Below are 114,105 nucleotides of genomic sequence, written 5' to 3'. Positions count from 1 at the left end.
CCGCCGCGGTGCGGCCCGCCTGGCCGGCCCGGTCGAGGTAGATCTCGGCGGTGCGCGCCAGCTCGTGGTGGGCGGGGGAGAGCAGGGTGCGTACGGCGGGGTCCTGGGCCGTGTCCCGGGGGAGCGCCGTGAGGAGGCGGTACGGGCCGATCGCGCCCCACTCCGCGACCGGGCCGAGGTGCGGCTGTGCCAGGGCCGCGCGGGTCGCCGCCGAGGCCTCCTGCCAGGCGGCGGACAGCTCGGCGAGGCCGGTGCGGGGGGCGCCGACGCCGGCCGCGACCGCACCCTCGGTCTCCTTCAGGAGCCGGGCCGCCGCCGTCAGCGCCGGGGCGTGCACGTCCGTCGCGCGCAGCCGGACCAGCAGTGCCAGGCTCTGGGCCGCCGTGCCCCACGGCACCGTGCACACCGCCGTCGCGTGCGGCACCGTACGGGCCGACGGGGCGTCGTCCGGGTCCGCCGACGGCCAGGGCGCCACGCACACCACCGCGTGCGGGCCCTCGCCGCGAGCCCCCAGGGCCGTACGCAGCGCCGCCACCGCCATGTCCCGCTGCCAGCCGCGCTCGGCGGTCAGGACGGCGCGGAACTCGCGGGTCAGGTCGGCCCCCGCCTGCGCCTCGTCCGCCAGCAGGGCGCCGATCCGGTCCGTCACCTCCATGGCCGCCGTCAGCTGCTCCGCCGAGGGCCCCGGATCGTCGTCCAGCAGCCAGACGTAACCGAGCACGACACCCCGATGGCGTACGGGGAGACAGATCCGCCCCCGGTACACCCCGGCCGCCGGTGTCGGCGGGATGCGGACGGGACCGGTCGCCCGCGTGATGCCGAAGCCCTCGAACCACGAGCGGACCGTCGGTGTCGAGCGCCGGGTGAGGATCGAGCGCGCCCGGACCGGGTCCAGGGCGGACGCGTCCAGCTCACCCTCGCTGTCGTACGTACCGAAGGCGAGCAGCTCGAAGTCGCGGTTCTCCAGCGTCGCGGGGGCGCCGAGAAGCTCCGAGATGTCGTCCACCAGTTCCTGGTAGTCGCTGTGGTGGTCGCCGGTCGACTGGCTCATCCGGGCAATTCTTGCGCATTCCCGCACCGCCTTCAGACATCTGTATGAGATCTGGGGCACGGATGCGTGACAGCTGTCGATGGCTCACGATCGGAGGGATCCTTAGGTTTCACGGTGGTTCTCCGTTTACCGGCCTTTTGTGGAGGTGCCCCGTGCTGGGACCCGTGATTCTCGCCGCCTCGCGCAGCGACCGGATGCGCCGACTGATCTCGGCCGCCCCGGTGACCAGGCCGGTCGTCGACCGCTTCATCCCCGGCGAGACGGTCGACGACGTCGTCCCGATCGTCCAGGACCTCACCGACCGGGGCCTGGAAGTCACCCTCGACGTGGTCGGCGAGGACATCACCACCCCCGCGCAGGCCGCCGCAGCCCGGGACGCCTATCTGGAGCTGGCCGAGCGGCTCGGCGAACTGGAACTGGGCACCCGCGCCGAGATGTCCGTCAAGCTGTCGCTGTTCGGGCAGGCGCTGGAGGGCGGCCACGAGCTGGCCCTCGCCAACATCCGGCCCGTCGTCGAGGCGGCCGATGCGATCGGGACGACGGTCACGCTCGACGCGGAGGACCACACCACCCTCGACTCGATGTTCGCCATCCACGAGGAACTCCGGAAGGACTTCCCGCAGACCGGCTGCGTGATCCAGGCCTACCTGCACCGCACCGAGGCCGACGCCCGCCGCCTCGCCGACAGCGGCAGCCGCGTACGGCTGGTGAAGGGCGCGTACAACGAGCCCGCCGATGTCGCCCACCAGCAGAAGTCCGAGACCGACAAGGCGTACGTCCGGATCCTCCGCATCCTGATGGAGGGCGAGGGGTACCCGATGATCGGCTCCCACGACCCGCGCCTCATCTCGATCGCCCAGGAACTCGCCCGGCGCGCGAGCCGCAAGCCCGACGAGTACGAGTTCCAGATGCTCTACGGGATCCGCAGCGACGAGCATCTGCGGCTCGCCGCCGAGGGCCACCGGATGCGCGTCTACACCGCCTACGGCACGGACTGGTACGGGTACTTCATGCGGCGGCTGGCCGAGCGCCCCGCCAACCTTCTGTTCTTCGGACGTTCGGTCCTCACCAAGGGCTGAGGCCAACCACCCCGCTCAGTTAAGGAGTTACGGACACCATGGACGCCGTCACCCAGGTCCCCACCCCCGTCAACGAGCCGGTGCACGGCTACGCTCCCGGCTCGCCCGAACGAGCCCGGCTCGAAGGCAAGTTGAAGGAGCTGGCCGAGAACCCCGTCGACCTGCCGATGACCATCGGCGGCGAGCGGCGGATGGGCGGCGGCGATCGTGTCGACGTCGTCCAGCCGCACAACCACAAGGCCCGCCTCGGCACGTACGCCAACGCCACGCGGCAGGACGCCCAGGACGCGGTCGACGCGGCCCTCGCCGCCGCGCCCGCCTGGCGCGCGATGGCGTTCGACGACCGGGCCGCGATCATCCTGCGCGCCGCCGAACTGCTGGCCGGCCCCTGGCGCGAGACCCTCGCCGCCTCCACCATGCTCGGCCAGTCGAAGACCGCCCAGCAGGCCGAGATCGACTGTCCCTGCGAACTGGTCGATTTCTGGCGCTTCAACGTCAAGTACGCCCGCGACCTCCTCGCCGAGCAGCCGCCCGCCAACTCCCCGGGTGTCTGGAACCGTCTCGACCACCGCCCCCTCGAAGGCTTCGTCTACGCGATCACCCCCTTCAACTTCACGGCGATCGCGGGCAATCTGCCGACCGCGCCCGCGCTCATGGGCAACGTGGTGGTGTGGAAGCCGTCGCCGACGCAGACCCACGCCGCCGTACTCCTCATGCAGTTGCTGGAGGAGGCCGGGCTGCCCAAGGGCGTCATCAACCTCGTCACCGGTGACGGCATCGAGGTGTCCAAGGTGGCCCTGGAACACCGGGACCTGGCCGGGATCCACTTCACGGGGTCGACCAAGACCTTCCAGTACCTGTGGAAGACGGTCGGTGCGAACATCGAGAAGTACCGCTCGTATCCGCGTCTCGTCGGCGAGACCGGCGGCAAGGACTTCGTCGTCGCCCACCCGAGCGCCGACCGGGCCGTGTTGAAGACGGCGCTCACCCGTGGCGCCTTCGAGTACCAGGGGCAGAAGTGCAGCGCGACCTCCCGCGCCTACATCCCCGCGTCGATCTGGAACGACGGCTTCCGTGAGGAGTTCGCCGCCGAGGTCGACTACTTGACCATGGGTGACGTCACCGACCTCGCCAACTTCGTCGGCGCCGTCATCGACGAGCGGGCGTTCGCCAAGAACAAGGCCGCCGTCGACCGCGCGAAGGCCGACCCGACGTGCACGATCGTGGCGGGCGGCTCGTACGACGACTCGGTGGGCTGGTTCGTCCGTCCGACGGTCGTGGAGTGCACGGACCCGGCCAACGAGGTGTTCACCACTGAGTACTTCGGCCCGTTTCTCGCCGTGCATGTCTACGAGGATGCCGAGTACGACGCGATGCTGGCCCAGATGGAGTCCGTGTCCGACTACGCCCTCACCGGCGCGGTCGTCTCGGGCGACCGTGCGGCAGCCGCGTACACGATGGAGAAGCTGCGCTACGCGGCCGGCAACTTCTACATCAACGACAAGTCGACCGGCGCGGTCGTCGGGCAGCAGCCGTTCGGCGGGGGACGCGCGTCCGGCACGAACGACAAGGCCGGCGCCCCGCAGAACCTGATGCGCTGGACCCTGACCCGCGCCATCAAGGAGACCCTGGTCGCGCCGACCGACTACACGTACCCGCACATGGGCTGAAACTCCTTCGCGTGTCAGGTCAGGGGCCGGGCAGACTCGGCCCATGACCTGGACGCGGAGCGAGACGGAGACCGTGACGGCCGACGACGGGGCCGGGTTGTGGGCCCACCGGTCGGGTCGGGGCGAGGAACCGCTGGTGCTGTGCCACGGCGGGCCCGGACTGTGGGACATGTTCGAGGATGTCGCCGGACTCCTCGGGGACCTGGCCTCGGTGGTCCGCTGGGACCAGCGCGGCTGCGGACGCTCGGACCCGCGCGACGGGCCGTGGACGAGTGAGCGGGCCGTCGCCGATCTCGACGCCGTACGGGGGCACTTCGGCCTGGAGCGCATGACACTGCTCGGACACTCCTGGGGTGCGCAACTCGCCCTGAGCTACGCGCTGGCCCATCCGGAGCGGGTCCGGGCCCTGGTCTATGTGAGCGGCACGGGAATAGGCCCGGACGCCGACTGGCACGCCGCCTACCTGCACAACTTCCGCACCCGACTTGCCGAGTCGCCCGAACTCCACGCCCGCTGGAGCGAGTTGACGGACCGTCGGCCGCAACTGTCCGAGGCGGAGGCGCGCGAGAGTGCCGTACTCCAGTGGTCGGTCGAATTCGAAGAGCGTGAGCGGGCGTTGGAGCATGCGGGGCGCATGGCCGATCCCTGGTTCGGCGTCAACTTCGGCTGCAACCAGGCCTTCAACGCCGAGCGGAAGCGGATCTGGGGCACACCCGACCTGTACGACCGCTGCCGGGCGCTCGACCTCCCCGTGGTCATCGTCGACGGGGTGGCCGACATCCGCCCCCGCACAGCGGTGGACTCCCTGGAACGGGCCCTGCCGCGCGTACGGAGGGTGGTCCTGCCGGAAGCCGGGCATCTCCCCTGGGTCGAGGATCCGGCGGGCTTCCGGCAGGCGGTCGCGACGGTGTGGTGAGCGGCCGCGTCGTCAGTTCTCGCAGGTCGTACGGCCCGGGTGCCAGCGGCAGGCCAGCGCGGCGAAGCCGCCGTCCGCGACCACCGGTACGGCGAGGGTGGCGCCGCCGCTCACGACATGCCCCTCCCGGACCAGGGCACCCGACGGGCCGTCCGTCACCGTCTCCACCAGCCAGCGCCCGGCACCGAGCCGCAGCGGTACGTCCGCTGTGTGCGCCGGGCCCGCGAACGTGCCGCCGATGAACCACCGTCCGTCCGCGGCCCGTCGGGCGAGTACGGCGGCCCGGCCCGGGTCACCGGTCAGCAGCCGTGTCTCCTCCCAGCGCTCGGGCAGCTGCTCCAGATAACGGCGGGCCTCGGGACGGGCGTCGTACGACTCCGGAGTGCCGGCGAGATTCTGGATGCCCGACTCGTAGAGCACCGTCAGGCCCAACTCACCCGCGTCGGAAGCGACGTTGGGGCGGAACGGGCGGTGGAAGGCGGCCGGGGTGAAGTCCATCGAGCCGATCACGTTACGGGTGAAGGGGAGCGCGGCCAGCTGCTCGGCGGTGTTGTTGCGCTTCTCCTCGCCGCCCACGCCCTCCATCGTCATGACCTGCGGCCAGGTGCGCTGCATGCCCTTCGGGATCGTCGAGCCATGGAAGTTGACGAGGAGGTGGTGGCGGGCTGTCGACTCCAGGGCCTCGTCGTACCAGCGCATCCGGTCCTGCGACTCCGAGTCCATGAAGTCGATCTTCACGCCCTTGACGCCCCAACTCGCCAGCGTGCCCAGCCACTTCTCGCGTTCCACCGGGTCGGTGAGGAGGGTGTAGTGCAGCCAGACCTGGATGCCGACGCCCTTCGCCGCCGCGTACCGCACGAGTTCCGGCATCCAGCTGTTCGTCTGCCACTCCGGGTCGATGACGTCCCACTCCCCGGGCTTGTAGTACCAGCCCGCGTCGACGACCTCGTACGGCCACTTCCGCGCGGCCGCGTAGTCGACGTACTTCTTCTGCGCCGCCAGGCTCTGCCCGGCCTCCTTGCCGCCCGCGAGCCAGGTCCACAGGGCCGGGCCCGGCGCGATCCAGGACGTGTCCCGGACCTTGGAGGGCGCGGCGAGGTCGTCCACGAGGGTCGACTCTGTCACGGTGGCCAGGTCGCCGGTGACGATCGTGCGCCAGGGGGTCGTCAACGGGCCTGTCGTCTCGACCGGTTCGTCGTTCCAGAGGCTCACCTTGTACGTCGGTGAGCCCGCCTCGTGCGTCAAGTGGGCGCCCGAGTAAGTGCCGTTGAGGTCCGACTCGGCGATCAGCGCATAGCCGCCGGGGGTGTTGAAGAGGGCCTGCATCGAGTACGCGCCCGCCGGGGCCGTCGCCGCCGACTCGTAGCGTTTGAAGGGGAGTTCGTTGTCGGCGCGGTAGGCGTTGATGACGGCCTGGGTGTCCGTGGGGAGGGTGAAGGCGGAGGTCTCGCGCAGGACGTTTCCGGTGGTGCGCGGCAGGACGTAGCGGTAGGCGACGCCGTCGCCGGCCACCCGGACCAGCAGGTCGAGGCGGGCGCCCTCGGCTGTGCGGAAGCGGAAGCGGGACTCGGTCATCCGGGCAACTCGCTTGCGGGACTTGCCTGTTGTGGCCGTGTAGTGCTCGCTGACGGTCCTGGTGGTGCGGCCCGTCAACTCCAATCCCTTGGAGAAGTCGGCCTGTTCGGTGACCAGGCCCAGGGGAGAAGGGGCGAGGACCTCTTCGCCGGCGCGTCTCACCGTGAGGGTCGGGTGGCCGTCGGCCGGGTCGAGCGCGACGACGGCCGTGGGGGAGGAGCCGGGCGGGGCCTTCACCTCCCAGGACGCCGCCGTCCCGGTAGGCGCTCCTGCCGGAAGAGCCGTCACCGCGGTGGCGAGTAAGGCAGAGCAGAGTGTCAGCGCGATCGACATGAAGTACCCCTTCAGCCGTTCAGTCATCCGATGACTGTGAGGCTGGTGGGTGGGAATGTGGCTGTCAAGGTGTCGCGCAGCGCATTTTGCGGGTTAGAGGTCGGATTAATTGGGCCTCGGTATGCCCCGGTGGCTCGGCCCGGCTCGGGATACTGAGGTCATGGCCCCCACGCTGCGCACTGCCCACACGGCCGACCTCACCGCCGCCGAACTCGTCGCCGCCCGTGCTCTCCTGGACGCCGCGTTCGACGACGGCTTCTCCGGCGAGGACTGGGAGCATGCGCTCGGCGGCATCCATGCCCTCGTCCACGACGGCAGCGGTCTCCTCGCCCACGGCTCGGTCGTCATGCGGCGCGCACTCCATCGGGGCCGCTGGCTGCGCGTCGGCTATGTGGAAGCGGTCGCCGTCCGCGCCGACGCCCGCCGTCGCGGCCTCGGTGGGCGAGTGCTGGGCGCGCTGGAGCGATACGTCGACGGGGGCTACGACTTCGGTGCGCTCTCCGCGAGCGCCGACGGCTCCGCCCTCTACGCGGCCCGCGGCTGGCAGCTCTGGCCGGGCCGGATCAGCGCCCTCGGTCCGGACGGTGTGGTCCACCTTCCGGAAGAGGAGGGCAGTGTCTTCGTACGTCCGGGCGCTGTCGGTTCGCTCGACCCGGCGGACGGTCTGGTCTTCGACTGGCGGGATGGTGACCTGCTGTAGGCGATGCCGTAAAAGGCCAGGTCAGTGGGGTGTGACCCAATCGACCGTCTCAGATAGTAGGAAGTCCGAGTAATTGTGGAGACAGATGCCCGGTCCTCGCCTAGCTTTGTAGAAGCCGAACGTCTCGCTCGACCAAGCGAATGACGGTCGTGAGCCGGTGCTCCGTGCAGGCAACCCCTGCGGCACCGCTGCTCCCCGTCCCACCCGGCGTCTCGAATCCCCCCTTCCGGGCTTCCGGAATCCTTTGAAGGAGTCGATCTCCCATGGCCGAGACGACCGTCCGCCGCCGAGTCCGCCACGTCTCCCCGACGAGCGAGTCCGACCGCAAGAACGCCGCAGCGGCCCTCCAGCGCGCCCTCGACCGCAGGGACAACGGCGGCCAGACCGGCCACTGAGGCAGCTCGTCAGCCCCGCCGCACCTCGAAGTAGTCGATCCGCTCCCCGCTCTGCGCCAGTGCCGACACCCTGAGCCGGGGAGCCGCGCCCGGTGCGCCCGCCTCCGCCTCCACCGAGAGGAAGGAGAAGCCGGTGTACCGCACCCGTGACCACTCCACGGTGTCCTCGTGCCGCTCCTGCGACTTCGTCCAGTAGTAGCTCTTCACCGACTCCCGGTCGGCGACCTTCCCCTCGAAGCTGTCCTTCACCCCGTACGGGAAGCTGTACAGGCTCTTGCCCGCGCCGCCCGCCGTGACGTACACGGTCCCGTCCCGCGTCGGGTCGGTCGACGCGCCGACCGGCACCCGCCTGCCCACCCGGCCGGCCCTGAGGGCGTCCGTCCGCTCGTACACATGGTTGTGGCCGTTGATCACCAAGTCCACCTGGTGCTTGTCGAAGAGCGGCAGCCAGGCGTCCCGTACGCCGCCGTCGGAGGCGTGGGTGGACGTCGAGTACGTGCAGTGGTGGAAGAAGACCACGACGAAGTCGATCGCGTCCGACGCACGCAGCTCGGCGAGCCGCCGGTCCAGCCAGGCCGTCTGGCGGCCGTCCGTGTGCCCCAGGTTCGCCGGGATCTCCCACGACACGTCGTTCGCGTCCAGCGCCACGACCCCGACGTTGCCGTACGTGAACGAGTAGGCGCCCGGGGTGTTTTGGGGGTCGAAGCCGTTGTCCGGGAGCGACCAGCGGGCCGACTGGCCGCCGTAGCCGTTGGGTGAGTACCAGGCCTCCATGTCGTGGTTACCGGTCGTCACCATCCACGGCACCGACCTCGCGACCGTCTCGGTCTGCTTCAGGAACAGGTCCCAGGCGGTCGGGTCGTAGCTGTCGGACTTCTCGCCGTGGCCGGTGACGTCCGCGTAGCAGATGTCGCCCGCGTGGAGGTGGAAGGCGGGGTTCCGGCCGAGGATCACCTTGTCGTTGGCGAGCGCCTCGGGGGTTACGCCCTGGTCGCCGAAGGCCGTGAACACGAAGCTCGCGGGCGCGGTGGCGGGGGCCGTGCGGAACGTGCCGAGCGTGGCGCGGTGCGCGCGGGACGCCGGGTCGAAGCCCTCGTGGCCGACGCCGTAGTAGTACGTCGTCCCGGGGCGCAGTCCGTCGAGGGCCGCGTGCACGTAGTACTGGTCCAGGTCGAGGCGGATGCCCGGCAGACCCGGCGTGCGCAGGGGTCGGAGTTCGGCCTCGATGCGGCGGCTGAGGTCGCCGGGCGTCGGCCCGATGCGTACGTACGGCTTCCTGACCGCGAACGGGACCTGCCAGGAGATCCGCATCCGCGTCTTCGGATCGGCGCCGAAGGCGAGGTGGCGGCCGAAGGGGACGACGGCGGAACCCGGCACCTGGCCGGTCGCGGGGTTCGCGGGGCCCGTGCTCGACGTGCAGCCGGTGACCAGCGCGCCGCCGGCCAGCGCGCCCGCCGTCACCAGCGCGCGGCGCCGGGTGAACCGCGTGCGCAGGTACTCGTACTGCTCCGCCATGCTCATCCGGCGGGCCAGTTGCGGCGGAATGCCGACGTTCGGGGTGTCCATAGGATGCGAACCTCCCAGCAATCCCCAACGTCCGCCACACATACGGGTGAACGGCAGCCTAAGAGCGGTCGCCGCCGTTCGCCTCGTCCGGCGCGGAGTGTCCGTATCGCGGACAACGCGTGTCATCCCATGGGACCAGGAGTACGGTGCCGGTATGTCTCGCAGCATCAATCTCGCAGTGATTCCCGGTGACGGCATCGGCCAGGAGGTCGTGGCCCAGGGGCTCAAAATCCTCTCCGCCGTCCTTCCGCAGGATGTGAAGCTGGAGACCAAGGAGTTCGACTTCGGCGCCCGGCGCTACCACGCCACCGGTGAGACCCTCACCGACGCCGACGTCGAGGCGCTCAAGAAGCACGACGCGATCCTGCTCGGTGCGATCGGTGACCCGTCGGTCCCGTCCGGGGTCCTGGAGCGCGGCTTCCTGCTCAAGCTCCGCTTCCTCTTCGACCACCACGTGAACCTGCGTCCGTCGAAGCTGCTCCCCGGTGTGGCCACCCCGCTGGCCGGCCAGCCCGAGATCGACTTCATCGTGGTCCGCGAGGGCACCGAGGGCCCGTACACCGGCAACGGCGGCACGATCCGCAAGGGCACCCCGCACGAGGTCGCCACCGAGGTCTCCGTGAACACGGCCTTCGGTGTCGAGCGCGTGGTCCGGGACGCCTTCGCCCGCGCCCAGGCCCGCCCCCGCAAGAAGCTCACGCTGGTCCACAAGAACAACGTGCTGGCGTTCGCCGGTCACCTGTGGACGAACGTCTTCAACCGGGTGGCCGAGGAGTTCCCCGACGTCACCACGGACTACATCCACGTGGACGCCGCGACGATCTACCTCGTCACGGACCCCGCGCGCTTCGACGTGATCGTCACCGACAACCTCTTCGGCGACATCATCACCGACCTCGCCGCGGCCGTCTCCGGCGGCATCGGCGTCGCCGCGAGCGGGAACATCAACCCGTCCGGCGAGTTCCCCTCGATGTTCGAGCCCGTGCACGGCTCGGCCCCGGACATCGCCGGGCAGGGCAAGGCCGACCCCAGCGCCACCGTCCTGTCCGTCGCCCTCCTGCTGCGCCACCTCGGCTACGAGGCCGAGGCCGTCCGCATCGAGGACGCCGTCACCGCCGACCTCGCGGAGCGCGGCACCACGGTCCGTACGACCGACGAGATCGGCGACGCCCTCGCCGTACGAGTAGCCGGCTGACCCGCGGCGCTCACTCGAACGATTTTCGAAGCCGCCGGTCGCATATGCACCCGGCGGCTTCTCTTATGTCCCCGCCGGGTGTCACCATCATCCCCTGGGTCGCATTCACGCCCTTTTCGTCCATGGCCTCGCTCGCGCGATAATCGAACGCGGAGCCGTGGACCGAGGGAATGCTCGGACGTCCTATCACTGGCCACCAGTTGCTGGTCACTGGCGGTCACGGGCGTGGGCGCGGCCCGTCACACACACATTCGGTGAAGGACAAGCACTCATGACGACGCCCACGATCGAGCTCAAGCCCTCGGCCTCGCCACTTTCCGGCGCGGAGCGCGAGGCGATCCTGGCCAATCCCGGCTTCGGCCGCCACTTCACCGACCACATGGTGACGATCAAGTGGACCGAGGGCCGCGGCTGGCACGACGGCCAGCTCGTCCCGTACGGCCCGCTCTCGATCGACCCCGCGAACATGACCCTGCACTACGCGCAGGAGATCTTCGAGGGACTCAAGGCCTACCGCCGGCCCGACGGCTCCGTCGCCATCTTCCGCCCGGAGAAGAACGCCCAGCGCTTCCAGAGCTCCGCCCGGCGTCTCGCGATGCCCGAACTGCCCGTCGACACGTTCCTCGAGGCCATCGACGTGCTCGTCCAGCAGGACCGCGACTGGGTGCCCGCGCACGGCGGCGAGGAGTCCCTCTACCTGCGCCCCTTCATGATCGCCACGGAGGTCGGGCTCGGCGTCAAGCCCGCCAACGAGTACCTGTTCCTGGTGATCGCGTCGCCCGCCGGTGCCTACTTCCCCGGTGGCGTGAAGCCCGTCTCCATCTGGCTCTCCACGGACCGCGTCCGCGCCGTCCCCGGTGGTGTGGGCGACGCCAAGACGGGCGGCAACTACGCGGCCTCCCTGCTCGCCCAGGCCGAGGCCGCCGAGCAGGGCTGCGCCCAGGTCTGCTACCTCGACGCGGTCGAGCACAAGTGGATCGAGGAACTCGGCGGTATGAACCTGTACTTCGTGTACGGGGACAGGATCGTCACGCCGTCGCTGACGGGCTCCATCCTGGAGGGCGTCACCCGTGACTCGCTCCTCACTGTGGCCCGAGACCTCGGCTACACCGCCGAGGAGGGCCGTATCTCCGTCGACCAGTGGCAGCGCGACGCCGAGAACGGCACGCTGACCGAGGTCTTCGCCTGCGGTACGGCGGCCGTCATCACGCCGGTCGGCACGGTCAAGCGCACCGGTGCGGAGTGGCAGCAGAGCGGTGGCGAGCCTGGTGAGGTCACGCTGCGGTTGCGTGAGGCGCTGCTCGACATTCAGCGGGGGACGGCGTCGGACGCGCACGGTTGGATGCGGGTTCTCGGCTGAGGGCTTGGCGGGCGGTAGGCGGTTGTTGTTTGGCTGCGGGTCGGTGGGGGCTGGTCGCGCAGTTCCCCGCGCCCCTGTAAGGCGCCCCTGCGGGGGCGCCTTACAGGGGCGCCTGCACGGGCGCGCGCCCGCAGGGTTTTTTCTCGCGGACGTTCGAGTGTGCGTCCGGGTTGTACGCAATTTGACCGATTGACCCTGTCGTGTGTGGTGCGTTTGCCTCGGGGGGAGGCAAGCGTCCGTGGGGACTTCAGGGGGAAAGATGTCCAGAGCCACAGGTGTGTCAGGGGTCTGTTTAGGGGCGGCGCTGCTGCTGACGGGGGGCGCGACGACCGCGTCTGCCGCGCCGCATGCGCCTCGGGTGGAGCGGGTGAGTGTCGCTGCCGACGGCACTCAGGGGGACGGTGACTCGGCGAGTGCCGCGATCAGTGCCGACGGCCGTCATGTCACGTTCACGTCCACCGCGCCGAGCTTCGGCTGCGCGCGGTTCTCCATGTGCCTGCTCGTGAAGGGCCTGGCCGACGGTGGGGTCACCAGGATCGACCTCGGCAGCGGCCACACCTACGGCTCGCCGATGCCGAGCGCCGACGGCAGCCGTATCGCCTACTCCGCGGGCACCCGGTTCCTGTCCCCGTACCTCTACGACCGTGCCAGCGGCCGCTCGGAGCGGCTGTGGCCCGAGAACCCGCCCGGCTCCAACGAGTTGGGCCGCGTCCAGTCGATCAGTCCGGACGGTACGCAGGTCGCGTACACCATCGGCAACCGCAACGGCTCGGCCAACTTCCGGCTGTTGTACGTACGGGACACGGCAACCGGCGCCGACACCCTGATCTCACCGGCCGAGGAGGGCGACAAGGCCGGGGCCTCGGTGAGCGGTGACGGCGAGCGGGTCGCGTACGGCGTCCGGGTCGACTCGGAGACGGACCCGGTCGACGTGTTCGTCACGGACCGGGCGACGGGTGAGCGCACGCAGGTCGACAAGGGCCTCGGCGCCGCCTACCTGGTCCGCATCACCGCGGACGGCCGGCGTGTCCTCCTGAACGCCGAGAGCGGTGTGTACCTTCACGACCTGCGCACGGGCGAGTCGCGGCGCGTGGCCGAGGGGACCGCGTCCTCGGCCACGGCGGACGGCCGGTACGCCGTCGTCTCGGGCGAGGACGGCACACGGGTGCGCGATCTGCGGAAGGGGCTTCGGGGGGCCGCCCTTCCGTGGAACTCCCAGGCGGGAGACGACGCGCTGACCGCCGACGGGCGTGCGGTGGCGTTCAGTTCGTCGGCTTCCCACCTGGTGCCGGACGACACCAACGACGAGTCCGACGTGTTCGTCTTCTCGGGCGCCCTGGGGAAGAACCCGGCCCCGATGCCGTCCGTCACCGAGCGGATCAGCATGACGTCGACCGGGCAGCAGCGGACCGAGGCGTCGTACGACCCGGTCATGGGGGAGAGCCGTGTCGTCGCCTTCACCTCGCGGGGCACCGACGACCCGGCGGACACGAACGTGTTCGTCAACGCGGCCGGCGGCATCTCCCAGGTCAACTCCACTGCCCAGGGCCCCTCGCACGAGGGCACGCCCTGCTACAGCGGACGCATGGTCGGCTACACGGCCCCGCTCGACGCCGACGGCGGCCCCGGGATCCACATCCGCAACCGCGCGGTCGGCAAGCTGTCCAGCCTCGGCTCCTACGGCGGCGTCCGCTTCACCTGGATGGGACAGCCCGCCGTGGATCCCACCTGCCAGTGGATCACCTACGCCGCCACCCTGCCCGCGACCGACTCCGACCCGGACCCCCAACCCCGCGTCTACCGCTTCCGGTTCCAGAACGGCGCCACCGACGTGGTCAGCGCGCCCACGGGCGAGGCGGCGGGCAACCCGTCGATCAACTACGACGGCCGGTACGTCGCTTTCGAACAGGGCGGTGACATCCACGTCCGCGACCTGGACACCGGTGACCTGGAGAAGGTCTCGGAGACAGGGCGGGCCTGGGCACCCTCCCTCAGTGCGGACGGCCGCAAGGTCGCCTTCCAGCAGGGCCGGTACATCCGCGTCCGTGACCTCGACACCGGGGCCACGACCCGGGTCAGGGGCACCGAGCCCTCGCTCGCCGGGACCGGTACGCATCTCGCGTACACCTCGGGCGGCACCGTGTACCTGCTCGAACTCGCCACAGGGAAGCGGCAGTTGGTCAGCGTCGACCGCTGGGGCGGCCGTAACGACCTCCCGGCGCGGAAGCCTTCGGTCAACGCCGACGGCACCGTTGTCGCGTTCGAGTCGGCATCATCCGATCTGGTGAAGGGGGACACCAACGAGGTATCGGACATCTTCCTGCGGACAGTCCAATGAGAACGACCAGCAACGGGGGAACAACCATGCACACGTCCAGCACAACGCATCGTCGCGCGGCTCTGGCGGTCGCCGTCGCAGCGGCCGTCGCCTCGGCGGCGCTCACCGCGCCCGCAGCGGGCGCCGCGCCCAGGGCCAAGGCCCCGCACACCGAGCCGATCAGCGTCACCCCGGAGGGGAAGGCGGGCAACGGCGTCACGCGCACATCCGTCATCAGCCGCAACGGCCGCCACATCGCGCTGACCTCGGACGCCGAGGACCTGGACCCGAACGTGCCGCACAGCGGCATGTACGTCCGCGACCCGCAGACCGGCAAGCTCCGCTTCGCGGGGTTCGGCGGCCTGCTGGCGATCCTCAACGACGGCCGCTACGTCTACATCGAGTACTCCGCGAACAAATCGGAGATCTGGATCCACACCATCGGATCAGGCGAGAGGGTGGGGTTCGGCCTGGAGATCCCCGAGGGCTTCACCGGGCTGCCCGCCGGCGTCTCCGTCAGCCCCAACGGCCGCTACGCCGTCTACACGCTCCAGGAGACCGCCGAGAGCAACAGCAGCGTGGTCTTCCTGCGTGACCGCGTCGCCGGCACCACTCAGCGGATCAGCCACCCCAGGCCGACCTGGGAGGCACGCAACGCCTTCCAGCCGACGGTCAGCGACGACGGGCGCCGCGTCGTCTACCAGTACAACTACATGAACGGCCCGCGCGGCGACGACTGGGGCGACGTCTGGATGTACGACCGCACCACCGGCAAGCACACCCAGATCGACCGCTCCCACGACGGCTCACCGACCGAGAAGGAGTCCCTGAACCCGTCCATCAGCGGCAACGGCCGTACGGTCGTCTTCGAGTCCCGGGACACGCACCTGGTCCCGGGCGACACCGACGTCAGCTGGAACGTGTTCGTGCACGACATCCGCACCGGCACCAACCAGCGCGTCCACGGCACCCAGGGCGGCCCCGGCGAGGTCTACACCCGCAACGCCGCGATCAGCGCCGACGGCCGCTACCTCACCTTCACCTCGGAGGTCACGGAGGCCGGCAGCCAGTACGGCAAGGAGTACCCCGTCTATCTGCGGGACCTGAAGAAGGGCACCACCACCCTGGTCACGCCCGACACCAGCGGTGGCACCGCGTCCGCCGACGTCCTGCCGGGCCGGATCGCCGACGGCGCCCGCAGGATCCTCTTCGAGTCCTCCGACCCGACACTGATCCCGGCCGGCGACACCAACGACGGCGCCGACGCGTTCGTACGGCACCTGAGGTGATCAGCTCAGTGCTCGCATCCTGAGACGGACGGTGAGCACGGGGGCGGTCTGTGCCAGACTGCCTCCGTGCTCTCGTTCGCCACGATTATTGGCAGCAGGCGCGCCGGTCCGCAGTGACCACCACGTACGACCAGGTACGGGTGGCCTCTTCGTCCTCGACCCGCGCGCAGACCTCTCGCACCCGCGAGGGGTTTTTCGCTTTTCTGGCCCACCTCCAGCCAAAGAAGCAGCGCGAGGGATCATTGAGGGACGGTGGAGCCGGTCATTCCGGTAAAGACCGAGATCGACATCCCCAGGAGCCTTGAACCATGACGGAAACCAGCGAACTCGACGACTCGTTCCACGTCTTCGACACCACCCTGCGCGACGGCGCCCAGCGCGAGGGCATCAACCTCACCGTCGCCGACAAGCTGGCCATCGCACGGCACCTGGACGACTTCGGCGTCGGCTTCATCGAGGGCGGCTGGCCGGGCGCCAACCCGCGTGACACCGAGTTCTTCGCCCGCGCCCAGCAGGAGATCAACTTCCGCAACGCCCAGCTGGTCGCCTTCGGCGCCACCCGCCGGGCCGGCGGCAAGGCGAGCGAGGACCCGCAGGTCAAGGCCCTCGTGGACTCCGGCGCACCCGTCGTCACCCTGGTTGCCAAGTCCCACGACCGGCATGTCGAGCTGGCGCTGCGCACGACGCTCGACGAGAACCTGGAGATGGTCCGCGACACCGTCGCCCACCTGCGTTCCCAGGGCCGCCGTGTCTTCGTCGACTGCGAGCACTTCTTCGACGGCTACCGCGCGAACCCGGAGTACGCGAAGGCCGTCGTCCGCGCCGCGTCCGACGCCGGCGCCGATGTCGTCATCCTCTGCGACACCAACGGCGGCATGCTCCCGGCCCAGGTCCAGGCGGTCGTCGCCACGGTCCTCGCCGACACCGGTGCCCGCCTCGGCATCCACACCCAGGACGACACGGGCTGCGCGGTCGCCAACACCCTCGCCGCCGTCGACGCGGGCGCGACCCACGTCCAGTGCACGGCGAACGGCTACGGCGAGCGCGTCGGCAACGCCAACCTGTTCCCGGTAGTGGCGGCCCTGGAACTGAAGTACGGCAAGAAGGTCCTCCCGGATGGCGCGCTGCGCGAGATGACCCGCATCTCCCACGCCATCGCCGAGGTCGTCAACCTGACACCGTCCACGCATCAGCCGTACGTGGGAGTCTCGGCGTTCGCCCACAAGGCGGGCCTGCACGCCTCGGCGATCAAGGTCGACCCGGATCTCTACCAGCACATCGACCCCGAGCAGGTCGGCAACACCATGCGGATGCTGGTCTCCGACATGGCGGGCCGTGCCTCGATCGAGCTCAAGGGCAAGGAGCTGGGCGTCGACCTCGGCGACGACCGTGAGCTGGTCGGCCGGGTCGTGGAGCGCGTGAAGGAGCGCGAGCTGCAGGGCTACACGTTCGAGGCGGCCGACGCCTCCTTCGAGCTGCTGCTGCGCGCCGAGGTCGAGGGCAGGGCGCGCACGTACTTCGAGGTCGAGTCCTGGCGCGCGATCGTCGAGGACCGCCCCGACGGCAGCCACGCCAACGAGGCCACGGTCAAGCTCTTCGCCAAGGGCGAGCGCATCGTCGCGACGGCGGAGGGCAACGGCCCGGTGAACGCCCTCGACCGCGCCCTGAAGGTCGCCCTGGAGAAGATCTACCCCCAGCTCGCCAAACTCGACCTGGTCGACTACAAGGTCCGCATCCTGGAGGGCAAGCACGGCACGCAGTCCACGACCCGCGTCCTCATCTCCACCTCGGACGGCAAGGGCGAGTGGTCGACGGTGGGCGTCGCCGACAACGTGATCGCCGCTTCCTGGCAGGCACTGGAGGACGCCTACACGTACGGGCTGCTGCGGGCGGGCGTGGAGCCCGCGAAGTAGGACGGTGGCCGGGGAGGGTGGCGCGTTCGGCACCTTGACGGTTCACAGGGGCACTTGTTGACTCACGGCGTGTTCCAGGCCGTGAGCGTATTCAAGGTGCTCAAGTGAACTAAAAGATTCCAGAGGGCCCCGAGATTCCTGAGGGTCCAGAGGTTTCCGAGAGTCGAGGGAAGGTCCATGCGACGAACCGCCCTGCTCGTCTCCGCCACATTGCTGACCGGTCTGCTGCCCCTGGCCGCCGCGGGTCCGGCGGCCGGGGCCGACGACCCGCCCCCGGCCCCGGTCCCCGTCGACCGCTTCGAGGGCGAGGTCCCCTTCGCGAGCCCGCCCGCCGGGGGCATCTTCACCTGGGGCAGCGACGCCGACGACCCGCCCACCCTCCGGCTGACCGACCGCACGGACGCCCCCGAGGGCGCCAAGGTTCTCAGCGGCACCTACGACATCAGCGGCTACGGCGGCTTCAGTCACGACTTCGCCTTCGCCGAGCCCGCCCACGACTGGTCGGCGAGCAAGGGCATCCGCTTCTGGTGGGAGGGCCACAACAACGGCAAGAAGGTCAACTTCGAGCTGAAGGACGGCGGCGCCAACGGCGAGGCCTCCGAACTCTGGACGACCTCCTTCACCGACGACTTCACCGGCTGGAAGCAGATCGAGGTCCCGTTCACCGACTTCGTCTACCGCACCGACTACCAGCCCGTCGGCGGTATCGACCAGATCCTCGGCCTCACCGGGATGTGGGGGTACGCCCTCACCCTCCCCGTCGGCATCAGCGGCGAATTCGCCATGGACGGCGTCGAGTTGTACGGCAAGGCGGATCAATCGCTGCGCGCCTCCGTCACGACCGACTCCGCCGTCCACCCGGTGAAGGAGGGCGGTACGGCGACGGTCGCGGTCACGGTCGGTACGACGGGCTCGGCCCCGCTCACCGACCCCGTGACGGTCACGTACGAGACGGCGGCCGGCGGCACGGCGACGGACGGCACCGACTACACGCCCGTCCACGGCGAGGTCACCTTCCCGGCGGGCACCGCCTCCGGGACCTCCCGCACGATCCAGGTCCCCACCCTCAAGGACAGGTCGGCGGAGTCGGCGGAGACGGTCCCCCTCAAGCTCACGGTCACCGGCGCCAAGGCCCCGCGGGAGAACCCGCGGATCGTGATCGACGCTCACGGACTCCCGTATCTGAACGGCAAGTTGCCGGTGAAGCAGCGCGTCGCCGACCTCCTCTCCCGGATGTCGCTGGCGGAGAAGGCCGGCCAGATGACCCAGGCCGAGCGCGGCGCGGTGACGGCGACTCCCGGTGACATCGCCGCGTACGACCTGGGCTCGCTGCTCTCCGGCGGCGGCTCGACGCCCACGCCCAACACCCCGGCGGCCTGGGCGAAGATGATCGACGGCTTCCAACTCCGGGCGCAGGCAACGCGGTTCCAGATCCCGCTGATCTACGGGGTGGACGCGGTGCACGGCCACAACAACCTCGTCGGCGCCACGGTCCTGCCGCACAACATCGGCATCGGGGCCGCCCGCGATCCCCAACTCGCCTACGCGGCAGGGGAGGTGACGGCGGCCGAGGTACGGGCCACGGGCGTCCCCTGGGACTTCGCACCCTGCCTCTGCGTGGCCCGTGACGAACGCTGGGGGCGCACCTACGAGGCCTTCGGTGAGGACCCGGCCCTGGTGAAGTCGATGGAAACGGTGATCCAGGGTCTCCAAGGCCGCGCGAACGGGACGGAGTTGAAGGACAACGACAGGGTCCTCGCCACCGCCAAGCACTTCGTCGGCGACGGCGGCACGACCTACGGCTCCTCCACCACCGGCTCGTACACCATCGACCAGGGCATCACCGAGGTCACCCGGCAGGAGCTGGAGACGGTCCACCTGGCCCCGTACCAGGACGCCGTCGACCGGGGCGTCGGCTCGGTCATGCCGTCCTACTCCTCCCTCGACATCGCGGGGGACGACCAGGGACCGGTGAAGATGCACGCCCGCGCCGACATGATCAACGGTGTGCTGAAGGGCCGTATGGGCTTCGACGGCTTCGTCATCAGCGACTGGCAGGCCATCGACCAGATCCCCGGCGACTACGCCTCCGACGTGCGGACGTCCGTCAACGCGGGCCTCGACATGATCATGGTTCCGCACGTCTACCAGGACTTCCACACCACCCTGGTCGCCGAGGTGAACGCCGGCCGGATCAGCGGGAAGCGGATCGACGACGCGGTCTCCCGCATCCTCCTCCAGAAGTTCAAGCTGGGCCTCTTCGAGAAGCCGTACGCCGACACGAGCGGAGCGGCGGACATCGGCTCGGCCGAACACCGGGCGGTGGGACGGGAGTTGGCGGCGAAGTCGCAGGTGCTGCTGAAGAACGCCGACAGCGTGCTGCCGCTGAAGAAGTCCCAGAAGGTGTACGTCGCCGGCTCCAACGCCGACGACATCGGCAACCAGAGCGGCGGCTGGACCGTCACCTGGCAGGGCTCGTCCGGGGACATCACGGAGGGCACGACCGTTCTGGAGGGCATGCGCGAGGCGGGCGGAGACGTCACCTACTCCAAGGACGCCTCGGCTCCGACCACCGGCCATGACGTGGGTGTGGTGGTCGTCGGCGAGACCCCGTACGCCGAGGGCATGGGCGACGTCGGCAACGGCCACGACCTGGAGCTGAGCGACGCCGACAAGAAGGCCGTCGACACGGTGTGCGCGGCGATGAAGTGCGCGGTGCTGGTCGTCGCGGGGCGCCCGCAGCTCCTCGGCGACCGGCTCGGTGACATCGACGCCCTGGTCGCCTCCTGGCTGCCGGGCACCGAGGGCGACGGCGTCGCCGACGTGCTCTACGGGAAGCGGGCGTTCACCGGCCAACTCCCGCTCACCTGGCCGAAGTCGGAGGCCCAGCTGCCGATCAACGTCGGTGATGCGGCGTACGACCCGCAGTTCCCGTACGGCTGGGGGCTCACGACGAGGACCAAGATTCCGGAGGGCGGCGAAAAGACCCTGAAGGCGCTGGCGGTCGCGGCGACTCTGGCAGAGAGGGCCCACGACGCGAAGGCGGGACGCACGATCGTCACCCAGGCGCGGCTGATCGCGCAGGCGAAGATCGGCCAGCGGATCACGTCCATGACCGCCAAGCCCTTCGCCGACGCGGACCACCTCCTGCTGACCGGCCGGTACGGCGCGGCGGTGGAGAAGCTGAGGGCCGCGTACCGGGCGGCCTGAGTACTACGGACATCGGTCCCGGTGATCCTCACCAGGACCGATGTCCGTTTGGGCCGCGATTCAGGTAGCTTCGAAGGTATGAAGGCCGTACTGGTCCGTTCTCTCGTACGCCTGCTGCTGGTGCCCTTTGTGGCGGTACTCGCGGTACTCGCGCTGCTGACGGCCGCCGCGCCCGGCGCCCAGGCGGCCACCGACCTCTCCAAAGTCGCCGAAGCGCTGCGCGCGAGCCCGGTGTACGTGGACCCGGCCGCCTCCGGCCTGCTGTCCTCGTCCGATGCCGAGGCGCTCGCCGACAAGATCAGGGACGCGGACAAGCCCGTGTTCGTGGCTGTCCTCCCGGCCGACTACCCGACGGCGAACCTCCCCACCAACCTCCGTACGGAGACCGGTGTCACGGGGCTGTACGCCATCCGCCTCGGTGACAGGTTCAACGCGTATGCCGACGGCAGTGTGCTGAGCGAGTCGGCGGTCGGCAACCTCGTGACGGCAGTGCGGGACGCCGGCGATCCGAAGGCCCAGCTCAACGACTTCGTCGACGCGGCTCTGCGCGGCAACCTCGGCGGGTCGGCGCCCGCCACCTGGAGCGAATCGGGCGGCGGCGGTGACGGCGGGGTGGACGCGGGGGCGCTGATCACCGTGGGTGCCGTGCTGGTGGCGGGCGGTGCCGGTGCGTACGCCCTGGTGCGGCGCAACCGGCGGCGGCACGAGGAGGAGCGGCGGGCCGCGCTCGCCAAGCTGACGGTCGTTGTCGACGAGGACATCACCGCGTTCGGCGAGGAACTCGAACGGCTCGACTTCCACCCCGCCGAGACGGGCGCCGACGACGCGATGCGCGCGGACTACCAGCGGGCGCTGGACGCGTACGAGAAGGCGAAGTCGCTGATGGCGGCCACTGAGCGCCCTGAGGAGGTGCGCGCGGTGACGCAGACCCTGGCGGACGGCCGGTTCTCGCTCGCCCAACTCGCCGCGCGCCGCGAGGGCCGCCCGCTGCCCGAACGCCGCGGCGCCTGCTTCTTCGACCCACGTCACGGCCCGTCGGTCGCCGACGCGACCTGGACACCGGCGGGCGGCGCACCCCGCGAGGTACCGGTCTGCGCAGCCGACCGGGCCCGCCTCGCCGACGGCCACGACCCGGCGATCCGCGAGGTGGAGACCGCCGCCGGCCCCCGCCCGTACTGGGACGCGGGCCCGGCGTACGGCCCCTGGGCGGGCGGCTACTTCGGCGGCGGCATCCTGCCCGGCCTCCTCGTCGGCACGATGCTCGGCAGCATGATGGCCACCCCGTCCTACGCGGCCGACTACGGCGAGGGCTACGGCGACTTCCGCGGCCCCGGCGGCCACGAGGGCGGCGACATGTCCGGCGCCGACTTCGACTCCGGGGACTTCGGGGGTGGCGGCGACTTCGGAGGCGGCGGGGATTTCGGCGGGGGGTTCTGACAGACACCTTCAGCCCGTCCAGTCCAGCCCCACCTTCTTTCCCACCCGCCCACCCGTTTGCCGTCTCTGTTCAGCGCAGGCCCAGGTATCTCAGCCCGTCCGGCGTTTGAGGACAAGGCCCGTTCAGGGCCGTAGCGGGGGTCTGGGGGCGCAGCCCCCAGGGATGGGAACGGGTAAGGGCGGCGGGGGCGATCCACTCCGGCACCCCCAGGACGCACAGGCACGGGCCCGGCGCTGGAGAGCGCCGGGCCCGTGGACGTCGTACGGAGGGGGGAAGAAGCCGTGCGTCAGAGAGTCGCCGCTGCCGAGGCGATGGCCGAGGCGAAGGTGGAGACCTCGGAGTAGACGCCCGGGGCGTTGGGCCGGGCGCAGCCGATACCCCAGCTCACGATGCCGACCTGGACCCACGCGTTCGCGCTGTCCCGGCGGAACATGGGACCACCGGAGTCGCCCTGGCAGGTGTCGACGCCGCCGGACGCGAAGCCGGCGCAGATCTCCTCGGCGGCGACGAGGCCGCTGTAGCCACTGTAGGAACGGCAGGTGGCGTCGCTGACGAACGGCACGGTCGCCTTGAGCATGTACCGCTGCTGGGCGCCGCCCTCACTGGCCGAGCCCCAGCCGGCGACGGTGAAGTTGCCGGTGTTGTACTGCGTGGTGGTGGCGAGCTTCAGCGTCGGCAGGTTGATCGGCGTGGCGAGCTTGATGAGCGCCCAGTCCTTGCCGGTGCCGTTGTACCCGGGAGCCTGGAGCACCCGGGTGGACCGGACCTGGACCCGGCCGGTGGTGGACTGGAGGTCCACCACACCCGCGGTGGCCGTGATGCTGGTGTTGGCGCCCGAGCCGCTCACACAGTGCGCGGCGGTGAGCACGATCTGCTGGGTGTAGAGCGCGCCGCCACAGCCCATGGAGAGCCGGACCATGAACGGGAACTCGCCCTGCGCGGCACGGGTTCCCCCGACGACGGGCGCCGGAGCGGCCTGCGCCGAGGAGAGGGGCTGAAGGCTGATGATCGCGAGCGCGGCGGCTCCGGCGGCCACGGTTCTCTTGAGCGCGGTGATGAGCTTCTTCAACGTGATGCCTTCCGTGGGGGGTTGGACACGACGCAGAAATGTCAGGCTCATGCCAAAGAAACAAAAAGAACTCGTGCACTTGCTGGCATGAGCGGGTCAAATTCTGTTGAAGGATTATGGGAACGCTGTGAGCGCGCCCACAAGGGGCGAAATCCGGCCGCCGGTATCGAGTCAGGCGGGCCGGAGGGGCGAATGCGTCGGACTACGCGTCGGCGTCGGGCAGCCGCAGCCACTCCGCCCAGGAGAGATCCCGCCCGATGAACCGAGGCCGTACGAAGGGCCAGTCGTCGGCGATCCACCGCGGTACGAGGGAGTCGAGGGCCAGTTCCACCTCACCCCCCACGGCACTGTCCACCACCCACCAGGAGATCTCGGCGTCGGCACCGGCCTTCTCGGGCGGATCGATGTAGACGCACCCGAGTTCGACGGTCTCGGTGTCGTCGAACAGCACGTAGTTGAAGGACTCGTGAGCGTCCGCCTCCGCGGCGTGCCGCTCCAGGTCGGCCAGATTCGCCTCGTACGTGATGGAGGCGGCCGGCCACCCCCAGGCCTCCCCGAAGATGCTCCACAACCGCTCGCGCGAGCCCATGACCGCCGGGTAGTCGATGGGCGCGTCGGTCCCCCGGATCGGCCGCAGGTGATACCCGCCGGGCACGTCGACGCGCAGCGGATGGACGAAGTCGCGGGGGAGCCAGGTCATGGTCGGAGGCTAGCTTGCGGGTGGGGGCCTCGCACCGCGTTATCCCGGGGGATCGGGCCACCGACGGCCGTACCGTTCCCCGGCGGCATGCCACCAGGCGGGCGGGGAGACACCATCGCCGCGAGGGGCCGACGCCTGCTCGGGATGCAGTCCGAGGGTGCGTAGCGCGTCCGGCGCCACGTACACGGTGAACCATCCGCGCCAGTGCCCATCGGCTCCCGGCCCACACGCGAGGTCGTACCGAACCTCGTCCGGTGCGAACGGCATCCAGTCGACGCCGTGTTCCCGCAGTCAAGCGCGCAGGGCGGCAAGAGGCCCGGGTCGCCCGGGAAGGTTCTCGCAGGAGGCGACGATGATCCACTCGGTGTTGTCCATGGGGTGATTGTCCCCTGGGAGTCAGGCCCGGTCGAGGAAGGCGGCCCAGGTGCCGGGGGCGACGGTGAGGACGGGTCCAGACGGGTTCTTGGAGTCACGGATGTGGATGGCAGCGGTGTGGGCGGCGACTTCGAGGCAGTCGCCGCCCTCGCTGCCGCTGTGGCTGGACTTGAACCACGCCAGGTTGTCCGAGAGGTCCTGCTGCCGTGCTGCGGTGGTCATGACTCTCCTAGCAGTCCGTCCAGGAGGCGCACGCTCTCGTCTGGAGAGAGGGCCTGTGACCGCAGCATTCCATATTTCAGGTGGTAGTTACTGACCTCGTCGGGATCCTCGACGACGAAGCTGGCGCGCTGCACTTCCAGGTACACCAGGTGTTCGTGGTCCGGGGTTTCGAGGAGCACCATGGGGCCGTCGAGACAGGCGTGTGGCGCACGGTCGGTGGGCATGATCTGCACGCTCATGTGGACGGGGTCGCAGGCTTCGAGGATCTTGCGGATCTGTTCGCGCATCACTTCCCGACTGCCGACGCCCCGCCGCAGGATGCCCTCCTCCAGGACGAAGTGCCCCACTGGGGGACGCTTCCGCTCCCAGATCAACTGCCGTTCCATACGGGCGTTCACCCACTGCTCGGCAGTCTCGTTCCCGATCGCCGGATACCGGTAGTCGAAGACAGCGCGGCAGTACTCCGGAGTCTGAAGCAACCCAGGAACCGCCAGGCTCTGGTACGAGAGAATGCTGAGCGCCTCCTGCTCATGCTCGACCAACCCCTGCGCGAACTGCACGACCCGCTCCCGCACCGGAACTTTGGCCACCATCGCAGCCAACACCCCACCCGTATCCAGCAGTTCGTCGAACTGCTCCGCCCGGTCGGGTTGCAGCGCAAGGCGCCCCTGCTCGATGGAGCGCACGGTGTCGACGTGAATGCTCGCGCGCTCCGCCAACTGCTCCTGCGTCAGCCGGGCTCGCTTCCTGAACTGCGCAACGCCCGCACCGATGGCCTGCCATGAACTGCCCCGCCTGGGCTTCTTCGCCGAATGCATGCGTGTCCCTTTCCCCCGTTTCCACCCGAACCGCTCGTAGTGGAGTCGTAGTAATCGGAACTACGACTTCACGTACTGCCCCACACTAGTGACCCCCTGTGACAGTGGCCTCATGAACGCACAACCCCAACTCCTCCACACCCGCGAGGCGTTCTACCGCCGCGATCGCAGGTCAGTACGCCTGGCCCGCGAGTTCACCCGCGAGACCCTCACCGGCTGGGGCACGCCCGAGCGCACCGGCGACGTGTTGCTCTGCGTGAGCGAACTGGCAACGAACGCACTCCTGCACGGCGTACCCCCGGGCCGTGGCTTCCTCCTCCAACTGGCCCTGGCCACCGACCGTGTACTGCGCGTCGAGGTCCACGACAGCGGCCCGGGCGAGATCCGCACGCCGGACCCCGGCCCGGAGGCCGAGGAGGGCCGGGGGCTGCTCATCATGGCCGGGTTGGCGGACAGGTGGGGGGTGGCGGAGCGGGGGCTCGGGAAGGTGGTGTGGTGCGAGTTCGAAAAGTGGGGGTGAGTTATTCGGCGTTCGCGCGTGCTGCGGTTGCCAACTTTTCGTCTCCAGCGAGGACATAGGCATCCGCGGCAGATTCCCAGGCAGCTCTTGCGTCCAGGACTCGACCTTGCGCCTCATGCAGTTGCGCGATGTTCCATCGAACAGCTCCCACATCGTGCCACTCACTCAGAGAGACGAAGTCTTCCTCGCACTTGTGCAGTATCTCCGATGCTGTCTTAAATTCTCGACGGGTAATCAGAAGGCTGCCAACGTTGTTCCACGCTGAGGCTTCTCCATGCCGGTCGTGTTGCTCGGCGAAAAGGTCAGCGGCATTCATGTATGCGTTGGCGGCGTCGTCGAATTCGGATACCTCTCTCAAGACTGCGCCCAGATTGATCCAAGCCGTTGCCTCGCGTTGCCGGTCTCCTGCCCGGTGGAATGCTTTCTGGGCATTCCCGTGTGCCTGTGCGGCCTCAGTGAACCTGCGAAGCTCCAGAAGTGGCATACCCAGCGTGTTCCAAGCCATCGCTTCTCGGTGCTCATCGCCCAGTCGGGAGAACATCTCCTGGGCGCGTCCGAGCATCTGGGCTGCAATATCGTGTTGCCCCCATTCGTGCATGCAATAGCCCAGATTGCTCCAGCCGGCTGCTTGAGAGTTTTGATCGTCGAGAGAATATGCGAAACGTAGTGCGTTGGTGTGGCTAATGGCGGCTTCGCGGTACAGGCGCAGCTTGTGCTGCGAATTCCCCAAGGTGGTCAGTGCGATCATCTCCAGGAACCGGTCCTCGTCACGCCTGGCTGCCGTCAGTAGGGTTTCGGAGACCAACGCCCCATCAGCGAAATGCCGCTGAAGCTGCAGATACCGATCAATGCAGACGCCCAATGCGGTTGCGAATCTGCTGTGCTCGGCATTCTCTGCCCACTGGATGGCCCGTACGAGGGAAGTGTGTTCGGATTCCAGCCAGGTGAGTGCGGCATGACGGTCGGGGAAGAGGTCCGGCACGTCTGCAAGCAACTGGCCGTGCAGGTGTCGGTCGGCCGAGGCGGTTCGCTGGTAGAAGTCCAGGAGCAAGCTGTTTCTGGCGTCCGTAGTCTCGTGGGCGAGAACGGGCTCGGAGGCGCTCAACGTGGAGGCGTAAGCGCGCAGCAAGTCGTGCATCGCCCAACGATCACCCTCGGGCGAGGAGTTGATCAGAAAGACGGCTGCCAGATCTTCAAGTCTCTCCATGATGTCAGCCGGGGACATTCCAGAGAGAGCGACGGCTGTGGGGTGCCCGAAGTCTGCTGTCGGGGCCTGAGCCAGGAGTCGGAACAGCCTGGCCTGGTCCGCGTCGAGCCGTTCGTACGTGACGTCGAACACCGGGCGCAGCACCAGATCTCTGTCGTACTGGTCCTTGCCCGGTGCTCGCAACGCGCGCACACGGTCGATTGCTGCTTCAAGGTCCGCGACGAGTGTGGAGACCGCGCGCGGTTTACGCCGGCGGAGCTGAGCCGCCGCGATCTGAAGCGCCAGCGGAAGGCGACCGCACAGGTCGACGAGCTGCCGAACGGCATCAGGCTCCGCGGACGCTCGGGAGTCGTCCGGATCGCTGATGTGCAGAGACCGCTCGATCAGGGCGACCGCCTCGTCCTGCGACAGCGAGTCGAGGGCGATCGACCGGGCGGTAAGCGAGTCGAGGGAGTTCCTGGAGGTCACCAGTACGCGATGTCGTGTAGTGCCAGGGAGCAGCGGTACGACCTGTGCGGCATCCGAGACGTTGTCCAGCACGATCAGTACGGAACCCCGGCTGTCCAGAGCCGACCGGTACAACGCGTACAGCTCCTCGGGCGCGGAAGGAAAGCTGTCGCGTCCGATGCCGAGAGCAGTGAGGAAGGACTCCACGGCCTGCTCGGGTGCCGTAGGAGCGTCGTCGTAGCCCCGCATATTGACGAAGAGCGTTCCTCCGGGGAACCGGGCACGCGCGGTATGCGCAACGTGTAGAGCCAGCGCGGTCTTCCCCACACCGCCGAGCCCGCCGAGCCCGCCGACCGCCGAGATCAACACGGCGTCTGTGCTGATCTCCGTGCCAGGATCGAGTACGTCCAGCAGGGCCTTGACATGCTGTTCACGGCCGGTGAAGGCCGTCGGAGGAGCAGGGAGCGCAGACATGGCCGTGAAGACAGGTCCACGATTGTGCTCGGCCCGTCCGGTGACGGGGCCGTGGAAGGTGCTGCCCCGAAAGTCGTAGTGGTCTCCGTCGCCCACTGATTCCGCCCGTCCCACTACGCAGCCCCCGACTCTTCGTGTTCGTCCTCATCATGGCCTGCCATCGCGCAAGGGGAGAAGGAGATCGGGGAGGCCGGACCAGTTGCTCTCTCGTTGGCTGCCGTGACCGATCCCGCGCCGAGCAGTTAAGGGAAACGTACTTCCGGGAAACATATTTCCCTAAGTGATCCCTGCTGGAGGCTCTCATGCCCCGCCCGACCCGTGAACTGCCCAAGCCCACCGACATGTTCGACCGCGACTGGGAGTGGAGTGAACTGACGGCCTTCGCTTCCGACACCGGCCCGGAAGCCACCCTGGCCGTAGTCTCCGGGCGCCGCCGCCAAGGCAAGTCCTTCCTCCTCGACTCGCTCGCCCGCGCCACCGGCGGCTTCTACTTCTGCGCGTACGAAGCGACCGAGGCCGAGTCGCTCCGCCGCTTCGGTGAGGAGCTGGGCCAGCACACCCACACCGTCGCCCCCATGCGCTTCGACCGCTGGGAACAGGCGATCGACGCCCTGCTCGCACTCGGCACGGAACGCCCCCTCCCCGTCGTCATCGACGAGTTCCCGTACCTGGCCCGGGCCACCCCCGCCCTCCCCTCCATCATCCAAGTTGCCTACGGGCCACGCCGACCGGAGCGACTGAACTCCCGTACTCGGCTCCTTCTTTGTGGCAGCTCGCTCTCGTTCATGGGAAAGCTGCTCAGCGGTACGTCACCCCTGCGTGGCCGGGCCGGGCTCGAACTCGTCGTCCACCCCCTCGACTTCAGGCAGGCCGCCGCTTTCTGGGGCATCGACGACCATCGCCTTGCGCTTCTCGTACATAGCGTCGTCGGCGGAACTCCCGCCTACCGAAGGGAGTTCGTACGCGACGACGTACCAGCCGACCTGGCGGACTTCGACGCCTGGGTCTGCCGTACGGCACTGTCTCCACGCTCTCCGCTCTACCGCGAGGCCCGTTATCTCCTTGCCGACGAGTCGGACCTGAGAGACCGCGCTCTCTACCACTCGGTCCTCGCCGCACTCGCCTCCGGAAACGCCACGGCAGGCCGGATCGCCGGTTGCCTGGAGCGGCCCATCAGCGACATCACGCATCCCCTTACTGTTCTCCAGGACTGCGGACTCGTACGACGGGAAACGGACGCGTTCCGGGGCAACCGCAGCGTCTACAGGGTGGGCGAACCGCTCATCGCCTTCGACCACGCCGTCTCCCGGCCGAAGCTCGCTCTGCTGGACCGAGGGATGGCCGAGCACGTCTGGGAAACCGCCCGGCCCCGCTTTCTCTCCGCCGTAGTCGGCCCGCACTTCGAACAGATCTGCCGTGAGTGGGTGGCCCACTTCGCGGCGCCGGACACTTTCGGCGGCATGCCGATCGACGTCTCGTACGGAACGGTCCCCGACCGGACGGCCCGTGCGAGCCACGAGATCGATGTGGTCGTGCGCGGAGCTGTGGGCCAGGACAACGGAGTACTGCTGTCCCTGGGCGAGGCCAAGTGGGACCAGACCATGGGAATGGGGCATCTTGAGCGACTGAGGCAGGCGGAACGACTGCTGGCGGAACGTGGGGTGGATACGTCCGCCGTACGGCTCGCCTGCTACAGCGGGGCCGGGTTCACCGGCGATCTGCGGGCTGCGGAGAAACGGGGAGAGGTGGTCCTCGTCGACCTGGGACGGCTGTACACGGGTGAATGAGGTCGCCTGACCAGGCCGTACTGCCGCTCGTCAAGGCCAGGTCATGGTCGGGGCACTAGCTTGCGGGTGGGGGCCTCGCACCGCGTTATCCCGGGGGATCGGGCCACCGACGGCCGTACCGTTCCCCTCGGCTTTCCAGCAGTTCTGTCGGCAACTGGTCGGAAACCAGGGGAAGGTCCAGGGCCCGTCGGTGGTCAGGAGTTGCGTCGGGGGAGTGGTTGCGGAAGGAGGCGTGCGGCGGCCTGGTCGGCCCAGGTATCTGCTCGGCTCCTGTGACCGCGGGACAGTGCGGGTTGAGGCACGTGAACGGTGCCCGGCCGGTGTGGTCGGGGACCTTGGGGCGGTGCCGCGGCACGCGCCGCCGCACCGCCCCCGGCGGTCGACGGTCAGCTCTGGCTTTTGGTCTGTGTCCGCTCCGCGTCGGTGGGCCGGCGGCCGGCTTCGTCGACGACGGCGTGCTCCAGCTCGGCCTCGCTGGACAGCAGGGTCCCGGCCTTGCCGTACGGGGCGTCCTTGGTCAGGTAGCTGCGGGAGCCCAGGAAGGCGAAGTCCTTCTCGTCGAAGACCCACTCGGTCCGGATGCCGTACCGCGTGTCGTCGCGGGCGATACCGAGGCCCTTGCGACCGATCGCGTCGCGGGCCTGAGGAGCCGGGGTGACACCCGGGATCTTCGCCGCGGCCCGGTAGAGGGCGGCGGCCGTGCGGGGCGGCATCACCCCGCCGAGCAGGGATCCGATCTGCTCGAACACCGCCTGGTCACGTTCCCGTGAATCGGCCTGCGGGGTCTTGGCGTACAGATAGGTCAGCAGTTTGTCGGGGTCGGTGGGCAGCGAGCTGAGCCAGCGGTAGGTGGGCCGGTTGATACCGGCGGCTGTGCCCTCGGTGTCACCGAGCTCGGCGTTGATGGGGTACGTCTCACCGTCCTCCCGGACCAGGCCGAGCTTCCGCAGGGGCCCAGGCTCCTGAGCGGCCCACACCTCACGGTCCAGCAGCGGGCCCAGGACAGCCTTCCCGCTGGTCAGGTCGGCCCCGTGGGACTTCTCCCTGGTGTAGACGAACTGGTCGTCGCGCACCGTGAGACCGGCGCGTGTCTCCGTGGCGTCGGAGATCCGGTACAGGAGCGCGGCGGCGGGCTGCATGTCCGTGGCCGCACGGTGCGACGCGGTGCCGGCGGGCGCCGGGTCACCGCCGGTCAGCGCGATCCCCGCGGTCACCGCGCAGGCCAGGGCCAGAGCGGTCGCCGGCGCCAGAAACGCGGGCCGCAGAAGTCGGCGGGCCGGCCGGGGAGGGGTGACCTGGTCGTGGTCGATGTGGTGCATGAGAAGGTCCCTGTGACGAAGGTGCTGCTCGCGCGGAAGGTCCCAGTCGGCCGGGGCCGGGAGCAGACGGGCGATCTCCTCGCGGTCGCCGAGCCGCTCCGGGGAAGCGCCGGTGGTGTCGTCGTCGTTCATGTGAGCTCCTCCCGTACGGGCAGGGCCGCGATCGCGGCCGCACTTGTCATCTCTCCGCGGGCGGTGGGCGGTTCCCGGTCTTCTTCCGCGAGGTGAGCGAGTTTCTTGCGGGCACGCGACAGGCGGGACCGTACGGTCCCGACGGCGATGCCCAGCGCTTCGGCCGTCTGCTGGTAGTCCAGGCCGGACCACACGCACAGGGCCAGTACCTCCCGCTCCTGGCGCCGCAGCCGTCCCAGCGCGGTCTGCACGGCACGCAGGTACCGTGCGTCGTCGATGCGCCCGATCGTCCGAGGCGCGAAGTCCTCCTCCACGCGTGGCTGCGGTTGACGCGCCAGGAACAACTGCCGTCTGCGGACGCCCCGGCGGGCGTTGTCCGCCTTGTGGGTGGCGATGCCCAGCAGCCAGGGCAGCAGGGAGCCGCCGTCCTCGTGCACCCGCTCGCGGGTCCGCCACGCGGTCAGGAACGTTTCGGACATGACCTCTTCGGCTGTCGACCAGTCGCCCGTCAATCGCAGCCCGTGGTTGTAGACGGCGCGGGCGAACTGCTCGTACAGTAGGGCGAACACCTCTCGGTCCCCCTCGCGCACGCGGCGCCGCACATCGTTTTCTGAGTCCCTCACGACCAGTTCTCTCCGCGACACGGGAGGAGTTCCTGTGGCCTGTGTCACGCACTGGTGCGAGCGCAACGCCGTAGAAGTCCAGAGGCGCATCTTAGGGAAGGGGCAAGGAGTTGCTCCGAGCGCGAAGGCGCCCAACGGCCATGACAGCACCCCCTGTTGCCGCCAGCCCGACGCTGACCCACACGGCACCCCGGAAGTCGCCCGTCGCCCCCGTAACGGCACCGGCGAGCAACGGCCCCAGTACAGCCCCGGTGTTGAGCGCGACGGTGGCGAAGGACCCGCTCAGCGTGGGGGCGTTGGGGGCGACCCGCATGACACGGTTGACGAGGGCCGAGCCGATCCCGAACGACAGCCCGCCCTGGACGACCGCCCCGATGAACAGCGGTGCGGGATGCGTGCTGACCAGAGCCAGCACCGCCCACCCGGCAGGCAGCGCCCACAGCGTGAGGCCCAGGCCCGGGGCGAGAACGCGCCGGAGTCGGCCATCACCCGCACGGCTGCTCGTACGTGTGCGGCTGCCCACGCGCCCCGCTACCGTCACGCCGATGAAGGCGCCCGCGCCGAACGCGGCGAGGAGTCCGGGGACCGCCCCGGCGGGCAACCGGGCAACGTCCGTGCCGATGACGGCGAGATAGGCGAAGGTCGCGAAGGTCGCCCCGTTGACCACGGCCGCGAGTGTCATCGCGGCCCGCACCGGCCGCGCCTTCAGCACACGTACCTCCCGCCTGATCGAGACCTCGTGCGGGCGGGACGTGTCGGCGGGCGTCGACCGGAACACGAGTGCCAGCGCGGGCAGGCACAGCGCGGCGACCGCCCAGAACGCCGAACGCCAGCCGAACCAGACCCCGAGCATCGCCCCCGCGGGCACGCCGACGACGCACGACAGGGTGACGCCCGACAGCAGAACGGCCGTGGCCCGGGCCTGCCGCTCCGGGGCGACAAGAGCGGTCGCGACGGACATCGCGACCGCCAGGAAACCGGCGTTGACGATCGCGGCGACGATCCGGGTTCCGAACAGCACCGCGAAGTCCGTCGTGAGCGCGCCGACGACGTGCACGACGACGAACGCGGCCAGGAATCCCGCCAGCGCCCGACGACGTGACCACCGCGCGCTGAGCGCGGCCATCACCGGCGCCCCGACGACCATCCCGACGGCGTACGCGGCCGTCAGACTCGCGGCGGCGCCCACCGACACGGACAGGTCACGGGCGATGCCGGGTATGAGACCGGCCAACATGAACTCGGAGGTTCCCTGCGCGAAAACGGCAAGGCTGAGGACGTGGACGAACAGAGGCAAGGGATCGACTCCAGCGCTGGGACAGGCAGACGGAGAGATCCGCGCGCAGGGCATCGACAGCACCGAAACGGGACCGGGCACGCGGAACGGGCACGCATGTCAGGTCACTGGAAGCGAGATCGACGCGAAATCGACCGCAAGAGCGGCAACTGGTCAGATGACGATCCGCCGCCGAGTGACCGGCGGCTCCGTTCTGTCTGACTCCGGGCTCATCACCCGGGGCACACTACGCATGGTCCGACCGGCCATCAACCGGTTTCCAGCGGCGGCGTCAGCTCCGGCGTCAGCAGGAGCCGGCGGCAGTGGCTACTAGGACGGAATCTGACCTAGTTCTCTTCTACCGTGTTCTCATGACCCCCACCCCGGGCAACGCAACGGACCAGGCCGACGTTCTCGCCGGCGTGCCGGTCAAGCCTTTCGTCGACGCCTCCGCGCTCGACGCCTGGCTGACCGCCCATCCGGCGCCGCCCGCCGTCGCCCTCTGGGTGAAGGTCGCCAAGAAGGGCTCGGGTCTGCCCTCCGTCACCGCCGCCGAGGTCAATGACGTGGCCCTCTGCCATGGATGGATCACCGGTCACCGCAAGAGCCTCGACGCCTCCCACTTCCTCCAGAAGATCACCCCGCGCCGGCCGGGCAGCCAGTGGTCGATGGTCAACGTGCGGAGGGTGCCGGAGCTGGTGGCGGCGGGGCTGATGCGGCCCGGCGGCGTCGCGGAGGTCGAGGCCGCCAAGGCGGACGGGCGGTGGGAGGCGGCGTACGAGTCACAGCGCAATGCCTCCGTCCCGGACGACCTGGTCGCCGCGCTGGAGCGGAACCCGCGCGCCCGGGCCGCCTTCGAGGCGCTCGGCAGGACGGACCAGTACCAGGTCGTACTGCCGCTGCTCAAGGCCCGTACGCCGGACACCCGGGCCGCGCGCCTCGCGGCAGCCGTCGCCGCGCTGGGGGAGGGGGCACCAAGTTCCTGAACCTGAGCGGGAGTTGGGGAACCGGCAGGTCCGCCACCGAAAGCAGCACCCGACGCCGCACGCGTCGTGTCACGCGTTCCTGATCGCCGAGATGTCGAAGTTCAGCTTGATCTTGTCGGACACGAGCACCCCACCCGTCTCCAGCGCCGCGTTCCACGTCAGGCCCCACTCCGAGCGCAGGATCTCCGCCTTGCCCTCGAAGCCGACGCGCTCGTTGCCGAACGGGTCCTTCGCCGCGCCGTTGAACTCCAGGTCGATGGAGATCGGCTTGGTGGTCCCGAGGATCGACAGGTCGCCGGTGATGCGGTAGTTGTCGCCGCCCAGGGACTCCGCCTTGGTGGAGCGGAACGTCATCGTCGGGAACTCGTCCGTGTTGAAGAAGTCCGAGCCCTTGAGGTGGCCGTCGCGGTCGGCGGAGCCGGTCTCGATGCTGTCCATCGTGATGTCGAGGGACGCCGTCGAGCCGGCCGGGTCCGTGCCGTCGAGGTGCAGGGTGCCCTCGATGTCCTGGAAGCTGCCCTTGACGTTCGTCACCATGGCGTGCCGGGCGACGAAGCCGATCGTCGTGTGGGCCGCGTCGATCGTGTAGTCGCCGGTCAGCGCGGCCAGGTCGGGGCTCACCGGCGCCGTGGCCGTGGCTGTGTCGCTGTCAGCGGTGTTCTTGCGGCCGAAGATACCCATGACGTGCTCCTTGGGGGACGGGTTGTTGAATCTTGAATCAGTCCAACGGGATGAACCGTAGACCTATTCCGTTCAAAGTTCAACTGTATCCGTAGAGTGTTCATGACGTTACTCCAGGTGCCGTATGTCCGCCCGTTGTGGTGGGCCCCACCTCGCGACGGCTTTGTGTGACCTCTACAAGGCGCATGCCCTCTGAGCAGTCGGGTCGGCTGCATGCCGGCGTTGTTCTGTTCAGGGGCACCAGGAAAACGCGCCGGAGACTGTACGGAGTCGACGGCCCGGTTTTCTCGCTCCTCTTCGTAAGGTCGCTACATGACCGTTTTGGATGAGGCGCAGAGTGAGTCCGTAGGCGAACCGGCAGGGGAACCGACGGGCGCGCGCGGGCGTGTGGCCGAGCTGCACGAGATCCGTGCGCGGGCCCTCGCGGGACCGAGCGAGAAGGCCACCGAGGCGCAGCACGCCAAGGGCAAGCTGACCGCCCGGGAGCGCATCGAGCTGCTCCTCGACCCGGACTCCTTCAACGAGGTCGAGCAGCTGCGCCGGCACCGGGCGGTCGGGTTCGGACTGGAGGCCAAGCGGCCGTACACCGACGGTGTGATCACCGGCTGGGGCACGGTGGAGGGCCGTACGGTCTTCGTGTACGCCCATGACTTCCGGATCTTCGGCGGCGCGCTGGGCGAGGCCCATGCCACGAAGATCCACAAGATCATGGACATGGCCATCGCGGCCGGCGCCCCGCTCGTGTCGCTCAACGACGGTGCGGGTGCTCGTATCCAGGAGGGTGTCAGCGCCCTCGCCGGGTACGGCGGCATCTTCCAGCGCAACACCAAGGCCTCCGGGGTCATCCCGCAGATCAGCGTGATGCTCGGCCCGTGCGCCGGCGGCGCGGCCTACTCGCCCGCCCTCACCGACTTCGTCTTCATGGTCCGCGAGACCTCGCAGATGTTCATCACCGGACCGGACGTCGTCAAGGCGGTCACCGGCGAGGAGATCACCCAGAACGGCCTCGGCGGCGCCGACGTGCACGCCGAGACGAGCGGCGTGGCGCACTTCGCGTACGACGACGAGGAGACCTGCATCGCGGAGGTCCGCTACCTCCTCGCGATGCTCCCGCAGAACAACCGCGAGAACCCGCCGCGCGTGGAGTCCGAGGACCCCGCCGACCGGCGGAGCGACGTTCTGCTCGACCTCGTTCCCGCCGACGGCAACCGTCCGTACGACATGGCCAAGGTGATCGAGGAGCTCGTCGACGACGGCGACTACCTTGAGGTGCACGAGCGTTGGGCCCGCAACATCATCTGTGCGCTCGGCCGCCTCGACGGTCAGGTGGTGGGCATCGTCGCCAACCAGCCGCAGAGTCTCGCCGGGGTCCTGGACATCGAGGCGTCGGAAAAAGCTGCACGTTTTGTCCAGATGTGTGACGCTTTTAACATCCCGATCGTCACGCTGCTGGATGTCCCCGGGTTCCTTCCGGGTGTCGACCAGGAGCACGGCGGAATCATCCGGCACGGCGCGAAGCTGCTCTACGCCTACTGCAACGCGACCGTGCCGCGTATTTCGCTGATCCTGCGCAAGGCGTACGGGGGCGCGTACATCGTCATGGACAGCCAGTCCATCGGCGCCGACCTCACCTATGCCTGGCCGACGAACGAGATCGCCGTGATGGGCGCCGAAGGTGCCGCCAACGTCATCTTCCGCCGCCAGATCGCGGATGCCGAGGACTCCGAGGCGATGAGGGCTCGGATGGTCAAGGAGTACAAGTCCGAGCTGATGCACCCCTATTACGCCGCCGAGCGCGGCCTGGTCGACGACGTCATCGACCCGGCGGAGACGCGTTCGGTGCTCATCAGGTCACTCGCGATGCTGCACACCAAGCACGCCGACCTGCCTTCACGGAAGCACGGCAACCCCCCGCAGTAATCCCCGCGCGGTAACCCGGCGGAATCTTCGCGGTCGACCCGCGGAAACCTCTCTCACGGAGACTGTGACCTATGAGCACCTCTGACATTCGCGTCGAGAAGGGCCATGCCGAGCCCGAGGAAGTCGCCGCCATCACGGCGATCCTCCTGGCCCGCGCGGCAGCGGCACCGACGGCAGCCCCGGCCCACCGAGGGCGCCCCCGGGCCGGCTGGCGCCGTCTGGAGCGCGAGGGCGGCTTCCGCGCCCCGCACAGCTGGCACTGAGGCTTGTAAGACGCGTGAAGGGCCCCCTCTCTTTGAGAGGGGGCCCTTCACGCTTTTAGCTTTTAGGGGCGCGGGGAACTGCGCGACAAGCCACTGGGCTGCCGCAGACGGCGTACAACCGTCTGCGGCAGCCCAGTGGCCGCACAAGCACCTACCGAAGCCGAGCCATCAACGCGTGCTCCACGAGCGTGATGAGCGCGCTCTTCGCGTCCGCACGGTGACGGGCATCGGTCGTGATGATCGGAGTGTCCGGCCCGATCTGCAGAGCTTCCCGCACCTCGTCCGGGTTGTACGGCTGGCTGCCGTCGAAGCCGTTGAGGGCGATGACGAACGGAAGGCCGCTGTTCTCGAAGTAGTCGACCGCCGGGAAGCAGTCGGCGAGACGCCGCGTGTCCACAAGAACGATCGCGCCGATCGCGCCACGGACCAGGTCGTCCCACATGAACCAGAAACGGTCCTGACCCGGCGTACCGAAGAGGTACAGGATCAGGTCCTGGTCCAGGGTGATGCGGCCGAAGTCCATGGCGACCGTCGTGGTCGTCTTGTCCCCGGTGTGTGTGAGGTCGTCGATACCCGCGGACGCGGACGTCATGACGGCCTCGGTACGCAGCGGATTGATCTCCGAGACGGCCCCGACGAACGTGGTCTTGCCCACGCCGAAGCCGCCCGCCACCACGATCTTCGCGGACGTGGTGGAGCGGGAAGGCCCTCCGCTAGAGCTTGCGAAGTCCACTGAGCACCCTTTCGAGCAAAGTCACGGCTGGCTGCCCGCCGGCGCTCTCGTCGCCGCCGGGCTGATGAATGGCGACCAGGCCTGCCTCCGCCAAGTCGGCGACGAGGATCCTGGCCACGCCGAGGGGAATGGTCAGCAACGCCGAGATTTCGGCCACCGACTTGATCTCTCGGCAGAGGTTGCAGATGCGCTGATGCTCGGGCAACTGGCCCTGCATCTGGTGCGGCTGCGCAGTGGTGTGCACCAGCGCCTCGATGGCGAGCTGGTAACGCGGGCGCGTCCGGCCGCCGGTCATGGCGTACGGGCGCACCAGGGGGTTGGTCGCCCCGCCTGCGGGCGACGGCTCCGGAGAGCGCCGATGGGGCTGCACAGGCTGGATACGCGGTGCCGACGGCTGGTCGTACGGCGACGGCCCGGGACCCTGGGGGTGCTGGGGCGCGTACGGCTGCTGCCGACGGTGGCTCGGTGCGGAGGGGAAGTTGAACCGGTTCTGGTCACCCTGACCCGAGCCCTGGCCTTGACCCTGGCCAGGGCCGTACGACCAGTTGCCCGAGGACGAACCGCCTGGGGGTGTTGCCACTTTCTTCTCCTCCTCCGACTGTGCCTGGCGCCGCATCACTGTGGCGCCGCGTCCGAAACCTATCGTCCCGGGACGCCAAAACGCACCGTCTGACTGTTAGTTGAGAAGGCTCCCTTGGAGCTCCGCACGCAGATCGGGTGTCAGGACCGTACCGGCACGGTCGACCAGAAGCGCCATCTCGTACCCAATGAGACCGATGTCGGCTTCCGGATGTGCAAGCACCGCGAGCGAGGAACCGTCGGAAACGGACATGAGGAACAGGAATCCCCGCTCCATCTCCACAACCGTCTGGTTCACGCTGCCGCCCTCGAAGATGCGCGAGGCACCCGCGGTGAGGGAGGTCAGACCGGAGGCGACAGCGGCGAGCTGGTCCGCACGGTCTCGCGGAAAGCCGTCCGACATCGCCAGAAGGAGTCCGTCGGCGGAGACCACCACCGTGTGCGACACCCCGGGGGTGTTGTCCACGAAGTTGGTGATCAACCAGTTAAGGTTCTGCGCCGCCTGGCTCATCGGGCTCACACTAACGCTCCTGGTTGTAGGTGCTGTCAGGCCCACCGTGGTGATTCCTGGTGGCCTGGCCGTTCGTGTCACTACCTGCGGTGCGTCCCCGCTGGACGCCCTGGCGCAGGTTGCTCAACCTGCCCCGGATGTCCTCGGGGGCGCGGGAGACCGACGGGCCTCCCTGGGGAGTCGCTTCCGCGGCACCCTCGATCAGGTTGGCCTTCGGCACCCGGCGCGGCAGGCCGGAGGAGGTTACCCCGCCCGCCTTGGGCTTGCGGAGCTGTGAGGCCTGCTGCCAGCGGTCGTCGTTGGTCGAGCGCCAGTCGTCGGGGCCGGTTCCGTTGCCGGTCCCGTTCCCGTTGGTGTTCCCGTTCTGCTCCACGGGGGCCGGGGCCGGTGTCTCCTGGACCACGTGCTGCCCGCTGGTGCCGTTGCTCGTGCCGTTCGCGGGAGATCCGCGACGGGGAAGCCCGGCGTCGGTCAGCGCGTGCGGAGCGGAGGGGGCCGGTCCCGGACGCTCGAAGCCTACGTGGTTCCGCTCACTCACGTCAGCGGCCTGCGGGGACTCCGTTTCCGGAGCGTACTCGGAGCGCTGCCCGTTCTGGTAACCGTCCGGCTGCGGCCAGTCATCCTGGTAACGCCGCTCCTCGAAGGCCGAGAAGGACTCCGGGGCGGAGGCGTGGGCCGGGGCGGGCTCGTCCTGGACGGGCTCCGTGTACGTGGGCTCCGGGTAGCCGGCGTTGCCGTTCGAGGACGGGTAGCCGTTCGTCGACGGGTACTCGCTGCCGGTCGACGGGAAGTCGTCCGTCTGCGGGAAGCCGTTGCTTCCGTTGTAGTACGGCTCCTCGTACGCCGTCTGCTGGTCGTAGCCCGTGAAGGACTGCTCCGGGGACGGGGTCGGGCTCTGGCCGTTCGGCGCGGCGGTGAAGTCGTCGCCGTACGCGGGGGCCTCGATGGCCTCCGGGCCGCCCGGACCGTCGTGTGTCTGGGCCTCCAGCTGCGCGCGGCGCTCCTCACGCATCAGCGAGCGGCCCACCGGGTCCAGCTCGCGTATGTCGTCCGGGACCTCGGTGTAGCGGCTGTCGTCGAAGCCGAGCTCGGCCGCCGTACGCATCGGCTGCTGCTGTGCGCCCTGGAAGTTCTCGCCGATGTACTGCTGCTGCGGAGCCTGCTGCTGCTCCGGGATGATCTGCGAGACGGTGAACTCGTCGCGCTGCATCTGCTGCTCGCCACCGCCACCGTGGGTGATGGCGTCCGGGAGCATGACCAGCGAGGTCGTACCGGCCTGCTCGCCCGAGGGGCGGAGCTGGACGCGGACGCCGTGCCGGTCGGACAGCCGGCCGACCACGAACAGGCCCATGCGCTGGGAGATCGCGGCGTCCACGGTCGGTGGGTTGGCCAGCTTGTGGTTGATGTCCGCGAAGTCCTCGGCGGTGAGGCCGATGCCCTTGTCGTGGATCTCGACCATGATGCGGCCGTCGGGAAGACGGGTCGCCGTCACCCGGACCTTGGTCTGCGGGGACGAGAACGTCGTCGCGTTCTCCAGCAGCTCGGCCAGCAGGTGCACGAGGTCGGTGACCGCGCGGCCGTGGATCTCGGCCTCCGGTACGCCCGACAGCTCGACGCGCTCGTACTGCTCCACCTCGGAGGAGGCGGCGCGCAGGACGTCGACCAGCGGGACCGGCTGGTCCCAGCGGCGGCCCGGCTCCTCGCCGGCGAGGACCAGGAGGTTCTCGCCGTTGCGGCGCATACGGGTCGCGAGGTGGTCCAGGCGGAAGAGGTTCTCCAGCTGGTCCGGGTCTGCCTCGTTGTTCTCCAGGTCGGTGATCAGGGTCAGCTGGCCCTCGATCAGGGACTGGTTGCGGCGCGACAGGTTGGTGAAGATCGCGTTGATGTTGCCCCGCAGCATGGCCTGCTCGGCGGCCAGCCGGACCGCCTCGCGGTGGACCTGGTCGAAGGCGCGGGCGACCTCGCCGATCTCGTCCGTGGTGTTGATCGGGATGGCGGCGACCCGGGTGTCGACGCGGCCGGGGTCGGTGCGCGAGAGCTGGTCGACCAGCATCGGCAGGCGCTGCTCGGCGATCCCGAAGGCGGCGTTGCGCAGCTGGCGCATCGAGCGGCTCATCTGGCGGGCCACCGCGCCGGCCAGGATGAAGGCGAGGAGCAGGGCGACCACGACGGCCGCACCCACGATGAACGCGTCACGCTTGGCGTCGTCGGAGATGCTGGCGGCCTCGGTCACCGCGCTCTTGGAGAGGTCGCTCTCCAGCTTGAGGTACGCGTTGTACTTGAGGGTGGTGACCGCCCACCAGTTCTGGCGCGTGATGCCCTTCGCCGCGAGGTCGGCCCGGTCACTCTCCTTGGTCGTGGCAAGCCCGGCGAGGGCCGAGATCATGTCGGTGGGGTTGGCCGGCGGCGCGACATACGTCTCGCCCTTGGCGGCGGCGGCCTCCGCGGCCTGCTCGGCCATCGCCTTGCCCTCGGCCGTGACCTGGACCGTCGCGTCCTCGAGCTTCTTGGCGTCCTCCGCGGTACCGCCCGCGACGTACTCCGCGATGGCGATCCGCTCCAGGTACGCGTACGAGGCGATGCCGATGCGCTGGCTGGCGAAGGCGCTCCCGCCGGGGCCGGGCTTGGTCAGCAGGTGCATGCCGATGGCACGCTGCAGCGACACGGCGGACTTGGTGAGCGAGATCGCGTAGACCGTCCGGCCGTAGGCGGTGATGTTGCCCGTGCCCAGGCCCAGCTCGTTGGAGAACTCCATCAGGGAGTGCGTGACAGCGGTGTAGCTCTCCTCGGACTGCACACCGGTCAGCCTGGGGGTGTAAGCGGCCGCCCGGATCGACGCCAACTGGGGCTCGACCTCGCGGAACAGCTTCAGGCGGCGCTCGACGCTCGGCTTGTCCGGGATGTTCTGGGCGGCGATGTCGAAGGCGTCGGCGGCCTTGTCGGTGGCCGCGCGGGCCTTGACGACCGTCTCGTCGTCCTCGCCCTTGCCCTCGAGCAGGGGCGCCGCGGTGACATCGCGCTCCTGGAAGAGGGCGTCGCCGTAGACCAGGGAGGCCTGCACGAGGCGCGCGGTCTGCTCCGCGTCCTCGGCCTCCTGCCAGGTGTCGATCGAGCTCTTCACCTGGAAGCCGCCCATGATCAGGCCGACCACCACGGGTATGAGCAGGATCGCGTTCAGCCTGGTCGGCACGCGCCAGTTGCGCGGGGAGAAACGGCCACCACTTGGAGCGGGTGGCGCCATCGGCTCGGAGCCGGGCAGGGGGGCGGGCGTCGCTCCGCGCGACGGCGGGGTGAAGTTGCCCCGGGCCGACGGCTCGGGACCGTTCTTGCTTCGCCTCACTCGACCAACAACCTCTCGGCGGAAGGCACCAACGTTGTGCCGCAGTGTCTCAGAGCCTGCTACGTCAAAGACCCTGTATGTGTGTACGTCTTTGACTATTAGGCAGTTCAGGCATTCCAGCACGTCAGCCTTCGCTCTTCCAAACGTTGGAAAGGGAAGATCCGTTGTGATGTAAGCCCCAGATAAAACGGTCATAAAGAACGAGCCCCGCCAAAAGGCGGGGCCGATGTGAGCGCAGTGAGACCGGGCGACCGCGACGCGTGGCCGTACCACCAGATATCTCTGTCGAAACGTTATGAACACCGGGGCCGACCGTGTCAAAGGACACAGCCGACTCCGGTGTATCTACGACAACTGCCGTACGGCATAGCCGAATTGTGCTACCGCAGACGCGCCATGAGCGCGTGCTCGACCAGCGTGATCAGCGCACTCTTCGCATCCGAGCGGTGCCGGGCGTCCGTCGTGATGATCGGGGCGTCCGGTCCGATCTGGAGCGCCTCGCGCACTTCTTCGGGGTTGTACGGCTGGTGCCCGTCGAAGCCGTTGAGGGCGATGACGAAGGGCAGGCCGCTGTTCTCGAAGTAGTCGACCGCGGGGAAACAGTCCGCGAGCCGGCGGGTGTCGACCAGCACCACGGCGCCGATCGCGCCGCGTACCAGGTCGTCCCACATGAACCAGAAGCGGTCCTGACCCGGCGTACCGAAGAGGTACAGGATCAGGTCCTGGTCCAGGGTGATGCGGCCGAAGTCCATGGCCACCGTGGTGGTGGTCTTGTCCCCGGTGTGCGTGAGGTCGTCGATGCCCGCCGAGGCGGACGTCATGACGGCCTCGGTGCGCAGCGGGTTGATCTCCGAGACGGCGCCCACGAACGTGGTCTTGCCCACGCCGAATCCACCCGCGACCACGATCTTCGCGGAGGTGGTGGTCGCCCGGCCCCCGTCAGAGCTTGCGAAGTCCACTGAGCACCCTTTCGAGCAGTGTCACCGCTGGTGCACCGCCGTTGTTCTCGTCGCCGCCCGGCTGGTGGATGGCGACCAGTCCGGCCTCGGCGAGGTCCGCGACGAGGATGCGCGCCACACCGAGCGGCATGGCGAGAAGCGCTGACACCTCGGCCACCGACTTGACCTCGCGGCACAGGTGGCAGATGCGCTGGTGCTCGGGGAGCAGTCCCATCAGCTGGGCCGGGTCGGCCGTCGTGCTGATCAGCGCCTCGATGGCGAGCTGGTAGCGCGGCCGGGTCCGGCCGCCGGTCATGGCGTACGGCCTTACCAGCGGCTGGTCGCCCTCGTCCTCGTACGTATGAGCGTACGGATCATGAGAGGCGGTGGGCGGGGTCATGAGTCCTCCGGGCGGGACAACGTCGGTCAGTCGTGCCGTCTGACAGGGGCCGGTGCGGGCTTTGTGGCGGCCGGACGGTGATTTCGTGAGGCGGGTGGAACCGGAGCGGTCAGTGGAGCAGACTGCCCTGTAGTTCGGCGCGCAGATCCGGAGTGAGCACTGCGCCCGCCCGGTCGACCAACAGCGCCATCTCGTAGCCGACGAGGCCGATGTCGCAGTCCGGGTGGGAGAGGACCGCCAGGGACGATCCGTCCGAGACGGACATGAGGAAGAGGAAGCCCCGCTCCATCTCGACGACCGTCTGGGCCACCGTGCCGCCCTCGAAGATCCGGGATGCCCCGGCCGTCAACGAGGTGAGCCCGGAGGCGACGGCGGCGAGCTGGTCGGCGCGGTCTCGGGGGAAGCCTTCCGACATCGCCAGAAGGAGACCGTCGGCGGACACGACGACGGTGTGGGACACACCGGGGGTGTTGTCCACGAAGTTGGTTATCAACCAGTTGAGGTTTTGTGCCGCCTGGCTCATCTGGCTCAACTAACGCTCCTGCTGGTGAGTGGGGCTGGGGAAGCTGCCCGTCTGGTCGGAGCCGTTGCCGGCCTGCCGACCCTGGGCGATGCCCCTACGGAGATTGGTCAGCCGGCCGCGCACGTCATCAGGCGCACGCGAGACCGCCGGACCGCTTTGGTGCGGTTGCTGCTGAGCCGTACCCGGTACGAGGTTCGCACGCGGGACCCGGCGCGGAAGGCCGGAAGTAGTGACGCCACCGGCGGCCGGCTGGCGGACCCGTTCGGCCTGCTTCACCAGCTCGTCGTTGGGCGAGGAGCGCCAGGAACCCGTCGTGGCCGGCGCGGTCGCCGGACGCGGGGGAGTGGGCGCGGAGGAAGGCTGCGAGACGGCCGAACCGTTGCTGCTGCCGTTGCCGTTGCTGGTGCCGTTGGCCTGCGGACGGCCGTTCTGCGGCTGCCCCTGCTGACCCTGCCCGTGGAACCAGTTGGTCTCCAGGGTGTCGTACAGAGGCGTACGTCCGTCACCGGGACCGCTCGCCGGCGGCAGCGCCTCCGGCTGCGGCGGGCGCGGCGGAACCGGCGGACGGGAGCCGCCGAAGTCGGCGGGACCACGGCCCGCGCCCGACTGCGGACGCTCGAACTGGCCGGTGGACGACGGGTCCTGCGGGCGGCGCGGCACCGGGCCCCGGTTGTCGAATCCGGTGGGCGCGGGGAACTGGCCGGTCGAGCTGCCGTCGTACCCGTTCGGCGCCGGGAACTGGCCCGTCGAGCCGCCGTTGTACGAGGGCGGCGCGAACTGACCGTTGTTCTGCGGGTTCTGCTGCCCGGCGGGCGGCGTGCCGAAGACGTCCGAGCGGACGAACTGCCCGTTGTTCTGCTGGCCGTTCGTGTCGGAGGACGAGCCGCCGAAGTCGGGGAGGGGGAACTGACCCGTGTCCGAGGGGCCGCCCGGGCGCGGGGCGTTGTACGGGGCGGCCGGGCCCTGGAGATCGTCGATGCGGGGGATCGCCGGCATCTCCGACGTCGCGCCGGGGCCCTGCCGGTCGTCGATGCGCGGCATCCGTGAGGTGGAGTCCGGCTCCTCGTGACCGCGCGGGGTGTCCAGCGAGGCCCGCGAGACCGGCGGCTGCGCGTTCTCGTCGCTCCAGCTCGGACGGGCCGGCGCGTTGCCACCGGGCAGCTCGGGACGCGCACCGCCACGCGGCGGGAGCTGCGGACGGCGCCCGCCGCCCTGCTCGTTGTTGGCGCGCTGCGGCGGTACGGGACCGCGCGAGCCGCCACCGAAGGCGTCCTGACGACCACTGTTGTTGCCGAAGGCGTCCTGGCCCTGGCGTGCGCCCGGTCCGTCGCCGAAGCCCTGCGGGGCTCCCGCGGCCTGCATGCCCTGCGGAGCGCCGGGAGCCTGGCCGCCGAAGCTGCCCGCACCCGCACCGGCCGGAGCCGGCCTGCCGCCCTGCTGCGGGGCGCCCGGACCCTGCGGTCCACGCGGCGCCGAACCCGGGGCACCCGGGCGACCGCCCGCGTCCCGGCCGGGCAGCGCGGCCCGCGGACCGTGGCCGGAACCGACCTGGCCGCGCGGAGCACCACCGGCGCCGAGGAGCCCGCCACCGGCGGGAGCACCCTGGCCACCGCCCCGGCGGGCCGCGGCCACACCGGCGGCGGCCTGCGCGGCACCGGGGCCGCCCACGGGGGCGCCACCCTGGCCGGGCTTGCCCGGAGCGGGCTTCTTGCCGCCCTGGGCGACATCGACGGGGAGCATGACCAGCGCGGTCGTGCCACCGGAGTCGGAAGGACGCAGCTGGATCCGGATGCCGTGGCGCTGCGAGAGGCGGCCGACCACGAACAGACCCATGCGGCGAGAGACGGAGACGTCCACGGTGGGCGGTGCCGCGAGGCGCTCGTTGATCGCCGCGAGGTCCTCGGGCGAGAGGCCGATGCCGGTGTCGTGGATCTCGATCAGGACGCGACCGTCGGGCAGCGCGTGACCGGTGACCTTGACCTTCGTCTGCGGGGAGGAGAACGACGTGGCGTTCTCCAGCAGCTCGGCGAGCAGGTGCACGAGGTCGTTGACCACGCGGCCGGCGACCTCGGTCGTCGGCACGGAGGACAGCTCGATGCGCTCGTACTGCTCCACCTCGGACGCGGCGGCGCGGAGCACGTCGACCAGCGGGACCGGGCGGGTCCAGCGGCGGCCGGGCTCTTCACCGGCGAGAACGAGCAGGTTCTCGCCGTTTCGGCGCATGCGGGTCGCGAGGTGGTCGAGCTTGAAGAGGGAGGACAGCTGGTCCGGGTCGGCCTCGCGGGACTCCAGTTCGGAGATGAGCGACAGCTGACGCTGGATGAGGCCCTGGGAGCGGCGCGAGAGGTTGGTGAACATCGCGTTGACGTTGCCTCGCAGGAGCGCCTGCTCGGCGGCCAGCCGTACGGCCTCGCGGTGCACGTCGTCGAAGGCCGCGGCCACCTGGCCGATCTCGTCCCGGGAGTGCACACCGACCGACTCGACGGACGTGTCGACGTCCTGCGGGTCCGACTCGGACAGCTGCTTGACCAGCTCGGGCAGCCGGTCCTGGGCGACCTTGGTCGCGGTGTCCTGGAGGCGGCGCAGCGAGCGGATCATGGAGCGGGCCACGACGAAGGCGCCGACCAGCGAGACACCGAGGACGAGGAGGATCAGCGCACCGGAGATGATCGCTTCCCGCTCGGCCTCGTTGCGCAGCTCACGCGCCTTCTGCTCCATCTGGCTGAGCAGCGTGATCTCGATGATCTTCATCTGCTGGATCTTCGCCGAGTCGTCGTCGACCCAGTCCTTGTAGGAGCGCTTCGGGAGCCCCTGGATGCCGTCCCTGCTCTCCAGGATGCGCCTGGCGTACAGGTCGGCGGCCGTGATCGTCGGGTTGCCCTCGTCGATCGACTTGAGGAGATCCTCGGCGCCGGAGCCGTAGATGCTGATGAAGCTCTTGAGTTCGGAGTCCTGGCTGTTCAGCGCGGAGTCGCCGTACAGCCGGTCGTTCTCCGACAGGTCGCCGATCGACTTGTTGTCCGCGGGCAGCGCCGCCGCGATGACCGCGCGCTGCACGGACGCGTACTCCTTGGCCGAGGAGAAGGCGGCCAGGGCGCGGGTGCGGGTGATCATCTCCGGGTTGCTGGTGGCTTCCGCCATGTCCTGGGAGAGCTCCAGCAGATGGGTGATCAGCCGGTGATAGGACTCGATCGTCTGCGTCGAGTTGTCCTCGGACGCGTAGGCGTTGCTGCGGATCTCGTTGATGTCGCCGAGCTCGCTGACCAGACCCACGAGGCTCTCGCGGACGCCCTGGAGGTTGCCGGTCTTGCTCGCGGCGTCGATCTCCTCGGCACCGTCGATGAAGTTGGCGCGGGCCCGGTCGACCTTGTCGCGGACGCCCTTGATGCCGATGTCACTGGCCGGCGCGTTGTTCGCGAGGGGACCGGCCGACTGGTCGCGCTCCTCCTGGAGCGCGGAGGACAGCTCGGTCGCCTGCTTGGTGATGTCGGTCAGCAGCCGCATGTTGTCGAGCTGCTGGATGTCGTCCATGTTGTCGCTGATACGCAGCGCGCCGAGCGAGGTCGCGGCGACCACGGGGAGCGCGAGCAGCGAGACCAGACGGGTCGAGATGCGCCAGTTGCGCAGCGCTATTCGCGAGCCGGGGCCGCTCGACCCCGTGGGGGGCTTCACGGGCGGCGCGGCGGGCGCGGACGCACCGGTGGCCGTGCCCTTGCCGGCTCCACCGGGCGCACCACTGCCGAGGCGCGCCGCCCGCTCGCCGTTGTCGCCGGACAGAGCTGCCTGGCCCGCGTTCTGGGCGTGCTGGGGGGAGGAACCGTTACCGGCTCCGTTGTGTGGCTCCGGCTCCGCCGAAGCGCTGCCATCCCTCTTGAAACGTCCCTGCACTAGCGTCGCAACCTCTGGACCAGGCGCCCTTCCGCGTGAACGGACGGACGGTGTCGGCGTATAGGGGGCGCCCTGAAATACGCCCCCCATGGTGGTCGTGAGTAACCCGGCGCTGGTTCCCCCTAACGTGCCGCCACTCGGCGCTGCTTCGCGCCCCCTGTGCGCCGGCTCGTCATCCCGCGGCGGTTCGAGGAATTCCAGCACAGTGCCGGATCTCCAACAAGGCCAATGGGTCACGGTGTGACGACGATGACGCCTTGTGAGCGATGCGTCACGAGGCGTAGAAGGCGATCTGGTACATAGCGGACCAATTCCCACGAGTCGCGGGGATAGTCACGGTGTCCAGGTCGCCATGATCAGGAGCGGAATGAGGGCTTCAGTGAAGCAATGTCCGTTTCGTAAGGGGGGAGTGGGGGCCGGAATTGACCGGTTTGCCCATGGATTCGTGAGCAAACTCACACGGGGTTCACGGGGTCTCCGTGACTTCCCCGGGGAATCGCATGTTTAGCCTGACGCTTTACAGAGGTGGCACATCCGACAACCCGCGCGCGGACGGCGGCTCTCAGGCCTGCCGGGCGCCCGGACACGACAGGGTCGAGGAAAACAACAGTGAAGACGACGACGATGTTCCGCAACATCGCCAACCCCCGGCGCACGACACTGGCGCACCTGACGGACGCCGACGAGCTGACGCCCGTCGAGCAGCCGGAACACTCCGTCGACCTCCCCACGCAGACCGCCAACCCCCGCCGCACCATCCTCATGGAGGCCCCGGTCGCGGCCCTCGTCGCGGAGTAATACGCGCGACGACCGCCCGGCTACTCAGGGCGGACCCTGTGAGTCTCTCTGTGTCAAGGGCGCCTCTGCCCCTCGTACCCGGTTCCCGGCCGTACGAAGGTCATGGGCGCCCTCACTTATTGCGCGAGGCGCCCGCCCCCGGGCGCGTTAGCCTGGAGCGTCAGACTCCGGACCAGCAGAGGGGCGCAGGAATCCCGTGCGCATCGCCAGATTCTCCATCGACGGGAACGTCGCCTTCGGCGCGGTCGAGGGCGACAAGCCGGACGAGCTAGTCCTGGACATCATCAAGGGCATCCCGTTCGCCGACTTCGAGCTCTCCGGCACGAAGGTTCCCCTCGACAAGGTCCGGCTGCTGCCGCCGGTGCTGCCCAACAAGGTCGTCGCCTACGGCCGCAACTACGCGGAGCACGCGAGGGAAATGGGCAACGAGGTGCCCGACGCCCCGTTCGCCTTCTTCAAGCCGTCCACCTCGGTGATCGGCTCCGGCGACGTGATCCAGTACCCCTCCTTCTCCGAGGACCTGCACCACGAGGCCGAACTCGCCGTGGTCATCGGCCGGATGTGCCGCGAGGTCCCGCGCGAACGCGTCAAGGACGTCATCCTCGGCTACACCTGCGCCAACGACATCACCGCGCGGGATGTCCAGAAGCGTGAGAAGCAGTGGGCGCGGGCCAAGGGCTTCGACACCAGCTGCCCGCTGGGCCCCTGGGTGGAGACGGACCTCGACCCGTCCGACCTGACGATCCAGCTCACGGTCAACGGCGAGCAACGCCAACTGGGCCGCACCAGCGAGATGATTCACTCCATCGAGGACCTGATCGTCAACATCACCGAGGCCATGACGCTGCTCCCCGGCGACGTGATCCTCACGGGCACCCCGGCAGGCGTCGGACCGCTCACCGTCGGCGACGAGGTCGCCGTCACCATCGAAGGCATCGGCACTCTCACCAACAAGGTTGTCAAGCGTGGCTAGCGCACCCGACCCCGCCGTCCGAGTACGGTTCTGCCCGTCGCCCACCGGTAACCCCCACGTGGGCCTGGTCCGTACGGCGCTGTTCAACTGGGCGTACGCCCGCCACACCGGCGGCACGTTCGTCTTCCGCATCGAGGACACCGACGCGGCCCGCGACTCCGAGGAGTCGTACGAGCAGCTGCTGTCCTCGCTGCGCTGGCTCGGCTTCGACTGGGACGAGGGCCCCGAGATCGGCGGCCCGCACGCCCCGTACCGCCAGTCGCAGCGGATGGACACCTACCGGGAGGTCGCGGCCAAGCTTCTTGAGGCCGGCCATGCCTACCACTGCTACTGCTCCACGGAGGAGCTGGACACCCGCCGCGACGCCGCTCGCGCCGCCGGCCGGCCCTCCGGCTACGACGGCCACTGCCGCGCCCTGACCGACGAGCAGGTGTCGGCGTACACCGCCGAGGGCCGCACTCCGATCGTCCGCTTCCGGATGCCCGACGAGACGATCACGTTCACGGACCTGGTCCGCGGCGAACTGACATTCACGCCGGAGAACGTCCCGGACTACGGGATCGTACGAGCCAACGGCGCGCCCCTGTACACGCTGGTCAACCCGGTCGACGACGCGCTGATGGAGATCACGCACGTCCTGCGCGGCGAGGACCTGCTGTCGTCGACGCCGCGCCAGGTCGCCCTGTACAAGGCACTGATCGAGCTGGGCATCGCGAAGCAGGTCCCCTCCTTCGGCCACCTGCCGTACGTGATGGGCGAGGGCAACAAGAAGCTCTCGAAGCGTGACCCGGAGTCGTCCCTGAACCTCTACCGGGAACGCGGCTTCCTCCCCGAGGGCCTGCTCAACTACCTGTCCCTGCTGGGCTGGTCGCTCTCGGCGGACCAGGACATCTTCTCCATCGACGAGATGGTCGCCGCCTTCGACGTGTCGGACGTGAACCCCAACCCGGCCCGCTTCGACCTGAAGAAGTGCGAGGCGATCAACGCCGACCACATCCGGCTGCTGGACGTGAAGGACTTCACGGAGCGCTGCGCACCCTGGCTCCGGGCCCCCTTCGCGCCCTGGTCGCCGGAGGACTTCGACGAGGCGAAGTGGCAGGCGATCGCCCCGCACGCCCAGACCCGTCTCAAGGTCCTCTCGGAGATCACGGACAACGTCGACTTCCTGTTCCTGCCCGAGCCGGCCACCGACGAGGTGTCCTGGACAAAGGCGATGAAGGAGGGCAGCGACGCGCTGCTCCGCACGGCTCGGGAGAAGCTGGAAGCGGCCGACTGGACGTCCCCCGAGTCCCTGAAGGAGGCCGTCCTGACCGCCGGCGAGGCCCACGGCCTCAAGCTCGGCAAGGCCCAGGCCCCGGTCCGCGTCGCCGTCACCGGCCGCACGATCGGCCTCCCGCTCTTCGAGTCCCTGGAGATCCTCGGCCAGGAGAAGACGCTGGCCCGTATCGACGCGGCACTGGCGAAGCTGGCCGCGTAACACCCACACACACGCGAGGGGCGGGGCCCCCCCCCACCCGGGGGGGCCCCCCCCCCCCGGGGGGGGGCCCCCCCGGGGGGGGGGGGGCCCCGCCCCTCGAACGTTCGGTTCACACGGCGTCGTTCTCGTCGATCAGGTACGTGAACTCGTCGAAGATCTCCAGTACGACGATGACCATGACGGCCCCCGCGACCATGTACTCCAGCATCACGCCGGGGGCCACATACGCCTTCCGTAGATGTTCGTCGGGGCCGAGTTGTGCTGTCGCAGCCTTGCGGAAGGGGTCACGCGACAGTATCCGCACCGCTTTGTCCAGCTGGGCTCGACGCTCGCCGGGCAGGCCGTCGTAGGCCGCACGGGCCTCGACGGTGAACTGGACTCGGTACTCGCTCATGCACCCAGTGTGCCAGCCCGCGCTACCGTCGGTGTCATGACGATCCGAGCCGTGGTCTGGGACATCGACGACACCCTCTTCGACTACACCACGGCGGACCGCGCCGGCATGCGGGAGCAGCTCGTGGCCGAGGGCCTGCTCGACGGGTATGACACCGTCGAGCAGGCCCTAGTGCGTTGGCGGCAGGTCACCGACAGGCAGTGGGCGCGGTTCGCGGCGGGGGAGATCGACTTCCCTGGGCAGCGCCGCGAACGGGTGCGGATGTTCCTGGGCGAGGAACTGACCGACGTCGGGGCCGACGCCTGGTTCGACCGCTACATCGGGCACTACGAGGCCGCCTGGGCGCTCTTCCCGGACGTACTGCCCGCCCTCGACCTCCTCGCCGCCAGTCACCGGCACGGGGTGCTGTCCAACTCCAGCCTCCGCGTGCAGGACCGCAAGCTGCGCGTGCTGGGCGTCCACGACCGCTTCGAGGCGATCCTGTGCGCCGCCGAGCTGGGCTTCTCCAAGCCGGACGCCGAGGCGTTCCACGCGGCCTGTACCGCTCTGAACCTGCCCCCGCGCGAGGTGGCGTACGTCGGTGACCACCCCGAGATCGACGGGCAGGGCGCCGCCGACGCCGGAATGCTGTCCGTGTGGATCGACCGCGACGGCCTCGGCGACGCGGAACAGGCGCCCACGGGCACGCATCGGATCGCCTCCCTCGCCGAACTTCCCGCGATCCTCGGCGCCGATACCCGTTTTGGAGCGCCGTCCACCTTCAGGTAATGTTCTTCCTGCGCCACCGGAGAGCGGCCCGACAGGCCAGGAACCGGAGGCGCACGCTAGAACGAGATCCCTGCAAGGGCTTGAGTTCCAGTGGCCTATGGTGTAATTGGCAGCACGACGGTTTCTGGTTCCGTTAGTCTTGGTTCGAGTCCAGGTAGGCCAGCTCGCAGATTGCTTCAAATCTGCACCCGTGGAGATCAACTCCACAGAAGCCCCCGTTGTGTAGCGGCCTAGCACGCTGCCCTCTCACGGCAGTAGCGCCGGTTCGAATCCGGTCGGGGGTACAGATCCTTCCCGGAGGGTCAGTACGGGTCGCACCCGCTGACCTTCATGCAGGATCGCTAGGGCCCCCGTTGTGTAGCGGCCTAGCACGCTGCCCTCTCACGGCAGTAGCGCCGGTTCGAATCCGGTCGGGGGTACGCTTTACTTGAAATGCCTTGGTCTATGGTGTAATTGGCAACACTACGGTTTCTGGTACCGTCATTCTTGGTTCGAGTCCAGGTAGACCAGCTCGGATCTGCGGCGGTGTAGTTTCAACCGCTTGCAAGATCCTCGCCCCCGTTGTGTAGCGGCCTAGCACGCTGCCCTCTCACGGCAGTAGCGCCGGTTCGAATCCGGTCGGGGGTACGTACGTCAGTCACGGTGGCCCTTCGCTTCGGCGGGGGGCCACCGTGCGTTTCCCCGTCGTGTTGATCTGCCTGCCGGGCGCCAACATGCCTTCGCGCAGGGAGTAGTTGATGGAAACGATGCCTGCCGGTGAGGGCCTGCCGCGGCGTTGAGGCCGGCTCTCTCCTGGCGTTCGTGCCCTGGGTGTCAGCTCGTGCGGCGCAGGGCCTCCGAGAGGCGGCCCGCGGCGTCGATGACCGCCTGGGCGTGCATGCGGCCGGGGTGGCGGGTCAGCCGCTCGATGGGGCCGGAGACCGAGACGGCCGCCACCACCCGGTTCGACGGGCCCCGCACGGGGGCCGAAACCGAGGCGACGCCCGGTTCGCGCTCGCCGATGGACTGGGCCCAGCCCCGGCGTCGTACGCCGGACAGTGCCGTCGCTGTGAAGCGGGCGCCCTGGAGGCCGCGGTGCAGGCGCTCCGGCTCCTCCCACGCCATCAGGATCTGGGCCGACGAGCCCGCCTTCATCGTGAGCGTCGAGCCGACCGGGACCGTGTCCCTGAGGCCCGAGAGGCGCTCGGCCGCGGCGACGCAGATGCGCATGTCGCCCTGGCGGCGGTAGAGCTGCGCGCTCTCGCCCGTCAGATCGCGGAGGTGGGTGAGCACCGGGCCGGCGGTCGCGAGGAGGCGGTCCTCGCCCGCCGCCGCCGCCAGTTCTGCCAGGCGGGGGCCGAGAATGAACCGGCCCTGCATGTCGCGCGCCACCATGCGGTGGTGTTCCAGGGCCACGGCGAGACGATGTGCCGTGGGTCGTGCCAGTCCAGTCGCCGCGACCAGTCCCGCGAGGGTGGCCGGACCGGACTCCAGAGCGCTCAGGACAAGGGCTGCCTTGTCCAGAACGCCGACGCCGCTACTGTTGTCCATGAAACGATACTCGCGTCTCACTCTGTGAAACGCAAGTTCATTTTCCGGTGGAACGCGCCACTCTGGAAGACACAGTGGCCCGCCGACCAACGGGCCCGGCGGTGGGTGTCCGGACGAGGGGTACGGGCGGTCGCCACCACAGGATCTCTAGTTGGGCCGGCGCCCGTACAGGCCGGCCGGAGGGAAAGCGATGGGTAGGACACTCGCGGAGAAGGTCTGGGACGATCACGTCGTCCGGCGCGCCGAGGGCGAGCCCGACCTTCTCTTCATCGATCTGCACCTGCTGCACGAGGTGACCAGCCCGCAGGCCTTCGACGGCCTCCGTCAGGCGGGGCGTCCGGTGCGGCGTCTCGACCTGACCATCGCGACCGAGGATCACAACACCCCGACCCTCGACATCGACAAACCCATCGCCGACCCGGTCTCCCGGGTCCAGCTGGAGACGCTGCGCAAGAACTGCGCCGACTTCGGTGTACGGCTGCACCCGCTGGGCGACGTCGAGCAGGGTGTCGTCCACGTGGTGGGACCGCAGCTGGGGCTGACCCAGCCGGGCACCACCGTCGTCTGCGGCGACTCCCACACCTCCACGCACGGCGCCTTCGGCGCGCTGGCGTTCGGCATCGGCACCTCGCAGGTCGAGCATGTGCTGGCCACCCAGACGCTGCCGCTGGCCCGCCCCAAGACCATGGCCATCACGGTCGACGGCGAACTGCCCGAGGGCGTCACCGCCAAGGACCTGATCCTCGCCATCATCGCGAAGATCGGTACGGGCGGCGGCCAGGGCTACATCCTGGAGTACCGCGGCTCCGCCATCGAGAAGCTCTCGATGGAGGCCCGGATGACCATCTGCAACATGTCGATCGAGGCCGGCGCCCGCGCGGGCATGATCGCCCCCGACGAGACCACCTTCGAGTACCTCAAGGGCCGTCCGCACGCCCCCGCCGACGCGGACTGGGACGCGGCGGTGGAGTACTGGAAGACGCTGCGCACCGACGACGACGCGGAATTCGACGCGGAGGTCGTCATCGACGGCGCCGCGCTCGCGCCGTTCGTCACCTGGGGCACCAACCCCGGCCAGGGCGCGCCGCTTTCGTCGTCGGTCCCCGATCCCGCTTCGTACGAAGACGCATCGGAGCGCCTCGCCGCCGAAAAGGCCCTGGAATACATGGGGTTGGAGGCCGGTCAGCCGCTGGGCTCCATCAAGGTGGACACCGTCTTCGTAGGTTCGTGCACCAACGGCCGCATCGAGGACCTGCGCGCCGCCGCCGCGATCGTCGAGGGCCGCAAAGTCGCCGACGGCGTACGGATGCTGGTCGTCCCCGGCTCGGTGCGGGTCGGTCTGCAGGCCGTCTCCGAGGGCCTGGACGTGGTCTTCAAGGAGGCCGGCGCCGAATGGCGGCACGCGGGCTGCTCGATGTGTCTGGGCATGAACCCCGACCAGCTGGCCCCCGGTGAGCGCTCCGCGTCCACCTCCAACCGCAACTTCGAGGGCAGGCAGGGCAAGGGCGGCCGTACGCACCTGGTGTCGCCGCAGGTCGCCGCCGCGACGGCCGTACTGGGCCACCTGGCCTCCCCGGCCGACCTGTCCGACGCCGACGCCCGTACGCCCGCTGGAGTCTGATCAGCCATGGAAGCATTCACCACGCACACCGGCCGGGCCGTCCCGCTGCGGCGCAGCAACGTCGACACCGACCAGATCATCCCTGCTCACTGGCTCAAGAAGGTCACGCGGGACGGGTTCGAGGACGGGCTGTTCGAGGCCTGGCGCAAGGACGAGAACTTCATCCTCAACCGGCCCGAGCGCAAGGGCGCGACGGTCCTCGTCGCCGGTCCCGACTTCGGTACGGGCTCCTCGCGCGAACACGCCGTCTGGGCGCTGCAGAACTACGGCTTCAAGACCGTGATCTCGTCGCGCTTCGCCGACATCTTCCGCGGCAACTCGCTCAAGAACGGCCTGCTCACGGTGGTTCTGGAGCAGAAGATCGTGAACGCGCTGCAGGAGCTGACGGAGAACGACCCGCAGGCCGAGATCACCGTTGACCTGGAGGCCCGCGAGGTGCGCGCCGAGGGCATCACCGCGGCGTTCGAGCTCGACGAGAACGCCCGTTGGCGGCTGCTGAACGGGCTGGACGACATCTCCATCACCCTTCAGAACGAGGACCAGATCGCTTCGTACGAGGCGAAGCGGCCCTCGTACAAGCCCTGGACGCTCAAAGTCTGAACAAGGACTGAACGAGGACTGAGTCGGAAGCTCTTCGCAAGTAGGGTTTCGGCCAGCGCGACACCCCGTCTGTACCCCCGATCGCCACGATTGGGGGTACAGCTGTTTCTGCCTCCAGGGCCTCTCCCGTGCCGTACCGGGCCGTCTCAACTTCCCATGTTAGAAAGGGTGTTGACGGGGTACCCGGGTCTTGACACCGCGACACCGGAGTGGGCGCGGAAGGCCGTTTGAGGCGGCAGTTGCCCCCTGCGCAGGCGACAACTCGCCCCAGATGGCACAATCTGTGCATGGAACACGACGGCCAACTCGAGCTCTACACGGCGGTCGCGGCCCAACTCAAGGAAGCGCACACAAGAGTGCGCGCACTGCAAGTCCCGGAGGGCGTACGGATGGCGCTGACCCGGAAGCTGCTGGTCATTACGGCCGCGGCCAAGCACGATCTCGCCGACGCGACAAGGCGGCTGGAACGCTTCACGGCGGACCTCGACGAGGGTCGATTCCCCGACGAGGACCACTGAGGAACTCCGTGACAGCCCGAGTTCGTTGCGGCACAAGGGTGATTAGCCCGTTTCGTGTTTGATTTGCGGTATATATCTGCCTAACGTGCGAAAAAGCTTGAACACTTTCGTTCTGGCAATGTCTCCGAAGGGGAAGACGTGAACAAGGCGCAGCTCGTAGAAGCCATTGCGGACAAGGTCGGTGGCCGTCAGCAGGCCGCCGAGGCGGTCGACGCGGTCCTGGACGCCATCGTCCGCGCGACCGTCAGTGGGGACCGGGTGTCGGTCACCGGCTTCGGTTCCTTCGAGAAGGTCGACCGTCCGGCCCGTTACGCCCGCAACCCGCAGACGGGTGAGCGGGTTCGGGTCAAGAAGACCTCCGTCCCCCGCTTCCGTGCGGGCCAGGGGTTCAAGGACCTGGTGAGCGGCTCGAAGAAGCTCCCGCGCGGTGGCGAGGTCGCGGTCAAGAAGGCGCCCAAGGGCAGCCTGACCGGCGGTGCCACCGCAACGGTCAAGAAGGCCGCCGCGAAGAAGGCCACCACGGCCAGGAAGGCGACGGCGGTCAAGAAGACCGTGGCCAAGAAGGTGACGCCGGCGAAGAAGACCACGGCGACGGCGAAGAAGGCCACGGCCAAGAAGACCACCGCGAAGACCACGGCGGCCAAGAAGACGACGGCGACGGCGAAGAAGACCGCCGCCAAGAAGGCCCCGGCGGCCAAGAAGGCGACCGCGACGAAGGCCCCGGCCCGCAAGTCGGCGGCCCGCACCACCACCGCCAAGAAGGCCACCGCCCGCAAGTAGGCAGGGGCGCAAGGACACCCACGCGCCGGGCCGGACTCCCTGGAGGAGTCCGGCCCGCGGCGTGTCCGGGCCCCGTCCGGAGGGTGCCTCAGAAGGTCTGGAGGGTGATGAGCGTGATCCGGGGGACGCCCCCGGCCCCTTCCGCTCCCTCGGCCGCCTCGACCTCGATACGTACCCGCTGCCCGGGCCGCAGCAGCCTCAGGCCGCCCGCGTCGAACGCCGGAGCGTCGAAGGGGACAGGGGTGCCGTCGTCGAGCAGCACACTGCCGCTGCGCGTCCCGGTGTCGTACGTGTACGCGGTCGCCTGCATGACGGCAGCCTACTGGCCCGCGATCAGCAGCCTCTCGACTGCGGTCGCCGTCCGCGCCCCGACCCCCAGCGCGAGCGCCGCCCGCAGATCGTCGCCGGTGTCCACGTCCTGGCGTACGGAATTCACCGCGGCGAGTCCGAGTTCCACGGCGCCGGAGTCACGGTGCCGGGTCCGGGAATGGGGGCCGAAATGCGGGAGCAATTCCTGACCGGGGCGGGCGGTCAGCAGCGTGGTGCCGATCGTGGCCGCGTCCGCGAGGAAAGCGCGGGGGAATTCGGCGGCGGCATCCAGGACGCGGGCCAGTTCCGGGGGGCGCAGCGCCGGCAGATCGGCGTTCAGGGCTGCTACGGCACTGTCGGGCCGTACGGTGCGCACGGCCGTCGCCCCGTGCGCCAGAGCGGCGTTCAGGCCGCCCAGCGGCTCGTCGGGGACGATGGCGGCGCCCAGCGCGGCCAGCTCACGGGCGGCCACGGAGTCGTCCGTGACGACCACCACATCGCGGACCGCCGTGCAGGCGAGCGCCGCTGACACGGTGTCCTGGGCGAAAGCCAGGGCCAGCCCGGGTCGCAGCCCGTCGTCGGCGGTGTCCGCGAGCCTGCTCTTGGCCCGCGCCAGGGGCTTGAGGGGTATGACCAATGTCCACTGCACGCGTGCTGCGTCCCTCCCGTGCTCTCCCCGGTCGCTCTCCCGGCGCTCTCCCGGTCCCCACCATTGTCACCTGGCTGTCATCAAAGCCCATCCGGCGGTGTCGGTGCCGGGGCGTACGGTGTTCTCGACAGACCCGGAGCCTGGGGCGACACTTGTGCGGCCCCCAGGTCAACCGGCCGAGGTCCTGGCCCAGGCCTTAGAGGAAGGTGTCCCGCGTGCCCCGCCGCAGAATCGGCTTCTGGTACCGCCTCGCGGCGGTCATCTGCAAACCGCCGCTGGTGGTTCTGATCAACCGGGACTGGCGCGGAATGGAGAACATTCCGGCGGCGGGCGGATTTATCACCGCGGTGAACCACAATTCGCATGCGGACCCCTTCGCCTACGCGCACTACCAGTACAACAGTGGCCGTGTGCCGCGTTTTCTGGCGAAGAGCGGGCTTTTCCGGAAGGGATTCGTCGGCACCATGATGCGTGGCACCGGACAGATCCCCGTCTACCGCGAGACCACCGACGCGCTGAGCGCCTTCCGCGCCGCGATCGACGCCGTGGAGCGCGGCGAATGCGTCGTCTTCTATCCCGAGGGCACCATCACCCGCGACCCGGACCAGTGGCCCATGACCGGCAAGACCGGCGCCGCGCGGGTCGCCCTCCAGACCAGGTGCCCGGTGATTCCGGTGGCCCAGTGGGGCGCGAACGAACTGCTGCAGCCGTACGCCAGGAAGCTCAACGTCCTTCCGCGCAAGACCCACCACGTCCTCGCGGGCCCGCCCGTGGACCTGACGCGGTTCTACGACAGGGAGATGACCCCGGACCTCCTGAAGGAGGCGACGGAGGTCATCATGGCCGCCATCACGCGCCAGCTGGAGGACATCCGCGGCGCGAAGGCGCCGACGACGCCCTACGACCCGCGCCAGGAGCGGATCGAGCAGCGCCTCCGTACGGCTGCCGAAGAGGCTCAGGACGCGCGTGACGCGCAGGAGGCGTTGGTCGCGCTGGACAGGACCGCCAAGGCGGCCGGTGACGTACCGCAGACGCAAGAAGCAGCAGACGTACGGGAAGTTCAGGAAGAGGGGCAGGGCAAGTGAGCGAGCCGGTCAAGGTGGCGGTCTTCAGCGCTGGATCATGGGGGACCGCCTTCGGCATGGTGCTCGCCGACGCCGGCTGCGAGGTGACCCTGTGGGCCCGCCGCCCCGAACTCGCCGACGCGATCAACTCCACGCGCACGAACCCGGACTACTTCCCGGGAGTCGAGCTCCCGGCGAACCTCCGTGCCACCACGGACCCCGCGGAAGCCGCCCGTGACGCCGACTTCACGATACTCAGCATCCCCTCGCAGACCCTGCGCGGGAATCTCGCCGAGTGGACGCCCCTGCTCGCCCCGGACACGATCCTCGTCTCCCTCATGAAGGGCGTCGAACTCGGTTCCGCGATGCGGATGAGCGAGGTCATCGACGACGTCGCCAAGGTGGGCCGGGACCGTATCGCGGTCGTCACCGGCCCCAACCTCGCCCGGGAGATCGCAGCCCGGATGCCGGCCGCCGCCGTGGTCGCCTGCACGGACGACGCCGTGGCCCAGCGCCTCCAGACCGTGTGCCACACCCCGTACTTCCGCCCGTACACCAACACCGACGTCGTCGGCTGCGAGCTGGGCGGCGCCGTCAAGAACGTGATCGGTCTCGCCGTCGGTATCGCGGACGGCATGGGTCTCGGCGACAACGCGAAGGGCTCGCTCATCACGCGCGGCCTCGCCGAGACCACCCGCCTCGGCCTCGCGATGGGCGCCGACCCGCTCACCTTCGCCGGCCTCGCGGGCCTGGGCGACCTGGTGGCCACCTGCTCCTCACCGCTGTCCCGCAACCACACCTTCGGCACCAACCTCGGCAGGGGCATGACCCTCCAGGAGACCATCGCGGTCACCAAGCAGACCGCCGAGGGCGTCAAGTCCTGTGAGAGCGTGCTGGATCTGGCCCGCAGGCACGGTGTCGACATGCCCATCACGGAGACGGTCGTCGGCATCGTGCACGAGGGCAAGCCGCCCGTGGTCGCCCTCAAGGAACTGATGTCGCGCAGCGCCAAGCCCGAACGACGCTGAGCGACGCCGGGCAACAGGGGCCTGCGGGCGCTGACTCAGCGCCCTACCACCGGGTACCCTCAACCCGATATGAGCACCGAGAACCTCCCCCAGAGCCCCGAGCAGCCGTCTCGCAAGCCGCGAGTGGCCGTCGTCTTCGGCGGTCGCAGCTCCGAACACGGGATCTCCGTGGTCACCGCCGGCGCCGTACTGCGTGCCATCGACCGGACGAAGTACGACGTCCTGCCGATCGGCATCACCCAGGACGGCCGCTGGGCGCTCACCGCGGACGAACCGGAGCGCATGACGATCGTCGACCGCAAGGCGCCGAACGTCGACGAACTCGCCGAGTCCCGCGAGGGCGGAGTGGTCCTCCCCCTGGACCCGTCGAACCGCGAAGTCGTCTACAGCGAACCGGGATCGGTGCCCAAGGCCCTCGGCGAGGTCGACGTCGTCTTCCCGGTCCTCCACGGCCCGTACGGCGAGGACGGCACCCTCCAGGGCCTGCTGGAGCTCTCCGGTGTCCCGTACGTCGGCGCGGGTGTGCTCGCCTCGGCCGTCGGCCAGGACAAGGAGTACATGAAGCGGGTGTTCACGTCGTTCGGCCTCAAGGTCGGCCCGTACGTGGTGATCCGGCCGCGTGAGTGGGAGCGCGACGAGCCGTCCGCCCGCAAGAAGATCATCGACTTCGCCGGCGAGCACGGCTGGCCGCTGTTCGTGAAGCCCGCGCGCGCGGGATCGTCGTTCGGCATCACCAAGGTCGACGAGCTGGGCGGCCTCGACGAGGCGATCGCCGAGGCCCAGCGGCACGACCCGAAGATCATCGTGGAGGCCGCGCTGCGCGGGCGCGAGATCGAGTGCGGGGTGCTGGAGTTCGAGGACGGCCCGCGTGCCTCCGTACCCGCCGAGATCCCGCCCGTACAGGCGCACGCCTTCTACGACTTCGAGGCCAAGTACATCGACTCGGCCGACGGAATCGTCCCCGCCCCGCTCACCGGGGAACAGACCGCGGAGGTACGCCGCCTGGCGGTCGAGGCCTTCGACGCGGCGTCCTGCGAGGGCCTCGTCCGCGCGGACTTCTTCCTCACCGAGGACGGCGAGTTCGTCATCAACGAGATCAACACGATGCCCGGCTTCACCCCGATCTCCATGTACCCGAGGATGTGGCAGGAAACGGGCGTCGACTACCCCGAGCTGGTGGACCGCCTGGTGCAGGCGGCGCTGCGCCGTTCAACAGGGTTGCGATGAGCTACCTAGGGGCGCGGGGAACTGCGCGACCAGCCACAGCGGCTCAGTACCCAACAACGCAACAGACCCACTACGGCGCTTAGTTGGCAATCCCCACAGGAACCGTCTTCTTAATGGCGGCAGCCAGATCAACAAGCGCCCCCGACGTGTCCCGCCCCTTCGGAACCGTAAGTTCCACATAGGCCAGCCGCGACGCAGTGGTGAAGCGGGAGGACCCGTCGTCCTCCTGCTCCATCAACCACTTGACCCCGTTCACCTCACCGCCGACCGCCTTCGGATCGTTACCCGCGGCGACCTTGGGATCGATCATCTTGGGCGGCCGTACGACACCGCAGCGCAGTATGATCGCCGGGCCGCCCCAGCCCGCGGTCAGCGCGGACCGGGGCTCGGGGTCGTCGCGGCTCAGGCCGTCCACCTTCGCCGGCAGCGCCTCGTCCAGGTTCCGGCACAGCTTCGTGGCCTTCCCGTCCGGCTCGGGAACCGTGACTGCGGCGCTGTCGTCTGCTGAGGAGCAGCCCGTGACGGCGATCAACAGGGCGAGCACGGGCAGAGCGAGCGGCCGGTGACGGAAGAAGAAGTGCACCGGCACAGGGTAGACGGGGGCTACAAGTGCACCACCGGGCAGGTCAGGGTGCGGGTGATGCCGTCCACTTGCTGGACCTTGGCGACCACCATCCGGCCGAGATCGTCCACGGTGTCGGCCTGGGCGCGCACAATCACGTCGTACGGTCCTGTCACGTCCTCGGCCTGGGTCACCCCCGGGATCTTGCTGATCGTCTCGGCGACGGTCGACGCTTTGCCGACCTCCGTCTGGATCAGGATGTACGCCTGTACCACGGAACCTCCAGGGCGGCCACGAGGATCATGTGGGGAAAAGGAACGCCACGGTATCGCGTCGCCGCGCGCCACGGGGAGACCTGCGGCGACCGGGACACCCGCGCCGGGGTGCACGCGCAGCACAGGTTGACGGTCACCTCGACCGCACCGGGGCCGACGGGGCCTCGCGAGCGGGCACGGACAGCAACGGGGACAGCACCAGAAGGGGACGTACGACTATGAAGGGCACCGTGGGAGAACTGGGGGAGTTCGGGCTCATCAGGGAGCTCACCTCCCGGCTCACCACCACCCCGGCGGTCCGGGTCGGCCCCGGCGACGACGCCGCCGTGGTCGCCGCGCCCGACCGCAGGGTCGTGGCGAGCACCGACATCCTCCTGGAGGGGCGGCACTTCCGCCGCGACTGGTCCACCGCGTACGACGTGGGCCGCAAGGCAGCCGCCCAGAACCTCGCGGACATCGCCGCCATGGGCGCAGTACCGACCGCACTGCTGCTCGGCCTGGTCGTCCCCGCCGAACTTCCGGTCACCTGGCCCGTCGAACTGATGGACGGTCTGCGTGACGAGTGCCAGGTCGCGGGCGCGGCCGTGGTGGGCGGTGATGTCGTACGAGGGGACACGATCATGGTCTCCATCACCGCGCTCGGCGATCTGCGCAACCACGAGCCGGTCATCCGGGGCGGTGCGCAGCCCGGTGACGTCGTCGCCGTGACCGGCTGGCTGGGCTGGTCGGCGGCCGGGTACGCGGTGCTCGCGCGCGGCTTCCGCTCACCGCGGGCCTTCGTCGAGGCCCACCGCCGCCCCGAACCGCCCTACCACGCGGGCCCCGCGGCGGCCGGTCTCGGTGCGACGGCGATGTGCGACGTGAGCGACGGACTGATCGCCGACCTCGGGCACATCGCGGAGGCCAGCAAGGTCCGTATCGACATCCGCTCGGGCGCGATCGACATCCCCTCCCAGATGAACGACATCGGGCAGGCCGTCGGCGTCGACCCCATGCAGTGGGTGCTCACCGGGGGCGAGGACCACGCGATCGTGGCGACCTTCCCGCCGGACGTGAAGCTGCCCGCCCGCTGGAAGGTGATCGGCGAGGTCCTCAACCCGTCGGCGCTGCCCCAGGTGACGGTCGACGGGGCGCCGTGGACCAGCAAGGGCGGCTGGGACCACTTCGCGGACATCGAGTCGTGACCGGAGCCATGGGTGCGCCTCCGCGCGTCCTCACCGTCGCGGGCTCCGACTCCGGCGGCGGCGCCGGGATCCAGGCCGACCTGAAGACGATGCTGGCGCTCGGCGTGCACGGCATGAGCGTGCTCACGGCGGTCACCGCGCAGAACTCCCTCGGCGTACAAGGCGCTTGGGAGCTGCCGGTGGAGGCGGTGCGGGCCCAGTACCGCAGCGTCGTCGACGACATCGGCGTACAGGCAGTGAAGACCGGGATGCTCGCCTCGGCCGAACTCGTCGAGGCGGTCGCCGAGTTGATCGCGGACACCGGGGTGCCGACGGTCGTCGACCCGGTGGGCGTCTCCAAGCACGGGGACCCGCTGCTGGCCGCGTCCGCACTGGATTCCGTACGGACGCTGCTGCTGCCGGTGGCAACCGTGGCGACGCCGAACCTCGACGAGGTGGCCCAGCTCACCGGCGTACGGGTCGAGTCGGAGAAGCAGTTGCGGGAGGCCGCGGCGGCTGTGCTGGCGTACGGGCCGAAGTGGGCGCTGATCAAGGGCGGGCATCTGCCGGGCGAGGCCGTGGACCTGCTCACGGACGGGTCCGAGGAGTACTGGCTGCGGGCCCCGCGCCACGACAACCGGCACACGCACGGCACGGGCTGCACGCTCGCGTCGGCGATCGCGGCGGGGCTGGCGAAGGGCGAATCGGTGCCGGCGGCGGTGGCGGCGGCGAAGGAGTACGTCACCGGGGCGATCGCGGCCGGGTTCGCGCTCGGGGGCGGGATCGGACCGGTGGATCACGGCTGGCGGTTCCGCACGTAACCGCTGGGGCGTACGGGTACGGCAAAAAGCCGGTCCACCGAGGTGGACCGGCTCTGAGCAGCGAACCAGCAGTGGCCGCGCGCTAGCTGAGCGTCAGCGCGAGACCTTGCCGGCCTTGATGCACGAGGTGCAAGCGTTCACGCGCTTCGGCGTCCCACCGACCACGGTACGTACGCGCTGGATGTTCGGGTTCCAGCGACGGGGGGTACGGCGGTGCGAGTGCGAGATGGCGTTGCCGAAGCCCGGCCCCTTGCCGCAGACGTCGCAGTTGGCAGCCACGGGTCACTCCAAAGACTTCAGATGCTCTTACGGGTTGATCCCGGCATGCCGGGATCAGGATCGTAGGATCTGAGTGGCGTTGCCAGGAGGAAGGCCCGATGTGGAAGGCCATCTGGGATGGTCGTCTCGATCGGGCAACCGGAGCAGCATACAACGACTGCGCCAGTACAACGAAACTACCATGGCTGATCAGGGCCTCACTCCCGGCCCCGGGCCACCGGCCATTCACCCGGGGTCTACGCTGCGTGCCACGTTCAGCAGCCCAAGGAGGCGCAGGTGCCGCAGGTGCCGCAGACATTCTTCGATGCTCTCGCGGTGCGCACCTGGTGCGGTCTCGCGCTGGCGGCGCTGGGGCGGGCCCGCGAGGAGATCGACGCGATCAATGTCTACCCGGTGGCCGACGGGGACACCGGCACCAACCTGTATCTGACGGTGGAGTCGGCGTGCGCGGCCGTCGAGGCGGCATTCGCCGGGCACGAGGCAGGGCCGGGTGCGCACGGTGCCTCGGGGACGCCGACGCTGGCCGACGCGGCCCGGGCGATGGCCCACGGCGCGCTGATAGGCGCGCGCGGCAACTCCGGCACGATCCTGGCGCAGCTGCTGCGCGGCATGGCCCAGGTGCTCGCCGCCGACGCGGACGATGGGAGCGCGCACACCGACGGCCCGGGCCTGTACCTGGCCCTGCGGCACGCGGCCGACGCCGCCCGGCAGGCGGTGGCCCACCCGGTCGAGGGCACGGTCCTCACGGTCGCCTCGGCCGCCGCCGACGCGGCGGCGGGCACGCGGGGCGACTGCGGGACGGTGGCGAGGGCTGCGTACGAGGGTGCCTCGGCCGCGTTGGCGGCGACCCCCGGCCAACTGGCCGTCCTGGAGCGCGCGGGCGTCGTCGACGCGGGCGGGCGGGGACTGGTGGCGGTGCTCGGGGCGCTGGTGGAGACGTTCACGGGGGAGACCCCGGGGGGCGCTGCGGGGGCGGCACGCGTGCGCGTGCCCGCTCGGTTCGACGCCCCTGAGGCTCCGCCTTCCGACGGCCCGGCCGAGTGCGTGGACGACGCGTCCGGCCCCGCCTTCGAGGTCATCTATCTCCTGGAGGCCGAGGACGCGGCCGTCGCGCGGCTCCGGGAGCGGCTCGACAGGCTCGGGGACTCCCTCGTCGTCGTCGGCGGCGACGGGCTGTGGAACGTGCACGTCCACGTGGACGACGCCGGTGCCGCCGTGGAGGCGGGCGTCGAGGCCGGGCGGCCGTACCGGATCCGCATCACGCACTTCGCGGTCGGCGACGTCCACACGGGCGGCGCCGGACGGCCGCCCCGGGAGCGCGTCCAGCGGGCCGTCGTGGCCGTCGTGCCCGGGGTGGGGCTGGCCGGGCTGTACGGGGAGGCCGGGGCCACCACCGTGCTCGCGCGGCCGGGGGAGCCACCGGCGAGCGGGGAACTCGTCGAGGCCGTACGGCGGGCCCACGCGCGCGAGGTCGTGCTGCTGCCCAACGACGCCGACCTGCGCCACACCGCCGCCGCGGCGGCCGAGCAGGCCCGCACGGAGGGCATCCGCGTGGCCCTGATCCCGACCCGCTCGGCGGTCCAGGGCATCGCCGCGCTCGCCGTGCACGAACCGGAACGCCGCTTCGACGAGGACGTCGTCGCGATGACCTCGGCGGCCGGCGCGACCCGCTACGCCGAACTCGCCGTCGCGGAACGCCAGTCCTGGACGATGGCCGGCATCTGCCAGACCGGTGACGTCCTCGGCCTCATCGACGGCGACGTGGCCGTGATCGGCTCGGACGTCACCGCGACCGCGGAGGCTGTCCTCGACCGGATGCTCCAGGCCGGCGGCGAGATGGTCACCCTCGTCCTCGGCGACGAGGCTCCCGAGTCCATCGCCGCCCACCTCGAAGCGAGGGTGCGCGAGGGCTACCTCGCCGTCGACACCGTGGTCTACCGGGGCGGACGGCAGGGCGCGCTGCTGCTCATCGGGGTGGAGTGAGGGAGGGTGCGGGCGAGAGGGGTTCGCCCTCGCCGCCCTTACCCGTCCCATCCCTGGGGCTGCCGCCCCAGACCCCGCTACGGCCCTGAACGGGCCTTGTCCTCAAACGCCGGACGGGCTGAAAGAAAGGCCCTTAGCCGGCCTCCTGCTCCTCCATGAGCTGGAGCATCTGTTCCGCCTCGGACCGCCGGGCCTCTACCGTCTCCCTCTCCTCCTCGCCGGATTCCTCGTACGCGATCAGCACTCCACGCGCGCGTGCCGCCGCTTCCGACGGGCGGCTCAGGTCCGCCTCCAGCCAGCCCGCGGCCAGTTCGGCGCCGGTGCGGCCGTGGAGGCCATCCTCGCCGAGGGAGGCGAACACGCCGATCGCCTTCGTCATCTGGGCCAGCGCCGCCTCGAACGCGGCTTCGATCGCGCCGTCCTCGGCGTCCTCCGCCGCCGAGCGGGCGAGCAGGTCGCCGAACTGGCGGTGCGTGTGGGCGAGTTCGGCGCCGAGCTGCCGACGGGACTCCAGGTCCTCCGCAGCGGACAGGGCCTGCGCGCACTCGCGGACCGCGTCCGCCATCCGCTCCCGGGCCCCGTCGAGGCCCGCCTCCGTGCGCAGCGCGAGCCACGCGCGGGCGCGCAGGGCACGCACCAGACCGTGCACGTTGCCCAGCGAGCGCCACAGGTCGCCGGCGCGTTCGTAGGCCCGGTCGGCCTCGGCGGGCAGCCCGGCCTGGCCGAGGGACTCGGCGGCGAGGTGGGCGAGGGTCGCGTGGTCCTGCTGCTCGGGCCAGTGCCGGGCGATCTCCGCGGCCTTCAGCCGGCGTTCGGCGGACTCGCGGTGCTCACCCAGCTCGCCCAGACAGTCACCGAGCCACCACAGCGTCTGTACGACCGCTCCGTCGCCGTGCGTCTCGGCGCTCAGGTCGGGCAGCGCCGACTCCAGGACCTCGGCCGCCTCGGCCCACCGGCCCTGCCGCAGCAGGAAACCGCCGAGCAGATGCCGGGCCCAGGCGCCCAGGGTCGGACCCTCGCCCGCCTCGTCGGCCCAGTGCGCGGCCTCCAGGGCGTGGTCCGCGGCCTCGGCGACCTCGTCGCGCGCCCCGAGGATCTCGGCCAGCTGGAGGTTCAGCTGGGCGTGGCCCGCCGCCTCCAGGAACGCCCCGCCGTGCTCCAGGGCCCCCCGCAGCGCCCGCTCGGCCCCGGCGATGTCGCCGAGGTGGTGGGCGAGCCCGGCCAGCCGGGCCTGGTACTCCACCGCGAACCACGGCAGCCCCGCCGCGACGAACGCCTCCGTGGCCCACGTGAACAGTTCCGCGGCCCCCTCCAGGTCCCCGGCGCGCGCCGCCAGCTCCCCGAGCATGGCCTGTGCCTCCGCGCCGCGTGAGGCGAGCCGCACATCGTCCCCGGCGTGCCCGTCCACGAGCGCCAGCAGCTCCCGTACGGCGTTCTCAGCGGCCGCCAGGGCCTGGTCGGCACCGGTCTCCTCGACCGCCCGCATGAGGATGCGGGCGCGTCCCATCAGGACGGCGGCTGCCTGCCGTATGCCGGTGCGCTCGTCGGAGTAGAGCGCGAGGACCTCCTCGTACGGCTCGGAAACGGCCGCCAGGGCGTCGTCGACGTCGCCCTCCAGGGCGCGTGCGTACGCGGCACGGGCGCGGGCGGCCAGGGCCTCTCCGGGGTTGCCGGCCTCGGCGTACAGCTCGGCGGCCCGCTCGAAGAGTGCGATGCCCTCAGGGCCGCCCTCCATGGCCTTGTGGTCGACGATCTCCGCCCGGTCGGCCGCCGGTACCTCGACGCCCTCGGCGGCCCGGGAGACGGCCGCCCACGCTTCCATCGCGTTCGGGCGCAGTGTGTTCGACATCCGGCGCGCCTCGGCGAGCAGCGCGGGCAGGTCGTCCGGCGCGGGGGTCCGGGGCTCGGCGGACGCTGCGGAATCCACCGGCGGCGCCGCCGGTGCCGCGGGCGCCCTGCGGGGCGCTGGTATGCCTGCCGCCCGGACGCCCAGCGGCAGCCGGTCCACCAGCGGACGCCGGTCCATGCGCGCGCGGACGTCGTCGCTGACGTACGAGGTGCCGTTGCGCAGGTCGAAGCGCGCCGACAGGGAAAGGGCCTCCTCGCGCGCGTGGACGGCGAGTTCGCGGGCGGTCCAGTCGCGCCCGGCCGGTCCTGGCACCGCCTGGGAGCCCATGCCCAGACCGGTCAGCCGGTCCATGAGGAGCGTCACGGCGGCCATGAAGTCCAGCTGGCTGCGCGGCTGCCCGGAGTCCGTGAAGTACGCGGGGCGCTCCGCGAGCAGCTCCAGGCCGCGCGCCTCGTTGCCGGTCAGCGCGCAGAACTCGACGTGGTCCGCGTACGCGCCCCGCATGCTCTCCATGGGCCGCACCAGCCGGAAACCCCGCAGGTGATGTGCGCGGGCCTCGTCCAGACGGCCCAGCCGCAGCAGCGGGCTCAGGGAGGACGCCAGGACGGTGTGCGGCTCGTGGGCGCACGTGAACTCGCCCTCCAGGACCGGCCGCCACAGGTCGAGCGCCTCCGCGTCCGCGCCCTGCTCCGCCTGCCACCAGCCCTGGCTGTGCAGTTCGCAGGCGTGGCAGTCGGCCATGCTGTCGCGGTCGGCGGCCAGCCAGGCGGCGTACGCCCGTTCGGCCCGCGCCAGGTCGCCGACATGCGCGGCCACACTGAACTCGGCGCCGCGCACGGCCCGTTCGGAGTGGCCGGCGAGCCGGTAGCGGTGCTCCATCTCGCCGAGCCACTTCTCGATGGAGGCCAGCGGGATGTGCGGCTGGTCCAGCATGCCCGTGGTCATCCACTTGAAGACCCAGTGCAGGGTGTGGACCTCGTACTCGTCGAAGTCCTCGGGCCGCTCGTCCCACATGCGCAGCAGGCGCGCGAAGGGGACGAACATCTTGTCCTTCTCGGAGCTGTAGTTGTAGGCCTTCAGCTGGTGCCCGAGCGCCTCGATCACGGCGAGCGGGATATTCAGCTTCTCGGCCTCGGCCAGCAGCTGCTCCGCGCGCGCGTTGCGGGCCGGTCCCTCGGGCTGCTCCCCGTTCAGGGCCATCGCCTCGCGGAGGGCGTCGAAGTCCTTGATCTCACTCATCGCCGGCCGTCCTCCGTGGGCTCCGTGGGATCGCTGTGGGTGGCCCACTCCAGGAGGCCGATGAACGCACGGTTCAGCAGCGCGGAGTCCGCGGGCCGCAGCGGGCGCTGCGCCATCAGCAGGGCCTGTCCGTACAGGGACTCCGTGGCGGTGCCGATCAGTTCCGGGTCGTCCAGTGAACTGATCCTCCGGATCAGCGGGTTGAGATGGTTGAGCACCAGCCGCGCGCGCGGGGCGCTGCCCCGCAGCGAGCCGAGGATGCCCGCCCACAGGTCGTCGGCCTGCTCCTCGGCGTCCGCGCGGGCCTGCTCGTGCCGGGCGGCACGGTCGTCCAGGTGCAGCGCGGGCACGGACAGCGGGTGGAAGGCGCGCAGCACGACATCGCACCCCAGGGGGTCGAGTTTCGCCCGCGCGGCCCCCAGGAACGCCGACAGGGCCAGCTCCTCTGCCGGGTCGACCGCGTCCAGATGGGCGGTCACGGTGTCGGCGTCCAGCTCGGCGACCACGGTCCCCGGGCGCACCGAGGGCAGCGCCTCGATCAGCTCGCTGTCGTACGTGTAGCCGCCGTTGACGACGCCGACGCCCTGCGCGGACGCGATCGGCGCGACCTGCCGGTACTCCTCGACGGTGCGCGTGAAGTGCACCACCGGGTGCCGTTGCGCGAACTCCTCCAGGGACAGCTGCCCGTCGGTCGTCTCGAAGGGGAGCCACGGCAGCATCGTGCGCAGCATCTCCTTGTCGTGCCTGGCCAGGGACTTGACGCCCAGGTGGTGCACCGACAGGAACGCGGCCAGCCGCTCCGGATCACCGGCGGCGAGCCCGGTCAGCCAGGAGCGAATCCTTTCGCCCAGGGCCTCCCGTACGGCGGCCAGCGTCTCGTCCTCGTACAGCGACTCGCGCGAAGCTGTCGGCCGCAGGCTGTCGGTGTCCAGCACGCACCGCACGAAGAACGCCCAGTCGGGCAGCAGCTGTTCGGCCCGCTCGGTGAGCAGCATGCCCTTCAGATGGACGCGATGACTCGCGCGCTGCGCCGGACTCACGGAGGACGGCAGGACGTACGCGACCCCCCGAATGCCCGCGAGCGGCACGTCCAGGTCGATCGAGTCCAGCGGAGTGAACCCGAACAGGTCGTGACAGTGCCGCTGAAGGGCCACCCTTCGGGTGGCGGGCGACGGATACGGGCGGTTCCAGGGCGCCGGCAGATCGGTGACCGCCTCGTCGCCCACCCGCACGTCGTACGGCAGGAGCGAGCCGAAGTCCCGCGCCAGCGCCAGCACACGTTCCTCGGTGAGCCACTCGCCGGCCCCGGGCCGCGCCACCAGGTGCACGGTGGTGCCCGGTTCGGGCCGCGCCTCGTCGGGCAGCGTACGCACGGTGTACGAACCGTCGTCCGCGGCCGTCCACTCCACGGGCGGGGCGTCCGGCGTACGGGCACTGCGGCTGACGACCCTGATCCGCTCGGCCACGACGAAACAGGCCAGCAGCCCGATCCCGAACTGGCCGAGGAACTCCGAACGCGCCTCCTGGATCCCGCCGGGATCCGCCCGCTTGGAACTGCGGCCGATGGTCGCAAGAAGGTTGTGCACGTCCGCCTCGGTGAGGCCGACCCCGGAGTCCTCGACACGCAGGGTGCCGCCTTCGGCGTACAGCCGCACCCGCGCCGGGGCGTCGGGCTGTTCGGCGCGCCGGGCGGTGATCGCGTCCACGGCGTTCTGCAGCAGCTCGCGCAGATACACCTTGGGGCTGGAGTACAGGTGATGGGAGAGCAGGTCCACGAGGCCGCGCAGGTCGACCTGGAACGTATGCGGTGACTGGGATGCCTGGGATGACTGTGAGGTCTGGGAGTCCATCGTCGCAGCGCCGGAGGGGGGACCAGGTTCTGGCGACGGCGCGGGGTCGGGCGGTCCCGGTGAGGCGGTGACCGCGGGGGATGGCCGGGCGCGCCATCCTAGGCCCCGAACGAGCCGTCTGACCAGCGGATTCCCCATACGTATACGGGAATGTCAGTGGCGTGGTGTGCAATGGATCTCGTGCCCGCACTGGAAGAACCACTGAAGCAACCACTGAAATCAGTGCTCGGCCCCGCCACCGCGAAGGTGATGGCCGAGCACCTCGGCCTGCACACCGTCGGCGATCTCCTGCACCACTATCCGCGCAGGTACGAGGAGCGGGGCCAGCTCACCCACCTGGCCGACCTCCCCATGGACGAGCACGTGACGGTGGTCGCCCAGGTGGCCGACGCACGCCTGCACACCTTTGCCTCCTCGAAGGCCCGAGGAGGCAAGGGCCAGCGCCTGGAAGTCACCATCACGGACGGCAGCGGCCGGCTCCAACTGGTCTTCTTCGGCCACGGAGTCCACAAACCCCACAAGGAACTCCTCCCCGGCACCCGCGCACTGTTCGCCGGCAAGGCGTCGATCTTCAACCGCCGCCTCCAACTGGCCCATCCGGCGTACGAGTTGCTGCGCGGCGACACCGACGAGGCGGCGGAGACGGTCGGTACCTGGGCGGGCGCTCTGATCCCGCTCTACCCGGCCACCGCGAAGCTGGAGTCCTGGAAGATCGCCAAGTCGGTGCAGACGGTCCTGGACCGCGCCCAGGAGGCCGTCGACCCGCTGCCCCCCTCCCTCCGGGAGGGCAGGGGCCTGGCCACCCTCCCCGAGGCACTCCTGAAGATCCACCGCCCGCAGACCAAGGCGGACATCGAGGACGCCCGCACCCGCCTCAAGTGGGACGAGGCGTTCGTCCTCCAGGTCGCCCTGGCCCGCCGCCGCCACGCCGACGCCCAACTCCCGGCGGTCCCCCGCAGACCGACCCCGGACGGCCTCCTCACGTCCTTCGACGCGAAACTCCCCTTCACCCTCACGGAGGGCCAGCAGACGGTCTCCAAGGAGATCTTCGACGACCTCGCGACGGAACACCCGATGCACCGGCTGCTCCAGGGGGAGGTGGGTTCGGGCAAGACGATGGTGGCCCTCCGCGCCATGCTCGCCGTCGTCGACGCGGGCGGCCAGGCCGCGATGCTCGCGCCCACCGAAGTGCTCGCCCAGCAGCACCACAGGTCGATCACCGAGATGATGGGTGAACTGGCGGAGGGCGGGATGCTCGGCGGTGCCGAGAAGGCCACGAAGGTGGTCCTGCTGACCGGCTCCATGGGCACCGCCGCCCGCCGCCAGGCGCTGCTCGACCTCGTCACGGGTGAGGCGGGGCTCGTGATCGGCACGCACGCGCTGATCGAGGACAAGGTCCAGTTCCACGACCTCGGCCTGGTCGTCGTCGACGAGCAGCACCGCTTCGGCGTCGAACAGCGCGACGCCCTGCGCGGCAAGGGCAAACAGCCCCCGCACCTCCTCGTCATGACGGCCACACCCATCCCGCGCACGGTCGCCATGACCGTCTTCGGCGACCTGGAGACCTCGGTCCTGGACCAGCTCCCGGCCGGCCGTTCCCCGATCGCCAGCCATGTCGTCCCGGCCGCCGACAAGCCCCATTTCCTGGCGCGCGCGTGGGAGCGCGTGCGCGAGGAGGTGGAGAACGGCCATCAGACGTACGTCGTCTGCCCGCGCATCGGCGACGACGCCGACGAACCCGCCGACCCGAAGAAGGCCGGCAAGAAGAAGCCGTCCCCCGAGGACGAGGCCGAGAAGCGCCCGCCCCTCGCCGTCCTGGAGGTAGCCGACCAGCTCACCAGAGGCCCCCTCAGCGGCCTCAAGGTCGAGGTCCTGCACGGCCGTATGCATCCCGACGACAAGGACGCGGTCATGCGCCGCTTCACCGCCGGCGAGACCCACGTCCTGGTCGCGACGACGGTCATCGAGGTCGGGGTGAACGTCCCCAACGCCACCGCCATGGTGATCATGGACGCCGACCGCTTCGGCGTCTCCCAGCTCCACCAGCTCCGGGGCCGCGTCGGCCGTGGCTCGGCGGCGGGCCTGTGCCTCCTGGTCAGCGAGATGCCGGAAGCCAGCCCCGCCCGCCAGCGTCTCAACGCGGTCGCGGCCACCCTCGACGGCTTCGAGCTCTCCCGCATCGACCTCGAACAACGCCGCGAGGGCGACGTCCTCGGCCAGGCCCAGTCCGGCGCCCGCACCTCCCTGCGCATGCTCACCGTCATCGACGACGAGGAGATCATCGCGGAGGCGAGAGAGGAGGCGGCGGCCGTCGTCGCCGCGGACCCGGACCTGAAGGATCTCCCGGGCCTGCGCACAGCACTGGACGCGCTACTGGACGAGGAGAGGGAGCAGTACTTGGACAAGGGGTGAGGCACTTTGTCGCCGGGCCTTGGGGGCTTGCCCTGGAGGCCGCCCCGCAGGGGCGCCCCAGGGGCGCGGGGAACTGCGCGACCAGCCCCCACCGGGCCCGGCTGTCGCCCACAACACAAAGCACCCCTCACCCCCGCCTGCGAAACTGGACCCGCAATCACCCCACGGCCACGGACAAGGACCCCAGATGACCCGCGTGATCGGCGGCACAGCCGGCGGACGACGCCTAGCCGTCCCGCCGGGAACAGGTACACGCCCCACCTCCGACCGCGCCCGAGAGGGCCTCTTCTCCACCTGGCAGGCCCTCCTCGGCGGCCCCCTGGACGGCGAGCGCGTCCTCGACCTGTACGCCGGATCGGGCGCCGTCGGCCTGGAGTCGCTCAGCCGCGGCGCCGGCCACACCCTGCTCGTGGAGGCCGACGCCCGCGCCGCCCGCATCGTCCGCGAGAACGTGAAGGCGCTCGGGCTGCCCGGCGCCGAGGTCAGGGCCGGCAAGGCGGAACAGGTCGTTCGGACGGCGTCCGCGCAGCCGTACGACATCGTTTTTCTCGACCCGCCGTACGACGTGGCGGACGACGATCTTCGGGAGATCCTGCTCACACTCCGTACCGGGGGCTGGCTCGCGGCCGAAGCCCTCGTCACCGTGGAGCGCAGCACCAGAGGCGGCGAATTCCGGTGGCCGGACGGCTTTGAAGCGCTCCGGTCCCGTCGCTACGGCGAGGGAACGTTTTGGTACGGTCGCGCCGCCTCTACGTGCGATGACGCACGATGACCGGACCGGAGAGCGAGGGATCACTAGTGCGCCGCGCCGTCTGTCCCGGGTCGTTCGACCCGATCACCAATGGACACCTCGACATCATTGGCCGCGCTTCGAAGCTGTACGACGTGGTGCATGTCGCGGTGATGATCAACAAGTCCAAGAAGGGCCTGTTCGAGATCGACGAGCGGATCGAGCTGATCCGCCAGGTCACCGCCGAGTTCGGAAACGTCGAGGTGGAGGCCTTCCACGGCCTCCTCGTCGACTTCTGCAAACAGCGCGACATCCCGGCCATCGTCAAGGGCCTGCGCGCCGTCAGCGACTTCGACTACGAACTCCAGATGGCCCAGATGAACATAGGGCTGTCCGGCGTCGAGACACTCTTCGTGCCGACCAACCCCACCTACAGCTTCCTGTCCTCCTCGCTCGTCAAGGAGGTGGCCGCCTGGGGCGGGGACGTCTCCCACCTCGTGCCGCCGCTCGTCCTGGAAGCCCTCGACGGACGCCTCAAGAAGGACTGACGGGCGACTGACAAACCGTCACTCGGTGTCGGGCGGGGCGACAGGAGTCGTACAGTCGACCCGTCCGTCTTCATCACAGCTGTAGAGAGTGGCGAGCACACGGTGGACGTGCAGAAGAAGCTCGACGAGATCGTCTCCTCGGTCTCCAGTGCCCGGTCGATGCCCATGTCGGCCTCGTGCGTGGTCAACCGCGCCGACCTGCTCGCGATGCTGGAAGAGGTGCGCGCGGCCCTGCCCGGCTCCCTCGCGCAGGCGCAGGAGCTGATCGGCGACCGGGAGCAGCTCGTCGAGCAGGCCCGCCAGGAGGCCGACCGGATCATCCGGACCGCACACGACGAGCGCGGCTCCCTGATCTCCGACACGGAGGTCGCCCGCCGCTCCCAGAGCGAGGCCGACCGCATCCTCGCCGAGGCCCGCAAGGAGGCCGAGGACGTCCGCGCCGAGGCCGACGACTACGTCGACTCCAAGCTCGCCAACTTCGAGGTCGTCCTCACCAAGACCCTCGGCTCGGTCGGCCGCGGCCGGGAGAAGCTCCTCGGCACCGGCACCGGCCTCGACGACCAGGGGTACGAGGACGAGGACGCCCCCGAGCGCAGCCACGACCCCGAGACCCTGCGCCTCAACGCCGACAAGTACGTCGACGTGAAGCTGGGCGCCTTCGAGGCCGTCCTCGCCAAGACCCTCGACGCGGTCGGCCGCGGCCGGCAGACCCTGCACGGCCGCATCGCGTCCGACGACCTCGGCGCCCTCGACCAGAACGACGACGGCACCCCCCGCCAGCACACCAGCGACGCCGACTACCTGGCCGACCTCGCCGACTCCCCGGACTCCCTCACGCAGCAGCCCCAGGCGGCCCAGATCCCGGCCCAGCAGCAGTACGGCCAGCAGGACCAGTACGGCTACCAGCAGCCCGCCGACCCGTACGGCGGCTACCAGCAGGCCTACGCCCAGCAGCCGGACCAGTACGGCTACCAGTCCGCCGACCCGTACGCCTACCAGGCATACGACGGCCAGCAGGCCGCCTACGACCCCGCCCAGGTCCAGCAGGGCTATGCCCAGCCTGCCCAGCCGGAGCAGCAACAACAGCAGCCTTCCCACGCCCTCGACGAGACCAGTCTCTTCGACACCGGCATGATCAGCGCCGAGCAGCTGCGCGCCTACGAAGAGGGGCGCGGCGGGCAGTGAACGCCCTTACGGAGACCGGATTGGGCCGTGAGCGGAAGGTCCAGTATCCTGGCTCTTCGGTCGCGTGTATGTCCGCGATCACCGCTGCCCGGAAGACGAGCAGCTGAGCATCGAAGATCGAAAGCAGGAATGGCTCTGAACGCCCGCCTCGACCACCGCAACCCTCTTGTGTTCGACACACACGAGCTGGGGCGGCGTCCTGGCGCGCTGCAGCGCCTGAACCGTGAGATCGACGCTCCCAAGGATCTCGGGATCCAGGGAGTCATCGGAGTGCCGGAAGGCGCGCCGGTGAAGCTCGAACTCCGCCTGGAGTCGGTCATGGAAGGTGTGCTTGTCACAGGCACCGCCCGTGCACGGGCCAAGGGGGAGTGCGTAAGGTGTCTGGAGCCGCTCGAGCAGGAGCTCGCAGCGGACTTCCAGGAGATGTTCTCGTACCCTGACGCCGACGACCGGGGCCGTGTGAAAGCGGAGCCGGCCGACGACGCCGAGGACGACGAGGACATGCTCTTCATCGAGGACGGCTTGTTCGACCTCGAATCCGTGCTGCGTGATGCGGTGGTGCTCGCACTGCCGATGCAGCCGGTGTGCCAGGACGACTGTCCCGGTCTGTGCTCCGAGTGTGGAGCGCGGCTGGCGGACGACCCGGCCCACCACCATGAGGCCGTCGACATCCGTTGGGCGGCACTGCAGGGACTCGCCGGTTCACTTGAAGACGGCGAGAAGGACGAGATCAGCGGCGCCGAAGCCGGTGTCGACGAGAAGCAGGAGAAGTAGCCGTGGCTGTTCCGAAGCGGAAGATGTCGCGCAGCAACACGCGCCACCGCCGGTCGCAGTGGAAGGCTGCGGTCCCCACCCTGGTTGCGTGTGAGCGCTGCCACGAGCCCAAGCTGCAGCACATCGCGTGCCCGTCTTGCGGCACTTACAACAAGCGCCAGGTCCTCGAGGTCTGAGCGGCTGGTGAGAGGCTTCATGTCTGACGCCCAGGCGGATACGTCCGCCAAGAAGAAAACGGCGGACACGGCCTCGTCCCACACGCTTCTGGAAGGGCGGCTCGGCTACCAGCTCGAGTCCGCCCTTCTGGTACGTGCGCTGACCCACCGTTCGTACGCGTACGAGAACGGCGGTCTGCCCACCAACGAGCGGCTGGAGTTCCTCGGGGACTCCGTGCTCGGCCTGGTGGTCACGGACACGCTGTACCGCACTCACCCCGATCTCCCAGAAGGCCAGTTGGCCAAGCTGAGGGCCGCGGTGGTCAATTCTCGTGCACTGGCGGAGGTGGGCCGCGGGCTCGAACTCGGCTCCTTCATCCGGCTCGGCCGCGGTGAAGAGGGCACGGGCGGGCGGGACAAGGCGTCCATCCTCGCCGACACCCTCGAAGCGGTGATCGGCGCTGTCTATCTCGACCAGGGTCTCGACGCGGCGGGCGAACTCGTCCACCGTCTCTTCGACCCGCTGATCGAGAAATCCTCGAACCTCGGTGCCGGCCTGGACTGGAAGACCAGTCTCCAGGAGCTCACCGCGACCGAAGGACTCGGCGTGCCCGAGTACCTGGTCACGGAGACCGGCCCGGACCACGAGAAGACCTTCACTGCTGCCGCCCGCGTCGGAGGCGTCTCGTACGGCACCGGCACCGGCCGCAGCAAGAAGGAGGCGGAGCAGCAGGCCGCGGAGTCGGCCTGGCGTTCCATCCGTGCTGATGCGGACGAACGTGTGAAAGCCGCGGAAGCGGCGAAGGTGGCGGAGGCTGCGGAAGCGGCCGAGGTTGCCGAGCCTGTGTCGCCTGTCGAGGGGAACGCTGACGCGTCCTCCTCGACGCCTGCCTGAGATTGCGTGCACCAGTGTCTGTCTCCTCGTGGGGTGGGCACTGGTGTTCCTCCTCGGTTGTCTGTTCGCTGCGGGTCCGTTGTGGCTTGTCGCGCAGTTCCCCGCGCCCCTTAAAAGGGGCGCGTTTCTGCTTGGGGAGTCGGAATGCCTGAGTTGCCTGAGGTTGAGGTCGTGCGGCGGGGGCTGGCGCGGTGGGTTGCTCAGCGCACCGTCGCTGATGCCGAGGTGCTGCATCCGCGTGCCGTGCGGCGGCACATCGCCGGCGCCGACGACTTCACGTACCGCCTCAAAGGGCATCGCATCGGTACGCCCAGCAGGCGTGGGAAGTATCTGTGGCTGCCGCTGGAGGACACCGGGCAGTCGGTCCTGGCGCATCTCGGGATGAGCGGTCAGCTTCTGGTGCAGCCGCACGAGGCCGTCGACGAGAAGCACCTGCGTGTTCGCGTCCGGTTCGCCGACGCCCTCGGCACTGAGCTGCGCTTCGTCGATCAACGCACCTTCGGCGGACTGTCGTTGCACGACAACACCCCCGACGGTCTGCCCGACGTCATCGCCCACATCGCGCGCGACCCCCTCGACCCGCTGTTCGACGACGAGGCCTTCCATCAGGCGCTGCGCAGGAAACGTACGACCGTCAAACGGGCCCTGCTCGACCAGTCGTTGATCAGCGGCGTCGGCAACATCTACGCGGACGAGGCCCTTTGGCGCTCCCGCGTCCACTACGAACGCCCGACCGCGGGCTTCACCCGTCCTCGTACGGCTGAACTCCTCGGCCACGTACGGGACGTGATGAACGCGGCCCTGGCGGTGGGCGGCACGAGTTTCGACAGTCTGTACGTCAACGTCAATGGCGAATCGGGGTACTTCGACCGCTCGCTCGACGCGTACGGACGCGAGGGCCTGCCCTGCAGACGCTGCGGCACGCCGATGCGCCGCAGCCCCTGGATGAACCGGTCCAGCTACTTCTGCCCGAAGTGCCAGCGGGTACCGCGCATTTCGCCCTGATCGCCCTGAACACCGTGACTTCTGCGGCCTTTACGGCCTTCGCGTCTCGTCGTACTTCTCGCGGGCTTCCAGTACGGAGTTCATGCGGCCCTCCACGAAGTGGATGAGCGTCAGCAGGCGCTCGGCGACCTCGTGGCCCAGGGGGGTCAGTTCGTAGTCCACGCGGGGCGGGTTCGTCGGCTGGGCCTCGCGGTGGACCAGGCCGTCGCGCTCCAGGGCCTGGAGGGTCTGGGACAGCATCTTCTCGCTCACGCCGTCGACCCGGCGGCGCAGCTCGTTGAAGCGGAGCGAGCCCTCGTACAGGGCACCGAGGGTGAGCGCGCCCCAGCGGCCCGTGACATGCTCCAGCGTGCCGCGCGACGGGCAGGCCTTGGCGAACACGTCGTAGGGGAGGGGCTGCTCCTCCGTGGCGTTCATCATGACCCCAGCGTACGCGAGCGCAGCGCTGACCTGAAGATTGCGCTAACCGATAGTTAGTGCGATCTTCGGGTGTCCAGCTTCTTCTGCCGGCTAGTAGCCGAAGTCCTGCGTCCACCAGGGGCCGCCCGAACCGAAGTGGACACCCACTCCCAGCGTCTTGAAGTCGCAGTTCAGGATGTTCGCCTTGTGGCCGGGGCTGTTCATCCACGCCTCCATCACCGCGGCGGCGTCGGCCTGGCCCCGGGCGATGTTCTCGCCGCCGAGGCTGGTGATGCCCGCCTTGTCCGCCCGGTCCCAGGGCGAGAGGCCGTCGGGGTCCGTGTGGTCGAAGAAGCCCCGGGCGGCCATGTCCTCGCTGAACGCCTCCGCCAGGTCCCGCAGCGCGCTGTTCGCGGACACCGCGCTGCAGCCCACCTTCGCCCGCTCCTCGTTGACGAGCTGGAGCACCTCCGCCTCGGCGGCGGCCTGCGCGGACACCGTGATGGGAGCGGAGGACTGCTGCTTCTCCTTCTCCTTCGCCTTCGTCGGGGTGGGCGTCGGAGTCGCCTTCGGCTCCTTGCTCGGCGTGAGCGACGGCTTCTTCGGCGGAGCCTCGGTCGGGGCGGCCGACGCGGTCGACGGGGAGGGTGACGGGGGCGGGGGCGATGTACCGCGCTCGGTGTCACGGCTCGTCGACGTACCGCTGTCGCGCTCCTCCTCCGCGCTGCCGGAGGTGCCGCCCTGCTGGGTCTCGTCGTTCGTCGGGGTCTCCGCGGCCTGCACCTTGTCGCCGCTGCTGCCACCGCCGATCGAGTACTTGTCACCGCCGGGCAGCACGCCCGTGGCGACCGCGACGGTACCCAGGGCGACCGCGGCGGAGACGCCGAGCAGACCCGTACGAACCGGCATGGACGACCGCTTCTTGCGGCGTCGGCGCGCACCCGCACCGTCGCGCCGCGATCCGGCGCCGTCGACCGTCGCGTGGGCGGCGGTGTCGTCGGGGGCGAAGAGGTAGGCGTCACTCGTCGCGTAGGCGCCGGAGTGCGCCTCGGGGTTCAGATAGGGGGCAATACCCGTTGTGGGCGTGTCGTCCCACAACGTGGTGTATGCGGTGTGAGGGGTGTGCGGGATCTGTGGGTCGTGCGGCGAATCGTACGGATCATATGTTTCTGTGACCCCCGTGGCGCGGCCCGTGGCGGCGCTTCCGGCGGCGGAGCGTCGGTGGCGTCCCATGTTGTGGCCTTCCTCGTCCTTGCGGTCAGGATTACTCACTCGATCGAGTGAGTTTCATATGAGATTCGTTGGGTGGGGACGGTACCGCATGGCGCAAGGGGTGGAAGTGCTCAGAGCGACATTGGCCCGTTAGCGTGCACGCATGAACGAGGATGTACGGCTGGTCGCGTGGGTGCGCGGGCGGGTCCAGGGCGTGGGTTTCCGCTGGTTCACGCGGGCCAAGGCCCTGGAGATCGGCGGCCTGAGTGGTTTTGCTCTCAATTTGGCCGATGGACGTGTGCAAGTGGTCGCGGAAGGCCCGCGTCAGGGCTGCGAGGGACTGCTCGACTGGCTGCGCGGGGACGACACGCCCGGCCGCGTGGACGGTGTCACCGAGATCTGGGACACACCTCGCCGGATCTACGACGGCTTCGCCATCCGCTGAGACAGTTCTGTAAAGCGGCCCAGGCGGCGGCCCGTGGACATGCCACACGCACCTGCCACCGGAGAAACGGCCTGGTGGTTGCCAAGAAGCGCAGGTCGTGGCAGGCTCCGCAGAAAACGCTGGTCGCCACGCCCTCGGGCCCCGCAGGAGCCGCAGCGCCGCCCGTCAAGGGCCGCGCGCCCCCGGGTCGCCCGCCAATACGGGGCGTGATCGTGTTGACCGTCAAACTTTTTGGTGAGACGCTGAAAGCCCCGCGCACCTGAGCTGTTTGGCATGTAAGAACGGCAGTAAGAACTCCAGAGTGCCAAACAACGCGGGTGCGATTCCCTCACGACCCACACCGCTTCGGTCGGTCACTCAGTGTGGAGGACCATCAATCATGGCAAAGGCGCTTCTCGGTTACGTCGGCGGCTCTGACCCGCGACTCCTCGCCGAGATGCGACGGCTCCAGCAGCGCGTACAGGACCTGGAATCCGAACTCGGACGCATCCAGGCGGAGAACGACGAGCTGACGGCTGCCGCTTCTCACGACTCGCTTCTCGAGAGCATCGACGCACGCCAGGCGGAGCCTGCGCTCACCTGATCACTGCATCGGTACTGCACTGCATCAGTACTGCGCATCGCATACGACACGCAGTGGTTGGGCTGCCCGTATCAACCGCTAAGTTGTCAGAAGTTTGGCCAGAGTATTGCAAGGGACGCTTCGGCGTCCCTTCTTTATTTCCCCCGGGCTTCCTTGCTTCCTCAAGCCCTTGCACTCTCTTTAACGTCTGGTGTGCCCTGCACGTTCATCGGTGAAACCGCGGGGTATCGAGGGTTCATGGTGTGACATACCGGCGGAAGGTAGAGTCCAGCGGCGTGCACCTCAAGGCCCTGACCCTCCGAGGGTTCAAGTCGTTCGCCTCGGCGACCACGCTCCGGTTCGAGCCCGGCATCACGTGTGTCGTGGGGCCCAACGGCTCGGGCAAGTCCAATGTCGTGGACGCGCTCAGCTGGGTCATGGGTGAGCAGGGCGCCAAATCACTGCGCGGCGGCAAGATGGAGGACGTCATCTTCGCCGGCACCACCGGGCGCCCGCCGCTCGGCCGCGCCGAGGTGTCCCTCACCATCGACAACTCCGACGGCGCGCTGCCCATCGAGTACGCCGAGGTCACCATCACGCGGATCATGTTCCGCAACGGCGGCAGCGAGTACCAGATCAACGGCGACACCTGCCGCCTCCTCGACATCCAGGAGCTGCTGTCCGACTCCGGCATCGGCCGCGAGATGCACGTCATCGTCGGCCAGGGCCAGCTGGACTCCGTACTGCACGCCGATCCGATGGGCCGCCGCGCCTTCATCGAGGAGGCGGCCGGCGTACTGAAGCACCGCAAGCGCAAGGAGAAGGCGCTGCGCAAGCTGGATGCGATGCAGGCGAACCTCGCCCGCATCCAGGACCTCACCGACGAGCTGCGGCGCCAGCTGAAGCCGCTGGGGCGGCAGGCGGCGGTCGCGCGCCGGGCAGCGGTCATCCAGGCGGACCTGCGCGACGCCCGGCTCCGGCTCCTCGCCGACGATCTCGTACGGCTGCGGGGAGCGCTCCAGACGGAGGTCGAGGACGAGGCCGCGCTCAAGGGCCGCAAGGAGGCGGCGGAGGCCGAGCTGAAGAAGGCGCTCCAGCGCGAGGCGCTCCTGGAGGACGAGGTACGGCAGCTCGCGCCGCGTCTCCAGCGCGCCCAGCAGACCTGGTACGAGCTCTCCCAGCTCGCCGAACGGGTGCGCGGCACGGTCTCGCTGGCCGACGCGCGCGTGAAGAGCGCGACCTCCGCCCCCGACGAGGAGCGGCGCGGACGCGAACCCGAGGACATGGAGCGCGAGGCCGCGCGCATCCGTGAGCAGGAGGCAGAGCTGGAAGCCGCCCTGGAAGCCGCCGAACACGCGCTGGAGGACACGGCCGCGCACCGGGCCGAGCTGGAGCGCGACCTCACGGTCGAAGAACGGCGCCTGAAGGACGTGGCCCGCGCGATCGCCGACCGCCGTGAGGGCCTGGCCCGGCTGAACGGCCAGGTCAACGCCGCCCGGTCGCGTGCGGCAGGCGCCCAGGCCGAGATCGACCGGCTCGCCGCCGCCCGCGACGAGGCCCAGGAGCGGGCGGTCGCGGCCCAGGAGGAGTACGAGACCCTGAAGGCCGAGGTCGACGGCCTCGACGCGGGCGACGCGGACCTCGCCGAACGGCACGACGCGGCGAGGGCCGCCCTGACCGACGCGGAAGCGGCTCTCACGGCGGCCCGCGAGGCGGCCACGGCGGCGGAACGCCGGCGCGCCGCGACCCAGGCCCGCCACGACGCCCTGGCGATGGGGCTGCGGCGCAAGGACGGAACCGGGGCGCTGCTGGAGGCGCAGGACCGGCTCACCGGCCTGCTGGGTCCGGCGGCCGAGCTGCTGACGGTGACTCCGGGGTACGAGGTGCAGGTGGCGGCCGCGTTCGGGGCGGCGGCGGACGCGATCGCGGTGACGTCACCGTCCGCCGCGGCGGACGCGATCCGGCTGCTGCGCAAGCAGGACGGCGGACGGGCCGCCCTGCTGCTCGCGGGAGACTCGGTGCCCCCTGACGAGCGACCGCCCACCCAGGCATCTCCTGCGGAGCACCTCGCCGCCGATCTCGTCCGTGGCCCCGCCGAACTCATGCCTGCCGTACGGCGGCTGCTGCACGGGATCGTGGTCGTCGGGACGCTCGAAGACGCCGAGGAACTCATCTACGCGCGGCCGGACTTGGCCGCGGTGACCGCCGAAGGGGATCTGCTGGGCGCGTACTTCGCGCACGGTGGGTCCGCCGGGGCGCCGAGTCTGCTCGAAGTGCAGGCATCCGTCGACGAAGCCGCCGCCCAGCTGGAGGAACTCGCCGTCCGGTGCGAGGAGCTGGCCGGCGCGCAGCAGCTTGCCGGGGAGCGGCGCAAGGAGTGTGCCGCGTTCGTCGAGGAGCTGGGGGAGCGGCGCCGGGCCGCCGAGCGGGAGAAGTCGTCCGTCGCTCAGCAGCTCGGGCGCCTCGCCGGGCAGGCCAGGGGTGCCGCCGGCGAGGCCGAGAGGTCCACCGCGGCCACGGCGCGGGCGCAGGAAGCGCTCGACAGGGCCGTACAGGATGCCGAGGAGCTCGCCGAGCGGCTGGTCGTCGCCGAGGAGATGCCCGTCGAGGAGGAGCCGGACACCGGGGTACGGGACCGGCTCGCCGCCGATGGCGCCAATGCGCGGCAGACCGAGATGGAGGCCAGGCTCCAGGTCCGTACGCACGAGGAGCGGGTCAAGGGGCTGGCAGGACGGGCGGACTCGCTCGACCGGGCCGCACGTGCCGAACGTGAGGCACGCGCGCGTGCGGAGCAGCGGCGGGCGCGTCTCAGACACGAGGCGGCCGTCGCGGAGGCCGTCGCCTCCGGGGCGCGGCAACTGCTCGCGCACGTCGAGGTGTCGCTCGGGCGGGCCGAGGAGGAACGGGTGGCCGCCGATGCCGCCAAGGCACGCCGGGAACAGGAACTGGCCGCCGCTCGCGGCCAGGGGCGCGATCTCAAGGCCGAACTCGACAAGTTGACGGATTCGGTTCACCGCGGTGAGGTACTCGGCGCCGAGAAGCGGATGCGGATCGAGCAGCTGGAGACCAAGGCGCTGGAGGAGCTGGGTGTGGAACCCGCGGGGCTCGTCGCCGAGTACGGGCCGAGCCAGCTGGTGCCGCCCTCGCTTGCGGCGGAGGGGGAGGAGCTGCCGGAGGACCCCGAGGATCCGCGCAACCAGCCCCGGCCGTTCGTGCGGGGTGAGCAGGAGAAGCGGCTGAGGGCGGCCGAGCGGGCGTACCAGCAGCTGGGCAAGGTCAACCCGCTCGCGTTGGAGGAGTTCGCGGCGCTGGAGGAACGCCACAAGTTCCTGAGCGAGCAGCTTGAGGACCTGAAGAAGACGCGCGCCGATCTGCTTCAGGTCGTGAAGGAGGTCGACGAGCGTGTCGAGCAGGTCTTCACCGAGGCCTACCGGGATACGGCGGTCCAGTTCGAGGGTGTTTTCAGCCGGCTGTTCCCCGGGGGCGAGGGACGGCTGATCCTGACCGATCCCGACAACATGCTCACCACGGGTATCGATGTCGAGGCCCGGCCTCCGGGCAAGAAGGTCAAGCGGCTGTCCCTGCTGTCCGGTGGCGAGCGGTCGCTGACCGCGGTCGCGCTGCTGGTGTCGATCTTCAAGGCGCGGCCCAGCCCGTTCTATGTGATGGACGAGGTCGAGGCCGCCCTCGACGACACCAACCTCCAGCGGCTGATCCGGATCATGCAGGAGCTCCAGGAGGCCTCGCAGCTGATCGTGATCACGCACCAGAAACGCACGATGGAGGTCGCCGACGCGTTGTACGGCGTCTCCATGCAGGGCGACGGCGTGTCGAAGGTCATCAGCCAGCGCCTTCGCTAGCCCTTCATTCCTTCAATAGTCGAACGCAAGGCCACTACCTGCGGGTTTCTGTGCCTCGATACCCCCCTTTTGATTACGAAACTTGAAGGCATACTCTCGGAACCGTTGTTTTTACCTTCAGGTCGGTGGCCCGAGGAGTTCTACGTGACCAGCACTGAGCAGGCACTCAAGTCAGGAGCCGGGACGGCTCACCCCGAGCATCTCGGGCACGTCGTCTTCGTCGCGGCGGCGGCCGCGATGGGCGGATTCCTCTTCGGTTACGACAGTGCCGTGATCAACGGCGCCGTCGAGGCCATCCGGGGCCGCTACGACATCGGCTCCGCGGCTCTGGCGCAGGTCATCGCCATCGCGCTGATCGGCTGTGCCATCGGCGCGGCCACCGCGGGGCGCATGGCCGACCGCATCGGCCGTATCCGCTGCATGCAGATCTCCGCCGTGCTGTTCACGATCAGCGCCGTCGGCTCCGCGCTGCCCTTCGCGCTGTACGACCTCGCCTTCTGGCGGATCGTCGGCGGCTTCGCCATCGGTATGGCCTCCGTCGTCGGCCCCGCCTACATCGCCGAGGTCGCCCCGGCCGCGTACCGGGGGCGGCTCGGCTCCTTCCAGCAGGCCGCGATCGTCATCGGCATCGCCATCTCGCAGCTGGTCAACTGGGCCATCCTGAACGCGGCCGGCGGCGACCAGCGCGGTGAGCTGCTGGGCGTCGAGGCCTGGCAGGTCATGCTCGGTGTGATGGTCGTACCGGCGGTGCTGTACGGGCTGCTGTCCCTCGCGATCCCCGAGTCGCCGCGTTTCCTGATCTCCGTCGGCCGGGACGAACGCGCCCGTGAGGTGCTGCGCGAGGTCGAGGGCGACGGGGTGGACCTGGACGCCCGGGTCGCCGAGATCGAGCACGCCATGCAGAGCGAGCACAGGTCGACCTTCCGGGACCTGCTCGGCGGATCCTTCTTCTTCCGGCCGATCGTCTGGATCGGCATCGGGCTCTCGGTCTTCCAGCAGTTCGTCGGCATCAACGTGGCGTTCTACTACTCCTCGACGCTGTGGCAGTCGGTCGGCGTCGACCCGACGGAGTCGTTCTTCTACTCCTTCACCACGTCGATCATCAACATCGTCGGCACGGTGATCGCGATGATCTTCGTGGACCGCATCGGCCGCAGGCCCCTGGCGCTCATCGGGTCGGTCGGCATGGCCGTCGGCCTCGCCCTGGAGGCCTGGGCCTTCTCCTTCGACCTCGTCGACGGCAAGCTGCCCGCCACACAGGGCTGGGTCGCCCTGGTCGCCGCCCACCTCTTCGTCCTCTTCTTCGCCCTGTCCTGGGGTGTGGTCGTCTGGGTCATGCTCGGCGAGATGTTCCCGAACAGGATCCGCGCCGCCGCCCTGGGCGTGGCCGCCGCCGCGCAGTGGATCGCCAACTGGGCCATCACCGCGAGCTTCCCGTCCCTGGCCGACTGGAACCTCTCCCTGACCTATGTGATCTACACGATCTTCGCCGCGCTCTCGATCCCGTTCGTGCTCCGGTTCGTCAAGGAGACGAAGGGCAAGACGCTGGAGGAGATGGGCTGAACCCAGGTGCCTCGTACGACCAGGCACCCCGTATGACTCGGGGAGGAGGGCCAAGTCCCCGCTGCCCTCCTCCCCGTACCTCCGCCGCCCCCGGCTCGGCCACTGCCCGAGCCGGGGGCGGCTCTTTGCGGGTACGTCAGCCCGCCAGGGCCGGCACCACCCGCTCCCCGAACAGCCGCAGACTCCGCCAGCCCTCCTCGACCGGCATCCCGCCCGACAGCGGATGCAGTACGTAGTTGTCCAGCTCCTGCGCCACGCACTCCTCGGGCGTCAGCATCCGGTAGACGCCCTCGGCGCGCAGCTCCTCGACCGTCGTGGCCGCCGATTTCACCGCCGACCGGATGTCGCCGGACTGCCAGGAGGCGTACGTCCGGGCCTCGTGCAGGAAGTGGCGGCCGTGCTCGGCCCACGCCCGGTCCGGGTCCTCGGTGATGTGCAGGAGCGGGGTCTCGGCGGCCGGCATCATCGTCCAGCCCTCGGTGCCGTACTCGACGAGCCGTTCCTTGTAGTAGGCCTCCAGCTCGGGCAGGTGCGCGCTGGGGAAGAGGGGCAGCCCGAGACGGGCGGCCCGCCTGGCCGCGGCCTTGGACGAGCCGCCCACCAGGAGCAGCGGATGCGGCTGGGTGCACGGGCGCGGAGTGACCCGTACCGTACGGCCCTGGTACGCGAACTCCTCCCCGGTCCAGGCCTTCAGGAGGGTCTCCAGCAGCTCGTCCTGCAGCTTGCCGCGCCGCTTCCAGTCGGCGCCGAAGTGCGCGTACTCCTCGGGCCGGTATCCGATCCCGGCGACCGTGACCAGCCGCCCGCCGCTCAGCAGATCGAGTACGGCGATGTCCTCGGCGAGCCTCAGGGGGTCGTGCAACGGGCCGATCACCGCCGACACCGTCACCGCGATCCGGCGCGTCGCCCCGAACACGGCCCCCGCGAAGGCGAACGGCGAGGGCAGCCAGTTGTTGGCGACGCCGTGGTGCTCCTCGGTCTGGACGGTGGTGATGCCGTGGGCGTCGGCGTACGCGGCCATCTCGATCGCGGCCTGGTAGCGGGCGCTGAGGTCGGCGGGGGTGGCGTCGGGGGCGACGAGGTTGAAACGTACGACGGTGACGGGCATGGGACCGATCCCCTTCGTCGGCGGTGTGGAGGGGACGGTAACTGACGGTTCGTCAGGTAGCCAGGGTGTGGTCGTGCGAGATGCTGCCGCAACGACGGGGAGGGTGTGTCACGGCCCACCGGATGGGCCGTGACACACCCTGGGGACGCTGTCCGCGTACCCGACGGCACCCATACCGGTGCGGTTGTGACTCCGCCCGTAGGGGCTTCCCGGCCGATGTGAGGTCGGACGGCGGACCAGCCCGGCCCGGTGGGCCAAAGGCCCCGTGTGGGCAGCGAACGTCCGAGCGGTAGGTCACGCCATACTGGACAGGCTATGGAAACCATCATCCTTGCTGTAGTCATCGCCGTGGTCGTGCTCGGTGTGCTCGGTGGGCTCGTCGTCGGCAGCCGCAGGAAGAAGCCGCTGCCCCCGGCGCCCCCCACGACACCCGACCTCACCGCCCCTCCGGCCGAGCCGCATGTCGGCGACGAGGCCGAGACGCCGCGCGAAGAACCGCGCCGCACGATAGAGGAGGTGGATCTTCCGGAGGGCGCGGACGGCTCGTCCGTCGCCGTCGAGGAACCTCCCGCCGCTCCCGTCATCGAGGTGCCGGAGCCCACCGCCGGGCGGCTCATCCGGCTGCGTGCCCGGCTCTCCCGGTCGCAGAACGCGCTCGGCAAGGGGCTGCTCACGCTCCTCGCCCGCGAGCACCTCGACGAGGAGACCTGGGAGGAGATCGAGGACACCCTCCTCACCGCCGATGTCGGCGTCCGGCCCACTCAGGAGCTGGTCGAGCGGCTGCGCGAGCGCGTGAAGGTGCTCGGCACCCGTACGCCCGCCGAGCTGCGCGCGCTGCTGCGCGAGGAGCTGCTCCAGATCCTCGAACCCGGGTTCGACCGGACCGTGAAGACCGACTCGAACCTCGACACCCCGGGCATCGTGATGGTCGTCGGTGTCAACGGCACCGGCAAGACCACCACCACCGGCAAGCTCGCACGCGTGCTCGTCGCCGACGGGAAGAACGTGGTTCTCGGTGCGGCCGACACCTTCCGGGCCGCCGCCGCCGATCAGCTCCAGACCTGGGGCGACCGGGTGGGGGCCCGTACGGTTCGTGGTCCCGAGGGGGGCGACCCCGCCTCCATCGCTTTCGACGCCGTCAAGGAAGGCATCCAGGCCGGCGCCGATGTCGTGCTCATCGACACCGCCGGGCGGCTGCACACCAAGACCGGGCTCATGGACGAGCTCGGCAAGGTCAAGCGCGTCGTCGAGAAGCACGCCCCGCTGGACGAGGTGCTGCTCGTGCTGGACGCCACGACCGGGCAGAACGGGCTCGTCCAGGCCCGTGTCTTCGCCGAGGTCGTCGAGATCACGGGCATTGTGCTCACCAAGCTCGACGGCACCGCCAAGGGCGGCATCGTCATCGCCGTGCAGCGCGAGCTGGGCGTGCCGGTGAAGCTGATCGGGCTCGGCGAGGGGGCTGACGACCTGGCTCCGTTCGAGCCGGAGGCGTTCGTTGACGCCCTTGTCGGCGAGTGACCCCCACCTCCGAAATTTCGTAGGTGCGCAAAGAGGCGCCCGTCCCCAAGGTGCAGTGGGGAACGGGCGCCTTTGCTGTACGCCTGCGCGCTACGCCCGTGACCGGTGCGCCACATAGGCCAGCGTCCCCAGCAGCAGCCGGGCCGCCGGAGGCTTCGTCGCCGTGTCCAGGGCGGGCGGGCGCAGCCAGGTGACCGGGCCGAGGCCGCCCCGGTCGGAAGGGGGCGCTGTGACATGTGTACCGGCGCCCAGGCCGTGCAGGTCGAGGGTCGCGTCGTCCCAGCCCATGCGGTAGAGCAGCTCGGGCAGTTCGGTGGCGGCGCCGGGGGCGACGAAGAACTGGGCGCGGCCCTCAGGGGTGGCCGTGACCGGGCCGAGGGGGAGGCCCATGCGTTCCAGGCGGACCAGGGCGCGGCGGCCGGCGGGTTCGGCGACCTCGATCACGTCGAACGCGCGGCCCACCGGGAGCATGACCGCGGCGCCGGGGAACTGGCCCCAGGTGTCCGTCACTTCGTCGAGCGTGGCGCCGGCCGCGACCCGGGGTGCGAAGCTCAGGGGGTGGGCGCCCGGGGTGGGGCAGTCGGTCAGGCCGCAGGAACAGGCGCCGCCGGCGGCGCGGGCGCCGGCCACCACGTCCCAGCCCCAGAGGCCGGTGTACTCGGCCACGGCGGTGCACTCCGACGACCGGCCGCGGCGACGCGTACCGGGACGGATCTCGCGGATAGCGCGGCTGCTGCCGATCGTGAAGCCCATGCCCCCTCCAACGGGTCCGACGCACCGGTGGTTACGAGATGCAAGTGGAACGTAACCCTGTGTTTCCGACTGCCCGACACCCTTGCCCGCCATCACCGGTCCAGTCGGCGCTCGGAAGTGCCTCGGGTGGTGCGCTCGCCGGTGTGCGCCCTCGCGTGCACCGTTCCGCCCACTCCGGGCCGTCCTCTGTCAAGTGAATCCTGTGCAGCCACCCGTGAGTTCATTCGAAGGGGTGGCGAATGGTGGCGTTTCCGGGATCCCCATGGCCGGGGCCGTGATCGTAGGATTACTTTGAGTGCACGAGGCCTGGGGGCACATGCACTTGTGGGTATGCCGGAGGCAAGTCGGCTTCCCGTTCGAAGGGTGAGAACTGCCGGACGCGAAGCCTATTTACCGGCATTCTGATAGGGCTTGGCGCACTCGGCGACAAGTGGTCTCAGGAATGGGGGCGTTCCAGTGGGCGGCAACGGCGGAAGCGCGACGACACCGGCTAGCGCCGACAAGCGCCCGAATGAGCTGCTCGGCTCGTGGTTCGTGCGCAGCGGCTGGTCCAAGGGCGAACTGGCGCGCCAAGTCAACCGCCGGGCACGTCAGTTGGGGGCCAATCACATCTCGACGGACACCTCCCGGGTCCGGCGCTGGCTGGACGGGGAGAACCCGCGCGAGCCGATCCCCCGGATCCTGTCCGAGCTGTTCTCCGAGCGGTTCGGCTGTGTCGTCGCCGTCGAGGACCTGGGGCTGCGAACCGCCCGCCAGTCACCGTCCTCGTCCGGTGTCGACCTGCCCTGGACCGGCCCGCAGACCGTGGCCCTGCTCAGCGAGTTCTCGCGCAGCGACCTGATGCTGGCGCGGCGCGGCTTCCTCGGGACCGCGCTGGCCCTCTCTGCGGGCCCCTCCCTCATCGAGCCCATGCAGCGCTGGCTCGTCCCCGTGCAGGCCGCCCCGCCCCAGGAGCCCGAGCACCCGTCCGCCGCGCGCCGGGCCGGCCGGCTCTCCAAGCCCGAGCTGGAGCTGCTGGAGTCCACCACCGCGATGTTCCGGCAGTGGGACGCGCAGTGCGGCGGCGGGCTGCGCCGCAAGGCGGTGGTCGGACAGCTGCACGAGGTGACGGACCTCCTCCAGGAGCCCCAGCCCGAGGCCACCACCCGCAAGCTGTTCAAGGTCGCCGCCGAGCTGGCCGAACTCGCCGGCTGGATGTCGTACGACGTGGGACTCCAGCCCACCGCCCAGAAGTACTTCGTGCTGGCCCTGCACGCGGCCAAGGAGGCCGGTGACAAGCCCCTCGGGTCGTACGTTTTGTCCTCCATGAGCCGTCAGATGATCCACCTCGGCCGGCCGGACGACGCCCTCGAACTGATCCATCTCGCGCAGTACGGCAGCCGTGACTGCGCGAGCCCTCGCACCCAGGCCATGCTGTATGCGATGGAGGCACGCGCATACGCCAATATGGGACAGCCCGGAAAGTGCAAGCGAGCGGTGCGGATGGCCGAGGACACGTTCGCGGACGTACACGATTGGGACGAGCCCGACCCCGACTGGATCCGTTTCTTCTCCCAGGCCGAGCTGTACGGCGAGAACTCCCACTCGTTCCGCGACCTCGCCTATGTCGCCGGCCGCAGCCCCACCTACGCCTCGCTGGCCGAGCCCCTGATGCGCAAGGCCGTCGACCTGTTCGCGGAGGACACCGAGCACCAGCGGTCGTACGCGCTGAACCTGATCGGCATGGCCACGGTGCACCTGCTCCAGCGGGAGCCAGAGCGGTCCACCGTGCTGGCCACCGAGGCCATGGGAATCGCCAAGAAGGTGCGCTCGGAGCGCGTCAACACTCGTATTCGAAAGACCGTCGACACGGCCGTACGCGACTTCGGAGATCTGACCGAGGTCGTGGACCTCACCGACCAGCTCGCGATCGATCTGCCCGAGACCGCCGAGGCCGTCTGAGAACCCCGGATCCCCGGCAAACCCCAGAACCCCGGCCGCGGCAGGCCCTCCCGAACAGCCCGACTCGGCTCCCCCGCCAGGTCATCGGAAGGCCCGCCGCGGTCGGCTTGCTGCCACCGGTGAAAGGTTGCGCCACGATAACGATCGGCGCGTCCAACATCCGGCAGTTCATCAATCCGTAACACACAAGGCACCTTCGTCACTGCGGCGAAACATCGAGGGGCGTCGACCGAAACGGCGCTGCGCCAATCTCTGGCGCATAACCGGCCCACCCCTCAATCCGCTCAGGCTTCGCCCGCACGGGGCCGTACCAATGACGAGGAGACGCCGATGGCATCAGCCGCCATCACGCTAGCCGCAGACGCTCCCACGCTGTCTGCCGCAAACACCGGGTTCATGCTGATCTGTTCGGCACTGGTGTTGCTCATGACCCCCGGACTCGCCTTCTTCTACGGAGGCATGGTCCGGGTCAAGAGCACCCTGAACATGTTGATGATGAGCTTTATCAGCATCGGCATCGTCACCCTTCTGTGGGTGCTGTACGGCTTCTCCCTCGCGTTCGGCACCGACAAGGGCAGCCTCATCGGCTGGAACTCGGGCTGGGTCGGTCTCAGTGACATCGGCACGGCCGACCTGTGGGACGGCTACACCATCCCGATCCTGGCCTTCATGGTCTTCCAGATGATGTTCGCGATCATCACGCCCGCCCTGATCAGCGGCGCCCTCGCGGACCGCGTGAAGTTCACCGCGTGGGCCCTGTTCGTCGCCCTGTGGGCCACGATCGTGTACTTCCCCGTCGCCCACTGGGTATGGGGCGCGGGCGGCTGGGCCTTCGAGCTCGGCGTCATCGACTTCGCCGGTGGTACGGCCGTCCACATCAACGCGGGTGCCGCGGCGCTCGGCGTGATCCTGGTCATCGGCAAGCGCGTCGGGTTCAAGAAGGACCCGATGCGCCCGCACAGCCTCCCGCTGGTCATGCTCGGCGCCGGTCTGCTGTGGTTCGGCTGGTTCGGCTTCAACGCCGGCTCGTGGCTCGGCAACGACGACGGCGTCGGCTCCCTGATGTTCGTCAACACGCAGGTCGCCACCGCCGCCGCCATGCTTGCCTGGCTCGCCTACGAGAAGATCCGCCACGGCGCGTTCACCACGCTGGGCGCCGCTTCCGGCGCGGTCGCGGGTCTCGTCGCCATCACCCCCTCGGGCGGTGCGGTCTCCCCGATCGGCGCGATCGCCGTCGGCGCCATCGCCGGTGTGCTGTGCGCCATGGCTGTCGGCCTCAAGTACAAGCTCGGTTACGACGACTCGCTCGACGTCGTCGGCGTCCACCTCGTCGGTGGTGTCGTCGGCTCCCTGCTGATCGGCTTCTTCGCCAGCGGCAAGGGCCAGTCGGACGTCGAGGGCCTCTTCTACGGCGGCGGCCTCGACCAGTTCTGGAAGCAGTGCGCCGGCGTCTTCGCCGTCCTCGGCTACTCCCTGGTCGTCTCCGCGATCCTCGCCTTCCTCCTCGACAAGACGATCGGCATGCGCGTCCCCGAGGACGACGAGATCGCCGGCATCGACCAGGCCGAGCACGCCGAGACCGCATACGACTTCAGCGGCGCCGGCGGCGGCGCCGCCCGTACGACCGTCCCCCCGGCGGCCGTCGGTGGCGAGAGCAAGAAGGTGGACGCATGAAGCTCATCACCGCCGTTGTGAAGCCCCACCGGCTCGACGAGATCAAGGAAGCCCTCCAGGCCTTCGGGGTCCATGGTCTGACAGTCACCGAAGCGAGCGGCTACGGTCGTCAGCGGGGCCACACCGAGGTCTACCGAGGCGCCGAGTACACGGTCGACCTGGTTCCCAAGATCCGTATCGAGGTCCTCGCCGAGGACGACGACGCCGAGGGTCTGATCGACGTCATCGTCAAGGCGGCCAGGACCGGCAAGATCGGTGACGGCAAGGTCTGGTCCCTCCCGGTCGAGACCGCTGTCCGGGTCCGCACCGGCGAGCGCGGCCCGGACGCGCTCTGAGGCAGCAGAAAAAAGAACAGGAGTCGCTGGGTGACGAGTACGAACGTGCGTAAGGATGCAGAGGACTCGGGACCCAGCGGCTATGCGGCGGCCCGGCTGCACCTCCTCAACGAGGGGGAGCAGTCCGGGCCGCCGCGCCGTGCGGCCCTGGCCGAACTGACCGACGACTGGCTGACCGGTCTGTTCACGGCGGCCGCCGAGGGACTGCGCGGAGTGTCCCTGGTCGCCGTCGGCGGCTACGGCAGAGGCGAGCTGTCCCCGCGCAGCGACCTGGACCTGCTCCTCCTGCACGACGGCAGCGACTCCGCCGGCGTCGCGGCCCTCGCCGACCGCCTCTGGTACCCCGTCTGGGACCTGGGCCTCGCCCTCGACCACTCCGTCCGGACACCGTCCGAGGCCCGCAAGGTGTCGGCCGACGACCTCAAGGTGCAGCTGGGCCTGCTGGACGCCCGCCACCTGGCCGGCGACCTCGGCCTCACGGCCGGCCTGCGCACCGCGGTCCTCGCGGACTGGCGCAACCAGGCCCCCAAACGCCTCCCCGAACTCCAGGAACTCTGCGCCGAACGGGCCGAGCGCCAGGGCGAGCTGCAGTACCTCCTCGAACCCGACCTCAAGGAGGCCCGCGGCGGCCTGCGCGACGCCACCGCCCTGCGCGCCGTCGCGGCCTCCTGGCTGGCCGACGCCCCTCGCGAGGGCCTCGCCGACGCGCGCCGCCGCCTGCTGGACGTCCGCGACGCCCTCCACCTCACCACCGGCCGCGCCACCGACCGCCTCGCCCTCCAGGAACAGGACCAGGTAGCCGCCGAGCTCGGACTCCTCGACGCCGACACCCTCCTGCGGCAGGTGTACGAGGCGGCACGCGTCGTCTCGTACGCGAGTGACGTGACCTGGCGCGAGGTGGGGCGCGTGCTGCGATCGCGCGCCGTACGCCCGCGCCTGCGCGCCATGCTGGGCGGCGGCAAACCGGTGGCGGAACGTTCCCCGCTGGCGGAGGGGGTCGTCGAGCAGGACGGCGAGGTGGTGCTCGCCCGCGCCGCCCGCCCCGACCGTGACCCCGTACTGCCTCTGCGCGCCGCCGCGGCAGCCGCCCAGGCGGGACTTCCGCTCTCCCTGCACGCGGTCCGCCGCATGGCAGCGGCAGCGCGCCCGTTGCCCACCCCCTGGCCGGCCGAGGCCCGCGAACAGCTGGTGACTCTGCTCGGCTCCGGCCGCCCGACCATCGACGTCTGGGAGGCGCTGGAGGCCGAGGGCCTGATCACCCACTTCCTCCCCGACTGGGAGCGGGTCCGCTGCCGCCCGCAGCGCAACGCCGTCCACATCTGGACGGTCGACCGCCACCTGATCGAAACGGCCGTCCGGGCCTCCGAGTTCACCCGCCGGGTCAGCCGCCCCGACCTCCTCCTCGTCTCCGCGCTGCTCCACGACATCGGCAAGGGCTGGCCGGGCGACCACTCCGTCGCCGGCGAGATCATCGCCAAGGACGTGGCCGCCCGCATCGGCTTCGACCGCGCGGACGTCGCCGTGCTGGCGACCCTCGTACGTCATCACCTGCTGCTCGTCGACACGGCCACCCGGCGTGACCTGGAGGACCCGGCCACCGTGCGCTCGGTCGCCGAGGCGGTCGGCTCGCAGGGCACCCTGGAACTGCTCCACGCGCTCACCGAGTCCGACGCCCTGGCGACGGGCCCGGCCGCCTGGTCGACCTGGCGCGCTTCCCTAGTCGCCGACCTGGTGAAACGCGTCGCGGCCGTGCTCGCCGGGGACGCCTCCGAGGAACCCGAGGCCGCCGCACCCACCGCCGAACAGGAGCGGCTCGCCATCGAGGCCGTCGCCACGGGCAGCCCGGTGCTGGCGCTGCGCGCGCAGACCGAGGTGCCGACGGAGGAGCAGCCGTCCGGCGATCCCGAACCACTGGGCGTCGAACTGCTGATCGCCGTACCGGACCAGCCGGGCGTGCTGCCCGCGGTCGCCGGCGTCCTCGCGATGCACCGCCTGACCGTCCGCACCGCGGAACTGCGTGCACTGGACCTCCCCGACGGCGTCGAGGGCGCGGTCCTGCTGCTCGACTGGCGCGTCGCCGCCGAGTACGGCTCCCTGCCCCAGGCGGCCCGGCTGCGCGCCGACCTCGTACGGGCCCTGGACGGCTCCCTGGACATCGCGGGCCGCCTGGCCGAGCGCGACGCGGCGTACCCGCGGCGCCGGGGCGTGGTGGCGCCGGCGGCCCGGGTGACCGTGCATCCGGCCGCGTCCCGGCAGGCCACGGTGATCGAGGTGCGCGCGCAGGACGCCCCGGGGCTGCTGCACCGGATAGGGCGCGCACTGGAGGACGCGGGGGTGCGGGTGCGGAGCATGCACGTCAGCACGCTCGGTTCCAACGCGGTGGACGCGTTCTACGTGACCAACCGCAAGGGCGCGCCCCTGCCGGGGGCCGAGGCGTCCACGGTGGCACGGAAGCTGGAGGAGATGCTGCGGGGGTGACCACCCACGCGGGATTCCCGTCCCCGCCTGCTGATTCAGCAGGCGGGGACGAATTGCTTGCGGGGCCGGATACCCTGGAGAACAGCCCACTCTGCCCCCTACTCCGAGGACCGACGCCGCCGTGTTCGATACTCTCTCCGACCGCTTGTCAGCGACTTTCAAGAACCTGCGCGGCAAGGGGCGCCTGAGCGAGGCGGACATCGACGCCACGGCCCGCGAGATCCGTATCGCGCTCCTCGAAGCCGACGTGGCCCTGCCGGTCGTACGGACGTTCATCAAGAACGTCAAGGAGCGTGCCCTCGGCTCCGACGTGTCCAAGGCCCTGAACCCCGCCCAGCAGGTCCTCAAGATCGTCAACGAGGAACTGGTCACGATCCTGGGTGGCGAGACCCGCCGCCTGCGCTTCTCCAAGCAGCCCCCGACCGTCATCATGCTGGCCGGTCTCCAGGGTGCCGGTAAGACCACCCTCGCGGGCAAGCTCGGCAAGTGGCTCAAGGACCAGGGCCACTCGCCCCTCCTCGTCGCCGCCGACCTCCAGCGCCCCAACGCCGTCAACCAGCTCAGCGTCGTCGCCGAGCGGGCCGGGGTCGCGGTCTACGCGCCCGAGCCGGGCAACGGGGTCGGGGACCCGGTCAAGGTCGCCAAGGACTCCATGGAGTTCGCGAAGACCAAGGTCCACGACATCGTGATCGTGGACACCGCCGGCCGCCTCGGTATCGACGCCGAGCTGATGCAGCAGGCCGCGGACATCCGCGACGCTGTCTCGCCGGACGAGATCCTCTTCGTCGTCGACGCCATGATCGGCCAGGACGCCGTCAACACGGCCGAGGCCTTCCGGGACGGCGTCGGCTTCGACGGTGTCGTCCTGTCGAAGCTCGACGGTGATGCCCGCGGTGGTGCGGCCCTCTCGATCGCCTCCGTGACCGGCAAGCCGATCATGTTCGCGTCGAACGGCGAGAAGCTCGACGACTTCGACGCGTTCCACCCTGACCGGATGGCCTCCCGCATCCTCGACATGGGTGACCTGCTCACCCTGATCGAGCAGGCGGAGAAGACGTTCAGCCAGGAAGAAGCCGAGGCCATGGCCTCCAAGCTGGCGTCCAAGAAGGGCCAGGACTTCACCCTGGACGACTTCCTGGCCCAGATGGAGCAGGTCAGGAAGATGGGGTCGATCTCCAAACTCCTCGGCATGCTGCCCGGCATGGGGCAGATCAAGGACCAGATCAACAACCTCGACGAGCGCGATGTCGACCGTACGGCGGCCATCATCAAGTCGATGACCCCGGCCGAGCGCCACGAGCCGACGATCATCAACGGCTCGCGCCGCGCCCGTATCGCCAAGGGCTCCGGTGTCGAGGTCAGCGCGGTCAAGGGGCTGGTCGAGCGGTTCTTCGAGGCCCGCAAGATGATGTCCCGCATGGCCCAGGGCGGTGGCATGCCGGGGATGCCCGGGATGCCGGGCATGGGTGGCGGCCCCGGCCGGTCGAAGAAGCAGCCCAAGCAGGCCAAGGGCAAGCAGCGCTCCGGCAACCCGATGAAGCGCAAGCAGCAGGAGCAGGAGGAGGCCGAGCGCAAGGCCGCCGGCGCCCAGGGCACCCCGGGCGGCGCCTTCGGTCTGCCGGGCCAGCAGGCCGGCCAGGACTTCGAACTGCCGGACGAGTTCAAGAAGTTCATGTGAGCTGTGAGCAGTCGCTGAGCTGATTCGAGACGTTCCGTACGTCGTTCAGGGCGCCCCTCTCCGGAGGGGCGCCCTCGCTCGTTCTGCGCGTGCCCGCGCCCGGGGCGTGTGATCCGTACGGGGCGTCTTACGGTGTCCGGGCGATCAGGTACCGGAAGACGTTCGGCATCCAGACGGTCCGGTCCCGCCGCTGGTACGGGTGCAGCGCCTCCGCCAGTTCCTTGTCGACCTGCTCCCGGCCGGTCGCCGTGATCGCCGCGTCGAACAGCCCCGTCGACAGCAGCCCTCGTACCGCGCTGTCCATGTCCGCGTACCCGAACGGGCATGCCACCCGCCCAGAGCCGTCCGGGCGCAGGCCCGCCCGCTGGGCGACCTCCTCCAGGTCGTCGCGGAGCGAGGGGCGCCAACTGCCCGCGACCCGCAGCGGATCCGCGAGCCGCGCCGCGACCCGCAGGACGGCCGAAGTGGCGCACCGCTCCGGCGGACCCCAGCCCACCAGCACCACCGGCGTGCCCCGCACGGCCGGCACCGCAGCCGCGAGCGTTTCGCCGAGCCCCTCGGAGTCGCCCGCCAGACAGCCGATCGGCTCGAACGCGGTCACGAGGGTGTACGCGGGCGCGCCGGCGTTCTCGGCGTCCTCTGGGAGGCCCGTCACGAGCCGGACGTCGGCACGCGCGTGTGTGCCCCACGATCCGGGCAGCAGACGCTCCCGCGCGAGGCTCAGCCGTTCGGGTGAGGAGGCCTCGACACCGGTGACGGCGGCGCCTCTCGCGGTCGCCATCAGCAGGGCCAGGCCCGAACCGCAGCCGAGGCCGAGCAGCCGGGTGCCGGTGCCCACTTCGAGGCGGTCGTAGACCGTCTCGAAGAGCGGTACGAGCATCCGCTCCTGGATCTCCGACCAGTCACGCGCGCGTGCGCACAGGTCCACACGGGTCGTCGGACCCGCGTGAGGCAGGTGCTGCCGCACGAGCGTAGGTGTCATCGAAAGCGCCCCAATCCGCCGAGTGTTGCCGCTGTGCCCGATTCCAGGGCCCCCGTGCAGTGCGGTCGCACTTCCCCCGTATGCCAGGAAACTGCGCCCCCGTCCCGCCGTCCAGGGGTTGTGGAGCCGAGGTTGTGCGCCGGCTGCGCCCAGGAAAAGAATTCACATACCGGCAACGTGCGCCCGTAGCATCTCTCCATGGCAAAGGCACCCGTACTCACGCCGCAGGCAATTGACTTCCCCCGCTGGTACCAGGATCTGGTCGGCAAGGCCGAGTTGGCCGAGAACGGTCCGGTGCGGGGCACCATGGTCATCCGGCCGTACGGGTACGGGCTGTGGGAGCGGATGCAGCAGGAGATGGACGCGCGCATCAAGGAGACGGGTGCGCAGAACGCGTACTTCCCGCTGCTGATCCCGCAGTCGTACTTCGCCAAGGAGGCCGAGCACGTCGAGGGTTTCGCGCCGGAGCTGGCCGTGGTCACGCACGCCGGCGGCAAGGACCTCGAAGAGCCCGCGGTGGTGCGCCCCACCTCCGAGATGATCATCAACGACTACTTCTCGAAGTGGGTGCAGAGCTACCGCGACCTGCCCCTGCTGATCAACCAGTGGGCGAACGTGGTGCGTTGGGAGCTGCGCCCCCGCCTCTTCCTCCGGACGACGGAGTTCCTGTGGCAGGAGGGCCACACCGCGCACGCCACCCGTGCGGACGCCCGCGCCTTCGCCGCGCACATCCACCGGAGCGTCTACGAGGACTTCATGGTGAACGTCCTCGCGATGGACACGGTTCCCGGCCGCAAGACGGCCAAGGAGCGTTTCGCGGGTGCGATCAACACGCTCACGCTCGAAGGCATGATGGGCGACGGCAAGGCCCTCCAGATGGCGACCAGTCATGAGCTGGGCCAGAACTTCGCCAAGGCGTTCAACACCCGCTACCTGTCGAAGGAAGGCAGGCAGGAACTCGTCTGGCAGACGTCCTGGGGTTCGACGACCCGCATGATCGGCGCCCTGGTGATGGCCCACGGCGACGACAACGGTCTGCGGGTCCCGCCGCGCCTCGCCGCGATCCAGGCCGTCGTCATCGCGATCAAGGGCGACGAAGCGGTTCTGGCCAAGGTCCGCGAACTCGGCGACCGGCTGAAGGCGGCGGGTGTACGCGTCCACGTAGACGACCGCACAGATGTTCCCTTCGGTCGTCGCGCCGTCGACTGGGAGCTCAAGGGCGTACCCGTACGCATCGAGGTCGGCCCCCGTGACCTGGAGAACGGCACCGCGATGCTCGTCCGCCGCATCCCGGGCGGCAAGGAACCGGTGGCCCTCGACGCGCTCGTACGACTGCTGCCCACTGTCCTCGAAGAGGACCAGGCGCTGCTGCTGACCCAGTCGCGCGAGCGCCGGGAGTCGCGTACCGCGGACGTGTCGACGGTCGAGGAGGCCGTCGAGGCGGCGACCGCCGGCGGCTGGGCGCGCGTCCCCTGGGCGGTGCTCGGCGAAAAGGGCGAGGCCAGGCTGGGTGAGCACGCGGTGACCGTACGGTGTCTGGTCGCCGCGGACGGGTCGGTCCCCGACGCCGACGACGCACCCGGTAACGTCGCCGTTGTCGCGCGCGCCTACTGAGGTGCGGACGAGAGCGACCGAAACGCCTCTTGCGCACCGGCCGACCACAGGTGCCCCGGCGTGCGGACGACGTCTACGCGCCGGGTCGTACGTGGGGCTACGCACCGGCTTGGTATGAGCTGTGAGGCTTCTCCGCAGATCAGCGCACCCGCCCTCGTCAGGACGCATCAGTCGCAACTGACGGGTACGTGCAAATTATTTGGGATGCCCCGGAATCGGAACACAGCGGCACTCAGGCTCGTTGTCATTACGTGAGCACGACACAGACACCACCTGTTCTCGCCGCAGAGCTGGCGCAGGCGTGGGCCGACATTCAGCGGTACCACCCCGAGCTGCCCGATCTTGCCGCGCCCGAGTCCCTGATCGGAGAGTCGTCGTCCGCCTGCGGGCACGCGCTCTCCTTCGAGCGACTGCTCCATGAGGCAGTCCATGGCATCGCTGCCGCCCGCGGAGTCCGCGACACCTCCCGGGCCGGCCGGTACCACAACCGCAGATTCCTCGCCATCGCCGAGGAGCTGGGCCTGGACCACCCGGAGGAACCGCACCCCAGCAGCGGCTTCTCGCTGGTCACGCTCAACCCCGAGGCCAAGCGGCGCTACCGCCCCACCATGGAGCGGCTCCAGCGTGCCCTGAAGGCGCACACGGTCGCCACGTCCTCCGACACGACCCGCTCCTTCCGCGGCCCGGCCGCGCGCCATGGCTCCTCCGGGGGCGGAGTGCGTGTGAAGGCCGTCTGCGACTGCGGTCGCAACGTGCGGGTCGTCCCGTCGGTGCTGGCGCAGGCGCCGATCGTCTGCGGCGGCTGCGGCAAGCCGTTCAGAATCCCGGAGATCGTGGGCGCGGGCGCCGCCTGACCCGACCCGCTTCGTGATCGAGACCGGCATCTCGTGGGTGCCGGATGAACACGTGGGGATGTCCGGCGAGGTGCCGCTGTGACCGTCCGCCTGCCGGCGGTCGCTCGCAGCGGCGCCCCGCAGGCGTGGGCGCACACCCTCCGGTCCAGGCGACCCGTGGGGTGTGGCAGAATGGCCAGCTGTACTCGACAGCCGCACAGGAACCCTCTCGCCTCCGGCTGACGCGTCCATCGGGCACTCGGGTACCGCAACCCCACGCGGCAATCTCGCCGTGCCCAACCACGTCAATTCCAGGAGAACCCACTCCCGTGGCAGTCAAGATCAAGCTGAAGCGTCTGGGCAAGATCCGTTCGCCTCACTACCGCATCGTCGTCGCCGACTCCCGTACCCGCCGTGACGGCCGGGCCATCGAGGAGATCGGCCTGTACCACCCGGTGCAGAACCCCTCGCGCATCGAGGTCGACACCGAGCGTGCGCAGTACTGGCTGGGTGTCGGCGCGCAGCCGACCGAGCCGGTTCTCGCCATCCTCAAGCTGACCGGCGACTGGCAGAAGTTCAAGGGTCTGCCCGCCCCGGCCCCGCTGCTCGTGGCCGCTCCGAAGCCCGCGCGCCCGTTGTTCGAGGCCCTGGGCGGCGACAACGAGGGCAAGGGTGAGGCCATCACCCAGAAGAAGAAGGCTGAGAAGAAGGACGAGGCTCCGGCTGAGTCCTCTGCGGCTGCGCCGACCGAGGCCTGAGCATGCTCGAGGAGGCTCTCGAGCACCTCGTGAAGGGCATCGTCGACAACCCCGACGAAGTGCAGGTCGCCTCGCGTGACCTGCGTCGTGGGCGCGTTCTGGAGGTCCGGGTCCATCCCGACGACCTCGGTAAGGTGATCGGTCGCAACGGCCGTACCGCCCGTGCCCTGCGTACCGTCGTGGGCGCCATCGGCGGCCGCGGTGTCCGTGTCGACCTCGTCGACGTGGACCAGGTTCGCTGATCATCACGCAGCACCGGCTCGGGCCGGGGAAGGCCACTTGGGCCGTCCCCGGCCCGTAGTCGTACGACAGGAGATTCCAGAACGTGCAGCTCGTAGTCGCGCGCGTGGGACGCGCCCACGGCATCAAGGGCGAGGTCACCGTCGAGGTACGTACGGACGAGCCGGAACTGCGGCTCCCTCCCGGTGCCGTCCTGGCCACCGACCCGGCCACGGCGGGCCCGCTGACCATCGAGACCGGCCGGGTGCACAGCGGCCGTCTCCTGTTGCGCTTCGCGGGCGTACATGACCGGACCGGCGCCGAGGCGCTGCGCAACGTCCTGCTGATCGCCGACGTCGACCCCGAGGAGATGCCCGAGGGTGAGGACGAGTACTACGACCACCAGCTGATGGACCTGGACGTGGTCCTGGCCGACGGCACCGAGGTCGGGCGCATCACCGAGATCTCGCACCTGCCCTCCCAGGACCTGTTCGTCGTGGAGCGCCCCGACGGCAGCGAGGTGTACATCCCGTTCGTCCAGGAGATCGTGCTGGAGATCGACCTGGAGGAGCAGCGGGCGGTCATCGACCCGCCGCCGGGTCTGATCGACGACAACGCCGAAATCGCGTCGTCCCGAGATGACGAGAGCTCCTCGGAGGCCGGCGCCTGATGCGTCTCGACGTCGTCACGATCTTCCCCGAGTACCTCGAACCCCTGAACGTCTCGCTCGTCGGCAAGGCACGCGCGCGTGGACAGCTGAATGTGCACGTGCATCATCTTCGGGACTGGACGTACGACCGCCACAACACGGTCGATGACACGCCCTACGGTGGCGGCCCGGGCATGGTCATGAAGACCGACCCCTGGGGCGAAGCGCTGGACGACGTCCTGGCCGAGGGATACGAGACCGGCTCCCGTATGCCCGCGCTGGTCGTGCCCACGCCCAGTGGCCGCCCCTTCACCCAGGCGCTGGCCGTCGAGCTGTCCGAGCGGCCATGGCTGGTCTTCACGCCCGCCCGCTACGAGGGCATCGACCGGCGGGTCATCGACGAGTACGCCACCCGGATGCCCGTCTACGAGGTGTCCATCGGCGACTATGTCCTCGCCGGCGGTGAGGCGGCGGTACTCGTGATCACGGAGGCCGTCGCGCGTCTGCTGCCCGGGGTCCTCGGCAACGCCGAGTCGCACCGGGACGACTCCTTCGCGCCGGGCCCCATGGCCAACCTCCTGGAGGGGCCCATCTACACCAAGCCGCCCCAGTGGCGCGGCCGGGAGATCCCGGACGTACTGCTCAGTGGCCACCACGGCAAGATCGCGCGCTGGCGCCGGGACGAGGCGCTGCGTCGTACGGCCGCCAACCGGCCCGACCTGATCGAGCAGACCGACGCGTCGGCCTTCGACAAGAAGGACCGCGAGATGCTCTCCATCATGGGGTGGCAGCCGGCGGCCGGCGGCCGATTTTGGCGCAGGCCGGACGGCGTGGAAGAATAGGGCGCTGTTGTGCGTCGTCCGGCGTGCGCCCCTGCCACGGGGGGACACGACGCCCGCCCCGGCACGGACAGCATCCTTCTGAAAACCAAGCTCCCGTTGATGACCTGTGGCATCAGCGAAGAAAGCAGACGAAATGTCTCACCTGCTCGACTCCGTCGACTCCGCGTCGCTGCGCAGTGACATCCCGGCCTTCCGCCCGGGTGACACCGTCAACGTCCACGTCCGCGTCATCGAGGGCAACCGCTCCCGTGTGCAGCAGTTCAAGGGCGTAGTCATCCGCCGCCAGGGCGCCGGTGTCCGCGAGACCTTCACGGTCCGCAAGGTCTCGTTCTCCGTCGGCGTGGAGCGCACCTTCCCGGTGCACACCCCGATCGTCGAGAAGATCGAGCTGGTCACCCGCGGTGACGTGCGTCGCGCGAAGCTGTACTACCTCCGTGAGCTGCGCGGCAAGGCCGCGAAGATCAAGGAGAAGCGCGACAACTGAGCCTTCGCCGAGCCGACATAAAGAAGGCTCACATCGAGGCCGGATAACATCCTGCCCCGATGGACACCGAAGCACAGCCGACGGAGCGCGACCGCTCCTCCCGCCCTGTTCGATCCGAGGAGATCTCGGACACCGAGGGGCCGGAGGGCCGGTCGCGTTTCGCGTTGGTGTCCCGGGCGGCCGACTGGCTCCCGGGCGGCCGGATCACCCTGAGCGTGCTGGTCTGTCTGGTTTTCCTGCTGCTCTTCAGCAGGTTCGTCATGCAGCCGTTCGAAATTCCGAGCCGCTCGATGGAGAGCGGATTGAGGATCGGGGACCGCGTTCTCGTAAATAAGTTGGCGTACCGTTTCGGTGCCGATCCGCGGCGCGGTGACGTCGTCGTGTTCGACGGAACCGGCTACTTCGGGCACGCCGACTACATCAAACGCGTTGTGGGTGTGGGGAGAGACCATGTGGTCTGCTGCGACAAGGAGGGGAGGATCGAGGTGAACGGCCGGTCGGTCGACGAGTCGACATTCCTTTACCCCGGTGACAGCCCGTCCACGGTGTCCTTCGACGTCGTCGTGCCCGAGGGCAGACTGTTCGTCCTGGGGGACCACCGCGGCGACTCCAGTGACTCCCGGGACCACCTGGGTTCGCCCGGCGGCGGCATGGTCCCCGTCGGCAGGGTGATCGGTCGGGCCGACTGGATCGCCTGGCCCAGCGAACACTGGACCGAACTGGACCGACCCGGCGCGTACGCGCGTGTGCCCGCCGCGGACGGTGTCCATGGGTAACCGCGGCAGGCCGCGCGGTGTGCCCATCAGCGCCGCCGACCAACTGCTGCCCACCGGCTTCCGCCGGGCGGCCGGCGCCTCGGCCAGACCGGGCCGCGCGGAGCGGCGCAAGCTCCAGCGCAAGGTCAAGCGGCGCAGGCAGCGCTCGGCCGTCAAGGAGATACCTCTCCTCGTGGGCGTCGCCGTCCTGATAGCCCTGGTCCTGAAGACGTTCCTCGTGCAGGCGTTCGTGATTCCGTCGGGCTCGATGGAGAACACGATCCAGATCGGCGACCGCGTCCTCGTGGACAAGTTCACCCCCTGGTTCGGCTCCGAGCCCACGCGCGGTGATGTCGTCGTCTTCAAGGACCCCGGCGGCTGGCTCGACGACGAGCCGGCGGCCGCGAAGGGCGAGGACCCCATCGTCGTCAAGCAGGTCAAACAGGCGCTCACCTTCATCGGCCTGCTGCCCTCGGACAACGAGAAGGACCTCATCAAGCGGGTCGTCGCGGTCGGCGGCGACACCGTCAAGTGCTGCGACTCCCAGGGCCGGGTGACCGTCAACGGCATGCCGCTGGAGGAGACGACCTACATCCACCCCGGCAACAAACCGTCCTCGTTCACCTTCGAGGTGAAGGTCCCCGCGGGGCGGCTGTTCGTCATGGGTGACCACCGGGCCAACTCCGCCGACTCCCGCTACCACCGCACCGAGGCGTTCAGCGGCACCGTCTCTCTGGACTCCGTCGTGGGCCGGGCCATGGTCATCGCCTGGCCGTTCGGCCACTGGACCCGCCTGGAGGAGCCGGACACGTTCTCGTCGGTGCCGGGCGGGTCGGCCGCCGCCCTCAGCCAGTCGCATAGGGTGGCTTCCGCGGATCGATACGGATCGATCCCGCTCCCGACCCCTGCGGAACTCCCGCTCGTTATGGGAGTGGTGGGCCTGCGTCGCATCCGGCGCGGGCGGTGGTTCGGAGTGAGGAGTGGATGTGGGGGATTTGGCGGTCGGCGCACGGTCCGGACAGGACGGTCCCGAGGAACAGCGCCCCGCGGAGCCGGTGTCACCGGCCGCAGAGGACGCCGGCCCCACCGAGAGTGACTCCGGGGCCCCAGGGCTCTCCGGGAGCGGCTCAGGGTCCTCCGGGACCGGGGACGAGACCTCGGAGGACGACGAGCCGGGCCACAAGCCCAGGAAGCAGCGCTCCTTCTGGAAGGAGTTGCCGCTGCTCATCGGTATCGCGCTGGTGCTCGCACTGCTGATCAAGACCTTCCTGGTCCAGGCTTTCTCCATCCCTTCGGACTCCATGCAGCACACGCTGGAGCAGGGCGACCGGGTTCTGGTCGACAAGCTGACCCCGTGGTTCGGCTCCGAGCCCGAGCGCGGTGAGGTCGTCGTCTTCCACGACCCCGCCGACTGGCTGGCCGGCGAGCCGACCATCGAACCGAACCCCGTGCAGCGGGTTCTCGGCTGGATCGGCCTGATGCCGTCCGCCAACGAGAAGGACCTCATCAAGCGCGTCATCGGTGTCGGCGGCGACACCATCGAGTGCAACGGCACGGGCCCGCTGAAGGTCAACGGACAGCCGCTCAACGAGCCGTACGTCTACGCGGGGAACACCCCGTGCAGCGTCGACGACCAGGGCGGGCAGTTCAAGGTGACGGTACCCACGGGCAAAATCTGGGTCATGGGTGACCACCGCCAGAACTCGCTGGACTCCCGGTACCACCAGGAGGACAAGAACCAGGGCTTCGTCCCCGTGGACAACGTCGTCGGCCGTGCCATCGTGGTCGCCTGGCCGCCCACCCGCTGGGACACGCTGCCGGTTCCCGACACCTTCGACCAGAACCTGAGCGCCGCCGCCCCGGGCGCCCTGGGCCTCGTGGGCGCGGTTCCGCTGGTGCTGTGGCGCAGGCGCCGCACGGTTGGGCGTACGACCCCTCCCATTACCGTCGGAAACTCCGGTGTTCCCGGGTCGGGTACCGCCGGGTAGGGTGCCGTCCCAGGCAGCCGATCTTCCGTGACCCGGCCCAGTGGCACCGGGGCCGGAAGATCGCTTCTCCGAGCTGGGGGAACACTGGGATGAGCAGCACGACGACACGTACGGACGAGGGCCGCGGACGGCTCGGCAGCAAGCTGTCGGGACTGGCCGTGGCCCTCGGCTGTGTGCTCTTCCTCGGCGGCTTCGTCTGGGGCGCGATCCTCTACCAGCCCTACACTGTGCCGACCGACTCCATGTCGCCCACCATCGTGGCCGGTGACCGCGTCCTGGCCCAGCGGATCGACGGCGGCGAGATCAAGCGCGGTGACGTCGTGGTCTTCAGGCAGGAGAGCTGGGGCGACATGCCCATGGTCAAGCGGGTCGTCGCCGTGGGCGGGGACACCGTCGCCTGCTGCACCGACGGCAAGCTGACGGTCAACGGCAAGCAGATCCAGGAGTCCTATCTGCGCGAGGGTCAGGCCGCCGAGCTGGTCGGCATCCCGTCGCTCACGGTCCCCGAGGGGCGCCTGTTCCTGCTCGGCGACGAGCGCACCGGTTCTCTGGACTCCACGGCCCACCTCACGGAGGCCTTCAACGGCACGGTGGCGCGCAGCGCGGTGGCCGCCCGCGTCGACGCCGTGGTGTGGCCCATGGACGGCATGCTGGCCCGCCCCACGGGCTTCGAGACGGTGGGGAGCCTGTCCTCTCCGGGGCCGCTGCGGCTGGTCACCGTCGCCATCGTGGTGGGCGGCCTGCTCGTCCTGGGCGGCGGCGCGTACGGGCCGATCGCCAAGCTGGCGGGGAGGCGGCGCGGCGCCGCCGGGGCGGAGTCGGCCGGTGCCCGCTGAGGCGGCGGGCGGTACGGAAGACACGTACACCGGTGGGATGCGGAAGGTGTCCCGCGTCGTGCTGCTCGATCCACGGGACCGGATTCTGCTGCTGCACGGACATGAGCCCGACGATCCGGCCGACGACTGGTGGTTCACTCCCGGTGGCGGTCTGGAGGGCGACGAAACTCGCGAGGAGGCCGCGCTGCGGGAACTCGCGGAGGAGACCGGCATCACCGGGATCGAACTCGGCCCGGTGCTGTGGCGGCGAACCTGCTCCTTCCCGTTCGCGGGGCGCCGCTGGGACCAGGACGAGTGGTACTACCTGGCCCGTACGGACCGGACGGAGACCCGGGCCACGGGTCTCACGGAGCTGGAACGGCGCAGTGTCGCCGGAGCGCGCTGGTGGACGTGCCAGGAACTGACCCAGGCACATGAGACGGTGTATCCGACCAGACTCGCCGAGCTCCTGCGCAAGGTGCTCGACGAAGGCCCACCGGCCACGCCCGAGACCCTCGACACGGAAATCGTCTAGAGGCTCGCGGCGCTGGCGCACAATGGGGGGACGCAAGGCTGAAGGGGAACATGCCATGAGCGCCGAGGACCTCGAGAAGTACGAGACCGAGATGGAGCTGAAGCTCTACCGGGAGTACCGCGATGTCGTCGGTCTGTTCAAATATGTGATCGAGACCGAACGGCGCTTCTACCTCACCAACGACTACGAGATGCAGGTGCACTCGGTCCAGGGTGAGGTGTTCTTCGAGGTGTCCATGGCGGATGCCTGGGTGTGGGACATGTACCGGCCGGCCCGGTTCGTGAAGCAGGTGAGGGTGCTCACGTTCAAGGACGTGAACATCGAGGAACTGAACAAGAGCGACCTGGAGCTCCCGGGCGGCTGATCCTCACTCGTGTGGGTGGCGGAGTTATCCACAATCCCGAGGTTGTCCACCAAGATCCAATAGCTCGCTGAACTGCCCGCATTGTTGGCGCCGGAGGTGGTGCCGACATGAACACACGTAACCCGCGAAGCAACACACAGCGCGGTGCACTGGGCAGGTACGGCGAGGGACTGGCCGCGCGGCGGCTGGCCGAGGCCGGAATGACGGTCCTGGACCGCAACTGGCGCGCAGGCCGGACCGGCGAGATCGACATCGTGGCCCGGGACGGCGACGCGCTCGTCGTCTGTGAGGTCAAGACCCGTAGGACGAGCGGGCCGGCGGGGGTATTCCAGCACCCGATGGCGGCTGTCACGCCGGCCAAGGCGGAGCGGCTGCGGGGCCTGGCCGAGCGCTGGGTTCAGGAACACGGGGGAGCGCCACCCGGCGGGGTCCGCATCGACCTGATCGGCGTTCTGCTGCCCGAGCGCGGCGCACCCGTGGTGGAACACGCGCGGGGGGTGGCGTGATGGGATTCGCCCGTACGTGTTCGGTGGCGCTGGTCGGCGTCGAGGGCGTGGTCGTCGAGGTCCAGGCCGATCTCGAACCCGGCGTCGCCGCGTTCACCCTGGTGGGACTGCCCGACAAGAGCCTGACGGAGAGCAAGGACCGCGTGCGCGCGGCGGTCGTCAACTCCGGAGCCGCGTGGCCGCAGAAGAAGCTCACGGTGGGGCTCAGTCCGGCATCCGTGCCCAAGAGCGGCAGCGGGTTCGATCTCGCCGTCGCGGCGGCCGTGCTCGGGGCCGCCGAACGAATCGATCCCCGGGTCCTCGCCGACATCGTGATGATCGGAGAGCTGGGCCTCGACGGCCGGGTGCGGCCCGTCCGGGGCATCCTGCCGGCGGTGCTGGCGGCGGCGGACGCGGGCTACGAACAGGTGGTCGTGCCAGAGTGCGCCGCCGCCGAGGCCGCGCTGGTCCCCGGGGTGTCGGTGCTCGGTGTGCGCAGCCTGCGGCAGCTCATCGCCGTCCTCACGGACGAGCCCGTACCCGACGAGGAACCGGACGAGCACGGCCGCCCGGACCCGCTCATGGCGGGCCTGCGGATGCCGGGCACCGGGGCCGCCACGGGCATGCACGGCATGGGCGCCGCCCAGTACGACAACGGCCACGACCTGGCCGACGTGGTGGGCCAGCACTCCGCGCGCACGGCGATGGAGGTGGCCGCGGCCGGCGGTCACCACGTGTTCCTGGAAGGGCCACCGGGGGCCGGCAAGACCATGCTCGCCGAGCGGCTGCCCGCCGTCCTGCCCCGGCTCACCCGGCAGGAGTCGCTGGAGGTCACCGCTGTGCACTCGGTCGCGGGCCTGCTGCCACCCGGCAAACCTCTGGTCGACACGGCGCCCTACTGCGCCCCGCACCACTCGGCCACCATGCAGGCACTCGTCGGCGGTGGGCAGGGGATCGCGCGGCCCGGAGCCGTGTCGCTGGCTCATCGCGGAGTGCTTTTTCTTGACGAGACCCCGGAGTTCGGCAGCCAGGTCCTGGATGCGCTGCGGCAGCCCCTGGAGGCCGGGCACGTCGTGATCGCGCGGAGTGCGGGGGTCGTGCGGTTTCCCGCGCGGTTCCTCATGGTGCTGGCAGCCAATCCATGCCCGTGCGGCCGTTTCTCGCAACGGGACACCCTGTGCGAATGCCCACCCTCGGTGATCCGGCGCTATCAGGCCCGGCTCTCCGGGCCGCTGCTCGACCGGGTCGACCTGCGGGTCGAGGTGGACCGGGTCACGCGCTCCCAGCTCACCGAGTGCGGGGCGCGAGGCGAGTCCACGGCGACGGTCGCCGAGCGGGTGCGGGCGGCCCGGGAGCGGACGACGGCGCGGCTTGTGGGGACCCCGTGGCGTACGAACAGCGAGGTGCCGGGGCGGGAGCTGCGCAGTCGCTGGCATGCCGTGCCCGGGGCGATGGAGGAGGCCGAGCGGAACCTGGAACGGGGGGTGCTCACCGCGCGCGGGATCGACCGCGTCCTCCGCGTCGCCTGGACCGTCGCGGACCTCGTAGGCCACGACCGGCCCGACGCGACGGATGTCGCCCTGGCGCTGCAACTGCGCACGGGGGTGCCGCGAGGGGTGCCGATGGCGATCGGGGCGCTGACGTGACGGGGGATGCGACCGGGGGTGCGGCCGGGGGCGGTGAGCCGAGTGGTCGGTTGGGTGAGGACGGGCTTGCCCGGGTGTTCCTGGCCCGGGTCGTCGAGCCGGGGGACGAGGTCGCCGGGCGGTGGGTCCGGGAGTGCGGGGCCGTGGAGGTGGTGCGGCGGCTGCGGGACGGCGGGCCGATGCTGACCGGCGTCACCAGGACCCGGTGGGCGGGGCTGTGCGCGCGGGCGGCACGGGCCGAGCCCGAGCGGGATCTCGACGTCGCGCGGGCGGCGGGGGTGCGGTTCGTGTGGCCCGGCGAGCCGGAGTGGCCCACACAGCTCGACGACCTCGGGGACGCCCGGCCCACGGGACTGTGGGTGCGGGGACGGCCCAGTCTGCGGATGTGGGCGCTGCGCTCGGTCGCGGTGGTGGGAGCCCGGGCCTGCACCGAGTACGGCGCCCACATGGCGGCCACGCTCTCCGCCGGGCTCGCAGAGCGCGGGTGGGTGGTGGTGTCGGGCGGGGCGTACGGGGTCGACGGGGCCGCGCATCGGGGCGCGCTCGGGGCGGGCGGGGCCACCGTCGCCGTACTCGCCTGCGGGGTCGACCGGCCCTACCCGCGCGGGCACACGCAGTTGATCACCAGGATCGCCGAACAGGGGCTGGTGGTGGGCGAGTTGCCGCCCGGTGAACATCCGACGCCGAGCCGGTTCGTGATGCGGAACCGGGTGATCGCGGCCCTCACCCGGGGGACCGTGGTCGTCGAGGCCGCGTACCGCAGCGGCTCGCTCGTCACGGCCAGGGCGGCGCAGCGGCTGGGGCGGTTCACGATGGGGGTGCCCGGACCTGCCACCAGCGGGCTCTCGGCCGGTGTGCACGAACTCCTGCGCGAGGACGCGATGCTGGTCACCGATGCCGCGGAAGTCGCCGAGCTGGTCGGGGACATGGGCGACCTCGCACCGGACCGGCGTGGGCCGGTGCTCCCGCGCGACCTGCTGGAGGCGGCGGCGGAACGTGTCCTCGCTGCGCTGCCCGCACGCGGGACGGCGACGGTGGACGACATCGCGCGGGGCGCGTCGACGGCGAAGGACGACGCGGTCGCCAGACTGTACGAGCTCCGATCACTTGGTTACGTCGAACGACACGGCGACGGCTGGAAGTTGACACGCCAGGCGATGATCTCCGTCCGGCCAGGCCGGGACCGGTGCTGACCGAGCGTGTTCGGCCGTCCGGGGGATGCCCGACGCCCTTGGTAATTCCCGCAGTTGATCCGCTCCAATGGTCACACAGAGCGACGACCGTGACCCTGGGGGCGTCCAGCGGAACGTATCTGCGTACGGCCCGTACCCACTACCTCGCACACTGCGACGCTCCAGTCACGCTACGCTCACGTGGATTCCGGCTCAGACCGGCAGTCGGACACGCAATTCGACCGGACAGGTAATTCGACATCAGACCGCATCAGACCGACGGCCCACCCGGGCACTCACCCAGTCACCACCGGTTCACGGCAGAACGGCACAAGGCGACGTATGCCCCAGCACACCTCCGGGTCCGACCGGGCGGCGGCCCCACCGGCCGCCCGCGACGGCGGTAACGTGCGCCCGCCCGCTCCCTCGACGCTCGACGAGCTGTGGCGTTCGTACAAGACGACGGGCGACGAGCGGCTGCGCGAGCAGCTGATCCTGCACTACTCGCCGCTCGTGAAGTACGTCGCCGGCCGGGTGAGCGTCGGGCTGCCGCCCAACGTCGAGCAGGCGGACTTCGTCTCCTCCGGGGTGTTCGGGCTGATCGACGCGATCGAGAAGTTCGACATCGAGCGGGAGATCAAGTTCGAGACGTACGCGATCACGCGCATCCGGGGCGCGATGATCGACGAACTGCGGGCGCTGGACTGGATCCCGCGGTCGGTGCGGCAGAAGGCGCGGAACGTGGAGCGGGCATACACGACGCTGGAGGCGCGGCTGCGGCGGACGCCGTCGGAGGGTGAGGTCGCCGCCGAGATGGGCATCGCGGTGGACGATCTCCACGCGGTGTTCAGCCAGTTGTCGCTGGCGAATGTCGTGGCGCTGGAGGAACTGCTGCACGCCGGGGGTGAGGGCGGGGACCGGCTGAGCCTCATGGACACGCTGGAGGACACCGCCGCCGACAACCCGGTCGAGGTGGCCGAGGGTCGCGAACTCAGGCGGTTCCTGGCTCGGGCGATCAACACGCTGCCCGACCGGGAGAAGACCGTGGTGACGCTGTACTACTACGAGGGCCTCACTCTCGCGGAGATCGGCAACGTGCTCGGTGTGACCGAGAGCCGGGTCAGCCAGATCCACACGAAGTCGGTCCTGCAACTGCGCGCGAAACTGGCGAGCTTCGGTCGCTGAGCCGGCCGGTCCGGTCTGTCCGGCCGACCTTGGTGGCCGGAGTGTCTCCCCTCC

At 69.9% G+C, this 114,105-nt stretch carries 100 protein-coding genes and 5 tRNA genes (1 of these 105 cut by a window edge); 71 read left to right on the top strand and 34 right to left on the bottom strand.

Annotated elements, in window-relative coordinates:
- On the bottom strand, positions 1–1,051 hold the 5' portion of the coding sequence (locus ACH4TV_RS29370) for a PucR family transcriptional regulator (RefSeq protein WP_398403259.1). It extends 128 nt beyond the left edge of the window; 1,051 of the gene's 1,179 nt are visible here — the first part of the coding sequence; its start codon is at positions 1,049–1,051; the stop codon falls past the left edge of the window.
- Positions 1,052–1,203: 152 nt separating this feature from the next.
- Between ACH4TV_RS29370 and ACH4TV_RS29365 the strand changes: the two genes are divergently transcribed.
- The 3 genes from ACH4TV_RS29365 to ACH4TV_RS29355 are packed head-to-tail and all read left to right on the top strand — an operon-like array spanning position 1,204 to position 4,716.
- Positions 1,204–2,130 (top strand): proline dehydrogenase family protein, encoded by a 927-nt coding sequence (locus ACH4TV_RS29365; protein WP_398403257.1) that lies wholly within the window; start codon positions 1,204–1,206, stop codon positions 2,128–2,130.
- 38 nt (positions 2,131–2,168) lie between these two features.
- Positions 2,169–3,800, top strand: coding sequence for an L-glutamate gamma-semialdehyde dehydrogenase (gene pruA, locus ACH4TV_RS29360; RefSeq protein ID WP_398403255.1), 1,632 nt, complete (start codon positions 2,169–2,171; stop codon positions 3,798–3,800).
- 43 nt (positions 3,801–3,843) lie between these two features.
- On the top strand, positions 3,844–4,716 hold the full coding sequence (locus ACH4TV_RS29355) for an alpha/beta fold hydrolase (RefSeq protein WP_398403253.1): 873 nt from the start codon (positions 3,844–3,846) through the stop codon (positions 4,714–4,716).
- Between the two features lie 12 nt (positions 4,717–4,728).
- On the opposite strand, the gene ACH4TV_RS29350 is transcribed toward ACH4TV_RS29355, so the two are convergent.
- The gene (locus ACH4TV_RS29350; RefSeq protein WP_398403251.1) at positions 4,729–6,651 is read right to left on the bottom strand and encodes a glycoside hydrolase family 97 catalytic domain-containing protein; all 1,923 of its coding nucleotides are present in this window, start codon (positions 6,649–6,651) and stop codon (positions 4,729–4,731) included.
- Positions 6,652–6,784: 133 nt separating this feature from the next.
- Here ACH4TV_RS29350 and ACH4TV_RS29345 point away from each other — a divergent pair, with 133 nt between their 5' ends.
- Both ACH4TV_RS29345 and ACH4TV_RS29340 read left to right on the top strand, forming a co-directional pair.
- A complete protein-coding gene (locus ACH4TV_RS29345; RefSeq protein WP_398403249.1) occupies positions 6,785–7,324 on the top strand; it encodes a GNAT family N-acetyltransferase in 540 nt (179 codons plus the stop codon).
- Positions 7,325–7,587: 263 nt separating this feature from the next.
- Positions 7,588–7,719 carry a hypothetical protein gene (locus ACH4TV_RS29340; RefSeq protein WP_006374903.1) on the top strand — a complete coding sequence of 44 codons (132 nt, stop codon included), beginning with the start codon at positions 7,588–7,590 and terminating at the stop codon, positions 7,717–7,719.
- Between the two features lie 9 nt (positions 7,720–7,728).
- On the opposite strand, the gene ACH4TV_RS29335 is transcribed toward ACH4TV_RS29340, so the two are convergent.
- Positions 7,729–9,285, bottom strand: coding sequence for a purple acid phosphatase family protein (locus tag ACH4TV_RS29335; RefSeq protein ID WP_398403246.1), 1,557 nt, complete (start codon positions 9,283–9,285; stop codon positions 7,729–7,731).
- Positions 9,286–9,439: 154 nt separating this feature from the next.
- Here ACH4TV_RS29335 and ACH4TV_RS29330 point away from each other — a divergent pair, with 154 nt between their 5' ends.
- From ACH4TV_RS29330 to ACH4TV_RS29300, 7 genes are all read left to right on the top strand, one after another.
- Complete coding sequence (locus tag ACH4TV_RS29330; protein WP_398403244.1) at positions 9,440–10,480, top strand: 3-isopropylmalate dehydrogenase; 1,041 nt, start codon at positions 9,440–9,442, stop codon at positions 10,478–10,480.
- Between the two features lie 271 nt (positions 10,481–10,751).
- The gene (locus tag ACH4TV_RS29325) at positions 10,752–11,840 is read left to right on the top strand and encodes a branched-chain amino acid aminotransferase (RefSeq protein ID WP_398403242.1); all 1,089 of its coding nucleotides are present in this window, start codon (positions 10,752–10,754) and stop codon (positions 11,838–11,840) included.
- A 367-nt stretch (positions 11,841–12,207) separates the two neighbouring features.
- A complete protein-coding gene (locus tag ACH4TV_RS29320; protein WP_398403240.1) occupies positions 12,208–14,178 on the top strand; it encodes a TolB family protein in 1,971 nt (656 codons plus the stop codon).
- A 26-nt stretch (positions 14,179–14,204) separates the two neighbouring features.
- Entirely contained in the window at positions 14,205–15,446 is a 1,242-nt protein-coding gene (locus ACH4TV_RS29315; RefSeq protein ID WP_398403239.1) for a TolB family protein, read from the top strand.
- Between the two features lie 308 nt (positions 15,447–15,754).
- Positions 15,755–17,359, top strand: coding sequence for a citramalate synthase (gene cimA / locus ACH4TV_RS29310; protein WP_398403237.1), 1,605 nt, complete (start codon positions 15,755–15,757; stop codon positions 17,357–17,359).
- Positions 17,360–17,536: 177 nt separating this feature from the next.
- Positions 17,537–20,569: a glycoside hydrolase family 3 protein gene (locus ACH4TV_RS29305; RefSeq protein ID WP_398403235.1), complete on the top strand. Its 3,033-nt coding sequence runs from the start codon at positions 17,537–17,539 to the stop codon at positions 20,567–20,569.
- Between the two features lie 78 nt (positions 20,570–20,647).
- A complete protein-coding gene (locus ACH4TV_RS29300) occupies positions 20,648–22,006 on the top strand; it encodes a hypothetical protein (protein ID WP_398403233.1) in 1,359 nt (452 codons plus the stop codon).
- A 287-nt stretch (positions 22,007–22,293) separates the two neighbouring features.
- Here ACH4TV_RS29300 and ACH4TV_RS29295 read toward each other — a convergent pair whose 3' ends face one another.
- The 4 genes from ACH4TV_RS29295 to ACH4TV_RS29280 form a co-directional block, all read right to left on the bottom strand.
- Positions 22,294–23,076, bottom strand: coding sequence for a serine protease (locus ACH4TV_RS29295; protein WP_398403564.1), 783 nt, complete (start codon positions 23,074–23,076; stop codon positions 22,294–22,296).
- Between the two features lie 202 nt (positions 23,077–23,278).
- The gene (locus ACH4TV_RS29290; protein WP_398403231.1) at positions 23,279–23,776 is read right to left on the bottom strand and encodes an N-acetyltransferase; all 498 of its coding nucleotides are present in this window, start codon (positions 23,774–23,776) and stop codon (positions 23,279–23,281) included.
- 396 nt (positions 23,777–24,172) lie between these two features.
- Complete coding sequence (locus ACH4TV_RS29285) at positions 24,173–24,373, bottom strand: DUF397 domain-containing protein (RefSeq protein WP_398403229.1); 201 nt, start codon at positions 24,371–24,373, stop codon at positions 24,173–24,175.
- Entirely contained in the window at positions 24,370–25,191 is an 822-nt protein-coding gene (locus ACH4TV_RS29280) for a Scr1 family TA system antitoxin-like transcriptional regulator (protein WP_398403228.1), read from the bottom strand. Before ACH4TV_RS29280 ends, ACH4TV_RS29285 begins: the two co-directional genes overlap by 4 nt.
- Positions 25,192–25,303: 112 nt before the next feature.
- On the opposite strand from ACH4TV_RS29280, the gene ACH4TV_RS29275 reads away from it, so the two are divergent.
- Positions 25,304–25,711, top strand: coding sequence for an ATP-binding protein (locus ACH4TV_RS29275; protein ID WP_398403227.1), 408 nt, complete (start codon positions 25,304–25,306; stop codon positions 25,709–25,711).
- Between the two features lies 1 nt (position 25,712).
- On the opposite strand, the gene ACH4TV_RS29270 is transcribed toward ACH4TV_RS29275, so the two are convergent.
- Positions 25,713–27,839: an ATP-binding protein gene (locus ACH4TV_RS29270; protein WP_398403225.1), complete on the bottom strand. Its 2,127-nt coding sequence runs from the start codon at positions 27,837–27,839 to the stop codon at positions 25,713–25,715.
- Positions 27,840–28,141: 302 nt separating this feature from the next.
- Here ACH4TV_RS29270 and ACH4TV_RS29265 point away from each other — a divergent pair, with 302 nt between their 5' ends.
- Positions 28,142–29,626 carry an ATP-binding protein gene (locus ACH4TV_RS29265; protein ID WP_398403223.1) on the top strand — a complete coding sequence of 495 codons (1,485 nt, stop codon included), beginning with the start codon at positions 28,142–28,144 and terminating at the stop codon, positions 29,624–29,626.
- Between the two features lie 386 nt (positions 29,627–30,012).
- On the opposite strand, the gene ACH4TV_RS29260 is transcribed toward ACH4TV_RS29265, so the two are convergent.
- From ACH4TV_RS29260 to ACH4TV_RS29250, 3 genes are all read right to left on the bottom strand, one after another.
- On the bottom strand, positions 30,013–31,077 hold the full coding sequence (locus ACH4TV_RS29260; protein ID WP_398403221.1) for a CU044_5270 family protein: 1,065 nt from the start codon (positions 31,075–31,077) through the stop codon (positions 30,013–30,015).
- Entirely contained in the window at positions 31,074–31,679 is a 606-nt protein-coding gene (locus ACH4TV_RS29255) for an RNA polymerase sigma factor (RefSeq protein ID WP_398403562.1), read from the bottom strand. Before ACH4TV_RS29255 ends, ACH4TV_RS29260 begins: the two co-directional genes overlap by 4 nt.
- 112 nt (positions 31,680–31,791) lie before the next feature.
- Positions 31,792–32,997 carry a Cmx/CmrA family chloramphenicol efflux MFS transporter gene (locus tag ACH4TV_RS29250; protein WP_398403219.1) on the bottom strand — a complete coding sequence of 402 codons (1,206 nt, stop codon included), beginning with the start codon at positions 32,995–32,997 and terminating at the stop codon, positions 31,792–31,794.
- Positions 32,998–33,347: 350 nt separating this feature from the next.
- Here ACH4TV_RS29250 and ACH4TV_RS29245 point away from each other — a divergent pair, with 350 nt between their 5' ends.
- Entirely contained in the window at positions 33,348–33,962 is a 615-nt protein-coding gene (locus tag ACH4TV_RS29245) for a YdeI family protein (RefSeq protein WP_398403217.1), read from the top strand.
- Between the two features lie 69 nt (positions 33,963–34,031).
- Here the strand turns inward: ACH4TV_RS29245 and ACH4TV_RS29240 are convergent, their stop codons facing one another.
- Positions 34,032–34,643: a YceI family protein gene (locus tag ACH4TV_RS29240; protein ID WP_398403215.1), complete on the bottom strand. Its 612-nt coding sequence runs from the start codon at positions 34,641–34,643 to the stop codon at positions 34,032–34,034.
- Positions 34,644–35,030: 387 nt separating this feature from the next.
- Here ACH4TV_RS29240 and ACH4TV_RS29235 point away from each other — a divergent pair, with 387 nt between their 5' ends.
- Both ACH4TV_RS29235 and ACH4TV_RS29230 read left to right on the top strand, forming a co-directional pair.
- Positions 35,031–36,563 carry an acyl-CoA carboxylase subunit beta gene (locus tag ACH4TV_RS29235; protein ID WP_398403560.1) on the top strand — a complete coding sequence of 511 codons (1,533 nt, stop codon included), beginning with the start codon at positions 35,031–35,033 and terminating at the stop codon, positions 36,561–36,563.
- Between the two features lie 71 nt (positions 36,564–36,634).
- Complete coding sequence (locus tag ACH4TV_RS29230) at positions 36,635–36,826, top strand: acyl-CoA carboxylase epsilon subunit (RefSeq protein WP_398403213.1); 192 nt, start codon at positions 36,635–36,637, stop codon at positions 36,824–36,826.
- 151 nt (positions 36,827–36,977) lie between these two features.
- Here ACH4TV_RS29230 and ACH4TV_RS29225 read toward each other — a convergent pair whose 3' ends face one another.
- From ACH4TV_RS29225 to ACH4TV_RS29190, 8 genes are all read right to left on the bottom strand, one after another.
- Positions 36,978–37,559 (bottom strand): ATP/GTP-binding protein, encoded by a 582-nt coding sequence (locus tag ACH4TV_RS29225; RefSeq protein WP_006375305.1) that lies wholly within the window; start codon positions 37,557–37,559, stop codon positions 36,978–36,980.
- Positions 37,540–38,139, bottom strand: coding sequence for a DUF742 domain-containing protein (locus ACH4TV_RS29220; protein ID WP_398403211.1), 600 nt, complete (start codon positions 38,137–38,139; stop codon positions 37,540–37,542). Before ACH4TV_RS29220 ends, ACH4TV_RS29225 begins: the two co-directional genes overlap by 20 nt.
- A 96-nt stretch (positions 38,140–38,235) precedes the next feature.
- Positions 38,236–38,649 (bottom strand): roadblock/LC7 domain-containing protein, encoded by a 414-nt coding sequence (locus ACH4TV_RS29215; RefSeq protein ID WP_330287552.1) that lies wholly within the window; start codon positions 38,647–38,649, stop codon positions 38,236–38,238.
- Between the two features lie 10 nt (positions 38,650–38,659).
- Positions 38,660–41,989, bottom strand: a complete 3,330-nt coding sequence (locus ACH4TV_RS29210) for a nitrate- and nitrite sensing domain-containing protein (protein ID WP_398403209.1) — start codon at positions 41,987–41,989, stop codon at positions 38,660–38,662.
- A 380-nt stretch (positions 41,990–42,369) separates the two neighbouring features.
- A complete protein-coding gene (locus ACH4TV_RS29205) occupies positions 42,370–42,948 on the bottom strand; it encodes an ATP/GTP-binding protein (RefSeq protein WP_164418474.1) in 579 nt (192 codons plus the stop codon).
- Positions 42,929–43,327, bottom strand: coding sequence for a DUF742 domain-containing protein (locus ACH4TV_RS29200; protein WP_006375303.1), 399 nt, complete (start codon positions 43,325–43,327; stop codon positions 42,929–42,931). Before ACH4TV_RS29200 ends, ACH4TV_RS29205 begins: the two co-directional genes overlap by 20 nt.
- Before the next feature lie 109 nt (positions 43,328–43,436).
- A complete protein-coding gene (locus ACH4TV_RS29195) occupies positions 43,437–43,850 on the bottom strand; it encodes a roadblock/LC7 domain-containing protein (RefSeq protein ID WP_044471908.1) in 414 nt (137 codons plus the stop codon).
- A gap of 9 nt (positions 43,851–43,859) precedes the next feature.
- A complete protein-coding gene (locus ACH4TV_RS29190; RefSeq protein WP_398403206.1) occupies positions 43,860–47,738 on the bottom strand; it encodes a nitrate- and nitrite sensing domain-containing protein in 3,879 nt (1,292 codons plus the stop codon).
- A gap of 609 nt (positions 47,739–48,347) precedes the next feature.
- Here ACH4TV_RS29190 and ACH4TV_RS29185 point away from each other — a divergent pair.
- From ACH4TV_RS29185 to gltX, 3 genes are all read left to right on the top strand, one after another.
- Positions 48,348–48,536: a hypothetical protein gene (locus ACH4TV_RS29185; protein WP_398403205.1), complete on the top strand. Its 189-nt coding sequence runs from the start codon at positions 48,348–48,350 to the stop codon at positions 48,534–48,536.
- 196 nt (positions 48,537–48,732) lie between these two features.
- Complete coding sequence (locus tag ACH4TV_RS29180; protein WP_398403203.1) at positions 48,733–49,509, top strand: fumarylacetoacetate hydrolase family protein; 777 nt, start codon at positions 48,733–48,735, stop codon at positions 49,507–49,509.
- Positions 49,502–50,986 carry a glutamate--tRNA ligase gene (gene gltX, locus ACH4TV_RS29175; protein WP_398403201.1) on the top strand — a complete coding sequence of 495 codons (1,485 nt, stop codon included), beginning with the start codon at positions 49,502–49,504 and terminating at the stop codon, positions 50,984–50,986. The genes ACH4TV_RS29180 and gltX overlap by 8 nt, the downstream gene beginning before the upstream one ends.
- A 109-nt stretch (positions 50,987–51,095) precedes the next feature.
- Here gltX and ACH4TV_RS29170 read toward each other — a convergent pair whose 3' ends face one another.
- Entirely contained in the window at positions 51,096–51,380 is a 285-nt protein-coding gene (locus tag ACH4TV_RS29170; protein ID WP_398403199.1) for a hypothetical protein, read from the bottom strand.
- A gap of 36 nt (positions 51,381–51,416) precedes the next feature.
- On the opposite strand from ACH4TV_RS29170, the gene ACH4TV_RS29165 reads away from it, so the two are divergent.
- The 6 genes from ACH4TV_RS29165 (at position 51,417) to ACH4TV_RS29140 (ending at position 52,775) form a co-directional block, all read left to right on the top strand.
- The gene (locus ACH4TV_RS29165) at positions 51,417–52,148 is read left to right on the top strand and encodes an HAD family hydrolase (RefSeq protein ID WP_398403197.1); all 732 of its coding nucleotides are present in this window, start codon (positions 51,417–51,419) and stop codon (positions 52,146–52,148) included.
- A gap of 91 nt (positions 52,149–52,239) precedes the next feature.
- A tRNA-Gln gene (locus ACH4TV_RS29160) sits at positions 52,240–52,311 on the top strand.
- A 48-nt stretch (positions 52,312–52,359) separates the two neighbouring features.
- Positions 52,360–52,432: transfer RNA gene (locus ACH4TV_RS29155), tRNA-Glu, on the top strand.
- Positions 52,433–52,494: 62 nt separating this feature from the next.
- A tRNA-Glu gene (locus ACH4TV_RS29150) sits at positions 52,495–52,567 on the top strand.
- Positions 52,568–52,586: 19 nt separating this feature from the next.
- Positions 52,587–52,658, top strand: a tRNA-Gln gene (locus ACH4TV_RS29145).
- A 44-nt stretch (positions 52,659–52,702) separates the two neighbouring features.
- A tRNA-Glu gene (locus ACH4TV_RS29140) sits at positions 52,703–52,775 on the top strand.
- 186 nt (positions 52,776–52,961) lie between these two features.
- Here the strand turns inward: ACH4TV_RS29140 and ndgR are convergent.
- Positions 52,962–53,678 carry an IclR family transcriptional regulator NdgR gene (gene ndgR, locus ACH4TV_RS29135; protein ID WP_055517819.1) on the bottom strand — a complete coding sequence of 239 codons (717 nt, stop codon included), beginning with the start codon at positions 53,676–53,678 and terminating at the stop codon, positions 52,962–52,964.
- 190 nt (positions 53,679–53,868) lie between these two features.
- Here ndgR and leuC point away from each other — a divergent pair, with 190 nt between their 5' ends.
- From leuC to ACH4TV_RS29115, 4 genes are all read left to right on the top strand, one after another.
- A complete protein-coding gene (gene leuC / locus ACH4TV_RS29130; RefSeq protein ID WP_398403195.1) occupies positions 53,869–55,299 on the top strand; it encodes a 3-isopropylmalate dehydratase large subunit in 1,431 nt (476 codons plus the stop codon).
- A 6-nt stretch (positions 55,300–55,305) separates the two neighbouring features.
- Entirely contained in the window at positions 55,306–55,899 is a 594-nt protein-coding gene (gene leuD / locus ACH4TV_RS29125) for a 3-isopropylmalate dehydratase small subunit (RefSeq protein ID WP_398403193.1), read from the top strand.
- A 287-nt stretch (positions 55,900–56,186) separates the two neighbouring features.
- Positions 56,187–56,417 (top strand): hypothetical protein, encoded by a 231-nt coding sequence (locus ACH4TV_RS29120; protein WP_398403191.1) that lies wholly within the window; start codon positions 56,187–56,189, stop codon positions 56,415–56,417.
- 138 nt (positions 56,418–56,555) lie between these two features.
- Positions 56,556–57,197 (top strand): HU family DNA-binding protein, encoded by a 642-nt coding sequence (locus ACH4TV_RS29115; RefSeq protein WP_398403190.1) that lies wholly within the window; start codon positions 56,556–56,558, stop codon positions 57,195–57,197.
- An 88-nt stretch (positions 57,198–57,285) separates the two neighbouring features.
- On the opposite strand, the gene ACH4TV_RS29110 is transcribed toward ACH4TV_RS29115, so the two are convergent.
- A complete protein-coding gene (locus ACH4TV_RS29110) occupies positions 57,286–57,507 on the bottom strand; it encodes a hypothetical protein (RefSeq protein WP_398403188.1) in 222 nt (73 codons plus the stop codon).
- Between the two features lie 9 nt (positions 57,508–57,516).
- Complete coding sequence (gene cofC, locus ACH4TV_RS29105) at positions 57,517–58,155, bottom strand: 2-phospho-L-lactate guanylyltransferase (protein ID WP_398403186.1); 639 nt, start codon at positions 58,153–58,155, stop codon at positions 57,517–57,519.
- A gap of 215 nt (positions 58,156–58,370) precedes the next feature.
- Between cofC and ACH4TV_RS29100 the strand changes: the two genes are divergently transcribed.
- From ACH4TV_RS29100 to ACH4TV_RS29090, 3 genes are all read left to right on the top strand, one after another.
- On the top strand, positions 58,371–59,240 hold the full coding sequence (locus ACH4TV_RS29100) for a lysophospholipid acyltransferase family protein (RefSeq protein ID WP_398403184.1): 870 nt from the start codon (positions 58,371–58,373) through the stop codon (positions 59,238–59,240).
- Entirely contained in the window at positions 59,237–60,247 is a 1,011-nt protein-coding gene (locus tag ACH4TV_RS29095) for an NAD(P)H-dependent glycerol-3-phosphate dehydrogenase (RefSeq protein ID WP_398403182.1), read from the top strand. Before ACH4TV_RS29100 ends, ACH4TV_RS29095 begins: the two co-directional genes overlap by 4 nt.
- A 69-nt stretch (positions 60,248–60,316) precedes the next feature.
- The gene (locus ACH4TV_RS29090; RefSeq protein WP_398403181.1) at positions 60,317–61,474 is read left to right on the top strand and encodes a D-alanine--D-alanine ligase family protein; all 1,158 of its coding nucleotides are present in this window, start codon (positions 60,317–60,319) and stop codon (positions 61,472–61,474) included.
- Positions 61,475–61,553: 79 nt separating this feature from the next.
- Here the strand turns inward: ACH4TV_RS29090 and ACH4TV_RS29085 are convergent, their stop codons facing one another.
- Positions 61,554–62,063 carry a DUF3515 domain-containing protein gene (locus tag ACH4TV_RS29085; RefSeq protein WP_398403179.1) on the bottom strand — a complete coding sequence of 170 codons (510 nt, stop codon included), beginning with the start codon at positions 62,061–62,063 and terminating at the stop codon, positions 61,554–61,556.
- A gap of 14 nt (positions 62,064–62,077) precedes the next feature.
- Positions 62,078–62,311: an Lrp/AsnC family transcriptional regulator gene (locus tag ACH4TV_RS29080; protein ID WP_006376792.1), complete on the bottom strand. Its 234-nt coding sequence runs from the start codon at positions 62,309–62,311 to the stop codon at positions 62,078–62,080.
- 218 nt (positions 62,312–62,529) lie between these two features.
- Here ACH4TV_RS29080 and ACH4TV_RS29075 point away from each other — a divergent pair, with 218 nt between their 5' ends.
- Positions 62,530–63,495 carry a thiamine-phosphate kinase gene (locus tag ACH4TV_RS29075; RefSeq protein WP_398403177.1) on the top strand — a complete coding sequence of 322 codons (966 nt, stop codon included), beginning with the start codon at positions 62,530–62,532 and terminating at the stop codon, positions 63,493–63,495.
- An 8-nt stretch (positions 63,496–63,503) separates the two neighbouring features.
- Positions 63,504–64,295, top strand: a complete 792-nt coding sequence (gene thiD / locus ACH4TV_RS29070) for a bifunctional hydroxymethylpyrimidine kinase/phosphomethylpyrimidine kinase (protein WP_398403558.1) — start codon at positions 63,504–63,506, stop codon at positions 64,293–64,295.
- A 93-nt stretch (positions 64,296–64,388) separates the two neighbouring features.
- On the opposite strand, the gene rpmB is transcribed toward thiD, so the two are convergent.
- Positions 64,389–64,574: a 50S ribosomal protein L28 gene (gene rpmB / locus ACH4TV_RS29065; RefSeq protein ID WP_105970634.1), complete on the bottom strand. Its 186-nt coding sequence runs from the start codon at positions 64,572–64,574 to the stop codon at positions 64,389–64,391.
- A 276-nt stretch (positions 64,575–64,850) separates the two neighbouring features.
- Between rpmB and ACH4TV_RS29060 the strand changes: the two genes are divergently transcribed.
- On the top strand, positions 64,851–66,557 hold the full coding sequence (locus ACH4TV_RS29060; protein WP_398403175.1) for a DAK2 domain-containing protein: 1,707 nt from the start codon (positions 64,851–64,853) through the stop codon (positions 66,555–66,557).
- 133 nt (positions 66,558–66,690) lie between these two features.
- Here ACH4TV_RS29060 and ACH4TV_RS29055 read toward each other — a convergent pair whose 3' ends face one another.
- Both ACH4TV_RS29055 and ACH4TV_RS29050 read right to left on the bottom strand, forming a co-directional pair.
- The gene (locus ACH4TV_RS29055) at positions 66,691–69,645 is read right to left on the bottom strand and encodes a tetratricopeptide repeat protein (RefSeq protein ID WP_398403174.1); all 2,955 of its coding nucleotides are present in this window, start codon (positions 69,643–69,645) and stop codon (positions 66,691–66,693) included.
- A complete protein-coding gene (locus tag ACH4TV_RS29050) occupies positions 69,642–71,495 on the bottom strand; it encodes an HSP90 family protein (protein ID WP_398403172.1) in 1,854 nt (617 codons plus the stop codon). Before ACH4TV_RS29050 ends, ACH4TV_RS29055 begins: the two co-directional genes overlap by 4 nt.
- A gap of 171 nt (positions 71,496–71,666) precedes the next feature.
- Here ACH4TV_RS29050 and recG point away from each other — a divergent pair, with 171 nt between their 5' ends.
- The 8 genes from recG to mutM all read left to right on the top strand — a co-directional run bounded on the left by recG (position 71,667) and on the right by mutM (position 79,199).
- The gene (recG, locus tag ACH4TV_RS29045) at positions 71,667–73,907 is read left to right on the top strand and encodes an ATP-dependent DNA helicase RecG (protein WP_398403170.1); all 2,241 of its coding nucleotides are present in this window, start codon (positions 71,667–71,669) and stop codon (positions 73,905–73,907) included.
- Positions 73,908–74,094: 187 nt separating this feature from the next.
- Positions 74,095–74,679: a 16S rRNA (guanine(966)-N(2))-methyltransferase RsmD gene (gene rsmD, locus ACH4TV_RS29040; RefSeq protein ID WP_398403168.1), complete on the top strand. Its 585-nt coding sequence runs from the start codon at positions 74,095–74,097 to the stop codon at positions 74,677–74,679.
- Between the two features lie 26 nt (positions 74,680–74,705).
- The gene (gene coaD / locus ACH4TV_RS29035; protein WP_398403556.1) at positions 74,706–75,185 is read left to right on the top strand and encodes a pantetheine-phosphate adenylyltransferase; all 480 of its coding nucleotides are present in this window, start codon (positions 74,706–74,708) and stop codon (positions 75,183–75,185) included.
- Between the two features lie 102 nt (positions 75,186–75,287).
- Complete coding sequence (locus ACH4TV_RS29030; RefSeq protein ID WP_398403166.1) at positions 75,288–76,370, top strand: cell division initiation protein; 1,083 nt, start codon at positions 75,288–75,290, stop codon at positions 76,368–76,370.
- Between the two features lie 129 nt (positions 76,371–76,499).
- Positions 76,500–77,144, top strand: coding sequence for a YceD family protein (locus tag ACH4TV_RS29025; RefSeq protein WP_398403164.1), 645 nt, complete (start codon positions 76,500–76,502; stop codon positions 77,142–77,144).
- 2 nt (positions 77,145–77,146) lie between these two features.
- Positions 77,147–77,320: a 50S ribosomal protein L32 gene (rpmF, locus tag ACH4TV_RS29020; RefSeq protein ID WP_007493396.1), complete on the top strand. Its 174-nt coding sequence runs from the start codon at positions 77,147–77,149 to the stop codon at positions 77,318–77,320.
- Between the two features lie 19 nt (positions 77,321–77,339).
- On the top strand, positions 77,340–78,194 hold the full coding sequence (rnc, locus tag ACH4TV_RS29015; protein ID WP_398403162.1) for a ribonuclease III: 855 nt from the start codon (positions 77,340–77,342) through the stop codon (positions 78,192–78,194).
- A 144-nt stretch (positions 78,195–78,338) separates the two neighbouring features.
- Positions 78,339–79,199 carry a bifunctional DNA-formamidopyrimidine glycosylase/DNA-(apurinic or apyrimidinic site) lyase gene (gene mutM, locus ACH4TV_RS29010; protein WP_398403160.1) on the top strand — a complete coding sequence of 287 codons (861 nt, stop codon included), beginning with the start codon at positions 78,339–78,341 and terminating at the stop codon, positions 79,197–79,199.
- Between the two features lie 30 nt (positions 79,200–79,229).
- Here the strand turns inward: mutM and ACH4TV_RS29005 are convergent, their stop codons facing one another.
- Both ACH4TV_RS29005 and ACH4TV_RS29000 read right to left on the bottom strand, forming a co-directional pair.
- Positions 79,230–79,619 carry a winged helix-turn-helix transcriptional regulator gene (locus ACH4TV_RS29005; RefSeq protein WP_398403158.1) on the bottom strand — a complete coding sequence of 130 codons (390 nt, stop codon included), beginning with the start codon at positions 79,617–79,619 and terminating at the stop codon, positions 79,230–79,232.
- Positions 79,620–79,709: 90 nt separating this feature from the next.
- On the bottom strand, positions 79,710–80,831 hold the full coding sequence (locus ACH4TV_RS29000; protein WP_398403554.1) for a CAP domain-containing protein: 1,122 nt from the start codon (positions 80,829–80,831) through the stop codon (positions 79,710–79,712).
- Between the two features lie 142 nt (positions 80,832–80,973).
- Between ACH4TV_RS29000 and ACH4TV_RS28995 the strand changes: the two genes are divergently transcribed.
- From ACH4TV_RS28995 to ACH4TV_RS28980, 4 genes are all read left to right on the top strand, one after another.
- Positions 80,974–81,255: an acylphosphatase gene (locus tag ACH4TV_RS28995; protein WP_398403156.1), complete on the top strand. Its 282-nt coding sequence runs from the start codon at positions 80,974–80,976 to the stop codon at positions 81,253–81,255.
- 379 nt (positions 81,256–81,634) lie between these two features.
- Positions 81,635–81,838, top strand: a complete 204-nt coding sequence (locus ACH4TV_RS28990; RefSeq protein ID WP_006375438.1) for a hypothetical protein — start codon at positions 81,635–81,637, stop codon at positions 81,836–81,838.
- Between the two features lie 275 nt (positions 81,839–82,113).
- Positions 82,114–85,677, top strand: a complete 3,564-nt coding sequence (gene smc / locus ACH4TV_RS28985; RefSeq protein ID WP_398403154.1) for a chromosome segregation protein SMC — start codon at positions 82,114–82,116, stop codon at positions 85,675–85,677.
- Between the two features lie 144 nt (positions 85,678–85,821).
- Positions 85,822–87,240 carry a sugar porter family MFS transporter gene (locus ACH4TV_RS28980; RefSeq protein WP_398403152.1) on the top strand — a complete coding sequence of 473 codons (1,419 nt, stop codon included), beginning with the start codon at positions 85,822–85,824 and terminating at the stop codon, positions 87,238–87,240.
- A 136-nt stretch (positions 87,241–87,376) separates the two neighbouring features.
- Here the strand turns inward: ACH4TV_RS28980 and ACH4TV_RS28975 are convergent, their stop codons facing one another.
- Positions 87,377–88,348 carry an LLM class flavin-dependent oxidoreductase gene (locus ACH4TV_RS28975; protein ID WP_398403150.1) on the bottom strand — a complete coding sequence of 324 codons (972 nt, stop codon included), beginning with the start codon at positions 88,346–88,348 and terminating at the stop codon, positions 87,377–87,379.
- Between the two features lie 315 nt (positions 88,349–88,663).
- Between ACH4TV_RS28975 and ftsY the strand changes: the two genes are divergently transcribed.
- The gene (ftsY, locus tag ACH4TV_RS28970; protein ID WP_398403148.1) at positions 88,664–89,866 is read left to right on the top strand and encodes a signal recognition particle-docking protein FtsY; all 1,203 of its coding nucleotides are present in this window, start codon (positions 88,664–88,666) and stop codon (positions 89,864–89,866) included.
- A gap of 90 nt (positions 89,867–89,956) precedes the next feature.
- Here ftsY and ACH4TV_RS28965 read toward each other — a convergent pair whose 3' ends face one another.
- The gene (locus ACH4TV_RS28965; protein WP_398403146.1) at positions 89,957–90,619 is read right to left on the bottom strand and encodes a bifunctional DNA primase/polymerase; all 663 of its coding nucleotides are present in this window, start codon (positions 90,617–90,619) and stop codon (positions 89,957–89,959) included.
- 456 nt (positions 90,620–91,075) lie between these two features.
- Here ACH4TV_RS28965 and ACH4TV_RS28960 point away from each other — a divergent pair, with 456 nt between their 5' ends.
- The 5 genes from ACH4TV_RS28960 (at position 91,076) to ffh (ending at position 98,725) form a co-directional block, all read left to right on the top strand.
- Entirely contained in the window at positions 91,076–92,560 is a 1,485-nt protein-coding gene (locus ACH4TV_RS28960) for a hypothetical protein (RefSeq protein WP_398403144.1), read from the top strand.
- Between the two features lie 330 nt (positions 92,561–92,890).
- On the top strand, positions 92,891–94,234 hold the full coding sequence (locus ACH4TV_RS28955; RefSeq protein ID WP_398403142.1) for an ammonium transporter: 1,344 nt from the start codon (positions 92,891–92,893) through the stop codon (positions 94,232–94,234).
- Positions 94,231–94,569 carry a P-II family nitrogen regulator gene (locus tag ACH4TV_RS28950; RefSeq protein ID WP_006379495.1) on the top strand — a complete coding sequence of 113 codons (339 nt, stop codon included), beginning with the start codon at positions 94,231–94,233 and terminating at the stop codon, positions 94,567–94,569. The genes ACH4TV_RS28955 and ACH4TV_RS28950 overlap by 4 nt, the downstream gene beginning before the upstream one ends.
- Positions 94,570–94,599: 30 nt before the next feature.
- Entirely contained in the window at positions 94,600–97,047 is a 2,448-nt protein-coding gene (locus ACH4TV_RS28945) for a [protein-PII] uridylyltransferase (protein ID WP_398403140.1), read from the top strand.
- A gap of 121 nt (positions 97,048–97,168) precedes the next feature.
- The gene (ffh, locus tag ACH4TV_RS28940) at positions 97,169–98,725 is read left to right on the top strand and encodes a signal recognition particle protein (protein ID WP_398403138.1); all 1,557 of its coding nucleotides are present in this window, start codon (positions 97,169–97,171) and stop codon (positions 98,723–98,725) included.
- 127 nt (positions 98,726–98,852) lie between these two features.
- Here the strand turns inward: ffh and ACH4TV_RS28935 are convergent, their stop codons facing one another.
- Positions 98,853–99,707, bottom strand: coding sequence for an SAM-dependent methyltransferase (locus ACH4TV_RS28935; RefSeq protein ID WP_398403136.1), 855 nt, complete (start codon positions 99,705–99,707; stop codon positions 98,853–98,855).
- 198 nt (positions 99,708–99,905) lie between these two features.
- Between ACH4TV_RS28935 and proS the strand changes: the two genes are divergently transcribed.
- The 17 genes from proS to whiG all read left to right on the top strand — a co-directional run bounded on the left by proS (position 99,906) and on the right by whiG (position 114,051).
- Complete coding sequence (gene proS, locus ACH4TV_RS28930; protein WP_398403134.1) at positions 99,906–101,321, top strand: proline--tRNA ligase; 1,416 nt, start codon at positions 99,906–99,908, stop codon at positions 101,319–101,321.
- Positions 101,322–101,572: 251 nt separating this feature from the next.
- Positions 101,573–102,175: a hypothetical protein gene (locus ACH4TV_RS28925; RefSeq protein WP_398403132.1), complete on the top strand. Its 603-nt coding sequence runs from the start codon at positions 101,573–101,575 to the stop codon at positions 102,173–102,175.
- Between the two features lie 308 nt (positions 102,176–102,483).
- Positions 102,484–102,912 carry a 30S ribosomal protein S16 gene (gene rpsP / locus ACH4TV_RS28920; RefSeq protein WP_329270370.1) on the top strand — a complete coding sequence of 143 codons (429 nt, stop codon included), beginning with the start codon at positions 102,484–102,486 and terminating at the stop codon, positions 102,910–102,912.
- 2 nt (positions 102,913–102,914) lie between these two features.
- The gene (locus ACH4TV_RS28915) at positions 102,915–103,154 is read left to right on the top strand and encodes an RNA-binding protein (RefSeq protein ID WP_006373563.1); all 240 of its coding nucleotides are present in this window, start codon (positions 102,915–102,917) and stop codon (positions 103,152–103,154) included.
- A gap of 83 nt (positions 103,155–103,237) precedes the next feature.
- Positions 103,238–103,801, top strand: coding sequence for a ribosome maturation factor RimM (gene rimM, locus ACH4TV_RS28910; protein ID WP_398403130.1), 564 nt, complete (start codon positions 103,238–103,240; stop codon positions 103,799–103,801).
- Entirely contained in the window at positions 103,801–104,622 is an 822-nt protein-coding gene (trmD, locus tag ACH4TV_RS28905) for a tRNA (guanosine(37)-N1)-methyltransferase TrmD (protein ID WP_398403128.1), read from the top strand. The genes rimM and trmD overlap by 1 nt, the downstream gene beginning before the upstream one ends.
- A gap of 133 nt (positions 104,623–104,755) precedes the next feature.
- Entirely contained in the window at positions 104,756–105,106 is a 351-nt protein-coding gene (gene rplS / locus ACH4TV_RS28900) for a 50S ribosomal protein L19 (RefSeq protein WP_013000407.1), read from the top strand.
- A 59-nt stretch (positions 105,107–105,165) separates the two neighbouring features.
- Entirely contained in the window at positions 105,166–105,882 is a 717-nt protein-coding gene (lepB, locus tag ACH4TV_RS28895; protein WP_398403126.1) for a signal peptidase I, read from the top strand.
- A complete protein-coding gene (gene lepB / locus ACH4TV_RS28890) occupies positions 105,875–106,957 on the top strand; it encodes a signal peptidase I (protein WP_398403124.1) in 1,083 nt (360 codons plus the stop codon). Before lepB (ACH4TV_RS28895) ends, lepB (ACH4TV_RS28890) begins: the two co-directional genes overlap by 8 nt.
- The gene (gene lepB / locus ACH4TV_RS28885; protein ID WP_398403122.1) at positions 106,848–107,849 is read left to right on the top strand and encodes a signal peptidase I; all 1,002 of its coding nucleotides are present in this window, start codon (positions 106,848–106,850) and stop codon (positions 107,847–107,849) included. The genes lepB (ACH4TV_RS28890) and lepB (ACH4TV_RS28885) overlap by 110 nt, the downstream gene beginning before the upstream one ends.
- 89 nt (positions 107,850–107,938) lie before the next feature.
- The gene (lepB, locus tag ACH4TV_RS28880; protein WP_398403120.1) at positions 107,939–108,685 is read left to right on the top strand and encodes a signal peptidase I; all 747 of its coding nucleotides are present in this window, start codon (positions 107,939–107,941) and stop codon (positions 108,683–108,685) included.
- Positions 108,686–108,722: 37 nt separating this feature from the next.
- A complete protein-coding gene (locus tag ACH4TV_RS28875; protein ID WP_398403552.1) occupies positions 108,723–109,199 on the top strand; it encodes an NUDIX hydrolase in 477 nt (158 codons plus the stop codon).
- A gap of 55 nt (positions 109,200–109,254) precedes the next feature.
- Positions 109,255–109,563: a DUF2469 domain-containing protein gene (locus ACH4TV_RS28870; RefSeq protein WP_003965949.1), complete on the top strand. Its 309-nt coding sequence runs from the start codon at positions 109,255–109,257 to the stop codon at positions 109,561–109,563.
- A gap of 107 nt (positions 109,564–109,670) precedes the next feature.
- Positions 109,671–110,069 (top strand): YraN family protein, encoded by a 399-nt coding sequence (locus ACH4TV_RS28865; protein WP_398403118.1) that lies wholly within the window; start codon positions 109,671–109,673, stop codon positions 110,067–110,069.
- Entirely contained in the window at positions 110,069–111,694 is a 1,626-nt protein-coding gene (locus tag ACH4TV_RS28860) for a YifB family Mg chelatase-like AAA ATPase (protein WP_398403116.1), read from the top strand. The genes ACH4TV_RS28865 and ACH4TV_RS28860 overlap by 1 nt, the downstream gene beginning before the upstream one ends.
- Entirely contained in the window at positions 111,691–112,887 is a 1,197-nt protein-coding gene (gene dprA, locus ACH4TV_RS28855) for a DNA-processing protein DprA (protein WP_398403114.1), read from the top strand. Before ACH4TV_RS28860 ends, dprA begins: the two co-directional genes overlap by 4 nt.
- Before the next feature lie 321 nt (positions 112,888–113,208).
- A complete protein-coding gene (gene whiG, locus ACH4TV_RS28850) occupies positions 113,209–114,051 on the top strand; it encodes an RNA polymerase sigma factor WhiG (protein ID WP_398403112.1) in 843 nt (280 codons plus the stop codon).
- Positions 114,052–114,105: the final 54 nt, after the last annotated feature.

This window comes from Streptomyces sp. NPDC020898 (assembly GCF_044333925.1).
Taxonomy (GTDB): domain Bacteria; phylum Actinomycetota; class Actinomycetes; order Streptomycetales; family Streptomycetaceae; genus Streptomyces.
The sequence above is the reverse complement of the archived record's forward strand: the minus strand, read 5'-3'. Positions and strand labels throughout refer to the sequence as shown.

Coding starts and splice junctions, on each gene's coding strand:
- pruA (WP_398403255.1), top strand. CDS start 2,169: ATGGACGCCGTCACCCAGGTCCCCACCCCCGTCAACGAGCCGGTGCAC.
- ACH4TV_RS29355 (WP_398403253.1), top strand. CDS start 3,844: ATGACCTGGACGCGGAGCGAGACGGAGACCGTGACGGCCGACGACGGG.
- ACH4TV_RS29350 (WP_398403251.1), bottom strand. CDS start 6,651: ATGACTGAACGGCTGAAGGGGTACTTCATGTCGATCGCGCTGACACTC.
- ACH4TV_RS29345 (WP_398403249.1), top strand. CDS start 6,785: ATGGCCCCCACGCTGCGCACTGCCCACACGGCCGACCTCACCGCCGCC.
- ACH4TV_RS29340 (WP_006374903.1), top strand. CDS start 7,588: ATGGCCGAGACGACCGTCCGCCGCCGAGTCCGCCACGTCTCCCCGACG.
- ACH4TV_RS29335 (WP_398403246.1), bottom strand. CDS start 9,285: ATGGACACCCCGAACGTCGGCATTCCGCCGCAACTGGCCCGCCGGATG.
- ACH4TV_RS29330 (WP_398403244.1), top strand. CDS start 9,440: ATGTCTCGCAGCATCAATCTCGCAGTGATTCCCGGTGACGGCATCGGC.
- ACH4TV_RS29325 (WP_398403242.1), top strand. CDS start 10,752: ATGACGACGCCCACGATCGAGCTCAAGCCCTCGGCCTCGCCACTTTCC.
- ACH4TV_RS29315 (WP_398403239.1), top strand. CDS start 14,205: ATGCACACGTCCAGCACAACGCATCGTCGCGCGGCTCTGGCGGTCGCC.
- cimA (WP_398403237.1), top strand. CDS start 15,755: ATGACGGAAACCAGCGAACTCGACGACTCGTTCCACGTCTTCGACACC.
- ACH4TV_RS29305 (WP_398403235.1), top strand. CDS start 17,537: ATGCGACGAACCGCCCTGCTCGTCTCCGCCACATTGCTGACCGGTCTG.
- ACH4TV_RS29300 (WP_398403233.1), top strand. CDS start 20,648: ATGAAGGCCGTACTGGTCCGTTCTCTCGTACGCCTGCTGCTGGTGCCC.
- ACH4TV_RS29290 (WP_398403231.1), bottom strand. CDS start 23,776: ATGACCTGGCTCCCCCGCGACTTCGTCCATCCGCTGCGCGTCGACGTG.
- ACH4TV_RS29285 (WP_398403229.1), bottom strand. CDS start 24,373: ATGACCACCGCAGCACGGCAGCAGGACCTCTCGGACAACCTGGCGTGG.
- ACH4TV_RS29280 (WP_398403228.1), bottom strand. CDS start 25,191: ATGCATTCGGCGAAGAAGCCCAGGCGGGGCAGTTCATGGCAGGCCATC.
- ACH4TV_RS29275 (WP_398403227.1), top strand. CDS start 25,304: ATGAACGCACAACCCCAACTCCTCCACACCCGCGAGGCGTTCTACCGC.
- ACH4TV_RS29270 (WP_398403225.1), bottom strand. CDS start 27,839: ATGTCTGCGCTCCCTGCTCCTCCGACGGCCTTCACCGGCCGTGAACAG.
- ACH4TV_RS29265 (WP_398403223.1), top strand. CDS start 28,142: ATGCCCCGCCCGACCCGTGAACTGCCCAAGCCCACCGACATGTTCGAC.
- ACH4TV_RS29260 (WP_398403221.1), bottom strand. CDS start 31,077: ATGAACGACGACGACACCACCGGCGCTTCCCCGGAGCGGCTCGGCGAC.
- ACH4TV_RS29245 (WP_398403217.1), top strand. CDS start 33,348: ATGACCCCCACCCCGGGCAACGCAACGGACCAGGCCGACGTTCTCGCC.
- ACH4TV_RS29240 (WP_398403215.1), bottom strand. CDS start 34,643: ATGGGTATCTTCGGCCGCAAGAACACCGCTGACAGCGACACAGCCACG.
- ACH4TV_RS29230 (WP_398403213.1), top strand. CDS start 36,635: ATGAGCACCTCTGACATTCGCGTCGAGAAGGGCCATGCCGAGCCCGAG.
- ACH4TV_RS29215 (WP_330287552.1), bottom strand. CDS start 38,649: ATGAGCCAGGCGGCGCAGAACCTTAACTGGTTGATCACCAACTTCGTG.
- ACH4TV_RS29200 (WP_006375303.1), bottom strand. CDS start 43,327: ATGACCCCGCCCACCGCCTCTCATGATCCGTACGCTCATACGTACGAG.
- ACH4TV_RS29195 (WP_044471908.1), bottom strand. CDS start 43,850: ATGAGCCAGGCGGCACAAAACCTCAACTGGTTGATAACCAACTTCGTG.
- ACH4TV_RS29170 (WP_398403199.1), bottom strand. CDS start 51,380: ATGAGCGAGTACCGAGTCCAGTTCACCGTCGAGGCCCGTGCGGCCTAC.
- ACH4TV_RS29165 (WP_398403197.1), top strand. CDS start 51,417: ATGACGATCCGAGCCGTGGTCTGGGACATCGACGACACCCTCTTCGAC.
- ndgR (WP_055517819.1), bottom strand. CDS start 53,678: ATGGACAACAGTAGCGGCGTCGGCGTTCTGGACAAGGCAGCCCTTGTC.
- leuC (WP_398403195.1), top strand. CDS start 53,869: ATGGGTAGGACACTCGCGGAGAAGGTCTGGGACGATCACGTCGTCCGG.
- leuD (WP_398403193.1), top strand. CDS start 55,306: ATGGAAGCATTCACCACGCACACCGGCCGGGCCGTCCCGCTGCGGCGC.
- ACH4TV_RS29120 (WP_398403191.1), top strand. CDS start 56,187: ATGGAACACGACGGCCAACTCGAGCTCTACACGGCGGTCGCGGCCCAA.
- ACH4TV_RS29110 (WP_398403188.1), bottom strand. CDS start 57,507: ATGCAGGCGACCGCGTACACGTACGACACCGGGACGCGCAGCGGCAGT.
- ACH4TV_RS29090 (WP_398403181.1), top strand. CDS start 60,317: ATGAGCACCGAGAACCTCCCCCAGAGCCCCGAGCAGCCGTCTCGCAAG.
- ACH4TV_RS29075 (WP_398403177.1), top strand. CDS start 62,530: ATGAAGGGCACCGTGGGAGAACTGGGGGAGTTCGGGCTCATCAGGGAG.
- thiD (WP_398403558.1), top strand. CDS start 63,504: ATGGGTGCGCCTCCGCGCGTCCTCACCGTCGCGGGCTCCGACTCCGGC.
- ACH4TV_RS29055 (WP_398403174.1), bottom strand. CDS start 69,645: ATGAGTGAGATCAAGGACTTCGACGCCCTCCGCGAGGCGATGGCCCTG.
- ACH4TV_RS29050 (WP_398403172.1), bottom strand. CDS start 71,495: ATGGACTCCCAGACCTCACAGTCATCCCAGGCATCCCAGTCACCGCAT.
- recG (WP_398403170.1), top strand. CDS start 71,667: ATGGATCTCGTGCCCGCACTGGAAGAACCACTGAAGCAACCACTGAAA.
- rsmD (WP_398403168.1), top strand. CDS start 74,095: ATGACCCGCGTGATCGGCGGCACAGCCGGCGGACGACGCCTAGCCGTC.
- ACH4TV_RS29025 (WP_398403164.1), top strand. CDS start 76,500: ATGGCTCTGAACGCCCGCCTCGACCACCGCAACCCTCTTGTGTTCGAC.
- rnc (WP_398403162.1), top strand. CDS start 77,340: ATGTCTGACGCCCAGGCGGATACGTCCGCCAAGAAGAAAACGGCGGAC.
- mutM (WP_398403160.1), top strand. CDS start 78,339: ATGCCTGAGTTGCCTGAGGTTGAGGTCGTGCGGCGGGGGCTGGCGCGG.
- ACH4TV_RS29005 (WP_398403158.1), bottom strand. CDS start 79,619: ATGATGAACGCCACGGAGGAGCAGCCCCTCCCCTACGACGTGTTCGCC.
- ACH4TV_RS29000 (WP_398403554.1), bottom strand. CDS start 80,831: ATGGGACGCCACCGACGCTCCGCCGCCGGAAGCGCCGCCACGGGCCGC.
- ACH4TV_RS28995 (WP_398403156.1), top strand. CDS start 80,974: ATGAACGAGGATGTACGGCTGGTCGCGTGGGTGCGCGGGCGGGTCCAG.
- ACH4TV_RS28990 (WP_006375438.1), top strand. CDS start 81,635: ATGGCAAAGGCGCTTCTCGGTTACGTCGGCGGCTCTGACCCGCGACTC.
- ACH4TV_RS28975 (WP_398403150.1), bottom strand. CDS start 88,348: ATGCCCGTCACCGTCGTACGTTTCAACCTCGTCGCCCCCGACGCCACC.
- ftsY (WP_398403148.1), top strand. CDS start 88,664: ATGGAAACCATCATCCTTGCTGTAGTCATCGCCGTGGTCGTGCTCGGT.
- ACH4TV_RS28965 (WP_398403146.1), bottom strand. CDS start 90,619: ATGGGCTTCACGATCGGCAGCAGCCGCGCTATCCGCGAGATCCGTCCC.
- ACH4TV_RS28955 (WP_398403142.1), top strand. CDS start 92,891: ATGGCATCAGCCGCCATCACGCTAGCCGCAGACGCTCCCACGCTGTCT.
- ACH4TV_RS28950 (WP_006379495.1), top strand. CDS start 94,231: ATGAAGCTCATCACCGCCGTTGTGAAGCCCCACCGGCTCGACGAGATC.
- ACH4TV_RS28935 (WP_398403136.1), bottom strand. CDS start 99,707: ATGACACCTACGCTCGTGCGGCAGCACCTGCCTCACGCGGGTCCGACG.
- proS (WP_398403134.1), top strand. CDS start 99,906: ATGGCAAAGGCACCCGTACTCACGCCGCAGGCAATTGACTTCCCCCGC.
- ACH4TV_RS28915 (WP_006373563.1), top strand. CDS start 102,915: ATGCTCGAGGAGGCTCTCGAGCACCTCGTGAAGGGCATCGTCGACAAC.
- trmD (WP_398403128.1), top strand. CDS start 103,801: ATGCGTCTCGACGTCGTCACGATCTTCCCCGAGTACCTCGAACCCCTG.
- rplS (WP_013000407.1), top strand. CDS start 104,756: ATGTCTCACCTGCTCGACTCCGTCGACTCCGCGTCGCTGCGCAGTGAC.
- lepB (WP_398403126.1), top strand. CDS start 105,166: ATGGACACCGAAGCACAGCCGACGGAGCGCGACCGCTCCTCCCGCCCT.
- lepB (WP_398403124.1), top strand. CDS start 105,875: ATGGGTAACCGCGGCAGGCCGCGCGGTGTGCCCATCAGCGCCGCCGAC.
- lepB (WP_398403120.1), top strand. CDS start 107,939: ATGAGCAGCACGACGACACGTACGGACGAGGGCCGCGGACGGCTCGGC.
- ACH4TV_RS28875 (WP_398403552.1), top strand. CDS start 108,723: ATGCGGAAGGTGTCCCGCGTCGTGCTGCTCGATCCACGGGACCGGATT.
- ACH4TV_RS28870 (WP_003965949.1), top strand. CDS start 109,255: ATGAGCGCCGAGGACCTCGAGAAGTACGAGACCGAGATGGAGCTGAAG.
- ACH4TV_RS28865 (WP_398403118.1), top strand. CDS start 109,671: ATGAACACACGTAACCCGCGAAGCAACACACAGCGCGGTGCACTGGGC.
- ACH4TV_RS28860 (WP_398403116.1), top strand. CDS start 110,069: ATGGGATTCGCCCGTACGTGTTCGGTGGCGCTGGTCGGCGTCGAGGGC.
- whiG (WP_398403112.1), top strand. CDS start 113,209: ATGCCCCAGCACACCTCCGGGTCCGACCGGGCGGCGGCCCCACCGGCC.